Origin of the sequence: Arthrobacter sp. YD4, from assembly GCF_030410515.1 — a bacterium.
Taxonomy (GTDB): Bacteria; Actinomycetota; Actinomycetes; order Actinomycetales; family Micrococcaceae; genus Arthrobacter.
Genome location: NZ_JAUHHD010000002.1, coordinates 324,388 through 432,146, shown reverse-complemented (window position 1 = coordinate 432,146; position 107,759 = coordinate 324,388). Strand labels below are relative to the sequence as shown.

Annotated in this window: 113 protein-coding genes and 3 tRNA genes (2 of these 116 only partly in view); 51 read left to right on the top strand and 65 right to left on the bottom strand. The window is 70.4% G+C overall.

Translation table 11 applies throughout. The features are described 5' to 3' along the window. The 3 genes in view from QWJ39_RS06435 to QWJ39_RS06425 are tightly spaced (at most 11 nt apart) and all read right to left on the bottom strand, a layout consistent with a single transcriptional unit that may run on beyond the window. Window positions 1–445, bottom strand: the 5' portion of a protein-coding gene (locus QWJ39_RS06435; protein WP_290256906.1) for an aldo/keto reductase. The gene continues 413 nt to the left of window position 1, outside the view; the window shows 445 of its 858 coding nt (coding positions 1–445); the start codon lies at window positions 443–445; the stop codon falls past the left edge of the window. Next, complete coding sequence (locus QWJ39_RS06430; RefSeq protein WP_290256905.1) at window positions 442–876, bottom strand: cupin domain-containing protein; 435 nt, start codon at window positions 874–876, stop codon at window positions 442–444. The genes QWJ39_RS06435 and QWJ39_RS06430 overlap by 4 nt, the downstream gene beginning before the upstream one ends. Before the next feature lie 11 nt (window positions 877–887). Next, window positions 888–2,153, bottom strand: a complete 1,266-nt coding sequence (locus tag QWJ39_RS06425; RefSeq protein ID WP_290256904.1) for a multidrug effflux MFS transporter — start codon at window positions 2,151–2,153, stop codon at window positions 888–890. Between the two features lie 101 nt (window positions 2,154–2,254). Here QWJ39_RS06425 and QWJ39_RS06420 point away from each other — a divergent pair, with 101 nt between their 5' ends. After that, entirely contained in the window at window positions 2,255–3,121 is an 867-nt protein-coding gene (locus QWJ39_RS06420; RefSeq protein WP_290256903.1) for a helix-turn-helix transcriptional regulator, read from the top strand. 13 nt (window positions 3,122–3,134) lie between these two features. Here the strand turns inward: QWJ39_RS06420 and QWJ39_RS06415 are convergent, their stop codons facing one another. Next, a complete protein-coding gene (locus QWJ39_RS06415; RefSeq protein ID WP_290256902.1) occupies window positions 3,135–5,048 on the bottom strand; it encodes a heavy metal translocating P-type ATPase in 1,914 nt (637 codons plus the stop codon). A 141-nt stretch (window positions 5,049–5,189) separates the two neighbouring features. Here QWJ39_RS06415 and QWJ39_RS06410 point away from each other — a divergent pair, with 141 nt between their 5' ends. Beyond that, the gene (locus QWJ39_RS06410; RefSeq protein ID WP_290256901.1) at window positions 5,190–6,197 is read left to right on the top strand and encodes a polysaccharide deacetylase family protein; all 1,008 of its coding nucleotides are present in this window, start codon (window positions 5,190–5,192) and stop codon (window positions 6,195–6,197) included. A gap of 74 nt (window positions 6,198–6,271) precedes the next feature. Then, window positions 6,272–9,436 carry an HAD family hydrolase gene (locus QWJ39_RS06405; protein WP_290256900.1) on the top strand — a complete coding sequence of 1,055 codons (3,165 nt, stop codon included), beginning with the start codon at window positions 6,272–6,274 and terminating at the stop codon, window positions 9,434–9,436. 31 nt (window positions 9,437–9,467) lie between these two features. On the opposite strand, the gene QWJ39_RS06400 is transcribed toward QWJ39_RS06405, so the two are convergent. From QWJ39_RS06400 to QWJ39_RS06375, 6 genes are all read right to left on the bottom strand, one after another. Further along, on the bottom strand, window positions 9,468–10,472 hold the full coding sequence (locus QWJ39_RS06400; RefSeq protein ID WP_290256899.1) for a zinc-dependent alcohol dehydrogenase family protein: 1,005 nt from the start codon (window positions 10,470–10,472) through the stop codon (window positions 9,468–9,470). Next, window positions 10,454–11,305, bottom strand: a complete 852-nt coding sequence (locus QWJ39_RS06395; RefSeq protein ID WP_290256898.1) for a universal stress protein — start codon at window positions 11,303–11,305, stop codon at window positions 10,454–10,456. Before QWJ39_RS06395 ends, QWJ39_RS06400 begins: the two co-directional genes overlap by 19 nt. Window positions 11,306–11,381: 76 nt before the next feature. Beyond that, window positions 11,382–12,554: a YihY/virulence factor BrkB family protein gene (locus QWJ39_RS06390; protein ID WP_290256897.1), complete on the bottom strand. Its 1,173-nt coding sequence runs from the start codon at window positions 12,552–12,554 to the stop codon at window positions 11,382–11,384. A gap of 80 nt (window positions 12,555–12,634) precedes the next feature. Beyond that, window positions 12,635–13,210, bottom strand: a complete 576-nt coding sequence (locus QWJ39_RS06385; RefSeq protein WP_290256896.1) for a DUF3618 domain-containing protein — start codon at window positions 13,208–13,210, stop codon at window positions 12,635–12,637. Window positions 13,211–13,224: 14 nt separating this feature from the next. Continuing rightward, complete coding sequence (locus tag QWJ39_RS06380; RefSeq protein WP_290256895.1) at window positions 13,225–13,656, bottom strand: phage holin family protein; 432 nt, start codon at window positions 13,654–13,656, stop codon at window positions 13,225–13,227. Beyond that, entirely contained in the window at window positions 13,653–14,648 is a 996-nt protein-coding gene (locus tag QWJ39_RS06375) for a hypothetical protein (RefSeq protein ID WP_290256894.1), read from the bottom strand. The genes QWJ39_RS06380 and QWJ39_RS06375 overlap by 4 nt, the downstream gene beginning before the upstream one ends. A gap of 195 nt (window positions 14,649–14,843) precedes the next feature. Between QWJ39_RS06375 and QWJ39_RS06370 the strand changes: the two genes are divergently transcribed. After that, window positions 14,844–15,788, top strand: a complete 945-nt coding sequence (locus QWJ39_RS06370) for a fused MFS/spermidine synthase (protein WP_290256892.1) — start codon at window positions 14,844–14,846, stop codon at window positions 15,786–15,788. On the opposite strand, the gene QWJ39_RS06365 is transcribed toward QWJ39_RS06370, so the two are convergent. Next, complete coding sequence (locus QWJ39_RS06365; RefSeq protein WP_290256891.1) at window positions 15,785–16,693, bottom strand: LysR family transcriptional regulator; 909 nt, start codon at window positions 16,691–16,693, stop codon at window positions 15,785–15,787. The genes QWJ39_RS06370 and QWJ39_RS06365 overlap by 4 nt on opposite strands. 163 nt (window positions 16,694–16,856) lie before the next feature. Here QWJ39_RS06365 and QWJ39_RS06360 point away from each other — a divergent pair, with 163 nt between their 5' ends. The 3 genes from QWJ39_RS06360 to QWJ39_RS06350 all read left to right on the top strand — a co-directional run bounded on the left by QWJ39_RS06360 (window position 16,857) and on the right by QWJ39_RS06350 (window position 19,841). Beyond that, entirely contained in the window at window positions 16,857–18,233 is a 1,377-nt protein-coding gene (locus tag QWJ39_RS06360; RefSeq protein ID WP_290256890.1) for an MFS transporter, read from the top strand. A gap of 55 nt (window positions 18,234–18,288) precedes the next feature. Continuing rightward, the gene (locus QWJ39_RS06355; RefSeq protein ID WP_290256889.1) at window positions 18,289–19,038 is read left to right on the top strand and encodes a 3-hydroxybutyrate dehydrogenase; all 750 of its coding nucleotides are present in this window, start codon (window positions 18,289–18,291) and stop codon (window positions 19,036–19,038) included. A gap of 170 nt (window positions 19,039–19,208) precedes the next feature. After that, window positions 19,209–19,841 (top strand): flavin reductase family protein, encoded by a 633-nt coding sequence (locus QWJ39_RS06350; RefSeq protein WP_290256888.1) that lies wholly within the window; start codon window positions 19,209–19,211, stop codon window positions 19,839–19,841. A gap of 31 nt (window positions 19,842–19,872) precedes the next feature. On the opposite strand, the gene QWJ39_RS06345 is transcribed toward QWJ39_RS06350, so the two are convergent. Then, entirely contained in the window at window positions 19,873–20,175 is a 303-nt protein-coding gene (locus tag QWJ39_RS06345) for a DUF4193 domain-containing protein (protein ID WP_290256887.1), read from the bottom strand. A gap of 240 nt (window positions 20,176–20,415) precedes the next feature. Here QWJ39_RS06345 and QWJ39_RS06340 point away from each other — a divergent pair, with 240 nt between their 5' ends. Further along, window positions 20,416–21,822: an MBL fold metallo-hydrolase gene (locus tag QWJ39_RS06340; protein ID WP_290256886.1), complete on the top strand. Its 1,407-nt coding sequence runs from the start codon at window positions 20,416–20,418 to the stop codon at window positions 21,820–21,822. A 149-nt stretch (window positions 21,823–21,971) separates the two neighbouring features. After that, window positions 21,972–22,178, top strand: coding sequence for a DUF4177 domain-containing protein (locus QWJ39_RS06335; protein ID WP_290256885.1), 207 nt, complete (start codon window positions 21,972–21,974; stop codon window positions 22,176–22,178). Window positions 22,179–22,218: 40 nt separating this feature from the next. Here the strand turns inward: QWJ39_RS06335 and QWJ39_RS06330 are convergent, their stop codons facing one another. The 6 genes from QWJ39_RS06330 to QWJ39_RS06305 form a co-directional block, all read right to left on the bottom strand. Beyond that, a complete protein-coding gene (locus tag QWJ39_RS06330; RefSeq protein WP_290256884.1) occupies window positions 22,219–22,602 on the bottom strand; it encodes an STAS/SEC14 domain-containing protein in 384 nt (127 codons plus the stop codon). 139 nt (window positions 22,603–22,741) lie between these two features. Continuing rightward, a complete protein-coding gene (locus tag QWJ39_RS06325) occupies window positions 22,742–23,503 on the bottom strand; it encodes a sulfite exporter TauE/SafE family protein (RefSeq protein WP_290256883.1) in 762 nt (253 codons plus the stop codon). Then, entirely contained in the window at window positions 23,500–24,108 is a 609-nt protein-coding gene (locus QWJ39_RS06320; RefSeq protein ID WP_290256882.1) for a rhodanese-like domain-containing protein, read from the bottom strand. The genes QWJ39_RS06325 and QWJ39_RS06320 overlap by 4 nt, the downstream gene beginning before the upstream one ends. A gap of 179 nt (window positions 24,109–24,287) precedes the next feature. Then, window positions 24,288–24,590: a rhodanese-like domain-containing protein gene (locus QWJ39_RS06315; RefSeq protein WP_290256881.1), complete on the bottom strand. Its 303-nt coding sequence runs from the start codon at window positions 24,588–24,590 to the stop codon at window positions 24,288–24,290. A gap of 83 nt (window positions 24,591–24,673) precedes the next feature. After that, entirely contained in the window at window positions 24,674–25,018 is a 345-nt protein-coding gene (locus tag QWJ39_RS06310) for a metal-sensitive transcriptional regulator (RefSeq protein WP_290256880.1), read from the bottom strand. Between the two features lie 2 nt (window positions 25,019–25,020). Next, window positions 25,021–25,332, bottom strand: coding sequence for a rhodanese-like domain-containing protein (locus QWJ39_RS06305; RefSeq protein ID WP_290256879.1), 312 nt, complete (start codon window positions 25,330–25,332; stop codon window positions 25,021–25,023). 134 nt (window positions 25,333–25,466) lie between these two features. On the opposite strand from QWJ39_RS06305, the gene trxA reads away from it, so the two are divergent. After that, window positions 25,467–25,832 (top strand): thioredoxin, encoded by a 366-nt coding sequence (gene trxA / locus QWJ39_RS06300; RefSeq protein WP_290256878.1) that lies wholly within the window; start codon window positions 25,467–25,469, stop codon window positions 25,830–25,832. On the opposite strand, the gene QWJ39_RS06295 is transcribed toward trxA, so the two are convergent. Continuing rightward, entirely contained in the window at window positions 25,829–25,972 is a 144-nt protein-coding gene (locus QWJ39_RS06295; protein WP_290256877.1) for a hypothetical protein, read from the bottom strand. The genes trxA and QWJ39_RS06295 overlap by 4 nt on opposite strands. Next, window positions 25,969–26,607, bottom strand: a complete 639-nt coding sequence (locus tag QWJ39_RS06290; protein ID WP_290256876.1) for a hypothetical protein — start codon at window positions 26,605–26,607, stop codon at window positions 25,969–25,971. Before QWJ39_RS06290 ends, QWJ39_RS06295 begins: the two co-directional genes overlap by 4 nt. Before the next feature lie 171 nt (window positions 26,608–26,778). On the opposite strand from QWJ39_RS06290, the gene QWJ39_RS06285 reads away from it, so the two are divergent. Further along, a complete protein-coding gene (locus QWJ39_RS06285) occupies window positions 26,779–27,219 on the top strand; it encodes a hypothetical protein (protein WP_290256875.1) in 441 nt (146 codons plus the stop codon). On the opposite strand, the gene QWJ39_RS06280 is transcribed toward QWJ39_RS06285, so the two are convergent. Genes QWJ39_RS06280 through QWJ39_RS06265 form a run of 4 tightly spaced genes read right to left on the bottom strand, consistent with a single transcriptional unit; the run spans window position 27,216 to window position 29,021 of the window. Further along, a complete protein-coding gene (locus tag QWJ39_RS06280) occupies window positions 27,216–27,806 on the bottom strand; it encodes a DinB family protein (protein WP_290256874.1) in 591 nt (196 codons plus the stop codon). The genes QWJ39_RS06285 and QWJ39_RS06280 overlap by 4 nt on opposite strands. A 51-nt stretch (window positions 27,807–27,857) precedes the next feature. Then, window positions 27,858–28,436, bottom strand: a complete 579-nt coding sequence (locus tag QWJ39_RS06275; protein ID WP_290256873.1) for a hypothetical protein — start codon at window positions 28,434–28,436, stop codon at window positions 27,858–27,860. Between the two features lie 56 nt (window positions 28,437–28,492). Continuing rightward, on the bottom strand, window positions 28,493–28,684 hold the full coding sequence (locus QWJ39_RS06270; protein WP_290256872.1) for a helix-turn-helix domain-containing protein: 192 nt from the start codon (window positions 28,682–28,684) through the stop codon (window positions 28,493–28,495). Between the two features lie 43 nt (window positions 28,685–28,727). Then, on the bottom strand, window positions 28,728–29,021 hold the full coding sequence (locus tag QWJ39_RS06265) for a hypothetical protein (protein WP_290256871.1): 294 nt from the start codon (window positions 29,019–29,021) through the stop codon (window positions 28,728–28,730). A 270-nt stretch (window positions 29,022–29,291) separates the two neighbouring features. Here QWJ39_RS06265 and QWJ39_RS06260 point away from each other — a divergent pair, with 270 nt between their 5' ends. The 4 genes from QWJ39_RS06260 to QWJ39_RS06245 all read left to right on the top strand — a co-directional run bounded on the left by QWJ39_RS06260 (window position 29,292) and on the right by QWJ39_RS06245 (window position 34,082). Beyond that, the gene (locus QWJ39_RS06260) at window positions 29,292–30,116 is read left to right on the top strand and encodes an IclR family transcriptional regulator (RefSeq protein WP_290256870.1); all 825 of its coding nucleotides are present in this window, start codon (window positions 29,292–29,294) and stop codon (window positions 30,114–30,116) included. 161 nt (window positions 30,117–30,277) lie between these two features. After that, window positions 30,278–32,053, top strand: a complete 1,776-nt coding sequence (locus QWJ39_RS06255) for a urocanate hydratase (protein ID WP_290256869.1) — start codon at window positions 30,278–30,280, stop codon at window positions 32,051–32,053. Between the two features lie 9 nt (window positions 32,054–32,062). Next, window positions 32,063–33,655 (top strand): histidine ammonia-lyase, encoded by a 1,593-nt coding sequence (gene hutH / locus QWJ39_RS06250; protein WP_290256868.1) that lies wholly within the window; start codon window positions 32,063–32,065, stop codon window positions 33,653–33,655. A 190-nt stretch (window positions 33,656–33,845) separates the two neighbouring features. Next, window positions 33,846–34,082 (top strand): hypothetical protein, encoded by a 237-nt coding sequence (locus tag QWJ39_RS06245; protein ID WP_290256867.1) that lies wholly within the window; start codon window positions 33,846–33,848, stop codon window positions 34,080–34,082. Between the two features lie 87 nt (window positions 34,083–34,169). On the opposite strand, the gene QWJ39_RS06240 is transcribed toward QWJ39_RS06245, so the two are convergent. After that, complete coding sequence (locus QWJ39_RS06240; RefSeq protein WP_290256866.1) at window positions 34,170–34,424, bottom strand: hypothetical protein; 255 nt, start codon at window positions 34,422–34,424, stop codon at window positions 34,170–34,172. 191 nt (window positions 34,425–34,615) lie between these two features. Here QWJ39_RS06240 and QWJ39_RS06235 point away from each other — a divergent pair, with 191 nt between their 5' ends. Further along, on the top strand, window positions 34,616–35,920 hold the full coding sequence (locus tag QWJ39_RS06235; RefSeq protein ID WP_290256865.1) for a cation:proton antiporter: 1,305 nt from the start codon (window positions 34,616–34,618) through the stop codon (window positions 35,918–35,920). 58 nt (window positions 35,921–35,978) lie between these two features. Here QWJ39_RS06235 and hutG read toward each other — a convergent pair whose 3' ends face one another. Both hutG and QWJ39_RS06225 read right to left on the bottom strand, forming a co-directional pair. Beyond that, window positions 35,979–36,971, bottom strand: coding sequence for a formimidoylglutamase (gene hutG / locus QWJ39_RS06230; RefSeq protein WP_290256864.1), 993 nt, complete (start codon window positions 36,969–36,971; stop codon window positions 35,979–35,981). Between the two features lie 170 nt (window positions 36,972–37,141). Further along, on the bottom strand, window positions 37,142–38,584 hold the full coding sequence (locus QWJ39_RS06225; RefSeq protein ID WP_290256863.1) for an NCS2 family permease: 1,443 nt from the start codon (window positions 38,582–38,584) through the stop codon (window positions 37,142–37,144). Between the two features lie 113 nt (window positions 38,585–38,697). Between QWJ39_RS06225 and QWJ39_RS06220 the strand changes: the two genes are divergently transcribed. Next, window positions 38,698–39,333 carry a copper resistance CopC family protein gene (locus QWJ39_RS06220; protein ID WP_290256862.1) on the top strand — a complete coding sequence of 212 codons (636 nt, stop codon included), beginning with the start codon at window positions 38,698–38,700 and terminating at the stop codon, window positions 39,331–39,333. A 42-nt stretch (window positions 39,334–39,375) separates the two neighbouring features. Here QWJ39_RS06220 and QWJ39_RS06215 read toward each other — a convergent pair whose 3' ends face one another. Continuing rightward, window positions 39,376–40,047 carry an FAD-binding protein gene (locus tag QWJ39_RS06215; protein WP_290256861.1) on the bottom strand — a complete coding sequence of 224 codons (672 nt, stop codon included), beginning with the start codon at window positions 40,045–40,047 and terminating at the stop codon, window positions 39,376–39,378. Window positions 40,048–40,354: 307 nt separating this feature from the next. On the opposite strand from QWJ39_RS06215, the gene QWJ39_RS06210 reads away from it, so the two are divergent. The 4 genes from QWJ39_RS06210 (at window position 40,355) to QWJ39_RS06195 (ending at window position 44,572) form a co-directional block, all read left to right on the top strand. Next, complete coding sequence (locus QWJ39_RS06210; protein WP_290256860.1) at window positions 40,355–41,392, top strand: universal stress protein; 1,038 nt, start codon at window positions 40,355–40,357, stop codon at window positions 41,390–41,392. Window positions 41,393–41,458: 66 nt separating this feature from the next. Next, window positions 41,459–42,595 (top strand): hypothetical protein, encoded by a 1,137-nt coding sequence (locus tag QWJ39_RS06205; protein WP_290256859.1) that lies wholly within the window; start codon window positions 41,459–41,461, stop codon window positions 42,593–42,595. Window positions 42,596–42,675: 80 nt separating this feature from the next. Then, complete coding sequence (locus QWJ39_RS06200; RefSeq protein ID WP_290256858.1) at window positions 42,676–43,650, top strand: ATP-binding cassette domain-containing protein; 975 nt, start codon at window positions 42,676–42,678, stop codon at window positions 43,648–43,650. Window positions 43,651–43,756: 106 nt separating this feature from the next. Beyond that, complete coding sequence (locus QWJ39_RS06195) at window positions 43,757–44,572, top strand: ABC transporter permease (protein ID WP_290256857.1); 816 nt, start codon at window positions 43,757–43,759, stop codon at window positions 44,570–44,572. Between the two features lie 13 nt (window positions 44,573–44,585). Here QWJ39_RS06195 and QWJ39_RS06190 read toward each other — a convergent pair whose 3' ends face one another. The 4 genes from QWJ39_RS06190 to QWJ39_RS06175 form a co-directional block, all read right to left on the bottom strand. Further along, on the bottom strand, window positions 44,586–46,043 hold the full coding sequence (locus QWJ39_RS06190) for a C40 family peptidase (RefSeq protein ID WP_290256856.1): 1,458 nt from the start codon (window positions 46,041–46,043) through the stop codon (window positions 44,586–44,588). A 195-nt stretch (window positions 46,044–46,238) separates the two neighbouring features. Further along, window positions 46,239–46,673, bottom strand: a complete 435-nt coding sequence (locus tag QWJ39_RS06185) for a metallopeptidase family protein (protein WP_290256855.1) — start codon at window positions 46,671–46,673, stop codon at window positions 46,239–46,241. A 9-nt stretch (window positions 46,674–46,682) separates the two neighbouring features. Further along, window positions 46,683–47,675: a DMT family transporter gene (locus QWJ39_RS06180; RefSeq protein WP_290256854.1), complete on the bottom strand. Its 993-nt coding sequence runs from the start codon at window positions 47,673–47,675 to the stop codon at window positions 46,683–46,685. Between the two features lie 89 nt (window positions 47,676–47,764). Continuing rightward, complete coding sequence (locus QWJ39_RS06175; RefSeq protein ID WP_290256853.1) at window positions 47,765–48,646, bottom strand: ArgP/LysG family DNA-binding transcriptional regulator; 882 nt, start codon at window positions 48,644–48,646, stop codon at window positions 47,765–47,767. A 68-nt stretch (window positions 48,647–48,714) separates the two neighbouring features. Between QWJ39_RS06175 and QWJ39_RS06170 the strand changes: the two genes are divergently transcribed. After that, the gene (locus QWJ39_RS06170; RefSeq protein WP_290256852.1) at window positions 48,715–49,317 is read left to right on the top strand and encodes a LysE/ArgO family amino acid transporter; all 603 of its coding nucleotides are present in this window, start codon (window positions 48,715–48,717) and stop codon (window positions 49,315–49,317) included. A gap of 19 nt (window positions 49,318–49,336) precedes the next feature. Here the strand turns inward: QWJ39_RS06170 and QWJ39_RS06165 are convergent, their stop codons facing one another. Then, window positions 49,337–50,371 (bottom strand): PHP domain-containing protein, encoded by a 1,035-nt coding sequence (locus tag QWJ39_RS06165; protein WP_290256851.1) that lies wholly within the window; start codon window positions 50,369–50,371, stop codon window positions 49,337–49,339. A 194-nt stretch (window positions 50,372–50,565) separates the two neighbouring features. Here QWJ39_RS06165 and QWJ39_RS06160 point away from each other — a divergent pair. From QWJ39_RS06160 to QWJ39_RS06095, 14 genes are all read left to right on the top strand, one after another. Next, window positions 50,566–50,638 (top strand) — tRNA-Glu (locus QWJ39_RS06160). Window positions 50,639–50,749: 111 nt separating this feature from the next. Then, window positions 50,750–50,823: transfer RNA gene (locus QWJ39_RS06155), tRNA-Asp, on the top strand. Between the two features lie 48 nt (window positions 50,824–50,871). Continuing rightward, a tRNA-Phe gene (locus QWJ39_RS06150) sits at window positions 50,872–50,947 on the top strand. Window positions 50,948–51,128: 181 nt separating this feature from the next. After that, complete coding sequence (locus QWJ39_RS06145) at window positions 51,129–51,593, top strand: hypothetical protein (protein WP_290256850.1); 465 nt, start codon at window positions 51,129–51,131, stop codon at window positions 51,591–51,593. Window positions 51,594–51,673: 80 nt separating this feature from the next. Beyond that, window positions 51,674–52,132: an Asp23/Gls24 family envelope stress response protein gene (locus QWJ39_RS06140; protein ID WP_290256849.1), complete on the top strand. Its 459-nt coding sequence runs from the start codon at window positions 51,674–51,676 to the stop codon at window positions 52,130–52,132. Further along, window positions 52,129–52,320 (top strand): hypothetical protein, encoded by a 192-nt coding sequence (locus QWJ39_RS06135; RefSeq protein ID WP_290256848.1) that lies wholly within the window; start codon window positions 52,129–52,131, stop codon window positions 52,318–52,320. Before QWJ39_RS06140 ends, QWJ39_RS06135 begins: the two co-directional genes overlap by 4 nt. Continuing rightward, window positions 52,317–52,685 (top strand): hypothetical protein, encoded by a 369-nt coding sequence (locus QWJ39_RS06130; RefSeq protein ID WP_290256847.1) that lies wholly within the window; start codon window positions 52,317–52,319, stop codon window positions 52,683–52,685. The genes QWJ39_RS06135 and QWJ39_RS06130 overlap by 4 nt, the downstream gene beginning before the upstream one ends. Further along, window positions 52,682–53,350, top strand: coding sequence for a DUF6286 domain-containing protein (locus QWJ39_RS06125; RefSeq protein WP_290256846.1), 669 nt, complete (start codon window positions 52,682–52,684; stop codon window positions 53,348–53,350). Before QWJ39_RS06130 ends, QWJ39_RS06125 begins: the two co-directional genes overlap by 4 nt. Further along, window positions 53,347–53,958, top strand: coding sequence for a hypothetical protein (locus QWJ39_RS06120; protein ID WP_290256845.1), 612 nt, complete (start codon window positions 53,347–53,349; stop codon window positions 53,956–53,958). Before QWJ39_RS06125 ends, QWJ39_RS06120 begins: the two co-directional genes overlap by 4 nt. A 142-nt stretch (window positions 53,959–54,100) precedes the next feature. Then, window positions 54,101–55,393 carry an ABC transporter substrate-binding protein gene (locus tag QWJ39_RS06115; protein WP_290256844.1) on the top strand — a complete coding sequence of 431 codons (1,293 nt, stop codon included), beginning with the start codon at window positions 54,101–54,103 and terminating at the stop codon, window positions 55,391–55,393. 6 nt (window positions 55,394–55,399) lie between these two features. Then, a complete protein-coding gene (locus QWJ39_RS06110) occupies window positions 55,400–56,440 on the top strand; it encodes a sugar ABC transporter permease (RefSeq protein WP_290256843.1) in 1,041 nt (346 codons plus the stop codon). Continuing rightward, window positions 56,437–57,327: a carbohydrate ABC transporter permease gene (locus QWJ39_RS06105; protein WP_290256842.1), complete on the top strand. Its 891-nt coding sequence runs from the start codon at window positions 56,437–56,439 to the stop codon at window positions 57,325–57,327. Before QWJ39_RS06110 ends, QWJ39_RS06105 begins: the two co-directional genes overlap by 4 nt. 19 nt (window positions 57,328–57,346) lie before the next feature. After that, window positions 57,347–57,601 carry a hypothetical protein gene (locus QWJ39_RS06100; RefSeq protein ID WP_290256841.1) on the top strand — a complete coding sequence of 85 codons (255 nt, stop codon included), beginning with the start codon at window positions 57,347–57,349 and terminating at the stop codon, window positions 57,599–57,601. A gap of 148 nt (window positions 57,602–57,749) precedes the next feature. Then, on the top strand, window positions 57,750–58,808 hold the full coding sequence (locus tag QWJ39_RS06095; RefSeq protein WP_290256840.1) for a LacI family DNA-binding transcriptional regulator: 1,059 nt from the start codon (window positions 57,750–57,752) through the stop codon (window positions 58,806–58,808). A gap of 36 nt (window positions 58,809–58,844) precedes the next feature. Here QWJ39_RS06095 and QWJ39_RS06090 read toward each other — a convergent pair whose 3' ends face one another. Together QWJ39_RS06090 and QWJ39_RS06085 are read right to left on the bottom strand one after the other, a co-directional pair. Next, window positions 58,845–59,780: a hypothetical protein gene (locus tag QWJ39_RS06090; protein ID WP_290256839.1), complete on the bottom strand. Its 936-nt coding sequence runs from the start codon at window positions 59,778–59,780 to the stop codon at window positions 58,845–58,847. A gap of 31 nt (window positions 59,781–59,811) precedes the next feature. Continuing rightward, window positions 59,812–60,618, bottom strand: a complete 807-nt coding sequence (locus tag QWJ39_RS06085) for an exodeoxyribonuclease III (RefSeq protein ID WP_290256838.1) — start codon at window positions 60,616–60,618, stop codon at window positions 59,812–59,814. 155 nt (window positions 60,619–60,773) lie between these two features. Between QWJ39_RS06085 and QWJ39_RS06080 the strand changes: the two genes are divergently transcribed. From QWJ39_RS06080 to QWJ39_RS06050, 7 genes are all read left to right on the top strand, one after another. Continuing rightward, entirely contained in the window at window positions 60,774–62,273 is a 1,500-nt protein-coding gene (locus QWJ39_RS06080; protein ID WP_290256837.1) for a CoA-acylating methylmalonate-semialdehyde dehydrogenase, read from the top strand. Between the two features lie 20 nt (window positions 62,274–62,293). Beyond that, complete coding sequence (locus QWJ39_RS06075; protein ID WP_290256836.1) at window positions 62,294–63,355, top strand: enoyl-CoA hydratase/isomerase family protein; 1,062 nt, start codon at window positions 62,294–62,296, stop codon at window positions 63,353–63,355. Beyond that, window positions 63,348–64,328 (top strand): 3-hydroxyisobutyrate dehydrogenase, encoded by a 981-nt coding sequence (gene mmsB, locus QWJ39_RS06070; RefSeq protein WP_290256833.1) that lies wholly within the window; start codon window positions 63,348–63,350, stop codon window positions 64,326–64,328. The genes QWJ39_RS06075 and mmsB overlap by 8 nt, the downstream gene beginning before the upstream one ends. Then, on the top strand, window positions 64,325–65,101 hold the full coding sequence (locus QWJ39_RS06065; protein ID WP_290256832.1) for an enoyl-CoA hydratase: 777 nt from the start codon (window positions 64,325–64,327) through the stop codon (window positions 65,099–65,101). The genes mmsB and QWJ39_RS06065 overlap by 4 nt, the downstream gene beginning before the upstream one ends. Before the next feature lie 192 nt (window positions 65,102–65,293). Continuing rightward, window positions 65,294–65,824, top strand: coding sequence for a MarR family transcriptional regulator (locus QWJ39_RS06060; protein ID WP_290256831.1), 531 nt, complete (start codon window positions 65,294–65,296; stop codon window positions 65,822–65,824). A gap of 55 nt (window positions 65,825–65,879) precedes the next feature. Then, on the top strand, window positions 65,880–66,383 hold the full coding sequence (locus tag QWJ39_RS06055; protein ID WP_290256829.1) for a hypothetical protein: 504 nt from the start codon (window positions 65,880–65,882) through the stop codon (window positions 66,381–66,383). A 215-nt stretch (window positions 66,384–66,598) separates the two neighbouring features. Next, complete coding sequence (locus QWJ39_RS06050; RefSeq protein WP_290256828.1) at window positions 66,599–68,005, top strand: EAL domain-containing protein; 1,407 nt, start codon at window positions 66,599–66,601, stop codon at window positions 68,003–68,005. Between the two features lie 37 nt (window positions 68,006–68,042). Here the strand turns inward: QWJ39_RS06050 and QWJ39_RS06045 are convergent, their stop codons facing one another. The 3 genes from QWJ39_RS06045 to QWJ39_RS06035 are packed head-to-tail and all read right to left on the bottom strand — an operon-like array spanning window position 68,043 to window position 71,044. Further along, window positions 68,043–68,723 carry a class I SAM-dependent methyltransferase gene (locus tag QWJ39_RS06045; protein ID WP_290256826.1) on the bottom strand — a complete coding sequence of 227 codons (681 nt, stop codon included), beginning with the start codon at window positions 68,721–68,723 and terminating at the stop codon, window positions 68,043–68,045. 51 nt (window positions 68,724–68,774) lie between these two features. Beyond that, window positions 68,775–69,284 carry a MarR family transcriptional regulator gene (locus QWJ39_RS06040; protein WP_290257296.1) on the bottom strand — a complete coding sequence of 170 codons (510 nt, stop codon included), beginning with the start codon at window positions 69,282–69,284 and terminating at the stop codon, window positions 68,775–68,777. Between the two features lie 5 nt (window positions 69,285–69,289). Beyond that, entirely contained in the window at window positions 69,290–71,044 is a 1,755-nt protein-coding gene (locus QWJ39_RS06035; RefSeq protein ID WP_290256825.1) for an AMP-binding protein, read from the bottom strand. A gap of 266 nt (window positions 71,045–71,310) precedes the next feature. Here QWJ39_RS06035 and QWJ39_RS06030 point away from each other — a divergent pair, with 266 nt between their 5' ends. Further along, window positions 71,311–72,444: an acyl-CoA dehydrogenase family protein gene (locus tag QWJ39_RS06030; protein ID WP_290256824.1), complete on the top strand. Its 1,134-nt coding sequence runs from the start codon at window positions 71,311–71,313 to the stop codon at window positions 72,442–72,444. 27 nt (window positions 72,445–72,471) lie between these two features. On the opposite strand, the gene QWJ39_RS06025 is transcribed toward QWJ39_RS06030, so the two are convergent. The 8 genes from QWJ39_RS06025 to QWJ39_RS05990 form a co-directional block, all read right to left on the bottom strand. Beyond that, complete coding sequence (locus tag QWJ39_RS06025) at window positions 72,472–74,232, bottom strand: diguanylate cyclase (RefSeq protein ID WP_290256823.1); 1,761 nt, start codon at window positions 74,230–74,232, stop codon at window positions 72,472–72,474. 174 nt (window positions 74,233–74,406) lie between these two features. Further along, window positions 74,407–74,916, bottom strand: a complete 510-nt coding sequence (locus tag QWJ39_RS06020; RefSeq protein WP_290256822.1) for a MarR family transcriptional regulator — start codon at window positions 74,914–74,916, stop codon at window positions 74,407–74,409. 65 nt (window positions 74,917–74,981) lie between these two features. Further along, the gene (locus QWJ39_RS06015; RefSeq protein WP_290256821.1) at window positions 74,982–75,656 is read right to left on the bottom strand and encodes a response regulator; all 675 of its coding nucleotides are present in this window, start codon (window positions 75,654–75,656) and stop codon (window positions 74,982–74,984) included. Continuing rightward, complete coding sequence (locus tag QWJ39_RS06010) at window positions 75,653–78,313, bottom strand: DUF4118 domain-containing protein (protein WP_290256820.1); 2,661 nt, start codon at window positions 78,311–78,313, stop codon at window positions 75,653–75,655. Before QWJ39_RS06010 ends, QWJ39_RS06015 begins: the two co-directional genes overlap by 4 nt. A 12-nt stretch (window positions 78,314–78,325) precedes the next feature. Continuing rightward, window positions 78,326–78,955 carry a potassium-transporting ATPase subunit C gene (locus tag QWJ39_RS06005; protein ID WP_290256819.1) on the bottom strand — a complete coding sequence of 210 codons (630 nt, stop codon included), beginning with the start codon at window positions 78,953–78,955 and terminating at the stop codon, window positions 78,326–78,328. 9 nt (window positions 78,956–78,964) lie between these two features. Beyond that, the gene (gene kdpB, locus QWJ39_RS06000; protein ID WP_290256818.1) at window positions 78,965–81,091 is read right to left on the bottom strand and encodes a potassium-transporting ATPase subunit KdpB; all 2,127 of its coding nucleotides are present in this window, start codon (window positions 81,089–81,091) and stop codon (window positions 78,965–78,967) included. Further along, window positions 81,088–82,755, bottom strand: a complete 1,668-nt coding sequence (gene kdpA / locus QWJ39_RS05995) for a potassium-transporting ATPase subunit KdpA (protein ID WP_290256817.1) — start codon at window positions 82,753–82,755, stop codon at window positions 81,088–81,090. Before kdpA ends, kdpB begins: the two co-directional genes overlap by 4 nt. Before the next feature lie 7 nt (window positions 82,756–82,762). Then, a complete protein-coding gene (locus tag QWJ39_RS05990; RefSeq protein WP_290256816.1) occupies window positions 82,763–82,861 on the bottom strand; it encodes a potassium-transporting ATPase subunit F in 99 nt (32 codons plus the stop codon). 386 nt (window positions 82,862–83,247) lie between these two features. Between QWJ39_RS05990 and QWJ39_RS05985 the strand changes: the two genes are divergently transcribed. Continuing rightward, complete coding sequence (locus QWJ39_RS05985; RefSeq protein ID WP_290256815.1) at window positions 83,248–85,224, top strand: amino acid transporter; 1,977 nt, start codon at window positions 83,248–83,250, stop codon at window positions 85,222–85,224. Window positions 85,225–85,272: 48 nt separating this feature from the next. On the opposite strand, the gene QWJ39_RS05980 is transcribed toward QWJ39_RS05985, so the two are convergent. Beyond that, window positions 85,273–85,878 carry a PAS and ANTAR domain-containing protein gene (locus tag QWJ39_RS05980; RefSeq protein WP_290256814.1) on the bottom strand — a complete coding sequence of 202 codons (606 nt, stop codon included), beginning with the start codon at window positions 85,876–85,878 and terminating at the stop codon, window positions 85,273–85,275. Window positions 85,879–86,227: 349 nt separating this feature from the next. After that, the gene (locus QWJ39_RS05975) at window positions 86,228–86,431 is read right to left on the bottom strand and encodes a cold-shock protein (RefSeq protein ID WP_009357211.1); all 204 of its coding nucleotides are present in this window, start codon (window positions 86,429–86,431) and stop codon (window positions 86,228–86,230) included. A 155-nt stretch (window positions 86,432–86,586) separates the two neighbouring features. On the opposite strand from QWJ39_RS05975, the gene QWJ39_RS05970 reads away from it, so the two are divergent. Then, window positions 86,587–87,336: a glycosyltransferase gene (locus QWJ39_RS05970; protein ID WP_290256811.1), complete on the top strand. Its 750-nt coding sequence runs from the start codon at window positions 86,587–86,589 to the stop codon at window positions 87,334–87,336. On the opposite strand, the gene QWJ39_RS05965 is transcribed toward QWJ39_RS05970, so the two are convergent. The 5 genes from QWJ39_RS05965 to QWJ39_RS05945 all read right to left on the bottom strand — a co-directional run bounded on the left by QWJ39_RS05965 (window position 87,320) and on the right by QWJ39_RS05945 (window position 94,028). After that, window positions 87,320–88,267, bottom strand: coding sequence for an alpha/beta hydrolase (locus tag QWJ39_RS05965; RefSeq protein WP_290256810.1), 948 nt, complete (start codon window positions 88,265–88,267; stop codon window positions 87,320–87,322). The genes QWJ39_RS05970 and QWJ39_RS05965 overlap by 17 nt on opposite strands. A 45-nt stretch (window positions 88,268–88,312) precedes the next feature. Beyond that, window positions 88,313–89,332 (bottom strand): alpha/beta hydrolase, encoded by a 1,020-nt coding sequence (locus QWJ39_RS05960; protein ID WP_290256809.1) that lies wholly within the window; start codon window positions 89,330–89,332, stop codon window positions 88,313–88,315. A gap of 92 nt (window positions 89,333–89,424) precedes the next feature. Then, a complete protein-coding gene (locus QWJ39_RS05955; protein ID WP_290256808.1) occupies window positions 89,425–92,238 on the bottom strand; it encodes a PEP/pyruvate-binding domain-containing protein in 2,814 nt (937 codons plus the stop codon). A 122-nt stretch (window positions 92,239–92,360) separates the two neighbouring features. Beyond that, on the bottom strand, window positions 92,361–93,416 hold the full coding sequence (locus QWJ39_RS05950) for a zinc-dependent alcohol dehydrogenase family protein (protein ID WP_290256807.1): 1,056 nt from the start codon (window positions 93,414–93,416) through the stop codon (window positions 92,361–92,363). Window positions 93,417–93,455: 39 nt separating this feature from the next. Beyond that, entirely contained in the window at window positions 93,456–94,028 is a 573-nt protein-coding gene (locus tag QWJ39_RS05945; RefSeq protein ID WP_290256806.1) for a TetR-like C-terminal domain-containing protein, read from the bottom strand. A 94-nt stretch (window positions 94,029–94,122) separates the two neighbouring features. Here QWJ39_RS05945 and QWJ39_RS05940 point away from each other — a divergent pair, with 94 nt between their 5' ends. From QWJ39_RS05940 to QWJ39_RS05930, 3 genes are all read left to right on the top strand, one after another. Then, window positions 94,123–95,334 carry an MFS transporter gene (locus QWJ39_RS05940; RefSeq protein ID WP_290256805.1) on the top strand — a complete coding sequence of 404 codons (1,212 nt, stop codon included), beginning with the start codon at window positions 94,123–94,125 and terminating at the stop codon, window positions 95,332–95,334. An 11-nt stretch (window positions 95,335–95,345) separates the two neighbouring features. Next, window positions 95,346–96,206 (top strand): 3-hydroxyacyl-CoA dehydrogenase family protein, encoded by an 861-nt coding sequence (locus tag QWJ39_RS05935; protein WP_290256804.1) that lies wholly within the window; start codon window positions 95,346–95,348, stop codon window positions 96,204–96,206. Window positions 96,207–96,298: 92 nt separating this feature from the next. Beyond that, complete coding sequence (locus QWJ39_RS05930) at window positions 96,299–96,844, top strand: NAD(P)H-dependent oxidoreductase (protein WP_290256803.1); 546 nt, start codon at window positions 96,299–96,301, stop codon at window positions 96,842–96,844. Between the two features lie 152 nt (window positions 96,845–96,996). Here the strand turns inward: QWJ39_RS05930 and QWJ39_RS05925 are convergent, their stop codons facing one another. From QWJ39_RS05925 to QWJ39_RS05910, 4 genes are read right to left on the bottom strand one after another with little or no spacing between them, the layout of a single operon-like run. Beyond that, a complete protein-coding gene (locus tag QWJ39_RS05925; protein ID WP_290256802.1) occupies window positions 96,997–97,245 on the bottom strand; it encodes a hypothetical protein in 249 nt (82 codons plus the stop codon). Next, window positions 97,232–98,416: an acetyl-CoA acetyltransferase gene (locus QWJ39_RS05920; RefSeq protein WP_290256801.1), complete on the bottom strand. Its 1,185-nt coding sequence runs from the start codon at window positions 98,414–98,416 to the stop codon at window positions 97,232–97,234. The genes QWJ39_RS05925 and QWJ39_RS05920 overlap by 14 nt, the downstream gene beginning before the upstream one ends. Further along, window positions 98,413–99,108, bottom strand: a complete 696-nt coding sequence (locus QWJ39_RS05915) for a CoA transferase subunit B (protein WP_290256800.1) — start codon at window positions 99,106–99,108, stop codon at window positions 98,413–98,415. Before QWJ39_RS05915 ends, QWJ39_RS05920 begins: the two co-directional genes overlap by 4 nt. A 34-nt stretch (window positions 99,109–99,142) precedes the next feature. Then, window positions 99,143–99,865: a CoA transferase subunit A gene (locus QWJ39_RS05910; RefSeq protein WP_290256799.1), complete on the bottom strand. Its 723-nt coding sequence runs from the start codon at window positions 99,863–99,865 to the stop codon at window positions 99,143–99,145. A gap of 225 nt (window positions 99,866–100,090) precedes the next feature. On the opposite strand from QWJ39_RS05910, the gene QWJ39_RS05905 reads away from it, so the two are divergent. Beyond that, complete coding sequence (locus tag QWJ39_RS05905) at window positions 100,091–100,864, top strand: IclR family transcriptional regulator (RefSeq protein WP_290256798.1); 774 nt, start codon at window positions 100,091–100,093, stop codon at window positions 100,862–100,864. Window positions 100,865–100,871: 7 nt separating this feature from the next. Here the strand turns inward: QWJ39_RS05905 and nadE are convergent, their stop codons facing one another. Next, window positions 100,872–101,693 carry an ammonia-dependent NAD(+) synthetase gene (nadE, locus tag QWJ39_RS05900; RefSeq protein ID WP_290256797.1) on the bottom strand — a complete coding sequence of 274 codons (822 nt, stop codon included), beginning with the start codon at window positions 101,691–101,693 and terminating at the stop codon, window positions 100,872–100,874. A gap of 207 nt (window positions 101,694–101,900) precedes the next feature. Between nadE and QWJ39_RS05895 the strand changes: the two genes are divergently transcribed. Beyond that, window positions 101,901–103,154 carry an FAD-dependent oxidoreductase gene (locus tag QWJ39_RS05895; protein WP_290256796.1) on the top strand — a complete coding sequence of 418 codons (1,254 nt, stop codon included), beginning with the start codon at window positions 101,901–101,903 and terminating at the stop codon, window positions 103,152–103,154. 3 nt (window positions 103,155–103,157) lie between these two features. Here QWJ39_RS05895 and QWJ39_RS05890 read toward each other — a convergent pair whose 3' ends face one another. From QWJ39_RS05890 to QWJ39_RS05860, 7 genes are all read right to left on the bottom strand, one after another. Beyond that, a complete protein-coding gene (locus tag QWJ39_RS05890; protein WP_290256795.1) occupies window positions 103,158–103,784 on the bottom strand; it encodes a DUF305 domain-containing protein in 627 nt (208 codons plus the stop codon). A gap of 129 nt (window positions 103,785–103,913) precedes the next feature. Beyond that, window positions 103,914–104,354 carry a DUF6153 family protein gene (locus QWJ39_RS05885; RefSeq protein WP_290256794.1) on the bottom strand — a complete coding sequence of 147 codons (441 nt, stop codon included), beginning with the start codon at window positions 104,352–104,354 and terminating at the stop codon, window positions 103,914–103,916. 68 nt (window positions 104,355–104,422) lie between these two features. Beyond that, window positions 104,423–105,004 carry a sulfocyanin-like copper-binding protein gene (locus QWJ39_RS05880; protein ID WP_290256793.1) on the bottom strand — a complete coding sequence of 194 codons (582 nt, stop codon included), beginning with the start codon at window positions 105,002–105,004 and terminating at the stop codon, window positions 104,423–104,425. Continuing rightward, window positions 105,001–105,273: an SHOCT domain-containing protein gene (locus tag QWJ39_RS05875; RefSeq protein ID WP_290256792.1), complete on the bottom strand. Its 273-nt coding sequence runs from the start codon at window positions 105,271–105,273 to the stop codon at window positions 105,001–105,003. The genes QWJ39_RS05880 and QWJ39_RS05875 overlap by 4 nt, the downstream gene beginning before the upstream one ends. A gap of 18 nt (window positions 105,274–105,291) precedes the next feature. Continuing rightward, the gene (locus QWJ39_RS05870; protein WP_290256791.1) at window positions 105,292–105,534 is read right to left on the bottom strand and encodes a phosphopantetheine-binding protein; all 243 of its coding nucleotides are present in this window, start codon (window positions 105,532–105,534) and stop codon (window positions 105,292–105,294) included. A gap of 23 nt (window positions 105,535–105,557) precedes the next feature. Continuing rightward, window positions 105,558–106,985, bottom strand: coding sequence for a dihydrolipoamide acetyltransferase family protein (locus QWJ39_RS05865; RefSeq protein WP_290256790.1), 1,428 nt, complete (start codon window positions 106,983–106,985; stop codon window positions 105,558–105,560). Window positions 106,986–106,992: 7 nt separating this feature from the next. Then, on the bottom strand, window positions 106,993–107,759 hold the 3' portion of the coding sequence (locus tag QWJ39_RS05860; protein WP_290256788.1) for a pyruvate dehydrogenase complex E1 component subunit beta. Its footprint extends 214 nt past the window's final position; only the last 767 of its 981 coding nucleotides appear in the window; the start codon falls outside the window, past its right edge — the gene reads right to left on this strand; the stop codon is at window positions 106,993–106,995.

Sequence of the window (107,759 nt, the reverse complement as noted above, 5' to 3'; positions counted from 1 at the left end):
AGACTCCGATCGCGCGGATTTTCCCTGCCCGGTGGGCTTCCTCCAGGGCCCGCCAGGCGGCAAGGTTGCCCTCGGAGTAGTCGCCGCCACGGAAATCATCCCAGGGCTGCGGGGCGTGGATCAGCATGAGGTCGACGTATTCAAGACCCAGCTGCTCCAGTGACCGGTCGATGGCGGCGACGGCGCCGGCGTAGTCCTTGATCTCGGCGGCGAGTTTGGTGGAAACGAAGAGTTCGTTCCGCGCCACCCCTGAGGTGCGGAGGCCGTCGCCGACGCCGCGCTCGTTTCCGTAGGCCTGGGCGGTGTCGATGTTGCGGTATCCGATCGCGATGGCCTGGCGCACGGCCTCGGCGGCCTTGTCATCGTCGATGAACCACGTGCCCAGCCCCAGGGTGGGGACCTCGACGCCGTTCGACAGGGTCAGCGTTTCGTTCACAATGGTCATTCTGTTTCTCCGTTCTGGGACAGCCCGCCGTACACCTCGTCGGTGACCGGCTCGAGCCATTCGTTGCTGAGGTCATTGCCCGGGGTGATGAAAGCGACGTGGGAGAACCACGAGTCCGCCTTCGCTCCGTGCCAGTGTTTGGTGCCTGCGGGCACGTGGATGACTGTTCCCGGTTCCAGGCTGACGGGGGCCTCGCCGTCGGCCTGGTACCAGCCGCTGCCTGCGGTGCAGAGGAGGATCTGGTCGCCTCCTCCGTCCGTGCCGTGGTGGATGTGCCAGTTGTTGCGGCACCCCGGCTCGAAAGAGACGTTGCTGACGGGGACCGGGCCCGAGGCGAGGGGCGCCAGATAACTCTGGCCGGTGAAGTACTGCGCATACGCGTCGTTCTTCTGGCCCAGCGGGAAGATTTGGCTAAATTCGCTGCCGTGCATGGTGTTTCCTTTCAGTGATGGGAGTGCTCTGGAACGGGTGTTTCCGGGGAAGGTCCTGCCGCCGGTGCCGGGCGGGACGACCGCGGCAGCAGGACCAGGGCGGTCGCGGCTGCCAGGGTGATCGCGGCGGCGGTCACCAGGCCCAGCGGGAGGATGCTGAGTGATCCGGCGAGTCCGACCAGCGGGGCGGCGACTCCACCGAGAGCGAAGCGTGCGGCGCCGAGGAAGGAGGAGGCGGCGCCGGCGATGGTCGGATAGCCGGCCAGTGCGATGGTGGTCGAGGGCGGGCTGGTGACCGCGGTCCCGCTCACCAGGAGAAGTAGGGAGACCATCACCGCGGGCAAGGGCAGGTGGGTGATACCGGCGGTCAGGATTCCCCCGGCTCCGGCCGCGCACATGGCCAGGCCGACCATGAGGGTCCCGGTGATGCTCCACCGTTCGCTGGACCGGCCGGCGAGGTAACCGAAAGCCATGAACCCCGCAGAATTCAGGCCGAAGGCCATGGCGTATTGCTGAGGCGAGAGGCCGTAGACGCCCTGCAGGACGTAGGTGGCGCCGCTGAGATAGGCAAACAGCGCCGCATAGACAAACCCTTGAACCACGACAGCGCCGACGAACCCGCGGTCCCGGAACAAAACCCGCATATCGCGGCCCACCTGGCCGAACCCGCCCGGGGTGCGCGACCCCGCGGGCAGCGTCTCGCCAAACCCGACGACGACCCAGGCCAGAATCGCCGCGCCAATGACCGCAAGGACCTGGAACAGTCCCCGCCAGTCCATCACCGCGGAGAGCGCACCGCCCACCAAGGGTCCCACGATGGCCGCAAAGCCGCCGATAACGGTCAGCCGGCCGTAAAAGCGGATCAAGCGGCCGCCGTCGTACACATCGCGGCCCGCCGCCTGGGCGATCACGATCCCTACGCCGCCGGCCACGCCCTGGACCAGCCGGGCGAGCACCAGCACCTCAATGGAGGGGCTCATCGCACACAGTGCTGACACGACGACGTACGCGGTCACCCCGATCAGGAGCGGCTTTCGCCTGCCAAAGCGGTCAGAGAGCGGGCCTGCGACCAGCTGCCCCGCCGCCAGCCCCAACAGGCACGCGGTGACCGTCAGCTGTGCCGTGGACGTCTTCACGCCAAGCTCGGCGGTCAGGGCAGGGAGAGCCGGAAGATAGAGGTCCATGGAGATGGGTCCAAAGACCGTCAGCACCAGCAACAGCGCCGCCAACCACCGGCCATGGCGGCCCGTCTGGTTGAGGGTGGAGGAATCAGTCATGTATTCAGCAAAACCCTTATCGGCAGGCCGAAGAAGTCCCTGTCAAGAGGTGTACGGGCAGGGCATCCCTCCGCCGCGGGGATCGTCGTATCGTCATAAACATGGACAATCGAGCCGAGGTGCGCGAGTACCTCATGTCACGTCGGGCCAAACTCACCCCCGAGCTCGCCGGGATACCCTCCGGTCCGAACCGGCGGGTCAAGGGACTGCGCCGCTCGGAGGTGGCCATGCTCGCAGGCGTCAGCGTGGAGTACTACTCCAAGCTCGAACGCGGAACCATCGCAGGGGCCTCCGCCTCGGTGCTGGACGCCATCTCCGAGGCCCTGCAGCTGAACGACACGGAAAGGGCCCATCTATTTGACCTGGCCCGGGCCGCCGACGGGATTCCCACCTCGGGCCGTTCGCGGCGCCGCGGCATCACCCGGAATACCGCCCTGCGCCCGAGCCTCCAATGGGCACTTCGTTCCATCACCGACGGTCCCGCCTTTGTCCGGAACGCGCACCAGGACATGGTGGCCACCAACGATCTGGGCCGTGCTTTCTACTCGCCCGTGATTGGCGACGGCGGACGCACACCCAACCTCGCCCGCTTCCAATTCCTGGACCCGGCCTCCAGGGACTTCTATCCCGATTGGGACCTCTTCGCCGACATGTGCGTGGCGATCATGCGGGCGGAAGCCGGCCGGGACCCGCACAACAAGCTCCTCCAGGACCTCGTCGGCGAGTTGTCCACCCGAAGCGACGTCTTCCGCCGGCTCTGGGGGGCCCATGACGTGCGCACCCACGGGTCGGGGACCAAACGCTTTACGCACCCGGTGGTCGGGGAGCTCACCCTGGCCTACGAGGAGCTCGCCGTCACGGCCGATCCCGGCCACGTGCTCCTTGTCTACTCGGCCGAACCCGGGTCACCCTCAGCGGAACGGCTGAGCCTCCTCGCCTCCTGGGCCGCCTCGCAGCCCATCGCCTGATAACCGGCGCTTTCTACGGTCCCTTCGTCCCCGTGCCCGTCCCCGGTGCCGGGTTCCGGCCCGTGCCCGTGCCGCCCGCACTCAGCGCCCGGAGCGCGTTCAGGATGGTGGCGAGGTCCACCACCTCCTGGGACAGGGCACCGGCGATCGCCGGGACGTAGCCCGCGGCGGCCGCCACCATCAGGGCCACGCTCATCGCGATGCCGATCCAAATGCTCTGCAGCGCCACTTTCACGGTGCGCTGGCCGATCCGTACTGCCGAGGCCACCTTGGACAGGTCATCCAGGATGATCACCACGTCGGCCGACTCGCCAGCCGCCGTCGAACCCCGCGCGCCCATCGCGATCCCGACGTCGGCGACGGCGAGGACGGGGGCGTCGTTGACGCCGTCGCCCACCATCATCACCGGCCGCAGCGGCAGGGACCGCACCGCTTCCACCTTGTCCGGGGGCAGACACTCGGCCCGGACGTCCGTGAGGCCGGCCGCGTCCGCGATGTGCTCGGCGGTGGCCAGGGCGTCGCCGGTGAGCATCACGGTCTGCGTGACACCCAGGTGCTGGAGCTCGCCCAGGGTGCGGCGCGCCTCGTCCCGGAGTGGGTCGCTCATCACCAGGCAGCCGACGAATTTTCCGTCCACCCCCACATAGATGCCCAGCTGCCCGGACACCAGATCCGTCTCCACCACGCCCTCGGCCGCTTCGGCCACAAAATTCGGTTTCCCCACCACCACGTCCCGCCCGTCCAGCCGGGCCCGGACGCCGTGCGTGGCGTACTCGGTGGCCTCGGAGGCGCTGTGGAAGCCCAGCACCCGGGCCCTCGCGGCGTCCATCACGGAGGCGGCGAGCACGTGGGAGGAGTACTGCTCCGCGGACGCGGCCAGGCGCAGCACCTCGTCCTCGTCCAGGGTGCCCGTGGTGCGGATTTCCACCAGCGCCGGCCGGCCGTAGGTCAGGGTGCCGGTCTTGTCGAACGCGGCGGTGCGGATCCGGCCCAGCAGCTCCAGCACCCCGGCGTACTTGACGATGATCCCGCCGCGGGCGGCGCGGCTCATCCCGCCCAGGAAGGCCACCGGCGCGGCGATCAGCAGCGGGCAGGGCGTGGCCACCACCAACACCTCGGCGAAGCGGGCGGGGCTGCCGCTGATGATCCAGCCGACGGCGCCCAGCACGTACGCCAGGCCCGTGAAGGGGACGGCGTAGCGGTCGGCCAGCCGGACCATCGGCGCCTTGCTTTCCGCGGCTTCCCGGACCAGGGCCACGATCCGGCTGTACTGGGAGTCCTCCATCCGGGCCGTGACCCGCATCCGGACTGCCGCCTCCCCGTTCAGCGACCCGCTCATCAGGTTCTCCCCGGCCGCCCGTTCAACGGGCAGGCTCTCTCCGGTGAGGGACGATTCGTCGAAGGTGCCGGAGTCGGAAAGCAGGACCCCGTCCAGAGGCACCACCTCGCCGGGGCGGACCAGCAGGATGTCGCCGATCCGTACGTCGGTGGCGGCCACATCCTCGTGCTGGCCGTCGGCCAGGCTGCCGTCACCGTGGGTGCCGTCCGCCGCCACACCGGCGCGCTCGCGGTGCGCCGTTTGCGGGACGCGTTCGAGGAGCGCGGTCAGTTCCGCCTTGGCCCGGCCCGCCGCGAAGTCCTCCAGCGCCGTGCCGCCGGCCATCATCAGCACAATGATCATGGAGGCGACGAACTCGCCCACCAGCACGGTGCTGACGATCGCGGTCACGGCCAGAATGTCGATGCCCCAGGTGCCGCCCATCAGCCGGCGGACCATGCCCACCGCCAGGTACGCGGCGACGGCCAGGGCGTAGAGGCTGGCAGTCCAGCGGGCGATGCCCTCCTGGCCGGACACCAGCAGCAGGATCACGGCCAGCAGGACGGCCAGGGTGCCTGCCACCAGCGGGTACCGGAAGAGAGTTTTCACGGGGGTCCTGCCTTGCCTCAGCGCCGATTCCGGGATGTGCCTCTTCCAGCATCCTACTGCCCGGGGACGGCGGGTTTCCGGGGCCGTTGGAGGGGTCTTTGAGCCCTATCCCGGGCAGCGGATCCGGGGTCACGGTGGGGCATGTGGTCGATCCCCGCCGGCGGTCAGCGCCGGCTCCTGGCGGCGGTGCTCGCCGTCCTGCTCGTGGCGGCCGCGGTGGCCGGAGCGGTGCTGCTGGCCTCGGGGCCGCGGGGTTCGGGCCCGCAGGGCGGATCCCCGGCCACACTGTCCGTGCCGCCGTCGTCCTCGTCGTCGCCCTCCGCAGCCACGACGACGGCGACCCCGTCGCCGGCCGCGTCGTCGTCCGCGCCTGAGCCGGGCGTACCGGCGCCGCCCGCCGCGGAGCCACCCGCGCCGCCCGTACCTCCCGCGCCACCGGCACCCCAGCCTTCCGCCCCGCCCGAACCGGCACCTGTGCCACCGCAACCGCCCGCCCCGCCCGCGGACCCGTTTCCGGCCGCGCTCCGGGGCGCCGACGTCGAGGTCATCCCCGGCGCCGGGCCGGTGGTCGCCCTGACCTTCGACGCCGGGGCCAACTCCGCCGGGCTGCCCAGCATCCTGCAGACCCTCTCCGCGACGGGTGTGCGGGGGACGTTCTTCCTCACCGGCGCGTGGGCGTCCGGCAATCCGGCGTGGGTGGCCGCGATCGTGGCCGGAGGGCACCGGATCGGCAACCACTCGATGACCCACCCCGGCTTCACCGGCCTGACCGACGCCCAGATCGCCCAGCAGCTCGCCGGCGCGGAGGCCGCCATCAGCGCCGCCGGCGGGACCGCCCGGCCGCTGTTCCGGTTCCCTTTTGGCGAGCGGGACGCGCGCACCATCGCCGCCGTCAACGCCCTGGGCTACGTCGCGGTCCGCTGGACCGTGGACACGCTGGGCTGGAAGGGAACCAGCGGCGGCATCAGCGTCCAGACCGTGCTGGACCGGACCCTCGCCGGGCTGCGCCCCGGCGAGATTGTCCTGATGCACATCGGCTCCAACCCCGACGACGGCAGCACCCTCGACGCCGACGCCCTGCCGCAGTTGATCGCGCGGCTCCGGGCGGCGGGCTACGGCTTCACCACCCTCGATGCCCTCCTCCGCTGACGGTGCCGATGAGGTGCACCGCTGACCGTGACGCGGGCCTGTCGCACGCCCGGGAAGGCTGGTACGAATAACGCATGACGGTCTCGCCCACAGTCGCCGCAGCACTGGCGCCGGTGGACGCCGTCGTCTTCGAACTCGACGGCGTGCTGCTGGATACCGCCGAACAACGCGCCGCGGCCTGGCGGATCCTGCTGGACGAGGTCCTGCGTGACCCCCGGCTGCCGGCCACCGCCCGGCGCGGCCCGCCTACCCCCGCCGACTTCACCGCTTACCTGGACGGCCGAACCCCCGCCGAGGGGGTGGCGGACTTCCTGGCCTCCCGCGGTGCGGCGCTGCCGGCCGGACACCCCGCCGACCCGCCGGGGGAGTGGACGGCGGCGGGGCTGGGCGCCAGGCAGGACGAGCTCTTCGCCGCGGCGCTGGCGGCCGACCCGCCACGGGCCTACCCCGGCTCCGTCGCCCTGCTGGAACGGCTCCGGGCCGGTCGCGTCCCGGTGCTGCTGGCCACCTCCGCCCCGCACGCGGCGCCGCTGCTCGCCGCCGTCGGACTCGACGGCGCCTTCGACCAGATCGCCGACGGGCAGACCGCCGCGCACCGGGGCCTGCCCGGCAAACCCGCCCCCGCCCTCCCGCTGGAGGCGGTCCGGAAGCTGGACATCCCGCCCCGCCGGGCCATGGTGATCGAAGCCTCGGTGGCCGGGGTGCGGGCGGGACGCCGGGGCGGCTTCGGGCTGGTGGTCGGCATCGACCGGGACGGCCACCGCGCGGCTCTGGAGGCCGCCGGCGCGCACATCGTGGTGGAGGACGTCAGCGAACTGGACATCGGCCTGGTCATCACCCACCCCTGGCTCTTGGTCTACGAGGGCTTCGACCCGGCGCACGAGGGGCACCGGGAAGCGCTGACCACCCTGGGCAACGGCTACCTGGCCACCCGCGGGACGGCCCCGGAACAGCGCGCCGGCCCCATCCACTACCCTGGGAGCTACCTGGCCGGCGTGTACAACCGGCTCACCAGCACGGTGGAGGGCCAGCGGACCACGGACGAGCACATGGTGAACATCCCGGACTGGCTGCACCTGGACCTGCGGATCGAGGACGGGCCGTGGTGGTCGGAGGGCGGGCTGCGGCTGCGCCGGGAACGGCGCACCCTGGACCTGAAACGCGCGCTGCTGACCCGGGAGGCGGAGCTGGAGGACGACGCCGGGCGGCGGCTGCGGGTGGTGCAGCGGAGGCTGGTGTCGATGGCCGAACCGCACCTCGCGGCCCTGGAGACCGTTATCAGCGCGGAGGGCTGGAGCGGCCGGATCAGCATCAGCAGCGGCTGCGACACCGCGGTGCGCAACGCCAACGTCCCCGAGGACGCCGGCCTCGCCCAGCGCCACCTGACCGGGGTGCAGGCGGTGGAAAACCCCGCCAACGCACCCGGCCCGGGCGCCGTCGGCCTCGACGTGCAGGTCCGCACCAGCCGCAGCCGGATCGGGATCGCGCTGGCCCTGCGCACCGAGGCCTCCGGCCCGGCGAACACCGCCTACCACCAGTCCGCCGGCCTCTACGCCCACCGCCTGGAGGCCGCCGTGGGGGAGGGAGCCCCGGTCACGGTCACCAAGACCGTTGCGGTGGCCACCTCCCGGGACCATGCGGTGTCCTCGCCGCTGGCGGGAGCGCAGGCGGTGCTGGCCCGCGCCGGCATCTTCGACCAGCTGCTGGCCGACCACGAGCGGGCCTGGTCCCTGCTGCTGGCCCCGTTCATCATCGACTCGGATGCCCCCTCCCAGGCCCAGCTGATCCTCAACCTGCACGTCTTCCACGTGCTGCAGACCCTCACCCTGCACACCGCCGAGCTGGACGCCGGCGTCCCGGCCCGCGGCCTGCACGGGGAGGGCTACCGGGGGCACGTCTTCTGGGACGAGCTCTTCGTCCTGCCGGTGCTGAACTCGCGGCTGCCGTCCTCGGCCCGCGAGTTGCTGGACTACCGGTGGCGCCGGCTGGGGACGGCGCGGGACGCGGCCCGGGCGGCTGGCCTTTCCGGCGCCCTGTTCCCCTGGCAGAGCGGCAGCGACGGCACCGAACAGACCCCCAGCCTGCTGTACAACAGGCTGTCGGGCCACTGGCTGCCGGACTACTCCCACCGGCAGCGGCACGTGGGGCTGGCCGTGGCCTACAACGCTTGGCAGTACTTCGAGGCCACCCAGGACCGCGGCTGGCTGACCCAGCACGGCGCCGAACTGATCGTGGAGGTGGCCCGGCTGTTCGCGTCGATGGCCGAGCACGACCCCGCGGACGACCGCTTCCACCTGCGCGGCGTCATGGGCCCGGACGAGTACCACACCGGCCCCCCGGAGCACCCGGACGCGGGCCTGGCGGACAACGCCTACACCAACGTCATGGCCGCCTGGGTCTTCGACCAGGCCGAATGGATTATGCGCTCGGTCAGGGGCTTTGACATGGAGGACCTGAAGGCCCGGCTGGGGATCACGACGGCGGAGATCACCCGGTGGGCGCGGCTGAGCCGGCGGATGTTCGTGCCCTTCCACGGCGAGGGCATCATCAGCCAGTTCGCCGGCTATGGCGAGCTCCGGGAGCTGGACTGGGCCGGGTACCGCCGCCGCTACCGGAACATCGAACGCCTGGACCTGATCCTCGAGGCGGAGGGGGACAGTCCCAACCGCTACCGGCTGGCCAAGCAGGCTGACGTGCTGATGCTCTTCTACGTCCTGGGCGAGGACCAGCTCACCGGGTTCCTGGCCCGGCTCGGTTACCCGGTCACCCCGGAGCAGTTGGCCGCCACCGTGGACTACTACCTGGCCCGCACCGCGCATGGCTCCACCCTCAGCCGGGTGGCGCACGCCTCGGTTTTGGCCCAGCGGGACCCGGAGCAGGCCTGGGCCACCTTCCGTGAGGCGCTCGACGCCGACCTCGACGACACCCAGGGCGGCACCACCAGCTCGGGCATCCACCTGGGTGCGATGGCGGGAACCATCGACGTCGTCCAGCGCAGCTTCGCGGGCCTCCGGATCACCCGCGACGCGCTGACCTTCACGCCCCGGCTGCCGGTCGAGCTGCGCCGGCTCGGCTTTAAGGTCCGCTACCGGGACCAGCTGCTGGCGGTGCACCTGGAACCGGGGCGGCTGGCCGTCACCGCCGCCCCGGGCGACGCCGCGCCGGTGCTGGTCCGGGTGGGGCAGCAGGAGGTGTTCCTGCAGGCCGGGCAGCGGCACGAGTTCCGGGCGGGGCCCTGACGCCGGGCACCCGGTGCGCCACGTATGAAACTCAGTCCCTCACCCGAATGACGGCGGCGCCGGTCACCCGGTCCGCGGCCAGGTCCCGGAGGGCCCGGCCGGCTTCCTCGAACGGGTAGGCGGTGGTGCTGGGCCGGAGCGGGATCTCCGCGGCGATCCGGAGGAACTCCTCCCCGTCGGCCCGGGTGTTGGCGGTGACGCTGCGCAACTGCCGTTCCTGGAAGAGCTCGGCGGCGTAGTCCAGGGCGGGGATGTCGCTGAGGTGGATGCCGGCGACGGCCAGCGTGCCGCCGCGGTCCAGCGCCCGCAGAGCCGGCGGCACCAGGGTTCCCACCGGCGCGAACAGGATGGCCGAATCGAGTGGATCCGGGGGCGGCTCGTCCGCGTCGCCGGCGAACACGGCGCCCAGCTCCAACGCCAGGGCGCGGGCCGCGGGGGAGCGGGTCATCACATAGACGCTGGCTCCCCGGTAGAGGGCCACCTGCGCGGCAAGGTGGGCGGAGGCACCGAAGCCGTAGATGCCGAGCCGGCCGCCCACGGGAAGGTCGGCCCGCAGCAGGGCCCGGTAGCCGATGATCCCGGCGCACAGCAGCGGGGCGGCCTCCTCGTCCCGGAAGGATTCGGGGAGCCGGTAGGCGAAATCCTGGGCCACGGTCACCAGTTCCGCGTAGCCGCCGTCGCGGTCCCAGCCCGTGAAGGTGGGCGTTAGGCAGAGGTTCTCCTGCCCGCGGACGCAGAACCGGCACACCCGGCAGGTGCCCCCGAGCCAGGCGACCCCCACGCGCTCGCCGGGCTGGAACCGGTCCGCCCCGGGCCCGGACGCAACGACGTCGCCCACCATCTCATGCCCGGGCACCACGCCGGGCCGCCGCGGGGGCAGGTCCCCCTCGGCCAGGTGCAGGTCGGTCCGGCACACGCCGCAGACACGCACCCGGACCAGTACCTCGCCCCGGCCGGGGACGGGGTCGGGCCGTTCGCCGGCCACCAGCGGACCGGTGTCCGCGGGCCCGGGCCGGCCTACCCACCAGGCGCGCATGGGTCTTTCCGGATGATGAGGACGTTGCAGGGTGCCTGCTGCAGAACCCCGGAGACGGTATTGCCCGGCCCGGTGCCGCGGCGGTGGGATCCCAGTACCAGGACGTCGGCCCCCGCAGCGGCGGCGGAGAGTTCCCGGCCCACGTGCCGCCCGGGAACCAGGGTTCCGGTGACGGCCAGTCCCGGGGCCAGCCTCCGGGCCTCGGCCACGGCGTCCGCCAGGAGCGCGGCTCCGCCCGTGGCCCGGCCGGCGCCGCGCTCCGGCGCGACGTGGAGAATCTCGAGGCCGGTGCCCGTTGCGGCGGCGAGGGCCGCGGCCTGGGCTACGACGGCGGTCCGTGCCGGGTCGGCGTCGACGGCGGCCGTCACCGGCTGGCCCGGCAGGGTGAGCCGCCTGACCACCATCAGTGGGCAGGGCGCGGAGGCTGCGAGGTCCGCGCAGACGGAGCCGGCGATCCGGCCCAGCACGCCACCGAGTCCCCGGCTGCCTACCACCAGTAGTGCCGCCCCCCGGGCCGCGTCCTGCAGCACCTGGGCCGGAAGCCCCGGCAGCATCCGGGCGGTGACCGTCAGGCCGGGGGCGGCGGCTCGCGCAATGGCCGCTCCGGAGTCGCGGATGGTCTCTGCGGCGTGGCGAAGCCCGCTGCCGGAGACGCCGCCGACCGGGCCCAGATTGGAGGTGAAAACCGGCCAGACCCAGGCGTGCACCACGTCGAGGCTCCGCTTCGTCGCGGCGGCGTGCCGGGCCGCCCAGCGAACGGCCAGCCGGGCGGAATCGGAGTCGTTATAACCGGCCACGACGGCGGCGCGCGGGCCTGCTGCGGCTGCCGGCATGGATCCTCCCGGGTAGGCGGACGGCACCCCAGCAGTGCGGCTTCACCTCAGTACAGACCGCCCGCCCGAGCGGAGGCTAGGGGCTTTTGTCCCCGCGGCGGCCGTCAGACCCGTGGCCCGCGCCGTGACCGGCGCCGTGCTCCGCCGACGCCTCCCGGGCGTGCTCCTCGCGGAGCTCCCGGCCGCGGCGGATGTCTTCTTCCTCCTGGGCCTGGAGCTTGTCGCTCTTCTTGGTGTCCCGCGGCGGCAGCTGGATGGTTTCCTCGGCCTCGATCCCGGCCTGCAGTTCGCGGCCGCGTTCGGTCTCGGCGTCAAATTCGGCGCCGAACAGCAGCGACATGTTGAGGATCCAGAGCCAGAGCAGCGCCACGATGACGCCGCCGATCGCGCCGTAGGTCTTGTTGTAGCTGTTGGAGTAGGCGACGTAGAAGCCGAAGGCCACCGAGGCCAGCAGGAAGACCAACAAGGCGATCGCCGAGCCCATGCTCAACCAGCGGAACTTGGGCTGCTTCACGTTGGGGGTGGCGTAATAGAGGATCGCGATCGCGACGATCAGCAGCACCAGCATGACCGGCCACTTGGCGATGTTCCACACCATCAGGAACGCGCCGCCGAGGCCGATCAGGTTGCCCACAGACTCCGCCACCGGCCCGCTGAGGACCAGCATCGAGGCGAGTAGCACCACGATCAGCAGGTTCACCACGGTGACGCCCAGCATGGTGCCGCGCAGCTTCAGGAAGGGCCGGCCCTCATCCGTTTCGTAGACCCGGTTCATGGCGCGGCCGAAGGCGCCCACGTAGCCGGAGGCGGACCAGATGGCAGTCAGGAGGCCAATGACGAACGTCAGGCCGGCCGCGGAGGAACTGGTCAGCTCCTGGATCAGCGGGCGGATGGTGTCCACGGTCTGCCCGGGTGCGAAGCCCTGGACGATGTCCAGCAGCGCACCGGTGGTCTTCTGCGCGTCGCCGAAAAGCCCCAGCAGGGACACCAGCGCCAGCAGGGCGGGGAAGATGGAGAGCACCGAGTAGTAGGTCAGCGAGGCGGCCAGGTCCGGGCACTGGTCCTTGGTGAACTCGCGCAGGGTCTTACGGGCGATGTACTTCCAAGAGGGTTTGGTGACGTCGGTGGGGCGGTCTGGCTTGCGGGCGTCCTCCGGAGACGGGGACGTGCGGGCCTTGGCGGTGCTGCTGGTGGCGGTCTCGGCGTCGTCCATGGAGCCAGTGTGCGCCTGGGTGAGGTTCTTGGCCATCGGAATCTTCTTTCGTGGTTAAGCGCAGCGGCCGGCTGCCTCCGCGTCAGCGGGGGCAGCCGCCCGCCATCCGGGTCAGGCTAGGCCTGCTGGACATTGTCCTTGGCGTCGGCGGCGCGGTCCCTGACGTCGGCGACGGCCGTCTGGCCCTCGCCCTTGACGTTCTGGGCCGCGTCGGTGGCCGTGGCCTTGACGTTTTCCATGGCTGCCTGGGCGGGTTCCTTGAGTCCCTCGGCCACGTGCTGGGCCGCCTGGCTCAGTTCCGTGGTGAGTGGCTCGGCTGCAGACTTGAGTGCATCGGCGGCCTCCCGTTCCTTCTGGCTGGCCGGGATCAGGGCGGAGACCAGGAGGCCGGCGCCGAAGGCGATGAGGCCTGCGGCGAGCGGGCTGCCCTGGGTCTTGGCCTTCACCTGGCGGGGTGCGTCGGAAACAGCAGAGCCGGCATCGCTGAAGTGCGCTCCGGTGCTGCTGCCGGCGTGGTCGGCTGCTCCCATGACTTTCTCCTTCGCTCCGAAGACTGCGTCTTTGACCTTGTCGGTCTGGCGCTGGACGATGTTGGACGGGGTGACCTTGTCCGCTACGGCGTCGACGTTGGTTCCGAGCCGCGCGCGGGTTGCTTCGATGTCGGCACGGATGGCATCCGGGTTCTGACTCATTGTCTTTCCTCGCTTTAGTGGCTGGGCTTGAGAGTGGGGGGAATTTCCTGGATGGTCTCGGCGGTCTGGGGGAGACCCTTGATCGCCTTGAGCTCCTTGCGGCCAATGGAGGCCAGGACCGCGCCGATGATGCCCCAGATGACGGCGACAATCACGCCGGCCCATCCGAGCCCCATCAGGGTCCCGAGTCCCCACCAGAGGGCCAGGGAGAGGAACAGCAGGACGAAGTGTCCCGCCACGCCGGCTCCGGCCAGCATTCCGCTGCCCTTCCCGGCCCGGCTAGTGGTCTGCTTCAGTTCGGCCTTTGCGAGCTCCAGTTCCTGGCGCATCAGGGTGGAAAGATCGCGGGTGACGTCGCCGAGCAGGTCACCCAGCGAGGTGGTCTCCGCTTTCACGTGCGCGTCCGCGGCCTGGGCGTGTGCGCCCAGCGGCATCTCGGTGCTCATCGGCGTCCGCCGTCGAACGGGTCCTTACGGTCCGGGTCGACGCCGGGATCGACGCGGTACGGATCCGCCTCCAGCGGGTCCTCAGCCCAAGTCCCGGCGTGGGCGCCGGAGCCCTCCAACGGGTTGGGCGGGTAGGTGTCCGCGGTGGCGGCGGTGGTGGCTTCCGGGTACTGCACCGGCGGCGGCGGAACCGCGACGCCGGCATCGGGCACCCGGGTGACGGGCTGCGGTGCGCGGGAGGCGGCGCCGGCGGAGCCGTTGGCGGACTGATCCGGGGCGCCAGCGCTGAGGTTGCGGCTCAGGCGTCCGGCCAGGATGCCGGCGCCGGCGGCTGCCAGCAGGAAGGCGCCGGGATGCTGGCGTGCAAAGGACTTGACCTCGGTCAGGAGCGAGCCCGGATCCCGGTTCTCGAGCCAGGTGGCGACGGAGGCGGAGCGCTCGGCGGCCTGGCGGACCAGGTCGGTGGCTACGCCGGGCTGATCAGAGGCGCGGGCCATGGTGTGGAGTTCGCTGGAGATCGAGTGCAGGCCCTGGGCTGCCTTCTGCTGCTGGTTGCCGGCCTGCTCGGTGAGGTCCGTTCGGGCCTGGTCCAGCAGGTTGCGGGCGTTGCTCTTGACCTCGGAGGCGACGTTGGCTGCCTCGGTCTTGGCGGTCTCGGCGACGTTCTGGGCCGAGTCAACGGCCTGGTCTTTGACCTCAGCGGCCTCATCCTTGGCCGCGTCGGTCTTGGACGACGTTCTGGTTCCGCCGGTGCTGTACGAGTCGGTGCTGTAGGAGTCAGTGTCGAAGGAGCCGGTGCCGGAGGGCGCCTGTCCGCCGGAGTAACCGCCGGTGGTGCCGGCGGCCGGGTACTCGGTGGCGGGGTATCCCGTGCCTGCATGCTCCGTGCCGGAGTTTGCTGCCGATGGGAACGTGGTGCGGGGGCGCAGTTCGTCCTGCGCGTCAGCGGGCGTTCCGAAGGTGTCGTCCTGGGGCCATTGGTTCTCTGTCATCGTCGCTCTCTTTCCTTGAAGATCCACTCTTAGATCTGAGGCCCGACCCGCCGTGACGCAGGACCGGAACCCGAATAGTAAGCATGATTACTAACAAATAGTAAGCAAACTTTGCTTTCGATCACAAGGGCCGCCCGGAACCTGGTCTGGAACGGGCCGATAGGGTTGGGGCATGGGTGAGAGGGGTGACGGCTGATGGCCAAGAAGGGCAGGGCCGCCCGGCGCGGAGCCGCCGCGGCCGACGAAACGCAGGGGCGGCAGGCCGGTTCCGGCGCGGCCGACGCAGCCAGGGGGCCGGGTAAAACCGGGCCCGTGGCGGGGGTCTACGCCATCGATACCGGCGACTGCGAACTCGTCCCGGACCAGGACAGCTCCACCGGCTGGCTGCTGCGCATCAACGGCGTGATGAGCTCCCATATCGACCTGGCAGACCCGTTGTTCCTGGACTTCGAATACATGCGCTGGATCGCCGCGCTGGTCGAGTCCCGCTGGCCGACGGCGGCCTCGCCCCGGCTGCGCGCCCTTCACCTGGGCGGCGGGGCGTGCTCTTTGGCCCGCTACGTCCATGCCGCCTACCCGGAGGCCCGGCAGGTGGTGGTGGAGCTGGACGGCAAACTGGCCGAGTACGTCCGCGGCTGGTTCGACCTGCCCAAGGCCCCACTGCTGCGGCTCCGGGTGGGGGAGGCCCGCGAAGTCACCGAAGCGCTGACACCCGAAACCCGGGATCTGATCATCCGGGACGTCTTCGCCGGCTCACAGACCCCGCGGCCACTGACCACCGCCGAGTTCGTCGGCCATGCCAAGCGCCTCCTGGGCCCGGGCGGCGTCTACGTCGTCAACTCGGGGGACGCCCCGGCGTTGACCAACGCCCGCGAGGACGCGTCCGCCATCGCCGCGGCCTTCCGCCACACCGTCATCATCGCCGACCCCGCCATGCTCAAGGGCCGGCGTTACGGCAACATGATCATCGCCGGGAGCGACGAGCCGCTCGGCGGGGATCCGGGCCTGGCCCGGCGCCTGCTGGGCGGCGGCGTCCCGGCGCATCTCTGGGACGACGCCCGGGTCCGCTCCTTTGCCGCCGGCGCGGCCATCCGGCACGACCCCGCCCCCGCCTCCCTGGCCGGCCCGGCGGAACCTTAGGTCCGGGACGTGCCGCGGCCCATCAGCGCGTCGTGGTGCTCGTCCGTCCCCTCGCGGAGGGCCTGGACGACGGCGGCCACCGCGGGCCGGCGGAGCGAATCGGGCCGCAGCACCATCCAGTAGGGCAGCATCTCGGCGACCTGGTCCGGCACCAGCCGCACCAGGTCCGGGTGCAGGTCCGCGGCGAAGCAGGGCAGGAACCCCACCCCGGCGCCGGCCCGGGTGGCCTCGATGTGCACGAAAACGTTGGTCGAGCTGAGCCCGTCGCGCATGGTCGGCACCAGCCTGCGCGGGGCATCGAGGTCATCCACCTGCAGCATCGAGTCGACAAAGTAGACCAGCGGGTGGCTCTCCAGTTCGGCGAGCGAAGCGGGCGTTCCGTGCTCGGCCACGTAATCGCGGGAGGCGTACATCCCCAGCATGTACTCGCCCAGCCGCGAGGCCTCGGCGCGGTGCACCTGCGGTTCGCCCACCACCACCTCGATGTCCAGGCCGGAGCGCTGCTGCAGTGCCCGCCGGGTCACGGTGATGATTTCCACGCTCAGCCCGGGGTGCTGGCGGCGCAGCTTCGCCACCGCCGGGGCGGCGATGTAGGCGCTGAAGGCATCCGTCGCGGTCATCCGGACGACGCCGGTCACCGGGTCCGGCGTCTTCCCCGGTTCCTCGAGGGAGCGCACGGCGCCCTCCACCTCCTCGGCGACGGCCACGGCGGCGGCTCCCAGGTCCGTCAGCTCCCAGCCGCCCGCGGCGCGGGAGAGGACCCGCCCGCCCAGCGCCTTCTCCAGGGCGGCGATCCGGCGCGAGACCGTGGTGTGGTTCAGGCCCAGGGACTGCGCCGCCGTCGTAAATTTCGCCGAGCGGGACACGGCAAGCAGCACCAGAAGGTCGTCCGGATTGAGATTCATATCTGCAATTCTGCACACACATCGTGCCGCTTTGGCCATTGAGCGGCGGCGAATCTGCGGCGATACTCGATGAAGCCCATTTTCAGTGCCGTGCATCACAGCTGATTGCACCGCGACGGTAAGCACCACACACTGTGTCGCCGTGGACACCTAGGAGTTACTTATGAGCGTAGAACAGCGCTCCGCAACACCGCCTGCCGCCCGCAAGGGCGAGGGCCTCAAGAAAATCGTCGCCGCCTCCATGGTGGGAACGGTCGTCGAGTGGTACGAATTCTTCCTCTACGCCACCGCAGCCACCCTGGTCTTTGGCAAGTACTTCTTCCCGTCCACGGGCAACGACCTGGACGGCATCATCCAGGCCTTCCTGACCTACGCCGTCGGCTTCGTCGCCCGGCCGCTGGGCGGCATCGTCTTCGGCCAGATCGGCGACAAGCTGGGCCGCAAGCCCACCCTGCAGCTCACTATCGTCATCATCGGCGTGTCCACCTTCCTGATGGGCTGCCTCCCGGGCTTCGTCGACATCGGGTACCTCGCCCCGGCCTTGCTGGTCATCCTGCGCTTCATCCAGGGCTTCGCCCTGGGCGGTGAGTGGGGCGGCGCCGTCCTCCTGGTTGCCGAGCACAGCCCCAACGAGGGCCGCGGATTCTGGGCCAGCTGGCCGCAGGCCGCCGTGCCGGTGGGCAACCTGCTGGCCACCCTGGTGCTGTTCATCATGTCCAACACCCTGAGCGCCGCCGACTTCCTCGGCTGGGGCTGGCGCGTGGCGTTCTGGCTCTCCGCCGTGATCGTCTTCGTCGGCTACTACATCCGCACGAACGTCTCCGAGGCACCGATCTTCCTGGAGGCCAAGGCGCAGCTGGAAGCCGAGCAGGCCGCCAGCTACGGCGTCCGCGAAGTCATCCGCAAGTACCCGAAGGGCATCCTGCAGTCCATGGGCCTGCGCTTCGCCGAGAACATCATGTACTACCTGGTGGTCAGCTTCTCGATCGTCTACCTGAAGACCGTGGACAAGTACGACACCTCGTCCCTGCTGCTGGCCCTGCTGATCGCGCACCTGGTGCACTTCCTGATCATCCCCCAGATCGGCCGCCTGGTGGACAGCTGGGGCCGCAAGCCCGTGTACCTCGTCGGTGCCATCTCCGGCGCCACCTGGCCGTTCTTCGCCTTCCCGATGTTCGACACCAAGAACGCCGTCGTCATCGTCCTGGCCGTGACCATCGGCCTCTGCCTGCACGGCTTCATGTACGCCGGCCAGCCGGCCCTGATGGCCGAACTCTTCCCCACCCGGATGCGCTACGCCGGCGTCTCCCTCGGCTCCCAGGTCACCTCGATCTTCGCCGGTTCGCTGGCACCGCTGCTGGCCACCGCCTGGCTGAAGGACACCAACTCCTGGCTGCCCACCGCCATCTACCTCGTGGCGGCATGCGTCATCACCGCGGCCACCGTGCTGACACTGAAGGAAACCAAGGGCATCGCACTGGAGGACGTGGACCGGGCCGACGCCGAGCGTGAAGGCCTGGCAGTAGCCTCCGTCCGCTGACCCGGACAGCAGCACCCGCAGCACTCGTCAAATTCTGAACTGGAAGGCTGGGTATATGGAAAACTCACTCAACGGCCGCAAGGCCTTGGTCACCGGCGGAGCGAGCGGCATCGGCGCGGCAACGGTCCGCGCCCTGGCCGCCCGCGGCGCGAAGGTGGTGGTGGCCGACGTCAATGAGGCCGCCGCGACCGCCCTCGCGGACGAGGTGGGCGGCTCCGCCTGGGCCGTCGACCTGTTCGACACGGACGCCCTGCAGTCGCTCAGCCTGGACTGCGACATCCTCGTCAACAACGCCGGGATCCAGCGGATCAGCCCCATCGAGGACTTTGATCCGGTCGATTTCCGCCGGATCCTGACCCTGATGCTGGAGGCCCCGTTCCTGCTGATCCGCGCCGCGCTGCCGCACATGTATGCGAACAACTTCGGCCGGATCATCAACCTCTCCTCGGTCCACGGGCTGCGGGCCTCGCCGTTCAAGAGCGCCTACGTCTCGGCCAAGCACGGCCTGGAGGGCCTGAGCAAGGTCACGGCGCTGGAGGGCGGCGCGCACGGCGTCACCTCCAACTGCGTCAACCCGGGCTACGTCCGGACCCCGCTGGTGGAGTCGCAGGTGGCGGACCAGGCCAAGGTCCACGGCATCCCCGAGTCCGAGGTGCTGGCCAAGATCATGCTGACCGAGGCGTCCGTGAAGCGGCTCGTGGAACCGGAGGAGGTCGCCTCGTTGGTGGCCTGGCTGTCCTCCGACGACGCCGGCATGGTCACCGGCGCGAGCTACACCATGGACGGCGGCTGGTCCGCCCGCTAGGGGCGGCCGGCTGACGGTTCCGAAAGAGGGAAGATCGGTGGGAATCCGTCCGGGCGCGATGCCCGGGCGGATTTCTGCCGTTAAGCGGGAGTGGGGGCGCCGGCGGGCCGGCACCCCGCCCCGGTGCCCCGCGTCCCGGGTCCCGGCGCGGGCCTCGCTAGGCTGGGCCCATGCGAAAGGATTTCAGCCCCTCGGACCTGTCCTCCGCCGAGTTCTACCGGCTGCTCACGGCCCTGGTGGTGCCGCGGCCCATCGCGTGGGTCTCCAGCACGTCCGCGGAGGGTGTGGACAACCTCGCGCCGCATTCGTTCTATACGGTGGCGTCGGTGACGCCGCCCATCCTCCAGTTCACCTCGGTGGGCCGGAAGGACACGTTGCGGAACATCACGGAGCGCGGGGAGTTCGTGGTGAACTTCGCACCCGCCTCGCTCATGGCCGAGGTCAACGCCACCGGCACGAATTTTCCGGCCGACGTGAGCGAGTTCGACGCCGCCGGCCTCACCCGGGAGCCGGGCAGGACGGTCTCTGTTCCGCGGGTGGCCGAGTCGCCCGCGGCTTTCGAGTGCCGGCTGCATGCGACGCAGCCGATGGGGGATTGTGTCCTGATTTTCGGGGAGGTCACCCATGCCGTGGTGGCCGGGGACGTCCTGGCCGGTGACCATCCGCTGATCGACCGGCTGGGCCCCCTGTCCCGGCTGGGCCGGGACGAATGGGGCCTGCCGGCACCTGTTGAGGAACTCAAGCGGATCCGCCGGTCCGAGTGGCCGGGCTCTTTCCGCCGTCGCGACGAACGCGGCGCCTAGCCGGTTCTTCTGTGGTGGCGGTGAGCCGCCGTCAGCCTTCGCAATCGGTGCAGTAGGCGTGACCGTCCTTTTCGCGGGCGATCTGGGACCGGTGCCGGACCAGGAAGCAGGAGTAGCAGGTGAACTCGTCGGAGGCCTGCGGGATCACCTGGACGATCAGTTCCTCGCCCGAAAGGTCGGCGCCGGGGAGTTCGACGCCGTCGACCGTGTCGGCCTCGTCGAGTTCCAGCACGACGCTGCGGGCGTCGGGGGAGTTGGCGGACTTCAGGGCTTCGAGGGAAGCGTTGCGGGATTCGGCGACGTCGGGGCGTACTTCGTCGTAGTCGGTTGCCACGTGGGGTGTGCTCTTTTCTTTGCTGTCTGGTTGCTGGTTCAGGTACAACGCGCTCGACCCCCATTTTGTGCCCGCCCACCGAAATCTCTTTCCCTGCCATCTCTTGGAGGCCGTCCGGGCTCGTAATTTCGGGCGCCCCGCCCCGGGTTGGCGAGGCTTGCAACATACCCCGGGGGGTATTATTGTTGTGTGTAGACCAACGGAGGATCCTCCTCCTGGACGCCAACGAAAGAGAGCCCCATGCTTATCGAGCGCATCTATGACGAAGACCTCGCCCAGGCCAGCTACTTCATTGGCTGCCAGGCAAAGGGTGAGGCCCTGGTGGTTGACCCCCGCCGTGACAATGCCGTCTACCTGGACCTCGCTGCCGCGAACGGGATGAAGATCGTGGCCGTGACCGAGACCCACATCCACGCCGACTTCCTCTCCGGCACCCGTGAGCTGGCCGCCGCCACCGGCGCCACCGCGTACGTCTCCGGCGAGGGCGGGGCTGACTGGCAGTACGGCTTCGACGCCGAGCGCCTCAACGACAACGACGAGATCACCCTCGGCAACATCACTGTCAAGGCCCTCCACACCCCGGGCCACACCCCGGAGCACCTCTCCTTCCTGATCACCGACGGCGCGTTCGCGGACCGGCCCGGTTACCTGCTCTCCGGTGACTTCGTGTTCTCCGGCGACCTGGGCCGCCCGGACCTGCTGGACGAGGCAGCCGGCGGCGTCGACACCCGCTTCGAGGGTGCCAAGCAGCTCTTCGCCAGCCTGCGGGACAAGTTCCTGACCCTGCCGGACCACGTCCAGGTCCACCCCGGCCATGGCGCCGGCAGCGCCTGCGGCAAGGCCCTTGGCGCCATCCCGTCCTCCACTGTGGGCTACGAGCGCCTCTACGCCTGGTGGGGTCCGTACCTGGCGGCCAACGACGAGGAGGGCTTCATCAACGAACTCCTCGACGGCCAGCCGGACGCGCACGCCTACTTCGCCCGCATGAAGCGCGAAAACCGTGAAGGCCCCGCCGTCATGGGGGAGCGTGCACCCCTGGCCAAGCTGGATACGGCCGACGTCGCCAAGGATCTCGCCGCGGACAAGGTCATCTTCGTTGACACCCGCGCCAACGCCCAGGTCCACGAGGGCACCGTCACCGGTTCGGTCAACGTCCCGGCCGGCAAGTCCACCGCCAGCTTCGGTGCCTGGGTGGTCGACCCCGAAAAGGACAAGGCCCCGCTGGTCCTGCTCGCCCCGGACCAGGCCGCCGCGATGGAGATGTGGGACCACCTGGTCCGCGTCGGCATCGACAAGGTCGCCGGCTACGTCACCGGGCTCGAAGGCCTGCCGATCAGCGTCCCGCGGCTGATCCAGCCCGAGGAACTCGAGGGCTTCGAGGCCTCCATGGTGCTGGACGTCCGCAACAAGACCGAGCACGCGGCCGGCCACATCCCCGGCTCCTACCAGCTCAGCGGCGGCCGCGTCATGTGGCACCTGGACGAGCTCCCGGCAGAGGGCACCATCGTCTCCTACTGCCAGAGCGGCGTCCGGAACTCCGTAGCGGCCAGCGCCCTGCGCCGCGCCGGCTACGACGTCGTCGAACTCGACGGCAGCTACGCCGCCTGGGCGGCACGGCAGCAGAAGTCCGCCATCAACGCCGGCTGATCACTGCGTAAATAGGGCGGCGGCCCGGGGAAAACCGGGCCGCCGCCCTTTTTGCGTGCCCGAAAACAACCCACCGTGGTCTTCCCGGGAGGCGCCGGGGCGGGCTTGTAGGCTTGCTGTCACTTGTCCCGTTACGGAAGGCGCCCGTCATGCACTATGTCGTTTTGCAGGTCATCCTCAAGGAAAAACTATGGGGAACCGGCTCGGGAAACCTGACGTCTCTCGAGAAGACCATCAATGACCAGGCGGCCAAGGGCTACCGGCTGCACACCATCACGACTGCGAGCAGCGGCAGCAAGGGACTCGCCGGCGGGGACCGGATTCAAGCGACGCTGGTGTTCGAGAGCCTGGGATAGCTTTCCGGCGGCCGGCTGAGTGGTCGGTAGAGGGGCCGGTTCAGTGGGCGGTGCCGGCTGGCTGGGCGGCGAGGCTGTCCAGCCAGGCCAGGGCTTCCGGCTCGGAGGTGAAGTAGGCGTGCGGGCAGTGGTCGTGACGGCTGAGGGCCGCCCCCATGATGGTGTCCACCACGCTGGAGCCGATCATCGCCACGGCGGAGGCGGCCTGGGCGTGGGCAAAGGCGGCCCGGGCCGGGTTGCTCAGGGTCACTCCGGCAATCTCCAGCAGCAGCGGCCGCGGGGTTGGGCTGAGGCTCCGCATCGCCTCGATGGAGGCACGGGCGTCGTCGGCGTCCACCTCGGACTCAGGGGCCCAGGCCAGGTGGAAGTATTGCCCGCGAAGGCCCAGCCGGCCCTTCCCGTCCGCGATCAGAATCTCGTTCATTTACGCCTCCTGCGCCCAACCTACCCCGGGCGGGTCACGATCAGCGGCGGGGGCACGAGAAAGCGCCGGACAACGGATTGCTGTCCGGCGCTTTCTCGGTGCTCCGATTCCGGTGATGCGGGGGATGCCCGTGTCGCCGCTAGGTGAGCAGGGCTTGGGCGGTGACGTAGGCGGCGACGGCCAGGACCAGGATGCCGAAGCTGCGCTTGAGGATCCGGTCCGGGATGTTCGTGCCGAGCCGTCCGGCCAGCAGGGACGCGGCCATGGCGGCCATGGCGAAGGCGGCCGTGACGGCCCAGTCGATGTGCAGGTCGCCCAGGTGGGCGGCGAAGCCGGCAACCGAGTTGATCACGATGATCACCAGCGACGTCCCCACGGTGGCCGCCATCGGCAGGCCGAGGACCAGCGTCAGGGCCGGGACGATCAGGAAGCCGCCACCCACGCCCAGCAGGCCGGTCAGGAATCCCACGACGGCGCCGGTGGCGATCGCCTTGGGCAGGCAGCTGCGCCAGTGCACCCCGCCGCCGGGAAGGGCGCAGGACCCGCCGGCAGCCTTGGTCGGCATCATCATGCGGACGCCCGCGATCACCATGATGGCGGCGAACGCCAGGAGCAGGACCTTCTGGTCCAGCAGCCGGTTGACGTAGGTGCCAAGGTAGGCGGTGGCGGTGCCGGCGGCGCCGATGATCACGGCCAGGCGCCAGTTCACGTTGCGGAGCCGGGGCACCACCGCGACGGCCGAGGAGGCGCCGACGACGACCAGCGAGGTCGGGATCGCCGCGGAAAGCGGGAGCCCGACGCCGTAGACCAGGGCGGGAACGGCGAGGATGGAGCCTCCGCCGCCGACCAGGCCGAGGAGGCCGCCGACGATCAGGCCGAAGGCCGCCGCGGTGATGATCATGACTTGGCGCCCAGGTTCTGCAGAGCCTGGTGGGCAGTGGGCTCGTTGGCGGAGCGGTTCCACGGCATCTTGGAGAGCATCTGGCCCATGGCACAGTTGTTGGTCGCCGCGGAGAAGGTCAGGCCCGCGCCGATCCCGCCGGCCAGCAGGCCGAGCTTGGGGGAGAGGAGCTTGCTGCCGACGACGCCGGCGAGCACCAGTGAACCGGCCGTCATCCGGACCTGGCGTTCCAGGGCCCAGGTGTTCTTGCCCTTGACGACGTTGCCGCCGGCGGCGGCGTAGGCGGGGACGCCGCCGGAGAGGACGCTGGCGCTGCCGAGGCCGACCGCGTCGAGGTGCTTGCGGGCCTGTTCCGCGCGGTTGCCGGACTGGCAGACCAGTACCACGCGGGTGCCCATCTTGGCGGCGAACTCCTCGGCATGCTCGCTCAGCAGGGGCAGTGGCACGTGGTACGAGCCCTTGATGTGCATCGAGTCGAATTCGGCACCGCCGCGGACGTCGATCACCATCAGGTCATCGTGATTGTCTTCCCAGGCCTTCAGCGTTGCCGCGTCGATGGACTTGGGGGCAGTGGCGGCGGGGGTGGGGACGTTCGTGGGAGTCATAATCTCTTTCGGTCTAGCAAAGGGTGGAGCGGGGTGGTGCCGACGGCGCCCTGCGGAGGCGGGGACGACGTCGTCCGCCTGCCGGCTCCCGTGCCCGGCATGCCGGGTACGGGTGGCGTGGCAGGTGGAAGCCCGGGCGGCGCGGTTGGGGTCGGCGCCGCCCGGGCGGTCTGTGGGGGTTAAGCGGCCGGCAGGCCGTTGGCGGACCAGTCGAGCATGCCTCCGGTCATCGTGTAGGCGGTGAAACCCGCGGCGGCGAGCTGGTCGGCGGCGGCGGCGCTGCGTCGGCCGCTGCGGCAGACGGCCACCACGGGGCGGGACTTGTCCAGCTCGGCAAGCCGGGACCGCAGTTCGCCCAAGGGGATGTGCCGGGCGCCGGCGATCATGCCCGCGGCGACCTCGTCGGTTTCGCGGACGTCGACGATCTGGGCGTCAGTGCCGTTGTTGATCTGGGCATTCAGTTCGTTGGTGGTGATGTCCATGGTGTGGCCTTTCGGGGGTGCCAGGGGATTCGGGGTCAGGGGAAATTGGGGATGCGCGGGGGTGCAAAAGCCCGTGCCGCGGCTCAGGTAAGGCGAAGGAAAAGTGCCTGGAGTTCCTCGAGCGTCGGCGGCGCCGCGGCGGGGCCGGTGGCGCCCGTGCCGACGTCGGCGGCCATCGCGGCTGGCGGCGTCGTTCCGGTGTTCACGGCCGGGGCGAGGCAGTCGCGCATGGCGCTGGAGATGAGTTCGAAGCCGGCCTTGTCCAGGGCACCGCGGACTGCCGCCAGCTGCGTGACGGCGGCCCGGCAGTCCGTGCCGGATTCGATCGCGTCGATCAATGCGGTCAGCTGTCCGCGCGCCCGCTTGAGCCGGTTAACGGTCCGGTGCTGGGATGCTCCGGGCGACGGCGCGGCCACGGTGGCGGACATGCCTAGCGTCCGGCCTGGTAGGTCACGGGGTGGCCGTTGCGGTACCACTCGGTGATGCCGCCCATGACGTTGACCGCGTCATACCCGGCCTCCGTGAGCGCCGCCGTCGCCCGCGAGCTCCGTCCACCGGACGCGCACATGATGTACACGGTCCGGCCGGCGGGGATGTCGCCCATGGACTGCTGAAAGCGGGAGAGCGGGACGTTCCTGGTGCCGGGCACGGAGGCCTCGGCGTACTCTTCCTTCTCGCGGACATCGATGATCGGGACGCCGGAACCCAAGGCAGCCAGGTCGTCCACGGAAATGCTCTTCATGTCCACAGTCCTTTCATGGGGGGCGGAGGCCGCCGCGGTGGCCTTCATCTCCTTCCATGATGATACCCCCAGGGGTATTTGGCAAGTCACCGTTGATGCTTGCCAAAATACCCCCTGGGGTATAATTTGGACGCATGGCAACCATTGACATCACCCAACAGACCTTTGAGTCCACCATCTCCGGCAACGACATCGTGCTGGTCGACTTCTGGGCAGCCTGGTGTGGCCCCTGCCGCATGTTCGCCCCGACATTCAGCAAAGCCTCAGAAGCCCACCCCGACATCGTTTTCGCCAAGGTGGACACAGAGGCCGAGCCAGCCCTCTCCGCGGCGGCCCGGATCACCTCCATCCCCACCCTGATGGCGTTCCGCGAGGGCATCCTCGTCTTCTCCCAGCCCGGCGCGATGAGCGCCAGCGGCCTTGAGCAGCTCATCACCGCCATCAAGGAACTCGACATGGACGACGTCCGCGCAAAGATGGCCGAGGCGCAGGCCTCCTAGCGGGTTTCCTGGTTCTGCTCCTCGGCCTGCCGCTTCTCCTCGGCCTGGAGGATGCCGTCGCGGACCGCAGAGCGGACCACGCCGTGGAGGACGTAGAAGAAGATCGCCGCGAAGGTAACGGTCAGGACCAGGCCGTTCACTCGGGCGTCCCGTCGGGCCAGTAGGCCTGGGCGTCCACGGCCGCGTCGCGCAGGGCGGCCCCGTCCAGGGTGATGGAACTTTCTTCGATGCCCATCGCCGTCCACTGCGTCACGAGGCGCAGGTCTCCCGCCGACGGCAATGGCCAGAGCCACAGTGTTCCGGTGCCGGAGAGGTCATGGTCGCCGCCGTGGCCGCCTCCGCTCCTGAACGTGAACACCGGGCCCTCCGGTTCCTGCCCCATGAGGGGCGGCCCGGCGTTCTGGTCAAAGGTCGAGCTGCTTGCTGCCGTGCCGTCCGGAAATTGGACGCCGAACAGGAAGAGATCCTCGCGGGAGACGGAGGGGCCCGGCGCGCCGGGCCGGTTAAAGAAGCCGGCGTTCATTGTGGCCCATTCCTGGTCATCCTCGTCGGTCCGGCGAATGGTCCAGGTCAGCTTCATCGTGCACCCGGTGGAATAGGCGCTGGCAGACTCGACGGCGACGACTCGGCCGGCGGAGCGGTGAAGGAAGCGGCTGACCGGGACAATGGCCGGCAACTCGTAGCGCGGTGGTCCTGACCACGGCGGCGGCACGAACTCGGGCATCCGCGGCCGTGGGGGCATGGCGGGAATCGAGTAGTCCTGAAAGAAGGTCACAGCTGGTCCTTTGCGTTCGCGGGCTGCAGCCGGTCGAGGAACGCCGGGCGGCCTTCGCCCCGGATCCCCCAATCCGTCCTAGGCCGCCCAGTCTAGCCGCGGCGCGCACTGGCGCGGCGGAGTGACCCTGCGGGAGTTGCCGCAGCCGCATCGACCCGGAAGACTGCCGGGATGGGGCGGGACGAAAAGAGTGGCGACGAACTGCGCACCGGCATGTCGGTCAAATATCGGGCGGTGCTGGCCGTGATCGGGCTGCTGGCGGCCGCCGTCGTGACCCTGTCCACCGGTCAGGCGTGGGCGGGTGTGGCGATGCTGTTGGTTTTTGTCTCCTTGGGGAGAATGACCGCCCGCATCCGCTGCGACGGGACCGGAGTGCACCTCAAAGTCGCCGGGCTCTTCTCCACCACCGTTGCCTACGCTGACATTGTTGACGTCACGCCCGGGCCGGAGACCGGCCTGGGCCTGAGGGTCCTCCGTGGCGGCGGCACCGGCTATCTGGTGGGCGGCCCGACGCTGAGGATACGGGCCAACGGTGCCTGGGTCCTGGTCTCCTGCGCAGATCCGGACGCCGGTGTGGAACTGATCCGCGCGCGCGGCGGGCTGGCTCTTTAGCCCTGGGTGCCCTCGCCGCGCGCCACGGCTTCGAGGCGGTTGTAGTAGTTGCCCCACCAGGCCTGGTCTTCTGCGGGCAGGTTGCTGTAACCGTCCCGGTGTCCGGCGCTGCCGTCGGCCAACTCCCGCACGATATCGGCGTGCCCGGCGTGCCGGTGCGTCTCCGCCGTCACGTGCACCAGGATGCGGGCCAGGGTGACGGGATTGCTGGCTTCGCGCCACCACGGAACAAACCCGGCGGCCGTGAGCGGAAGCCGGGCGATGGTCTCGTCGGCATGGGCCCAGACGCGCCGATACAGTCCGATGATGTCCTCGCGGGTCTCCCCGGGAGTGGCCCACATGTCAGCGTTCGGCTCGGCGTCGGGTGCGAGCCAGCTCAGTGTTTCCGGGAACGGCCGGTCGAACACCGAACCGAAGTACTCGGCCTCGACCCCCGCTAAATGCTTGATCAGCCCCAGCAGATTCGTGCCCGTGGGCGTGAGCGGCCGGCGGATGTCGTAGTCGGAAAGACCGTCGAGCTTCCAGACCAGTGCGTCACGGCCCTCCTGCAGGTAGCGGCACAGGTCCGCTTTCGCTCCATCGCTCATGACCGCGATCCTGTCCGCGATGCGGGGTGATTGCAAGTCAACGGGCGCGCCTCAGCGGGTCTCCTGGTCCGGATCCAGCCGCGGTGCCTTCCTGAGGCGGTATCCGAGGGCTACGGCTGCACCTATAAATGCCATTCCGGCGTTCGTAAGGAATCCCTCCCACCAGCGGTCCAACTGCTGGTCGAAGAAAATCCGGCCTGCGACCAAGGCCGCCCCACCCCCGGCTATCAGAATGACGCGCGTCCTGGCTCGTTTCCGCTGGGCGGCCCTTAGCGGGACGGGGGCGTCCCGCTCCTTGTAGTCCTCCCGGTCGAAGAGCAGGAAGGGGATCGATGCGAACAGGTTGGCGAACATCGTCTGCAACATCATTTGGCCGGTGACGGTCCCTCGGTCGTCGACGGACACCATGAGGTACGCAAGGAGCCCGACCACCAGGGCAAACAAAACCCCGACGATGATGAGGCGCCTGCGGTCCCTGACGAACACCAGGGCCTTGCCCTTGGAGCCGCCCCTGATCAGCCACAGCCCGGCGCCGGCCAAGCCCAGCCCCCAGGCGGACATTCCCAGTATGGTGAGCACGTCCCGTCCGGACAGGCCGCCCACAATGCTGAGCCCCGAGATGACGCTCACAAGGCCAAGGCCCAGCGTCAGCGAACCACAAAGAATGCGGAACGCGGCGGCTCGGCTCACACCGCGCCGGTGGCGGACTGACGGATGTACCCCTCCACCGCAGCCTGGGAGATGCGGTAGGAGCGGCCGAACCGGACGGCGGCCAGGGCGTGCGACTTGACCAGGCGGTACACGGTCATCCGGGACACGCGCATGATGTCGGCGACCTCGGCGATGGTCAGGTAGGCGGGGCGGTCGGCTGGAAGCATGGAACAGACTCCTTCTGGGACGCGGGAACGGAATATGCGGTACTCAGTCGGGCAGGCGGACGGTGCGGTGGTCGAAGAACACGAGCGTTCCTGCCGGCGTGCCGGGGACCCTGACCCCCACATAGGGTGGCCGGATGACCGTCACCCGTCCCTCGCGGCGGCCGTTGAAGGGGTCATCCCCGACCACCACCTGGCCCACGCGGAAGCGGACCCGGGGCGTGCCCAGGCGGCTGATCACGGCACGGAGACGGCGTTGTCCCCGGGCTGCGGCGGGGGCTGCCCCGCCGCGCGGTTCAGGGGGAGCGGACTGGAGGTGGCTGGCGGCGTGAACGCCCATCGGAGTGCTCCTTCCGGCGGATCGAAACGTCTCCCCACGGTAGGCACCCGCACCCACCGTTCACACGAGTAACAGGTACCCCATCTTTCTCACGGACTACTTGCTTGCCGCCGACGGCGGAGCGCCCGCCGGGGGACGGCGGCGGCCGTGGTTCCGGTGGAGGTCTTATCTGGGATTACAGACACTTGAGAATCATGGGGTCCGCCGCTGGACTTCTGCCGATGCATTCTTAAGTACGGGATACCGGACATCCCCTGCCGAAGGACGGACATGACAACTGCACCGCACGCCCCCGCCACGCCCGCCGCCAGGGCTGCCTCCAAGGTTCCCGCCGCCGAAAACACCCTGCGGATCCTCAAACTGCTGGCCTCCAAGCGCGGGCCGATGGCGGCGTCGAACATCGCCACAGCGCTGGACCTGCCGCGCTCCAGCGTCTACCACCTCCTGGGGGTCATGGAGGCCAACGGCTTCGTGCTGCACCTGCACGAGGAACGCCGCTACGGACTGGGCATCAGCGCCTTCGAGCTCAGCTCTGCCTATTCCAGGCAGGAGCCGCTCTCCCGTCTGGGCCGCCCCATGCTTGCCGCCCTGGTGGACAAGATCGGCGAAAGCGCCCACCTGGCCGTCCTGCACGGCCGCGACGTCCTCTACATCGTGGAGGAGCGCGCCAAAAACCGCCCCTCCCTGGTGACCGACGTCGGCGTCCGGCTTCCCAGCCACCTCACCGCCAGCGGCCGCGCCATCCTGGCCGCCCTGCCGAAGTCCCAGGTCCGGGCCCTTTACCCGAATGCCGCCGCGTTCAGCGTCCGGCACGAGAGTGAAACCGCTATCACCAAGTACTCGGCCCTCTCCTCGCACCTGGACCAAGTCCGGCAGCGCGGCTACGCCACCGAACACGGCGAGGTCACCCCCGGCTTCGGCTCAATCGCCGCCGCCGTCACGGACCACGCAGGCTGGCCGACGGCCGCCGTTGCCGTGACCTTCCTCGAGGACAAGTTGCCGGCCGAGCAATGGCCGGCACTGGCCGCGCGGGTCAAGAAGGCCGCCGACGATCTCTCGGTCCGGATCTACGGCCGCCCCAGCCCGACTCACTAGCGGGCCGTTGTGGGCCCTGAAAAAGGCTTTAGCTGCGAGTTGGTTAGGTCTGGTATTCCGGACAGCACCCCCGTCAAAGCCCTGTGACCGGCGCCACCGGCAGGCTTTAGTAGATACAGAACCTCTCCCCGGAACCACCCCACACCACGAAGGAGCCCCTCATGGCACCCGCCGATTTCACCACCGGTGCCCGCCCGGTCAAGGCAGCCCGCGGCACCGAGCTCACCGCCAAAAGCTGGCAGACCGAGGCCCCGCTGCGCATGCTGATGAACAACCTGGACCCCGAGGTGGCCGAACGCCCGGACGATCTGGTGGTCTACGGCGGCACCGGCCGGGCCGTCCGGTCCTGGGCCGCCTTCGACGCCATCACCCGCACCCTGGAAACCCTCGAAAAGGATGAGACCCTGCTGGTCCAGTCCGGCAAGCCGGTGGGCGTCTTCCGCACCAACGAATGGGCCCCTCGCGTGCTGCTGGCCAACTCCAACCTGGTGGGGGACTGGGCCACCTGGCCGGAATTCCGCCGGCTCGAGGCCGAGGGCCTGATGATGTACGGCCAGATGACCGCCGGGTCCTGGATCTATATCGGCACCCAAGGCATCCTGCAGGGCACCTTCGAAACCTTCGCCGCGATCGGCCGCAAGCTCACCGGCGACGAGAACGGGACCCTCGCCGGCACCCTGACCCTCACCGGCGGCTGCGGCGGCATGGGCGGCGCGCAGCCGCTCGCCGTCACCCTCAACGACGGCGCCTGCCTGATCGTCGACGTCGACGAATCCCGGCTCCGCCGTCGCGCCGGCAAGCGCTACCTCGACGAGGTCGAAACCGACCTCGACGCCGCGATCGCCAAGGTGCTCAAGGCCAAGGAGGAGCGCCGCGGCTGGTCCGTGGGGTATGTCGGCAACGCCGCCGAGGTCTTCCCCGAGATCCTCCGCCGCCACAACGCCGGCGAAATCACCGTGGACATCGTCACGGACCAGACCTCCGCGCACGACCCACTGAGCTACCTGCCCGAGGGGATCACGGTCGAGGAATGGCACCGCGAGGCTGCAGCCGATCCGGAGGGCTTCACCAAGAAGGCCCAGGCCTCCATGGCCCGCCACGTCCAGGCCATGGTCGAATTCCAGGACGCCGGCGCCGAGGTCTTCGACTACGGCAACTCCATCCGTGACGAGGCGCGCAAGGGCGGCTACACCCGGGCCTTCGAGTTCCCCGGCTTCGTCCCGGCCTACATCCGGCCGCTGTTCTGCGAGGGCCTGGGCCCGTTCCGCTGGGTGGCGCTCTCCGGCGACCCCGAGGACATCCGCGTCACGGACGAGGCCATCAAGGAACTGTTCCCCGGGAACAAGCACCTGCACCGCTGGATCGACGCCGCGCAGGAACGGGTGGAATTCGAGGGCCTGCCCGCGCGGATCTGCTGGCTCGGCTACGGCGAACGCGCCAAGGCCGGCCTGCTCTTCAACCAGCTGGTCAAGGAGGGCAAGGTCAAGGCCCCCATCGTGATCGGCCGCGACCACCTCGATTCCGGCTCCGTCGCCTCCCCGTACCGCGAAACGGAGGCCATGGCCGACGGCTCGGACGCGATCGCCGACTGGCCGCTGCTGAACGCCCTGCTCAATACCGCCTCCGGTGCCACCTGGGTCTCCCTACACCACGGCGGCGGCGTCGGCATCGGCCGCTCGATCCACGCCGGCCAGGTCTCAGTCGCCGACGGTACCGACCTCGCCGCGCAGAAGCTTGAGCGACTGCTCACCAACGACCCCGGCATGGGCGTCATCCGCCACGCCGACGCCGGCTACGACCGCGCCGTCGAGGTCGCCAGAGAACGCGGCGTCCGCATCCCCATGCTCCCCACGGACTCCCTAGCCTCGCAAGCTCGGCCAGGGGACCCTGTCCGCGTGGGCCCAGACTCCGCAGACTCCGCAGAAGCAACGAAGTAGGTACATCCGATGACCCTTACCGCCCACTCGCCGCTCACCGTCACCCTCGGCGCCAGCGGCGTCACGCCCGAGGACGTCGTCGCCGTCGCCCGCCACGACGCCCGGGTGACCATCGCCCAGGACGCGCTCGACGCCGTCGAGAAGGTCCGCGCCCACATCGACGGGCTGGCCAACAGCGAGGTCCCGGCGTACGGCATCTCCACCGGCTTCGGCGCCCTGGCCAACCGGCACATCCCCGCCGAACTGCGCACCCAGCTCCAGAAATCGCTGATCCGCAGCCACGCCGCCGGCATGGGCCCGGCCGTGGAACGCGAGGTGGTTCGCGGCATTATGTTCCTGCGCGCCAAGACCCTCGCCTCCGGCCGCACCGGGGTCCGGCCCGTGGTGCTGCAGACCATGGTGGATGTGCTGAACGCCGGCATCACGCCGTTGGTCCGCGAGTTCGGCTCCCTCGGCTGCTCCGGCGACCTGGCCCCGCTGTCCCACGTGGCCCTTGTGCTGATGGGCGAGGGCGAGGCCACCGGTCCCGACGGCACCCGCTACGGCGGACGCGGCGAGGCTCCGGTCGCGGAGCTGCTGGCCGCGCACGGCATCGAACCCGTCACGCTGGCCGAGAAGGAAGGCCTGGCCCTGGTCAACGGCACCGAGGGCATGCTGGGCATGCTGCTGATGGCCATCGCGGACCTGCGGCTGCTGCTGACGACGGCGGATATCACCGCCGCGCTCAGCGTCGAGGCGCTGCTCGGCACGGACCAGGTGTTCCTGCCCGAGCTGCACGCCGCGCTCCGGCCGCATCCCGGGCAGGCAGCCTCCGCGGACAACATGCTGAGGGTCCTCTCGAACTCCCCGATCGTGGCCTCGCACCGGGTCAACGACACCAAGGTCCAGGACGCGTACTCCCTGCGCTGCGCACCCCAGGTGGCAGGCGCCGTCCGTGACACCGTGGACCACGCCGCCCTGGTGGCGTCCCGGGAGCTGGCCGCCGCGATCGACAACCCCGTGGTGCTCCCGGATGGCCGGGTCAGCTCCAACGGGAACTTCCACGGCGCCCCGGTGGCCTACGTCCTGGACTACCTGGCGATCGCGGTCGCGGACCTGAGCTCCATCGCCGAACGCCGCACGGACCGGATGCTGGACCCGGCCCGCTCGCACGGGCTGCCTGCGTTCCTGGCCTCCGACCCCGGCGTGGATTCGGGCCTGATGATCGCCCAGTACACCCAGGCCGGGCTGGTCTCGGACAACAAGCGGCTGGCCGTCCCGGCGTCGGTGGACTCGATTCCGAGCTCGGCCATGCAGGAGGACCACGTGTCCATGGGCTGGCATGCCGCGCGCAAGCTGCGGCGCGCGGTGGAGAACCTGCGCCGGGTGCTCGCGATCGAACTGGTCACCTCCGCCCGGGCCCTGGACATCCGAACCCAGCTCTCCGACGGCACCCTCGAACCGGGGCCGGCGGGCTCCGCCGTGATCGCCGCCCTCCGCGGCGTGGTAGAGGGGCCGGGAACGGACCGGTTCCTCTCGCCGGAACTGGAGGCCGCGGACCGGCTGGTGGGCTCCGGCGCCGTCCGTGACGCCGCCGAATCCGCCGTCGGAAATCTGGCCTGACGACGCAGAAAATGCAGGGACGCCGGGCGTTTCGGGGACCTCCCGAAATGTTCGGCGCCCGGTCCGCCGAGGCGGGGCGGAATGTAGTAAAACTATGACCGGTGCCACACCGGTGCGCGCAGTGGATTCAGAGCATGGATTCACACCACAGATTCACACAGCGACAAGATCTACAAAGGGGTAGACGTTCATGAAAGCACGCGGGACGGTCCTGTCCAGGCGCTCGGCATTCGCGGCCACGGTCTCGGACTGGCGGAGCCTCACGGCGGGGGACCGGGTGGACATCCTTAAGCACGCCCAGCTGATCGCGGCCGGGTCCGTGGAAGAAGTCTCGGACAGCGGGAACGTCCTCTGGCTGGTGCCGGCGGCGCCCGGCGAGGCGCAGCTGTTCCTGAAGTCCGACGGCGTCCAGGTCCGGCGCAGCTAGCGCAGCACACGCAGACTGCCCGGACCCGGACATGCGGAAGGCCGGTGAGGAGGTCCCTCACCGGCCTTCCGCATGTCCAGGAGTCCGCTACGCGGCGATGGCCTCGCGGCTCTCGTGGCTCTCGTGGGTCTCGCCGAAGGGCACGGTGTCATCGAGGGACACGGTGTAGGCGCCCGGCTGGTGCCGGGTGACCCGGATGCCGCAGCGTCGTTCGACGGACGCCGAGGCGATCAGGGTGTTGACGGCGTTTTCGAGGCCGCTGTGGACTTCGCGCGCACTGTCAAACGAGAGGCTGATGGACGTGGCATCGGGGCCGACGGCCCGCATGGTGTGTGTGTTCATTACTGGTCTTTCGTTGAATCAGGCCGTTTGGCCGCCCTCTATTCTAGTCTGCGGGGCACGATGGGCCTGTCCGGAGCCGGTAGGGTGCAAGAAGCGGTACACGATTGAGGCAACGGCACGCTCCCCTGCGGGGGCCGCGCCCGGACCCCCGGCCCGGGCCCGCAATCCGGTTTCCACAGGAGGGCATGCGCATGTTTGAAGCTCCCAGCATCGTTTTTACCGCGGCCGGGATCGCCGTCTTCGTGGCCGCCATCCTGCCGAAGCTCCTGCGCAACGCACCCCTGTCCATGCCGATGGTCTTCCTCGGCGGCGGCATGCTGGCCTTCACGCTCATCCCCTCGCTGCCGGACCCTGACCCGTTGCAGCACGGGGACTTCGTCGCCCACCTCACCGAGGTCTGCGTCATCATCTCGCTGATGGGCGCGGGCCTGGCGCTGGACCGTCCCGTCGGCCGGAAGGCGTGGTCCACCACCTGGCGGATGCTGGTCCTGGCCATGCCGCTGTGCATTGTGGGCCTGACCCTGCTGGGGCTCTGGTTCCTGGGCCTGGGACTGGGTGCGGCACTCCTGGTGGCCGCGGCCCTCGCCCCCACGGACCCCGTGCTGGCCTCCGAAGTCCAGGTGGGGGAGCCGGCGGACGAGGACGAGGAGACCGAACGCGAGGACGAGATCCGGTTCGGGCTGACCTCCGAGGCGGGGCTCAACGACGGTCTGGCCTTCCCGTTCGTGTACCTGGCCATCGCCATCAGCTTCGTCGGCGCCGCACCCTCGGCCTGGTTGGGCCACTTCCTGGCCGTGGACCTGCTGTGGCGGATCGTCATCGGCGTCCTGCTCGGCTTCGGCACGGGCAAGCTGCTGGGCCGGCTCTTCTTCACCGCCCGGCACGAGACCATCCGGCTCTCCAACCACTCGGAGGGCTTCGTGGCCCTCGCGGCCACCTTCCTGGCCTACGGCGTCACCCAGCTGCTGGATGGCTACGGGTTCGTGGCGGTCTTCGTCTGCGCCCTCACTATCCGCGCGGCGGAGCGCACCCACGGCTTCCACCGGGTCATGCACTCCTACGTCGAACAGCTCGAGCGGCTGCTGACAGTGGTGATCCTGGTCCTCCTGGGCGGCGCGATCGCCCGCGGCCTGCTGGCCGGAATCGGCTGGACCGAGGTGCTGGTGGCGCTGGCGTTCCTGTTGATCGTGCGGCCGCTGGCGGGGTGGCTCGGGCTGGCTCGGGGCAAGACCGGCCCGCGGGAACGGATCGCCATCTCCTTCTTCGGCATCCGCGGCATCGGCTCGCTCTACTACCTGGCATTCGCCGTGGCACACGGAAACTTCGCCGCCCAGGCCCAGCAGCTCTGGGCCTTCGTCGGCCTGGTAGTGGCGATGTCGATCGTGTTGCACGGGGCCACCACGGCCCCGGTGATGAACCGGCTGGACCGGCTGCGCGAGCGCCGCGCGATCGAGGTCCACGGCGATGAGGACCGCGCCCCGCACACCCCCATCTAGGTAAGTCTGGGGACCTTGGCAGTGGCCGGGGCACCCGCGGCAGTGCCCCGCCCCGGCGTCAGCGGAGCAGCGTGTCTATCAGCCGCGCGGCGACCTTGGCGGTGCGCGCATCGACGTCGTACTCCGGGTTCAGCTCCGCGACGTCCACATGGAGCAGCTTTCCGCTCGCCGCCACCTGCCGGCAGACGGCCGCGATCACCGGCAACGGCACCCCGTAGGCGGCCGGGGCGCTGACCCCCGGCGCCACCGACGCGGGCAACACGTCCAGGTCGATCGTCAGGTAGAGCGCATCCACGCGGTCCAGGAAGCGGGCGACGAACGCCGCAGCGGCGTCCGCGGTGCAGTCCTCGTCCAGCAGGTACTCCACACCCAGGCGTTCGGCTGTGCGGAACAGGGCGGCGGTGTTGTTGGGTTCGGAGATGCCGACGACGGCGTACTCCAGCGCTCGCCCCGCGGCCGTTTCGGCGCGGGCCATCTGCAGGAACGGGGTGCCGGAGCTGGGGACCGGTTCGTCCCGCAGGTCGAAGTGGGCGTCCAGATTTAGCACGCCCACGCGGAGCCCGTCCCGGACCGCTCCGCTCCCGGCAACGCCCAGGTAGCTGGCGAAGGCGGTTTCGTGGCCTCCGCCCAGCACCACCGGCAGCGCACCGGCGTCGAGCAGGCCGCTGACGATCCGCCCGGCCCGGACCTGCCCGGCCTCCAGTTCATCCCCCTCGACGGTGATGTCCCCGGCGTCGTGGACGGTCCGGCCGGAGTGGAAAGCCAGGGGGCCGAGGGCGGCGCGGAGGGCGGCCGGGGCCGCGGCCGCGCCGGGGCGGCCCCTGTTCCGCCGGACGCCGGCGTCGCTGGCGAAGCCGAGCAGGACCGCGGCGCGGGAATCCCCGGACGTGGGTGTGGGGGTGCCTCCTGCCCGGTCCCTGGAGGCTTCCGGGGAGGCCGCCGGGTAGGGCGTGACCGCCTGCCACCAGCGGCGGTGCTCGGCGCCGTCGCCGTCGAACCTTCCGGACCAGGGCTGGGGCGCGACGTCGGGAGCGGGGCAGAGGAGAGGCATGCTCCTAGCTCACCGCAGCGACCGGAGGAAAACCAGCGCACCCGCCGTCGTCCTGTCCGGAATCCCGGAAACGTACCGGCGCCCGGGACAACCCGGGGCTTAAACGCCGGAGGGCACCCCGCCGCGGTGAAACACTGCGGCGGGGTGCCCTCCGGAAGAGCGCGCGACTCCTAGTGGATGCCCAGCGCGGCCTCGATCGGGCCGATGCCGAAGAACAGCAGGAACGCGGCGGCCACGGCCCACATCAGCGGGTGGATCTCGCGGGCCCGGCCCTGGAAGAGGCGGATCAGCACGAAGGAGATAAAGCCGGCGCCCAGGCCGTTGGCGATCGAGTAGGTGAACGGCATGAGGGTGAAGGTCAGGAAGGCCGGGATCGCGATGCCCCAGTCCTGCCAGTCGATCTTGCCCACCTGGGAGACCATCATGAAGCCCACCACCACCAGGGCGGGGGCCACGGCCTCGAACGGAACCAGGTTGATCAGCGGGGTGAAGAACATGGCCACGAGGAACAGCAGGCCGGTGACCACGGAGGCCAGACCGGTGCGAGCGCCCTCGCCGATACCTGCGCCGGACTCGACGTAGATCTGGTTGGAGGAGACGGACGCGCCGCCGCCCACGATCGCGCCCAGGGCATCGATCTGCAGGACGCGGTCAACGTTGGGGATGTTGCCGTCCTTGTCGATGGTGCCGGCCTCGGTGGCCAGGCCCACCATGGTGCCCATGGCGTCGAAGAAGATGCTGAGCAGGATCACGAAGGCCAGCAGGGTGGCAGCGACGACGCCGAGGTGCTCGAAGGCGCCGAACGGGTTGGCCTTGCCGATCAGGGACAGGTCCGGGGCGGCCCACTCGGAGAACTTCGGAGCCACCAGGGACCAGCCCTGCGGGTTGTAGTTCTTGCCGTCGAAGCTGGGGCCGATGTGCAGGGTGAATTCCAGGATCACGGAGAGGATCGTGGAGGTGATGATGCCGATCAGGATGGCGCCCTTGACCTTGCGGACCACCAGCGCGATGGTCAGGATCAGGCCGACGACGAAGACGAAGGTGGGCCAGCCGAGCAGCTTGCCGTCGAAGCCCAGGCCCACGGGAACGGTCGTACCGGCGACGTCGGGGATGCGGCGGACGAATCCGGCGTTGACCAGGCCGATCAGGGCGATGAACAGGCCGATGCCCACCACGATCGCGGTCTTGAGGCCCTCCGGGACGGCCTTGAACACGGCGGTCCGGAAGCCGGTGAGGACCAGGATCAGCATGGTGACGCCGGAGAGGACCACCAGACCCATCATGTCCGGCCAGGTCAGGCCCGGGTTGGTGGCGACCGTGACTGCCACAAAGGCGTTGACGCCGAGGCCCGTGGCCAGGGCGAACGGGTGCTTGGCCCAGGCGCCCATCAGGATGGTCAGGATGCCGGCCACAAAGGCCGTGACGGCGGCGACGGCGGGGAAGCCGAGGGTGCCGCCGGATGAGTCCGCGCCCGAGAGGATCAGCGGGTTGAGAACCACGATGTAGCTCATGGCGAAGAACGTGGCGAACCCGCCGCGGATTTCACGGGAGAAGTTCGACCCCCGTTCGGAAATCTTGAAATACCGGTCGAGTGCAGAGCCCTGCTTAAGCATTGGTCCTCCGGGAGGGAAAAGAGTGTTGGCTAAATCCTATTAGGAGTGACGGCGCCCACCTGCCAGATTCGCCTAGTCTGTAAGGAAGCCAACACTCAAGGAGTCGCTCCGTCATGCCTTCTTACCGCTACACTCCCGCTTCCGCCCTGATCCGTTGCCTGACCGCGGTGCTGCTATTCGTCGCGGCCGCGCTGGGGCTGACCGTCCTGGCGGCAGCGCCCGCGTCCGCCCACGACTCGGTGGAATCCACCAGCCCGGCGGCCGACGCCAGCCTGCCCGCCCCGCCGGAAAAGGTCTCCATCACCCTCAGCAACCACCCCCTGGCAATCGGTTCGCAGATCAAGGTCAACGACGCCGGCGGCAGCAACTGGGCGGACGGCGACGTGCAGATCGTGGACAACGTCGCGTCCCAACCGCTGAAGCCGGGCGCCCCCGCCGGCCGGTTCACTGTGCAGTGGCGCGTGGCAAGCTCCGACGGACACCCGATCGAGGGAACCTTCGGCTTCACCGCGGCGGCCGCGGCTCCGGGAGCGGCAGCGTCGGCGGGCGCGTCCACGGGCGCCAACACCGTCCCGACCATGGGCACCGCCGAGCCCGGGACGACCATCGCCCCGACGCCGGTGAAGGACGCATCGGAGCCGTTTCCGTGGAGCATCGTGATCTTCGTGGCCGTCGCCATCGGCATCCTGGTGGCACTGGGCCTGATGGCGAAGCGCCGGCTGCAGGCCGGAGACGACGACCGGGTCTAACCCGCGACGGTTCCAACCGGCTGCGGTTTAGGTGGCTGCGGGTCAGGCGGGCCGCGCCAGCTGGCCGCCGAGCAGGGACGGCAGGCCCTCCGGGTGCACCTTGGCCGAGATGGCCTGGCCGACGACCTTGGCCTGCCGCAGCACTTCCTTCGGCGTCGGGGTGATCAGTTCGCCCACGCCCACAAGGTACATGCCGAGGGCGTGCATGGCGGCCATCAGGTTCTGGCCGACGGCGACGCCGAGCTCCACCAGCATGCGCCGCAGCTGGCTGTGCGCGCAGCGGGTAAGCACCAGGTGGTCTGCGTAGAGGATTCCGCCCGGGGTCCGGACCGCCCAGCCCTGGGACGGCGCCATGGCGTAGTCGGAACCGGAGGTGCCCGCCAGGCAGGCGGTTCCCGCCCCGGCGCCGTCGGCCATCAGCCGGTCCAGCTGCAGGGCGCGGACCGAGCCGCGGACGTCAAGGTTGTGGCTGGCGGCGTAGTTGCGGAGGTGGCGGAGGATTTCGTTGCGTTCGCGCAGCGTGGCCGCGTCGGCCGCGTCGCAGCGCTGGAGGGACGAGGTGTTGGCCGGGTTGGCGGCCCCGAGGAGGTCCAGGCCTTCGACCACAATGGCGTCGACGCCGCGGCGCTGCAGCTCGCTGGCCACCGCCAAACCGGACAGACCCGTACCGATGACCACAGTGCTGGTCCGTTCGATTCCGCCGTTCACAGGCATGCTCGACACTGCAGGGTCCCTCCTCGAATAATGCCGGATCCGGGCCCGTGCCCGGACAGCTTTCCGGACCCGTCTCAGGGCATCCCAGGGGGATGATCAGATCTGAAAGACGAGTCTCGGTTCAGCAATGCCTCAGAGGATACCCAACAATTCTGACCGTGAACAGACCCGCGTTAAAGACTTTGACGCAATGCCCGGGAGTGGGCGTGCGGGCGGTCCGGCGACGGTCCGAGGAGGTGCACGCCGAGGCCCCGCTGATCTGGCAGAATAGCCGCAACACAGCCACATTCGCGAGGAGGCGGACCCCATGGCCGAGGAACAGACGCACCCATACCGCGACGGCGATTCCGGCGGGGAACGCCCCGCCGTGCGCGGCATCGTCGTCGGCGTCGACGGCTCCGAGCACAGCCACTGTGCCCTCGTGTGGGCGGCCAGGGAAGCCGAACGACGGCAGGAACCGCTGCACATCGTCACCGCCTACTCGGTGCCCGTCTTCGCCGCCTCCGGACTCGACGGCGGCTACGCCACCGTGGACGACTCCGTCATCCGCGAGGGCGCAGAAGCCATCCTCAAGCAGGCCATGGACAAGGTGGCCGGGTACTCGATCGACGTCGACGCCTCGGTGGAGAACGGCGACGCCTCCGGGGTCCTGCTGGAGATGACCGAGACCGCTGACCTGCTGGTCTTCGGCACCCGGGGCCGGGGTGGATTCGTCGGCCGGCTGCTCGGGTCGGTCAGCAGCGCCCTGCCCGCCCACGCCAAGTGCCCCACCGTGACCGTCCCGCTGGTCTGCGGCGACCGGCTGGGCGAGACCACCGAGGACCGGCACGTCCGGGCGGAGCGCGAGAAGTCGGGCCACCAGCCGGTGGAGAACGTCGTGGTGGTGGGCGTCGACGGCTCCGACCAGGCCCGGGTGGCCGTCCTTGAGGCCGCCGCCGGGGCGGAGCGGCTCGCCGCGAAGCTGCGGATTGTCTGCGCCGTGCCGCAGTACAGCGGCTCGCTCGCCTGGGTTCCCGCCCCGATGGACCGGGAGGCCCTGTTCGCCGACATCCGGGTCCAGCTCGACGCCGGCGTCGCCTGGGTGAAGAGCCACTTCCCCAACCTGGAGGTGGAGACCAGCCTGGTGGACGGCTCACCGGTGGACGTCCTGGTCGAAGCCAGCCGCCACGTGGAACTGGTGGTGGTGGGCACCCGCGGCCGCGGCGGCTTTGCCGGAATGCTCCTGGGCTCCACCTCGGACGGCATCCTGCACCACACCAAGGGACCGGTCATGGTGGTCCCGGACCGGGAGGATCCGCGCCTGGCGGACCGGGCCAACTTCGGGCCGGTGCTCGGCCGCTCCTGAGCGTGATGCCCATCACCGGCGGGCGTAGAGTTAATACATGAACTGCCATGCAGGAGCGCGGTCGTCATGACCCGCACGTGGCTGCGCTGGATGCCAGCCGCCGTCGTCCCCGCCGTGATCGCCGCCGGAGTCCTGGCGGGGTCTGTCCCGGCCAGCGCCAAGGATCCGCTGCCTTCGAAGACCCCGGCCGAGGTGATCGCCCTCATGGCCGGGCAACACCAGGCCGCGTTCTCCGGCACGCTGGACCAAGCCTCCAGCCTGGGCCTTCCCCAACTGCCCACCACCGGGCCGGGAAGCTCCCCGGAGACCGCCTGGCTTGAGCTGCTGACCGGACCGCACACGGCTCGCGTCTACCGCAACGGAACCGAGAACCTCCGCGTGCAGGTGCTGGACCGGCTCGCCGAACGCGACGTCATCCGCCGCGGCAACGACCTCTGGCTCTACTCCTCCAAGGACAACTCCGCCGCCCACGCCGTCATCCCCGCCGACGCCGGACACCAGGGCATGGGCAAGGGCGCCGGATCCGGGACCGACGCCGGGGCGGTCCCCACGCCGGATGCGCTGGCAGCGAAGCTCCTGGCCGCGCTCAAACCCACCAGCGATGTGGCCCTCGCGCCGGACGTCGACGTCGCCGGCCGCTCTGCCTACCAGCTGGTCCTCACCCCGAAGAGCTCGGACACGCTGATGGCCTCGGCGGCGATCATGGTGGACGGCCAGACGGGGCTGCCGCTGGGCGTGGAACTGAAGGCCCGCGGCCAGGCGGACCCGGCCTTCCGGGTGGCGTTCAGTGCCATCTCGCTGACCGCCCCGGACGCCGGAATCTTCCAGTTCACCCCGCCGGCCGGCGCCAGTGTCAAGGAACTTCCCGCCCGGGATCCTTCCGGGCAGGATCACTCCGGCCAGGCCGCCCACAAGCCGTCCGGAACCGGCAATGACCCGCAGGCCGGGAAGCGCAAGGTCAGCGGCAGCGGCTGGGATTCCGTGCTGGAACTGCCCGCCGGTACCTTGACGCCCGCGGCATCCGGCGCCGCCGGTGCCACGCCGGGCAATGCGGCGGCCCTGCTCCAACAGGCCGCGGTCCCCGTGGCGGGTGGCCGGCTGTTGTCCACGGCACTGCTGAATGTCCTGATTCTCGACGACGGACGGGTGTTCCTGGGGTCCGTGCCGCTGGCGCGGCTGCAGGCCGCGGCCGGCGGCCAGTGACCGACCGCTCCGGGCGTGCCGGGAACCCCGTCTCCCCGGTGCGGGAGACGCCTCCGGGGAGTGCGGCGGCCCCTGGGCGTGTGGCGGAACCGGGTCCCGGGCCGTCCGGCCTCAGCATCGAGACCCTCGGCCTGAGTAAACGGTTCGGCCGCCAGCTGGCGGTCGACGGCGTCGACCTGGCCGTCCCGACGGGCTCCGTCTTCGGGTTCCTCGGCCCCAACGGCTCGGGGAAGACCACCACCATCCGGATCCTGCTGGGCCTGGCGGCGGCCTCCGCCGGAACCGTCCACGTCCTGGGCGAGGAGATGCCGCGGCAGTTGAGGTCCGTGCTCCCACGAGTCGGCGCCCTGGTGGAAGGCCCGGCCTTCTACCCGTTCCTCTCGGGCACGGCGAACCTGCTGCGGTTCGACGCAGCGGACCCCGAGGCCCCGGCCCGGACCCGGCACGCCCGGGTCCATCGGGCACTGGAACGGGTGGGACTGACCCACGCCGCGGACAAGCCGGTCAGGGCCTACTCCCTGGGCATGAAGCAGCGGCTGGGCATCGCCAACGCGCTGCTGGCCCCGCGCGAGCTCCTGGTCCTGGACGAGCCCACCAACGGCCTGGACCCGCAGGGTACCCGCGAGGTGCGGCACCTCGTGCGGTCCCTCGCCGCGGACGGCACCACCGTCTTCGTCTCCAGCCACCTACTGGCCGAGGTGGAACAAATCTGCACGCACGCCGCAATCATGAGCGCAGGACGAGTGGTGGCCCAGGGGACGCTGGCGCAGCTCCGGCAGGACGGCCACGCACGGGTGCGGCTGCGTACTCCCGACCCGGACGACGCCGTCCGGGTCCTCCGCGGCCTGGGCCTTGCCGCCGCGGCCGGACAGGACGGGGAAGTCACCGCGCCGCTGCCGGAAAGCCCGGCCGTGGCGCCGCAGCCCCCGCCGGAAGATCTGGTCTCCGCCCTGGTGGCCGCGGGCGTCAGGGTGCGGGGCTTCGCGGTGGAGCAGGGCAGCCTGGAGGACCGCTTCGTGGAACTGACCGGGGAGGGCTTCGATGTCGCCCGCTGAACCGGCGCCGCGGGAGACGCCTGCATCCGAATCGGGGTCCGCGGACCGATTTCGGTCCGAGCGCCAGCCCCGGACAACGCCCCGGCCGTCCGCATCGACCAGGCCCGTGCCGGTGCTCCGGCTGCTCGGCTCGGAGCTGGCCGTGCTGTTCCGCCGCCGGCGTACCTGGGCCATGCTGCTGGCGCTCGCGGCCATCCCTATCCTGATCGCCGTCGCCGTCCGGCTCTCCTCCGCCGTGCCGCCGGGGCGCGGCCCCGCCTTCCTGGACCGGATCAGCCAGAACGGACTCTTCGTCGGGATCACGGCCATGGTGGTGGCCGTCCCATTGTTCCTGCCGTTGACGGTGGGCGTGGTGGCCGGGGACACCCTCGCCGGGGAAGCCGGCCAGGGGACCCTGCGGTACCTGCTGGCGGCGCCGGCCGGCCGCGGCCGCCTGGTGCTGGTGAAGTACCTTGCCGCCGCGGCGTTCGCCGTCGCAGCCCCGGCCGCCGTCGCCCTGGCCGGCGCCGGCATCGGCGCCCTGCTCTTCCCGGTGGGGCCGGTGACGCTGCTCTCCGGGGACACCATCGGCGTCGCCGAGGCGGTGGGCCGGCTGCTCCTGATCGCCGCGTATCTGGCGGTGTCCCTGCTGGGGCTCTCCGCCGTCGGGCTGTTCGTTTCTTCCCTCACCGACGTCCCGGTCGGGGCGATGGCGGCCACCGTGGTCCTGGCCGTGGTCTCGCAGGTGGCGGACGCGCTGCCGCAGCTGGACTGGCTCCATCCGTGGCTGCTCAGCCACCGCTGGCTGGACTTTGCCGACCTGCTCCGGCAGCCGGTCGGCTGGGATTCGTTCGGAGCCAACGCGCTGCTTCAGGCCGGGTATGTGGCGGTGTTCGGCGCCTTGGCCTACGCCCGGTTCGCCACCAAGGACGTCCTGTCCTGACGCCCGGACCGCGTCAGTAGCGGGCCGCGTACGGGTAGAGCTGCATGCCGGACATCGCGGCGATGTCCGTGACGGTGATGCCGGCGTCCGGGTTCAGGGCCTGGACCACCCGGCCGCCGCCCAGGTAAATGGCCACGTGGTAGAAGCCTGGGGCGGAGCCCCAGACCAACAGGTCGCCCGGCTGGGCGGCGGAGAGCGGAACCTTCACCGGCGCCTGGGCGAACTGGTCCGCCGCGGTGCGCGGGAGGCGTTTGCCGGCGGCGGCGAAGGCGTTCTGGACCAGCCCTGAGCAGTCGAAGCCGTAGGCTCCCGTGCCGCCGTACTGGTAGAAGTAGGGCGCGCCCACCTTGGCCAGGGCCGAGGAGATCGCCACCTGGTTGGAGCCGCCGGTGGACGGCGGCAGGACCGGCGCGGGGGCCGGCTGTTCCGGGGCGGGCTGGACGGGAGCCGGCTGGACCGGTGCGGGCGCGGCGGCCGGCGGTGCCGGCTGGGCCGGAGCGGGCTGGGCGGGTGCGGGCTGTTGGGCCGCCGGAGAGTTCCCCGGTGAGTTTCCCTGGGGGGTTCCGGTGGTGCCGGCCGGCTGGTTCCCGGACTGCGGCGCCGACGCCTGCGGCGCGGACGGGGCGGTGCCCGCCTGTCCCGTCTGCGGGGCCCTGGCCGCCGCTGCCGTCACCGCGGCCAGCTGCGCCTCCTGGCGCTGGCGTTCCAGCCCGTCCACCCGCTCGGTCTCGAGGGCGGCGGTGGTGTTGCGGAGGGTGGCGAGCTGGCCCACCAGCACGGTCTTCTGCGCCGCGGCCTCGGTCACGGCCCGCTGTCGCTCGGTGTTGGCCCGCTCGGCGTCGGACTTGCGGGATTCCGCGGTGGCCGCGGCGTCATCGGCCGCGCGGCGGGCCTCGGCGGCGGCGTCTTTGGTGGAGGCGGCTGCCGCGGCGGCGGTTTCCGCGGCCTGGAACGCCCGGGTGCGGCTGGCCGCGACGGATTCCAGCGTGGCGGCCTGCTGCAGCGTCTCGCCGTTGCCGCCCACCAGGCTGCCCAGGCCCGGAGTCATGCCGCCGTTGCGGTACAGGTCGCCGGCGAGCTGCCCGATGACCTTGCGGGCCTCGGCCTGCTCGGCCTCCGCGGCGGAGGCCTTCGCGTCCGCGAGCGCGGCGGCATCCTTGCGGATCTGCAGCTGCACCAGCGCATCGGTGTAGGCGTTGTTGGCGGCCAGGGAGGCGGCCATGCCGGTGTCGCGGGCCACGGAGGCGTCGGCAAGGAGGCCGTCGATCCGGTCCACCTCGGCGGCGGCAGCGGCGGCGTCGGACTTCGCGGCGGCGATCTCCTCGGGGGACGGCAGCTCGGGCGAGGCGGGGACCCGCTGGACGGTGGCCGGGGCGGCGGTGGCCGCGTGCGCCGGGAGCGCGGCGGCACCCAGGAGGACGACGGCGGTACACAGGGCCGCGGCCCTGCCGCCGGTTCCGGACCAGATCATGGGAAAACCTCGCTGCAGTCAGGCTGGCGCGAGCGAGGGGAGGAGTGATGGCAACGAAAAAAGACCCTCTGCGGATCGCCCAGCAGGCTTGAGGCTACGTGCCAAAAGCCACTTTGGCAACAGAGGTCACATGAATAACATAAACAACACGAGTGTCATTCGGAAGCGATTGCTCCGGCGTGTCGCGGCGTCGGCTCAGCCCCAGCCGAGCTCATGCAGCCGCGCGTCGTCGATGCCGAAGTGATGGGCAATCTCGTGCACCACCGTGACCGTGACCTCGTGCACCACCTCCTCGCGGGAGGCGCAGAGATCCAAGATGGGGCCGCGGTAGATGGTGATCCGGTCCGGCAGCGATCCTGCGTCCCACCAGGAGTCCCGCTCGGTCAGGGGCACGCCCTCGTAGAGGCCCAACAGGACCGTCTCCGGGTCCTCGCCGGGCTGCGGGACGTAGTCGTCTTCGATAAAGACGGCCACATTGTTCATCGTCGCGGCCAGCCGCGGGGGGATCCGGTCCAGGGCGTCAGTGACCGCCGTCTCGAAGTCGTCCGCCGACATCGAGAACCCGGCGCCGCCGTGGTCGTCGTTTCCGGCGGGTACGATCGGCAGTCCGGGCGGCAGGGAAGCGGTCATGGGAAAACCCTACGCCGGGCGCGGACGTGACCGGCGGCGGGTCAGCGCGACGCCCGCCAGGCAGATCACGCCGCCCACCAGTCCCCACACGGTGGGGATCTCACCCAGCAGCAGCCAGGAAATGAGGATGGTGGTGCCCGGCACCAGGTAGGTGGTGGCGGCCAGGCGGCCGGCGTCGATCAGGGACAGCGCATAGGCCCAGGTGGTGAACGCGATGGCGGTGGGGAAGACGCCGAGGTAGACCAGCCCCAGGGTGGCCGGCAGCGGGGCGGCCTGGACCTCCGTGACGAGCTGGCCCGCGAAGGGCAGGCAGCACAGCGCGCCCACGAGGATGCCGAACCAGGTGGCCTGGGCGGCGGGGACCTTGCGCAGCACCGGCTTCTGGATGATGACGCTGACGGCGGCGAGGGCGGCGGCCAGCAGGCAGAGCAGCACGCCGGCCACGTCCCCCTTCGACTGCTGCCCGGAACCGAGCGCGATCACCGCCACGCCGCCGAAGGCCACCAGGCTGCCGATGATCAGCCAGCGCGGGAAGCCTTCCTTGAGGATGATCCCCGCCATCACCGCCACCAGGATCGGGTTGACGTTGATCAGCAGCGCGGCCGTCCCGGCGTCCAGGAGGTGCTCGGCGGCGTTGAGGGCCACGTTGTAGCCGCCGAACCACATCACCCCGTAGGCCAGGATGGGCCACCATTCGCGGCCCCGCGGGATGATGCCGGTGCGGCGCAGCTGGGGCAGCACCACCACGCCCAGCGCGACGACGGCCACGGCCAGCCGGCCCAGGGTGAGGCTGCCGGGGGAGAAGCTGGGGCCGACGGCGCGGATTCCCACGAAGGCCGACGCCCACAGCAGCACGGTGACGACGACGGCGGCGATGCCGCGGCCGCTGACGGCGGGCGGCGTGCCCGGGGTGCGCGGGGGCTCGGGGAGGGCGGGATCCGCGGGTGCCGTGAGGTTGCTGTGCTGGGGGAGTCCAGTGCCGTTGCCGGCCGTTGTTGCCATAGTGCCAATCTAGCTCCCGCCGGAGCGTCCCGGCTGGCGGAAATCGGCCACGTCTCGTCGAGTTCCTGCCAGGCCGGGGCGGGACCCGCTCAGTGCAGGACGCTGGCGGCGGCCCGGATGGCGTCTGCGACCCCGGTCAGGGCGGCGGACCCCTGCCGCCACTGCTGCCAGTAGAGGGTCACGTCCACCGGGGTCCCGGGGGAGAGCAGGCCGAGGCGGCCGGACCGGAGGTCCCCGTCCAGCTCCAGGTCCGGCATCAGGCCCCAGCCCAGGCCCTGCCGGATGGCGTCGGCGAACTCCTGCGCGGCGGGGATGTAGTGCCGCGGCGGCCGGGATCCGGAGGACTGCATCGAGGCCAGCCACCGGTCCTGAAGGTCGTCCTTGCGGTCGAAGGCCATCATCGGCGCCTGGTCCAGGGCGTCAGCGGAGACTCCGTCCGGGAACCAGCGGCGGGCAAAGTCCGGGGTGCAGGCCGCCAGGTACCGCATGGTCCCGAGTCGCCGGGAGGTGCAGCCGGGCACCGGCTCAGCGGTGGCGGTCACGGCCGCGGCGGCCGCCCCGGACCGGAGCAGGTCCAGTGAATGCTCCTGGTCCTCGCGCAGGATCTCCAGCCGGGCCGCGGTACCGGCCGCCACCACTCCGGTCAGTGCCCACGTGTGCAGGGAATCGCTGTTGATCACCAGTGTCAGCCGCGGGGCGGTATGGGGCCCGGCCGGCTGGAGTTCCTCGGCCAGGTCCGCGGTGAGCAGTTCCAGCCGCCGGGCGTAGCGCACCACCACGTGGCCGGCGTCGGTCAGCGCCGGCGGACGGCCCCGGGTCAGCACGGGTCTGCCGACGGCGGTCTCCAGGGCGCGGATCCGCTGGCTTACGGCGGAGGCTGTGACGGATAACTCGTCAGCGGCCGCCTCGAAGCTCCCCTCGGCCACGATGGCCGCCAGCGTGCGGGCCTGCTCCGGCGTGATATCCATCATTAGACCAGCTTATGTTGCCGCAGAATCATTAACTGGTTTCAATCTTCCGAGCGGCATACGGTGGCGGGGTGATCCTTCCGCTGCTCACCGGCCTATCCGCCGGGCTCTCCCTCATTGTCGCCATCGGCGCGCAGAACGTCTTCGTGCTCCGGCAGGGCATCCAGCGCTCGCATGTGGGCCTGGTGGTGGCCGTGTGCGCCGCCTCGGACCTGGTGCTGATCCTGGCCGGCGTCGCCGGGATCGGGGTGCTGCTGGACCGGGCGCCCGCCGCCATCACCGTGATCCGGTGGGCCGGGGCCGCGTTCCTCCTGGCCTACGGGCTGATGGCGTCGCGGCGGGCATTCCGGGGCGAGCGGATGGAAATTTCCGGCGGCGGCCAGCCCCGGCCGCGGCTGGCGATCCTGGGCGCCTGCCTCGCCTTCACCTGGCTCAACCCGCACGTCTACTTGGATACCGTGCTGCTGCTTGGCTCGCTCGCCGCGGCCCAGGGCGATCCCGGCCGGTGGTGGTTCGGCGCCGGCGCCGGCCTGGGAAGCATCCTCTGGTTCACTGCCCTGGGCGTCGGCGCGCGGTACCTCGCGCCGCTCTTCCGGCGCCGCGGGGCCTGGCGGGTGCTGGACGCGGGCGTCGCCGTCGTCATGGTGGCCCTGGCGGTGGCCCTCCTGGCCTGAGGTGCGGGGCGGCGGTGCGCTACCGCCCCCGCCCGGCCCACTCCAGGAGTCGCTCCACCGGCCAGGTGGTGATGATCCGGTCCGCGGGGACCCCGTTGCTCACCGCCCGTTCCGCGCCGTACTGGAGGAAGTCCAGTTGGCCCGGGGCGTGCGCATCGCTGTCGATGCTGAACAGGCAGCCGGCCTCGAGGGCCAGCTGGACCAGCTCATCCGGCGGGTCCTGGCGTTCGGGGCGGGAGTTGATCTCCACGGCCACGCCGTGTTCGGCGCAGGCGGCGAAGACTGCCTTTGCGTCGAAGTCCGACGGCGGCCGCGTCCCCCGTGATCCGGAGAGCAGCCGGCCGGTGCAGTGGCCTAGGATCCGGGTGTGCGGGTCTTGGATACCCCCGAGCATCCGGGCGGTCATGGTCCGGGAGTCCGCGCGGAGCTTCGAGTGGACGCTGGCCACCACCATGTCCAGCCGGCCCAGCAGTTCCGGGCTCTGGTCAAGGGTCCCGTCCTCCAGGATGTCCACCTCGATGCCGGCCAGCAGGCGGGTCCGCACCCGGCCGTCGTAGTCCTGGTCCGCCTCGATCCCCGGCAACAGGTCCAGCTGCTCGCCGAGCCGCTCCGGGCTCAGGCCGTTGGCCACCTTGAGGTTCGGCGAATGATCCGTCAGGGCGAGGTACTCCCGGCCCAGGGTGCGGGCCGCGTCCAGCATCGCCTCGATCGGGGATCCGCCGTCGGACCAGTTGCTGTGGCTGTGCAGGTCCCCGCGCAGCCGGGCCGCCAACTCGTGGCCGCCCTCCGCCAGCGGAGCCGCGCCGCGTTCCCTCAAGCCGGCGAGGTAGTCGGGCACCCGGCCGTCCACCGCCTGGGCGATCACCTCGAACGTCCGGTCGCCGATGCCCTTCATCCGCTTCAGCCGGCCGTCCGCCCGCCGGGCCGCGAGCTCCTCAGGGGAGAGGCCTGCGACGGCGCCGGCCGCCTTCCGGAAAGCCTGCACCTTGTACGTCCCGGCGAGCTCGCGCTCCAGCCAGAAAGCGATCTCGTTGAGGGCTGCGATGGCGTCCATCCGACCATCATCCACACACCCCGGCGGGCCCTGTCCAGAGCTTATTCCCGGATTGGGCAACCGATTTTGGAGTTTCCGGAACTTGGCCCTATAGTTTTAGAGGTCCAGTTCGGAGGAACCCGGCGGGCGCAGGAATCACGGCTTCGGCGTGTGGCTTTTGTCCCGGCATCAATGGTTTGCCGGACGGCGTCCTGGCCCCCATCGTCTAGCGGCCTAGGACACCGCCCTTTCACGGCGGCGGCACGGGTTCGAATCCCGTTGGGGGTACGCTGGGAGCTGGTCAAGCCGGGTGAAAAAGTCTGGTAAGCTAGAGTCCTTGAAAAAGTGCGGTAGCGATACGGCACGGGCAAGAAAAGCAGTAACAAGCAGTACACGCAAGGCCCTGTAGCGCAGTTGGTTAGCGCGCCGCCCTGTCACGGCGGAGGTCGCGGGTTCAAGTCCCGTCAGGGTCGCTTTGGTTGCCAGAAGAAATTCCGGCGGTCATGGTGACATGTCACCTAGGCTCTGTAGCTCAGTTGGTAGAGCGTTCGACTGAAAATCGAAAGGTCACCGGATCGACGCCGGTCGGAGCCACCACTGGGAAGCATCAGTCCGTTTCGGACTGGTGCTTTTCTTCTTTTAAGCCCATTCCAGGGCCGGGTCGCCCGTTTTGGGGACACGCCGGGACCCCGGGCTAGACTCGCACGCTGGGGAAGAACGCCAAGGCCACGGCCGGTCCTGCGGACCCCGTGGCGCAATCTCGACCAGAAGAGTAACCGTGAAGAACATCCTGCCCGCCGTTGCCCGCCCGCTGACCCTCGCCGCCGTCGTCTCCGCCCTGGCGTTGACCGCCTGCTCGGCCCCCGAAGCCTCCGCCCCGGCGTCGTCCGCTCCCGCGCCCGCCACGGCCTCTGCCACCGCAACGCCCAGCGCCACCGCCTCCCCCGGCCCGTGGGGCGACTTCCCGTCGGCCGCCGAGGCCTGCAAGACCATCTCCGAGCAGGCCACCGGCGCCTCGCTTCTGCCGATGTCCGCCGCGCAGGGCAAGACCGCCGAGCTGGAGCAGTACAAGGCGGAGCTGAGCCGGACCGCGGAGCGCGTGCCGGACAGCCTCAAGGCCGCCTTCAGCAAGCTGAACCAGGTGGCCGTGGCCGGCCTGAGCGACCAGACCGTGTACAGCAGTGGCAAATTCCAGGCCGCCATGGCCCCTGTCACCGGCTGGATCGCCGCCAACTGCAAGTAGCCCGGCGGACGGTTCCTCCCGCCTCATCCCCATCGTCGGCCCCACGGGCTAGGGTGGTGGAAAAGAGAAGGGAGTGCCCCATGGACTACCAGGATTCCCACCCGGCCGCTGCCGACGGCGCGCTGGTTCCGGCCGCGGCGTCCGCCGCCTCCGGCCGCACCGTTATTTCCGAGACCGCCGTCGCCAAGGTCGCCGGGATCGCCGCCCGCTCCGTGCCCGGTGTTTACTCGTTGGGCAGCGGCCCGTCCCGTGCCCTGGGTGCCATCCGCGACGCGGTAGGCAGCGTGGACCACGCCGCGGGCGTCCGCGCCGAGGTGGGTGAGACCCAGGTGGCCGTGGACATCGACCTGGTGGCCCTCTACGGCACGCCCCTGCACCCGCTGGCAGACCAGATCCGCGCCGCGGTATACGCGGCCGTGGAAGAACTTGTCGGCCTGCAGGTCATCGAGGTCAATGTCGAAATCCACGACGTGTTCGTCCCCGGCCCGCCCAAGCCGGCGGCCGCGGACGCCCGTCCCACCCGGGAGGTCCTGCAATGAGTCCCACCATCGCCGGTATTGCCGCCGGAGCGTTCCTGGCGTTCATGTCCTTTGCGTTCGGCGCCTGGGGCTTCCTTGGTTCCCTGCTCTTCATGGCGATCGGCGGGCTGCTGGGCCGCGCGGCGGAAGGGAAACTGGACCTTCGCGGAGTCCTCGACGCCATCACCGGCCGGCGCTCGTCCTCATGAGCGTGGCCACCGGGCGGCAGCTGGCCGGACACAACCGGATCAACACCCAGGCGCTGACGTCGGTGGCGCGCGCCGCGGCGGCCGAGGCGCTGGGCGTCCCGGCGCAGGACGTGCGCGCTGACTGGACCGACGACGACGGCCTGCTGGCCCTCTCGCTCGTCACCCCCATCGCCGTCCCGTCGCTGACGTCCGTGCTGCGCGACCCGTCCCGGGTGGCGTCCTTCGGCGGACCCATCCAGGACCGTGCCGTCGCGGCCAAGGCGCAGATCCTGCGCCGGGTTACGGAGCTCAGCGGCGCGCAGCTGAGCCGCGTCGACATCCGCATCAGCGGCGCCACCATCACCGACGGAGGGCGGGTTAGGTGACACACGCAGCGCAGCGGAACGACGTCCCGCCGGGCCCCCTGCCCGAGCGGCCCGGAAACCCCGCAACCTTTACCAATCCCGATTCCCTCGGCGAGGCCGCCAGGCAGCGGATCCTGGCTCGCGAGACCACCTCCTCCCGCGCCGGTGCCGCCGTGGTGGCGGCCATCCTGGTGATCGCCGTCTGCGGTTACGCGCTGCTGGAAACGGCGGTGCGCGCCGTGGGCCAGCCGCCCTGGCTGATCGACCCGCAGACCGCGGCGGACCAGGTCACCGCCCTGCCCGCCGGGGTCCCGCCGGTCCTGCTGGGCACCGTGGGGGCCATCCTGCTGGCCGCGGGCGCATGCTTCGTCATGGCCGCCGTCCTGCCGGGCCGCCGCGCCCGGCACGTCCTCGCGGACCCGCGCGCCGCCGTCGTCGTGGACGACGAGGTGATCGCCTCCGCCCTTGCCCGGCGCGCCCGTCTGGCTGCCAACGTGACCCAGGAACAGGTGATGGTGGTGGTCTCCCGCCGCGAGGTCCAGGTCAACGTCCGGCCCACCTCCGGTGTCCCGCTGAGTGCCGGGGACGTCCAGGCCGCGGTCGAGGCCGAACTGCGCGACATGGCGCCCGAACCGATGCCCGCCGTCCGGGTCAACGTGGCCTCCTCGGGGGTGATCGGCGCATGAACGGCACCCCGCGCGTTTTGAACCGGATCTTGGCAGGCATCTTCGGCCTTCTGTTGCTGGCGGTCGGGCTGCTGCTGGTCCTGCTGGCCGCTGTGCCCGCCGTCGCCGCCTGGTGGCAGGGCTGGTCATCCGGCGCCTGGGCGAACATCCGGACCCTGTCCGAGAGCACGCGGATCCCCGGCCAGTCCGAGAGCTGGCTCTGGATCGTGATGGTCCTCCTGCTCATGGCCGTGATCGTGGCGATGGTGGCGTGGCTGGCGCAGCAGGGCAAGGGCCGCTCCAACATCCTCGTGGCCGAGGACGACGCCGGTGAGGTCCCCGGCTACGTCCGGATCGGCGGCGGCGTGGCCGAGCAGGCGCTCCGAGCCGCCCTCGCCGGCCGCCCCGACCTGGCCGGCGCCACCGTGGCGACCTACGACTTCAGGGGCCGGCCCGGCCTCCGAATCCGGGTCCAGCCCCGTCAAGGTGTCGCCCCCCACCTCCTCGCGGCCGAGGTTTCGGCGCTGGTGGAAGCGCTGGACGCGGTGATCGGACGGCGCACCCCGGTGCTCATCCACATCGGCTCCGGGGCCCGCTCCAGGTTCGCCCGCGCCGAACGGGTGCGCTGACCCCTGCTTCGTGTCGCGTTTGTGAAACTCTTCCTCAACTCGCGATGTAAACGCTTGCATTTTATTGGTAAGGCTGATTACTGTGATCGGTACCACATGAATGCATCACCGGTTCCACCGGTACTCAGCGAGGAGCACCTGTATGAAAACCCGTAAGTATCTACTTCCCGTGGCCGCGGCCGGTGTGCTGGCCCTCTCCCTGTCCGCCTGCGGTGGCGGCGGCAGCTCCAGCGGCGGCGGAGGCGGCAACTCGGGTGGCGGTGACGCGGCCGCAAACATGGACGGCCGGGGTCCCATCACGTACGTCCAGGGCAAGGACAACAGCAACGTCGTCCGCCCGCTGATCGAAAAGTGGAACGCGGCACACCCGAACGAGAAGGTCACGTTCAAGGAGCAGACCGACCAGGCAGACCAGCAGCACGATGACCTGGTCCAGAACTTCCAGGCCAAGAACGCCAACTACGACGTGGTCAGCGTCGACGTCGTCTGGACCGCGGAATTCGCCGCCAAGGGCTGGCTGCAGCCGCTCAAGGACAAGATGGCGCTGGACACCTCAGGCATGCTGAAGCCGACCCTCGACGCCGCCTCCTATAAGGGCACCCTCTACGCGGCCCCCGAATCCTCCGACGGCGGCATCCTGTACTACCGCAAGGACCTGGTGCCCACCCCGCCGAAGACCTGGGACGAGATGATGAGCATGTGCTCGATCGCCAAGTCCAACAACATGGGCTGCTACGCCGGCCAGTTCTCCAAGTACGAGGGCCTGACGGTGAACGCCTCCGAGGCGATCAACTCCGCCGGCGGTTCCGTCCTGGACAAGGACGGCAAGCCGAGCCTGACCACGGATGATGCCAAGGCCGGCCTCGGCAACCTGGCCAAGGCCTACGCAGACGGCAACATCCCGAAGGAAGCCATCACGTACAAGGAAGAGGAATCCCGCCAGGCATTCCAGGACGGCAAGCTGCTCTTCCTGCGCAACTGGCCCTACGTTTACAACCTGGCCACCACCGAAGGTTCCTCCAAGGTCAAGGACGTCCTGGGCATGACCGCCCTTCCGGGTAAGTCCGGCCCCGGTGCCTCCTCCCTCGGCGGCCACAGCGCCGGCATGAGCGTCTACTCCAAGAACAAGGCCACCGCGCTGGACTTCATGAAGTTCCTCACCACCGAAGAAACCCAGAAGTTCTTCGCCACCCAGGGTTCGCTGGCCCCGGTCCTGACCAAGCTGTACGACGACAAGGACCTGGTCGCCAAGCTGCCGTACCTGCCGGTGCTGAAGACCTCCATCGAGAACGCCGTCCCGCGCCCCGTGACCCCGTTCTACCCGGCCGTCAGCAAGGCCATCCAGGACAACGCATACTCGGCCATCAAGGGCGAGAAAGCTGTTGACGCAGCACTGTCCGACATGCAGAAGTCCATCGAAACCCAGTCAAAGTAGTCCATCATGGCAACCGAACTAGGCCCGACGCCGGTTAAGAAGCCGGCGTCGGGCGGGGCCGCCCCGCAGCGGGCCCCGAAGAAGGGCGTGGGGGAGGACAACGTCATCGCGAGCCAGGGCAAGTGGGCTTCGTGGTTGCTCGCCCCCACTATCCTGGCGCTCTCCGTGGTGATCGTTTATCCGATCATCAGCGCCATCGTGATGTCCTTCCAGGCCGACGCCGGCCTGGACCCGGCCACCGGCCTCTTCACCGAGGGCGGCCCGGCCGGTTTCAGCAACTACGTCAACTGGATCGCTCAGCAGTGCTCCGCGCCCAACGGCGGAACCGTGGCCTGCCCGCCCGGTACCCTGGGCTCGCAATTCTGGTCCGCGACCGCCACCACCTTCTTCTTCACGGTGGTGACGGTGGCCCTGGAAACCGTCCTCGGTTTCTGGATGGCCATGATCATGGCCCGCACCTTTAAGGGCCGCAGCCTGGTCCGCGCCGCCGTCCTGGTCCCGTGGGCCATCCCGACGGCCGTGACCGCCAAGCTCTGGCTGTTCATCTTCGCGTTCGAGGGCATTGCCAACAAGCTGTTCAACACCACCATCCTCTGGACCGGCAGCGAGTGGCCGGCCAAGTGGGCGGTTATCATCGCCGACGTCTGGAAGACGACGCCGTTCATGGCACTGCTGATCCTGGCGGGCCTGCAGATGATCCCCGCCGAGGTGTACGAGGCGGCGAAGGTGGACGGTGCCACTGCCTGGCAGCGGTTCCGGATGATCACCCTGCCGCTGGTCCGCCCGGCGCTGATGGTGGCGATCCTGTTCCGTACGCTCGACGCGCTGCGCATGTTCGACCTGCCGTACATCCTCACCGGCGGCGCGAACAACACCACAACGCTGTCCATCCTGGTGATCAACCAGATCAGGCAGGGCTTCAATGTGGCTGCAGCGCTGTCAACGATCACCTTCATCATCATTTTCCTGGTCGCGTTCATCTTCGTCCGGTTCCTCGGAGCCAACGTGGTTGAGCAGCAAACCGGCGCCTCGAGGGGGAAGAAATGACCGCCGCCGCAACCGAGCTCCGCGCCCAGCAGGACCGCGGGCGCCGGGCAGCGCAGAACCGGGAGAAGTGGGCCCAGGGCCGGACGTACATCAGCGCCGCGGTGATCCTCATCTGGTGCTTGGCTCCGGCCTACTGGATGGTGGTGACGGCCTTCCGCGAGGTCGGGTTCACCTACGACACCTCGATCCTGCCCTCGCACGTGACGCTGGATAACTTCAATACCGCGTTCGACACCTCGTTCGGCAACCACTTCGGCCAGGCCCTGCTGAACAGCGTGTTCATCGGCGTCGTCGTCACCGTGGTGTCCCTGTTGATCGGCGTGTTCGCGGCCTACGCCCTGGCCCGGCTGAATTTCCGGTTCAAATTCCTGGTCCTAGGCTTCATCCTGGGCGCCTCGATGTTCCCCGGCGTGGCCCTCATAACCCCGCTGTTCCAGCTGTTCACCAACATCGGCTGGATGGGTACCTATCAGGCGCTGATCATCCCGAACATCTCGTTCGTGCTGCCGCTGACCGTCTACACCATGACCTCGTTCTTCCGCGAAATGCCGTGGGAGCTCGAGGAATCGGCCCGGGTGGACGGCTGCACGCAGGGACAGGCATTCCGGAAGGTGATCATGCCGCTCGCGGCACCGGCCATCTTCACCACGGCGATCCTGGCGTTCATCTCCTCCTGGAATGAATTCCTGATCGCCAGCCAGCTCTCGTCCGACGCGACCCAGCCGGTCACCGTCGCGATCGCGAGCTTCGCCGGGGCCCAGCCGAACCAGATCCCGTACACGGCCATCATGGCCGCCGGCACCATCGTCACGATTCCGCTCGTGATTCTGGTGCTGGTGTTCCAGCGCAAGATCGTCGCCGGCCTCACCGCCGGCGCGGTCAAGTGATCCCGGGAACGGGGTCCTGATGGCAACGCCCGGAAACCAGGGTCAGATTCGCGGCGCCAACCGCCGCGTCCGCTCCGGCGAGGACTTCGACATCATCATCGGGTTCCTTGGTTTCTGGGCCGTGGTCCTGCTGGCGGTCACCGTCTGGATGGAGGTGACCGCCCAGCCGGCCCTCGGCTGGGCGCTGGGCCTGCTGGTGACGCTGCTGGCGCTGTACGGAATGGTACGGCTGCGCCGGCGGCTGCCGGAGCGCACCGGCTCCCGCCGGCGCTGACCCCGGCGCTGACACGCAGCCGGACCCCGGACCCGGTCCGGGAGCCGCTTCAGGAGCCTGCCCGGCAGCGCGCAGGATCAAGAATTGAAACGGGCAGCCATGGGGGCTGCCCCGCCGGACGCCCGCGCGGCCGGCCGAAGGGGAAATGGTGGGACGGACAACAGACAGGGCGCAGCGCGGCGGCCATACCGGCGTCAGCATTGAGGACGTCGCGGCCGCGGCCGGCGTCTCCACCGCCACCGTCTCCCGCGCCGTCCGCGGCCTGCCCCGCGTCTCGCCCGCCACCCGGGAGAAGATCCTGGATATCGCCGAGACCCTCGGCTACGTGGCGTCGTCATCGGCGTCGGGCCTGGCCACGGGCCGTACCCGCACCATCGGTGTCCTCGCCCCCTTCGTCAGCCGTTGGTTCTTCTCCAAGGCCATCGAGGGCGCGGACCGCGAACTCCACGGCCGGCAATACAACCTCTCGCTGTTCAACCTCGGCGGCCACGGCAGCCGGCGCGAGCGGCTCTTCAGCAAAACCATGGTCTACAAGCAGATCGACGCACTGCTGGTGCTCTGTATGGCGCTCAGCGAGGACGAGCTGGACCATCTGCAGAAGATCGACATCCCGCTGGTGGTGGTGGGCGGCCACGTGGAGGGCTGCCCTTACATCGGGATCGACGACTACGCCGCAGCCTCCACCGCGGTGCGGCACCTGATCGACATCGGCCACCGGGACATCGCCCTGCTGCACGGCGACGACGAGACCGACCTGAACTTCGATGTCCCCCGGGTCCGCATCCGGGCCTTCCACGACGTCATGGCCGAGGCCGGCCTGCCGGTCCGGTCCGAATGGGACGAATGGGGTGACTTCACCGTCCGCAGCGGCCAGGAAGCCTTCCAGCGGCTGTGGCACCGCCCCGGCCCCAAGCCCACCGCCGTCTTCTGCGCCAGCGACGAGATGGCCATGGGCCTGATGTTTGCCGCGAACCAGGCCGGCGTCCGGATCCCCGAGGACCTGTCCGTGGTGGGCATCGATGACCACGAATTCTCCGCCAGCGTCGGCCTCACCACCGTCGCGCAGCACCCGGACGACCAGGCCGAGCTCGCCACCCGCATGCTGCTGGACGAGCTCGACGGCGTCGCCGGCGCGGTGCGCTCCACCGTAGCGCCGCACACGCTGATCGTCCGGAGTTCGACGGCGCCGCCCCGCGCGAAGGCGTAGGGCACGGGAACAGGGTCCGGACGTGTTGCCCTGCCGCTAGGAGGCGCGGGCCAGCTGCCGGATCGGGATCCAGCGGGAGGCCAGCCGCCGGTAGGCCGCGGCGGCGCCGGTCATGTCCCCCTCGGCCAGGCACTCGATGCCCAGCCGCACATCCAGCGGCGATTCGTCCGGGTAGACCTTGTCCGCCACGGCGCCGTAATCCAGCTCCACTACCGAGTCCGGGTGGAACAGCTCCAGCCATTCGGTCAGCTGGGTCAGGTCCTCGAGCATGTCCAGCTCCGGGGCGGCCAGCGCCAGGTGCGCGACGGCGGTCCGTGCCCGGTCCGTGGCCGCGGCCAGGGACGCCCGGATCCGCACGGTGACGATCCGCCCGTCGGCTTCGACCACGTCGGTGGGATCGGATTCCTGAAACAGGCAGAACCAGCTGAACGGGATACCCCAGGTGGAGGCCCGGGTGTGCACGCGGACCGAGCCCTCGCGGGCCTTGACCTGGTCGATCCGTTCCTGGTGCCGGTCGCGGACGTCCTCCGGGATCAGCAGCTGGGCCAGCTGGCCGTGGATGCCTTCCATCAGGGCGTTCGCGGCGAGGCCGGCCCGCAGCACCAGCTGGCTGGGGCAGTACAGCAGCCGCGCCGGCGCCGTCGCGGAGTGTGGAGCCGAGGCGGCGGAGGCGGCCGCGGCGCCGCCGTCGAGGCTCCCGGCGCCGCGGGGCGCGGCACCGGAGGCGGTGACCGCCAGCACGCGCACCAGGTCCGTCTGCCCGGTGGGGAAGGGATCCCCGTCGGCCCGGGTGATCCGCCCCAGGGAGGCCTGCAGTTCGGCGTTTTCCACCGCCGCACGGGTCTCGCCCCGCTCGCCGGCCTGCTGCAGGGCCTCGCGCTGCGCGGCGGGGAAGGCCTCCAAGGGCTCGTAGACGCGTAGCGCCGAGGAGAACGGCAACCCGGCCTGGCCGCGGTAGAGGTTGCCCGTCATCGCTGTCCCGCGGTTCCCCGGCGCCCGGTCATCAGTTGGCCAGGTCCACGAGCACGGGCGCATGGTCGGAGGCGCCCTTGCCCTTGCGTTCCTCGCGGTCGATCGCCGCGCCGGTGACGCGGGCGGCCAGCGCGGGGGAGGCCAGGACGAAGTCGATCCGCATGCCTTCCTTCTTTGGGAAGCGCAGCTGCGTGTAGTCCCAGTAGGTGTAGACGCCCGGGCCGGGGGTGTGCGGGCGGACGACGTCGGTGTACCCGGCGTCCTCGAAGGCGCGGAACGCGGCGCGCTCGGGCTCGCTGACGTGCGTGAGGCCCGCGGAGCGGAAGTAGTCGATGTCCCAGACGTCCTCATCGTGCGGGGCGATGTTCCAGTCGCCCATCAGTGCGATCTGTGCGGCCGGGTCCGCCTTGACCCAGCCCTCGGCGTGGGACCGAAGCGTGTCCAGCCAGCTGAGCTTGTACGGCATGTGTTCATCGTCGAGGGCGCGGCCGTTGGGGACGTAGAGGCTCCAGACCCGCACGCCGCCGCAGGTGGCGCCGATCGCGCGGGCCTCCTGGGTCTCATCCTTGCCGCCCTTGCCGAAGGCGGGCTGGTCCATGAAGGTGCGTTCGACGTCGTCCAGGCCCACCCGGGAGGCGATGGCCACGCCGTTCCACTGGCTAAGGCCGAAGTGGGCCACCTCGTAGCCCATGCGCTCAAAGAGCTCCCAGGGGAAATTCTCGTCCTTGCACTTGGTTTCCTGGATGGCCAGCACGTCGCAGTCGCTGCGCTGCAGCCAGGCCTCCACACGGTCGGCGCGGGCACGGAGGGAGTTCACATTCCAGGTAGCAATCTTCACAGACCCTAACTTACCCAATGCGGCCGACGGCGGGGGCGGGGCGGGGCGCCCGACGACGCCGCAGCGCGGCCCGCGGTGGCTCTGGAGATTACTAGGAAGTCCGAGTATATTCGGGTTCGAGATGATCTAGGTCACATGCAAAGGAGCATTCCCTCATGGTTCGTGAGCTTTCCCATTACGTCGGCGGCCAGCACGTCGACGGCACGTCCGGTCGTTTCAGCGACGTCTACGATCCCTGCACCGGGGAGGTGCAGGCCCGGCTGCCGCTGGCCAGCGCGGAGGAGGTCCGCAACGTCGTGGCCAACGCCGAGAAGGGCCAGCTCGAGTGGGCGGCCATGAACCCGCAGCGCCGGGCGCGGATCCTGCTGAAGTTCGTGGACCTGGTTAACGAGAACATGGACGAACTGGCCACCCTGCTCTCCTCCGAACACGGCAAGACCTTCCTGGACGCCAAGGGTGACATCCAGCGCGGCATCGAGGTGGTGGAGTTCTCCGCCGGGGCCCCGCACCTGCTCAAGGGCGAGTTCTCCGACAGCGCCGGCACCGGCATCGACGTCCACTCGCTCCGCCAGCCGCTCGGCGTCGTCGCCGGCATCACCCCGTTCAACTTCCCGGCCATGATCCCGCTCTGGAAATCCGGCCCCGCACTGGCCGCCGGCAACTCCTTCGTCCTCAAGCCCTCCGAACGGGACCCCTCGGTGCCGCTGCGGCTCGCCGAACTCTTCACCGAGGCCGGGCTGCCCGACGGCGTGTTCAACGTGGTCAACGGGGACAAGGAAGCGGTGGACGCGCTGCTGGAGGACCCGCGCGTGCAGGCCATCGGCTTCGTCGGATCCACCCCAATCGCCCAGTACATCTACGCCACCGCCGCGGCGCACGGCAAGCGCGCCCAGTGCTTCGGCGGCGCGAAGAACCACATGGTGATCATGCCGGACGCTGACCTGGACATGGCCGCGGACGCCCTGATCGGCGCCGGGTTCGGTTCCGCGGGCGAGCGCTGCATGGCCATCTCCGTCGCCGTGCCCGTCGGCAAGGAAACCGGCGATGCGCTGGTAGCCAAGCTGCAGGAGCGGATCGCCGACCTGAAGGTGGGCCACAGCCTGGCCAAGGACTCCGACTTCGGGCCCGTCGTGGCCGCCTCCGCCAAGGAACGGATCGAGGGCTACATCGCCGCCGGCGTCGAGTCCGGCGCCACCCTGCTGGCCGACGGCCGCGGACTCGCGGTGGAGGGCTACGAGGGCGGCTTCTGGGTGGGCCCCACCCTGTTCGACAACGTCACCAAGGACATGTCGATCTACAAGGAAGAGATCTTCGGCCCGGTCCTCAGCGTGCTCCGCGCGGAGAGCTACGACGAGGCGCTGCGCCTGTGCAGCGAGCACGAGTTCGGCAACGGCGTGGCCATCTTCACCCGCGACGGCGACGCCGCCCGCGACTTCGCCAGCCGCGTCCAGGTGGGCATGGTGGGCATCAACGTCCCCATCCCGGTCCCGATCGCTTACTACACCTTCGGCGGCTGGAAGGCCTCCGGTTTCGGCGACCTCAACCAGCACGGTGCCGACGCCTTCCGTTTCTACACCAAGACCAAGACCGTCACCACGCGCTGGCCCTCCGGCATCCGCCAGGGCGCCAGCTTCGTGATGCCGGAAGGCAGCTGATGGCGGGGCAGGCGGCCGCCGTGGCAACCACGGAACCGGCCGCAGAGGTCCTGTTCGAGCGCCGCGGCCGGCTCGGCGTCGTCACCCTGAACCGGCCCAGGGCCGTCAACGCGCTCACCGCCGGCATGGCCGCGGCCATGCTGGAGACGCTCACGGACTGGGCGACGGACGACGACGTCGCCGCCGTCCTGGTGCGGGGCGCCGGTGACCGCGGACTCTGCGCGGGCGGGGACATCGTGGCCATCTACCGGGACATGGCCGACTCCGGCCACGCCACCGCGGATTTCTGGGCCGTCGAGTACCGGCTCAACCTGCTGATCGCGGAGTACCCCAAGCCCTACATCGCGTTCATGGACGGCCTGGTCCTGGGCGGCGGCGTGGGCATCTCCGCGCACGGTTCGGTCCGGATCGTCACCGAGCGGACCCGCACCGGCATGCCGGAGACCACCATCGGGTTCGTCCCCGACGTCGGCGGGACGTTCCTGCTCTCCCGCTCGCCGGGGGAGACAGGCACCCACGCGGCCCTGACCGGGGCCCACCTGAACGGGGCTGACGCGATCTTCCTGGGCCTTGCGGACACCTTCGTCCCGTCGGACCGGCTGGACGAGCTCGCCGCCGCGCTGGAAACCGGGCCCGTGGCCGACGCGGTCGCCCGCGTCGCCGAGCCTGCACCGGCCTCGGTGCTGGCCGCGCAGCGCGAGTGGATAGACGCGTGTTACGCCGGGAACGACGCCGGGGAGATCGTTCGCCGGCTGCGCACCGTCGGCGGGGAGGCCGTCGGCGTCGCGGACACCATCGAGACGAAATCCCCGATGGCCGTCAAGGTCACGCTCGCGTCGCTGCGCCGCGCCGCCGGACTGGACCTGGCGGGCGCGCTGGAACAGGAATACCGGGTGGGCCTCCGTTTTCTGGACGGACCTGACTTCCGCGAGGGCATCCGGGCCCAGGTCATCGACAAGGACCGGACCCCGCACTGGCAGCCGGCCAGCCTGGACGAGGTGAGCGACGCCGACGTCGACGCCTGTTTCGCCCCGCTGGGCGACCGCGAACTGGAACTGACGAAGGAGCGCGACAATGTCTGAAACACCGACCGGCGGGGTGCAGCCCGGCGCGCCCATCGGCCCCATTGCCTTCCTGGGCCTGGGGCACATGGGCGGCCCGATGGCGGTGAACCTGGTCAAGGCCGGGTACACGGTGACAGGCTACGACCTCGTCCCGGCCGCCCTGGAAGCGGCGCGGGCGCACGGCATCGCCACGGCGGACACCGCGGCGGACGCCGTCGCCGGGGCCGCCGTCGTGCTGACCATGCTGCCCAGCGGCAAGCACCTCCTGGACGCCTACCGGGGCACCTCCGGCGGGCCGGGACAGCAGGGCCAACCGGGCCTGCTGGCCGCAGCCCGCCCGGGGACCATGTTCCTGGACTGCTCCACCATCAACGTCGACGAGGCGCGGGAGGCCTCGGCCCTGGCGGTGGAGGCCGGCCACCGGGCCGTCGACGCCCCCGTCTCCGGCGGCGTCGTGGGCGCCGAAGCCGGGACGCTGACCTTCATGGTGGGCGCCGACCCGGATGACTTTGAGGCCGTGCGGCCGATGCTCGAGGTGATGGGCAAGCGGGTGGTGCACTGCGGTGCCCACGGCGCCGGCCAGGCCGCCAAGATCTGCAACAACATGATCCTGGGCATCTCCATGATCGCCGTCAGCGAGGCCTTCGTCCTCGGCGAGAAGCTCGGGCTGACACACCAGGCCCTCTTCGACGTGGCGTCAGCGGCCTCCGGGCAGTGCTGGGCGCTCACCACCAACTGCCCGGTGCCCGGCCCGGTGCCCACCAGCCCCGCCAACCGGGACTACCAGCCCGGATTCGCCGGAGCGCTGATGGCCAAGGACCTGAAACTGGCCCTGAACGCCCTCGAGAGCACCGGCGTGGCCGCCCAGCTGGGACCGATGGCCTCCGAAATCTACGATACTTTTGCCGCGGAAGGCGGTGCCGGGCGGGACTTCTCCGGCATCATCACCGACATCCGGGACAAATCAGAACAGCCGAGGGGACAGGCATGACCGACTACGCAAACATTCTGGTGGAGCGCCGCGGCCGCGTGGGCCTCGTGACGCTCAACCGGCCACAGGCGCTCAATGCCCTGAACAAAGCCACCCTGGACGAGGTCGTCGCGGCGGTTTCCGCGATGGATACCGACCCGGAGGTCGGTGCCGTCGTGCTCACCGGTTCCGCCAAGGCCTTCGCCGCCGGCGCCGACATCAAGGAGATGCAGTCCAAGGACTACATGGACATGTACGCCTCCGACTGGTTCCGCGGCTGGGAGGACCTGACCCGGCTGCGGATCCCGCTGATCGCCGCCGTCTCCGGCTTCGCGCTCGGCGGCGGCTGCGAATTGGCCATGATGTGCGACATCATCATCGCCGGGGACAACGCCAAGTTCGGCCAGCCGGAGATCAATCTGGGCGTGATCCCGGGGATGGGCGGCTCTCAGCGCCTCACCCGTGCGGTCGGCAAGGCCAAAGCCATGGATATGGTCCTCACCGGCCGCATGATGGATGCCGCCGAGGCCGAACGCTCCGGGCTGGTCTCCAGGGTGGTACCCGCCGACGACGTCGTGGCGGAGGCCCTGAAGGCCGCCGAGGTCATCGCGGCGAAATCCAAGCCGGTTGCGATGGTGGCCAAGGAGGCGGTCAATGCGGCTTTCGAGACGGGCCTGGCCCAGGGCGTCCTGTTCGAACGCCGCATCTTCCATTCCCTCTTCGCCACGGCAGACCAGAAGGAGGGCATGGCGGCGTTCAGCGAGAAGCGCCAGCCGGACTTCAGCCACCGCTGACGCACCGCAGCACTGACGCTCCACACCGCCTGCTCTCCACACGGCGGACGCAGCCGCCCCGCCCACGTCGCGGGGCGGCTTTCGCGTTTCCCGACCCGCGCGCCGGACGGCACGGTCTGGAACCCGGGGCCGATCTCGGCTACCATCTATTCCTTAGACTGTCGTACATCTAGGCGATCAAGGAATTTCGCGATGAAACCTCTAGGTACCGGAGAAGGTTACTGGTACCCGCCCGACGAGAGCCGACGAGCCACCGCCGTGCGGGTCTTGAATGCGCTCAGGGAATACCGGGCCTCCGAGACGGCCATGCGCCGCCGGACCCGCTCCTCCATGGCCATGGGGGAGACGGACCTGCTGGCGCTGCGCTACCTGCTCGACGCCGAAAAGGCCGGGCACGGCATCCGCCCCAAGGAACTTGCCGCACGCCTGGGCATGACGTCGGCCTCCATGACGGCCCTGGTGGACCGGATGGTCAGCGGCGGGTTCGTCACCCGTGAGCCGCATCCGGTGGACCGCCGGGCCATCATTCTGCGGCCCACCCCCGGGGCCGACGAAGAGGTGCGGCACACGCTCAGCCAAATGCACCAGCGCATGATCGAGGTGGCCGAATCGCTGACGCCGGAACAGGCCGAGGCGGTCACCTTCTTCCTGCAGCGGATGCGCGAGGCAGTTGATACGGTGGATGCCGAACACCCCGATCTCGTCTCCGCTGGACAAAGCTAGGAAACTAGATAGTCTAGCTAGGTAATTAGCTAGCTATCTAGAGGCGATGGATCGAATGACTGCTGTAATCGAACGCAAGACCTCCGAAGAACCGGACTCCGGCCGCGGCGCAGCGGCAGACGGAACGACGTCGGCCCCGAAGGCCGCCCAGGCTCCGGTGGCTGACTTTAGCGTGAACATGGATGAGCCTTTCGCCGGGCAGGGCACCCCGAAGGCCAAGGAGCGCACCGCCTCGTCCGAGGCGCCGTCGCACTGCGGCGCTGAGATGTCCATGTCGCCTGACCCCGATGCCTCCCTGCCCTGGGCGCAGTTCCACACCGGCCTGGGTGAGTGGGTCTGCCCGTGCGGCTTCCGCCAGGACGTAGCCCCGGTTGCGGATCCGCTGGCCGCCGTCCGCGCCGCCTCCGGCAGACTGGAGAGCCTGCAGTGGGAGATGGACGCCGCCCAGGCGGCCCTCGCCACCGCCGTCCGTGCCGCGGACCAGGCTGGTGCCGAGCGCTCAGGCCTCGGCGTCGCCGCCGGCATCAGCGCCGCCGAGCTCGAAGACATGCTGGCCTAAACGCCCTAACACCACGTATCCGGCCTGACGGCCCGTCGCCATCGACGGGGTCAGGCCGGACCGCGTTGGTGAACGTTTTCCGAACCCGGCCGCGCCATTCCGGCAATCTTGCCTATATGTGACAAGATTGCCGCAACTTTTGGGTTGGAGGGGACGTCATAGCTATGGTCAGGCAGCCGGATCAGGTGCACCACCGGTCACGGCCGCAAACCCGGATGGGGCTGCCGCCCGGTGCGTGGCTGGGCCTCATCGTGGCCGTCGACCTGGTCCTGGCCCTGGTGGTCCGCATCCCCTCCCTGCTGGGCATCGAGCCGCTGGAGGACGCGGCGCGCTGGCAGTGGGTCCTGGACGCGGTGCTGCTCTCCTTCGTTCCGATCGTGGTGTACTCGGCCGTGCGCATCACCCGGCAGCGCCGCGCCGAGCGGCTCCAGGCCAGCCGCTCCTCCCGGCAGGTCCGCACCATGTTCCGGGTCAGCCGCGAGTGGCTCTGGGCCGTGGACAGCGCGGGCTCCATCACCTTCTCCAGCCCGATGTGCGAACAGCTCACCGGCTACGCCCCCGAGGAGCTCGTGGGCAGTCCGATCGGCCTGGTCCTGGACCCCTCCGATCTGGCGACGGCGCTGCGGGCCCAGCCGGCCGCCGGTGACGACCGGACCTTCACCGGGCTGGTGCTGGTCTGCCGGCACCGCAACGGCACCGGCGTCCTGATGGAGGTGACCGGGGAGGCCGTCCTCGACGACGCCGGGAACCCCGCCGGCTTCGAGGGCATGGCCCGCGCCGTCGAGGACCTGCCGTCCACCGCGTATGAGTCCGAACAGGTCCGCCGCCGGGTCTCCGAGCAGCTCGCCGCGGCCCGCCTCGTCACCGCCTTCCAGCCCATCCGCTGCCTCGCCTCCGGCCGGGTGGTGGGCGTCGAGGCGCTGAGCCGTTTCCCCGCCTCGGAGGGCACCTCGCCCGAGGCGTGGTTCGTCCAGGCATCCTCCGTGGGGCTCGGGGTGGAACTGGAGCTGCTGGCGCTGCGCACTGCGCTGCAGGCGGCCCGGGGACTCCCTGCGGAGCTGTACGTGGCGGTGAACCTGTCCCCGGAGGCCTGCCTCGATCCCGCCGTGCACGAGGTCCTCTGGCAGGCACCGATCGCCCCCGCCAGGGTTGTGATCGAGGTGACCGAGCGCCAGGAGGTCAACGACTACGCCGCGCTCTCCAACGCGCTGGCCCCGGTGCGGGCGGCGGGCCTGCGGGTAGCGATCGACGACGCCGGCTCGGGCTTCGCCTCGATGCGGCACATCATCAAGCTCACCCCGGACCTGATCAAGCTGGACCGCGCCATTGTGCGGGACATCGACTCCGAGACCGCCCACCGTGCCCTGGGTGCCGCCATGGTGGGGTTTGCGGCCGAGATCGGCGCCTCCCTGCTGGCCGAGGGTGTGGAGACGGACGCCGAGCTGAGGGCCGTCACCGCCCTCGGGATGGCCGCGGCGCAGGGGTACCATCTGGGCCGGCCGTCCGTGAACCCGGGGGACTGGGCGCAATGGGGCGGCTCCTCCGGCCGGGGCTCCGGGGATCTTGGCTCCGGTGACCGGGGCTCGGGTGACCTCGGATCGGGCGACGCGCTCTCCCGCTGACGCCGCGCGGGCGGACAAAGAAGGGGCCGGAAGCGGCTCAGGGCCTCCGGCGCGCGCGCAACACCGCATCGTGCACCGTCACCGGCGTGCCCTCGGCATCGGACGCCGCCCGGGCCCGCGCCGCGCAGGTGACGACTTCCCAGTCCTCCCCGTCCAGCTCCGCGGCGATCTGCTCGGCGGTGAACAGCAGCCCCGGCAGGGAGGGCCGGCGGACGCTCGTCTCGAGGTCCGAGGGGTGGTGGCCAACGATCAGCAGGGTCCCGCGGGGCGCCACCGAGGCGGCGAGGCGCTGGTACACGTCCGGGCGCTGCTCAGGCGGCAGGTGCAGGTACTGGGCGGAGACCAGATCGAAGGTCCCGGCCGGCGGCGGGGCCACCGTCAGGTCCGCGTGCTGCCAGGTGATGCGGGAGGCCGTGGCCGGATCGTCCCGGACGGCGTCGGCGGCGCGGGAAAGTGCCACCGAGGAGATATCGACGGCGGTCACCCGCCAGCCGTGCCGGGCCAGCCAGGCGGCGTCCGCTCCCTCGCCCGCGCCGACGTCGAGCGCTGAGCCCGGTTCCAGCCCGGCCACCTCGGCGACGAGCTGGGGATTGGGCTGGCCGCTCCAGACCGAACCGTGCAGGCCGTGCTGCCGGTACCGTTCGTCCCAGAACGATTCGTCGTAGTCCATGCGGCTCTCCTTGGGCTGCTCGTCGCGGGGGCGGAATCCGGTGGTCAATCCAGTGTAGGGGTCCTGGCCGCCACCTCTTTTTGGCCCGTTTACGACTCCCTAGGGATCCGTGAAGTCCCCGGCCCCGCGCCGGAAGTCGCCCAGGATCCGGATCAGCGCGTCCACGTCCTCGGTGCCGAAGCCTGACTGCGCGAACACCTCGCCGTTCAGTGCCGCCGTCGCCCGCTTCGCCAGCGTCCGCCCGCCCGAGGTGAGTTCGATCAGGGTGGTGCGCCCGTCGGTGGGGTGCGGTGAGCGGAGTACCAGGCCGGCTTCCTGCAGCCGGTCCACGGCGTTGGTCACCGAGGTGGGGTGGACCTGCAGCAGGGCGCTGGCCTTGTTCATGGGCAGCGCCCCGCTGCGGGCGAAACTGAGCAGGGCCAGCAGCTCGTACCGGGCAAAGGTCAGCCCGAACGGCTTGAGTACTGCCTCGATCCGGGCCAGCAGGATCTGCTGGGTGCGCATGATCGCGGTGATCGCCGCCATGGGAGCGGCGACGTCGGACCAACCGTGCCGCTCCCAGTTCCGCCGGGCGTCGGCAATCGGATCGCGCGGCAGTGGGGCGCCCACCACGGCTAGCCCTTCAGCCCCGGGAAGTCCGCCTCGGAGTACTCCGTGCCCAGTCCCTCCGGCGGCGTCCCGTTGCCGTGGCGCAGTTCTTCGCTGTGCCGCAGCTCCACCCGGCGGATCTTGCCGGAGATGGTCTTGGGCAGCTCGGCGAACTCCAGCCGACGGATCCGCTTGAAGGGGGCCAGGTGGTCGCGGCAGTAGCGCAGGATGTCCTCGGCCAGCTCCGGCCCCGGCTGGTGGCCGGAGGCCAGCACTACGAACGCCTTGGGGACGGAGAGCTTGAGCGCGTCGGGGGAGGGGACGACGGCGGCCTCGGCCACCGCGGGGTGTTCGATCAGGACACTCTCCAGCTCGAACGGGGAGAGCCGGTAGTCCGAGGATTTGAACACGTCGTCGCCGCGGCCGACGTAGGTGATGATCCCGCGCTCGTCCCGGCTGGCCATGTCGCCCGTGTGGTAGTAGCCGTCGCGGAAGGCCTCGGCGGTCTTCTCGGGGTCGCCGTAGTAGGCCTTCATCAGGCCCACCGGGCGGGGATCCAGGCGCAGGCAGAGCTCGCCGTCGTCGCCCTCCTCGCCGGTGGCCGGGTCGACCAGGACGACGTCGTAGCCCGGCAGCGGCTTGCCCATGGCGCCGATCTTGATTGGCTGGCCGGGGGTGTTGGCGATCTGCACGGTGGTTTCGGTCTGGCCGAAGCCGTCCCGGATGGTCTGGCCCCAGGCCCGGTTGACCTGGTCGATGACCTCGGCGTTGAGCGGTTCGCCGGCGGAGACCACCTTGGTGGGCGGGTTTTGCAGCAGGGTCAGGTCCGCCTGGATCAGCATCCGCCAGACCGTGGGCGGTGCGCAGAAGCTGGTGACCTTCTCGCGGTCCATTTGCTCCATCAGGGCCTTGGCGTCGAAGCGGTCGTAGTTGTAGATGAAGACGCAGGCCTCGGCGATCCACGGGGTGAAGACGTTGGACCAGGCGTGCTTGGCCCAGCCGGGGGAGGCGACGTTCAGGTGCACGTCGCCCGGTTCCATGCCGATCCAGAACATGGTGGACAGGTGCCCCACCGGGTAAGAGGTGTGGGTGTGCTCCACCAGCTTGGCCTTGGAGGTGGTGCCGGAGGTGAAGTAGAGCAGCAGCGTCTCGTCGGCCCGGGTGGGGGCGTCCGGGGTGAACTCCAGCGGGGCGCCGTCGGCGTCGGCGTACCGCAGGGCGTCCTTCTTCCCGTCGTCGCTGGTCCCGTCGCCGGTGCCCGTGCCTGCCGTGCCCGCGCCGATCTCGATGAGCCGGTAGTCCCCGGGGACGCCGTCGAACTTGCCGATGTTGGCGCTGCCGACGGCGGCCCAGCCGGCCCCGCCGCGCTCCACGCGGTCGCGCAGGTCCGCCGGGCCCATCAGCGTGGTGGTGGGGATCATGACGATCCCGAGCTTGATGCCGGCGAGCATCAGCTCCCAGAGCTCCACTTGGTTGCCCAGCATGATGATCATCCGGTCCCCGCGGCGGATGCCCTGCGCCCGGAGCCAGTTGGCCACCTGGGCGGAGCGGGCCGAGAGGTCGGCGAAGCTGCGGCGGGTGGCGGAGCCGTCCTGTTCCACGATCACCAGCGCCGGCTTCGCGCCGCGCTCCGGGTCCGCGGCGATCTGGTCGAACCAGTCCAGGGCGAAGTTGAATTCCTCGAACCGTGGCCATTCGAACTCGTCCCGGGCGGCCTCGTAATCCCCGCGCAGGGCGAGCAGCCTGTCCCTCGCGGCCCGGAATTCGTCAGTCACGGTCATGGGTGCACCTTTCACAGCCGGTTGCGGCCCGGCGGTCCAGTGGCGGCCGCCGTTGGCCGGGCATATCCACCGCCACCGGGAGGTCCGTGATTGCCGGCGCCCCCTAGTGACGAATATCACTGTGCAATATACTAGGACATCCAAGGGTTTGGAAGAGCCTGCGCCGCCGCCGGCGGCACCCGACGAAGGGATACCTGCCCGTGCAGCCACAACGAAGTGTCGACGGACCAGCCATCGGAGCTCCCCCGTTTCCGGACGCGGACCTGATGTACATCGCTGACCTCCTGCCCCCGGCGGAACGGAGCCGCTACGAGGAGATCCGGGAGTTCCTGCAGACCCGGATCCGGCCCGCGTCGATCGACTTCTGGAACCGGGAGGAGTTCCCCTTCGGCTTGCTCTCCGAACTGGGCAAGCACGGCCTCGGCGGGATCCAGACGGACGGGACCTCGAAGCTGTTCAAGGGCCTGATGTACGTGGAGGTGGCCCGGGCGGACGTCTCGCTCTCGGCGCTGGTGGGCATCCACAACGAACTAATCGTGGGGATGATCGACGAGCTCGGCTCTGAGGAGCAGAAGGCCCGCTGGCTGCCCGGGCTGACCGCCTTCACACAGCTGGGCGCGTTCGCCCTGACCGAGCCGGACCACGGCTCGGATATCGCCGGGGGACTGGCGACGACGGCGCGGCGGGACGGGTCCGAATGGGTGATCACCGGCGCCAAGCGCTGGATCGGCGCCGGCACAATCGCCGACTTCGCGCTGGTCTGGGCCCGGGACGAAGCGGACCAGCAGATCAAGGGCTTCATCGTCGAGACGGACCGGCCCGGGTACACGGCCACCAAGATCGCCAACAAGATCGGCCTGCGGATCATGCAGAACGCGGACATCGTCCTCGACGAGGTCCGTATCCCGGCCGAAAACCTGCTGCCCGGGGCCACCAGCTTCTCCCGCGCCAACGACCTGCTGCGCGACTCACGGGCCTGGGTGGGCTGGCAGGGCGCCGGCATCCAGCTCGCGGCTTTCGACATCGCGCGTGCCTACGCGCTGGAGCGGTTCCAGTTCGGCCGCGAACTGGCCCGGTTCCAGCTGGTTCAGCAGCAGCTGGCCGAAATCCTGGGAAACGCCAGCGTCTCGCTGGCCCTGATGGCGCAGCTGGCGCGGATCCAGCAGGACGGGAAGCTGGAAATGGTACAGGCCGCCATGGCCAAATCCACCACCACCCGCCTGGCCCGCGCCTCCGTGGCGATGGGGCGCTCGCTGCTGGGCGGCAACGGCATCACCACCGATTTCGAGATGGCCAAGCTCTTCGGCGACGCCGAGATCCTCTACACCTACGAGGGCAGCTACGAGATCAATTCGATGATCGTGGCCCGGGCCGTCACCGGGAAATCCGCGTTCGTCTAACGCCTGCTGACGACGGCGGGGCGCCGGTCAGCCGGCCGCGCCGTAGCGTTCGCTGCGGTCGCGGCCGGCGTGCTTGGCCGCGTACAGTGCCCGGTCCGCGCAGGCCAGTAGGCCCCGGCTGCCGGCGTCGGACAGTTCGCAGACGCCCGCCGAGACGGTGATGTGCCCGACATCGCCGAACGGTTCGGAGCCGATCGCCACCCGGGCCCGTTCCGCCGCCAGCAACGCCTCCACCCCGTCGGTTTCCGGAAGCAGCCAGACGAATTCCTCGCCGCCGAAGCGGGCCACGATTTCATCCTTTCGCGCCACCGCCCTAAGCCGGGCGGCGACGTCGGCCAGCACCACGTCGCCCATCAGGTGCCCGAAGGTGTCGTTGACCTTCTTGAAGTGGTCGATGTCCAGCACGATGGCGCTGAGGTGGGTGCCGCGGGCGGCGGCCCGCTCGATCTCGTGGGCCAGGTGCTGCTCCAGGGAGCGGCGGTTGGGCAGCCCGCTGAGCTCGTCCGTGGTGGCCTGGCGCTCCAGTTGGGCCCGGGCCTCGGTGTTGCCGATGGCGATTTCCACCAGTTCCGCGAATTGCGCCAGCCGCTCCAACATGGCCGCGGTGACGCCGGTGCTGGACTTGGAGGTCAGGCTCACTACGCCCCAGAGGCTGCCGTGCACCCGGATCGGGGCGGCCGCGGCGGATCGGAAGCCGCCGGCGAGCATCTGCCCCTCCGCGACGCCACCGCTCTTGGTGCCGTACACAACCAGGGCGGGCTTCCCCGTCACCGCCACCCGAACGGTGGCGGAATTGTCGGTGAGAGCGAAGACATGCTCCCGGCTCAGCGTCGAGGGCATAGCCGGGGCCATGGCCACGATCTCGGCCGACAGGGGCCCGGTGTAGCGGACCACGGCGGCGGAGTCGACGGCGAAGAGGTCCCTGAGGATAAACGCGAGCTGCACCGAGATGTCCTCCGGCGCCGCGTTGCGGGCCACGGCGGTGGCGATCTCGTGCAGCGCCGCCCAGGTCTGCTCCTGCTGCAGCCGCTCGGTGACGTCCACGGCCACCACCATTCCGGCGGTGGCACCGTCGGAGTTGACCGGCCCGGCCTTGAGCCGGTAGGTGCGGGGGCCGATCCGCCGGGTCCAGGCGACCTCCTCGCCGGCCAGGGCCGCCCGGTAGCGGGGTTCCAGTTCCTCGGCCAGCCAGCCCTCCAGCACATCGTGGATGCGGCGGCCCTCCAGCTCCTCCGGGCGGTAACCGAAGGCGTGCAACTCCTGGCCTTCGGCGATCAGATAGCGGAGATCCGCATCGAAGAGCAGGACGAAGACGCCGGGGATGCTGCCGGCCAGGGCGCGGTAGCGGTCCGTGTCGCGGCGCTGCCGGTGCTCCGCGAGGACCCGATCCGTGACATCGGTGATCATGACGAAGAAGCCCAGAACGGCGCCGTCGCGCTCATCGGGCATGTAGGAGACCTCGGCGTGGCGGGTGCCGCCGCCAGCGTCGGTGAGCGTGCGCTTGAACAGTTGCGGCTCGCCGCCAAGAACCTTGTCGATGTACCCGCGGTTCGCCGCGTAGACGTCCTCGTGCAGCAGCTCGCGGATGTGCATCCCGTACAGCTGCTGAGCCTCGACGCCGAACCAGGACAGGTAGGCATCATTGGCCAGCCGGTTCCTCAGCTCCGCGTCCCAGTACGCCACCATCGCCGGAATTCCATTGAGCACCGCGCGCATCTGGGCGGGGACCTCCGGCATCGCCGGCGGATGGTTCGCGTTCTCACGGTCGAGAGCGCTGTGAATATTCATTGCCCAAGTATCTATGGCGGCGGGGCCCCGCGAAAAACCGGCACAACGAAAACGGGGACAGTAAAGTTCCGGGACGACCATCCCGGCATGGTCGTTGGCCTCGCCGCGCAGCCCGGGCCGGGATGGGCATCCCGACCCCCGCCGGTGCAGCCACAGGGTTTGGCCGGGTAGCGGTTATCCCCGCAGGGGAGGAGCGACGGCGTCGGCGGCTTCGCGCATCCGCGTCAGGAACCGCTTGACCGTCTCGGCTTCCTGCTGGGTCAGCTCCGCCGCGGCACGGATCAGGAGCGGGTGGATGTTTCCCAGGGCTTCGCGGACGGCAACCCTGGCGGAAGGCATCGGCAGGAGGTTGACCGCCCGGCGATCGGCCGGATCCGGTTCGCGGGTGATGTGCCCGGACCTGACGAGGCGGTCCACCAGCGAGGTAGCGGCGGCGGAACTCATTCCCAGGCGAACGGCGAGGTCCTTCTGCCGCACCTGGGCGCCGTCCGCCTCGGCGTCCAGAAGATGCCGGAGGGCAAGGAGATCCGATTCGTTCATGTCCCTGGTCGGGCGGGTCCGGCGCTGCATGGCGGCCTCGGCCACCCGGTACTCCCTCAGTGCCTCGAGAACGCTGAGTGCGCGGGGACCCGTGTCACCAGCGGGTACGGGAACGGAACTGGGGCCTGCGTCGTGCGTATCCATCGGAATCCCTTGGTAGCGCACTGGCAAGCATGCGTAGGCCCCAAACGTATCACCCGGTCCGGCGCCTACGGCACGAACCGGTAGCCGATCCCCGCCTCCGTAAGCAAGTGCCGCGGGGCGGCCGGGTCCGCCTCGAGCTTGCGCCGCAGCTGCGCCATGTAGACCCGCAGGTAGTTGGTTTCCTTCGCGTACGCCGGGCCCCAGACCTCGGAGAGCAGCTGCTGCTGCGGGATCAGCTTCTCCGGGTTCCGGACCAGCACCTCCAGCATTTTCCACTCGGTGGGGGTCAGGCGGATGTCCTCCCCGCCGCGGGTGACCCGGTGCTTGCCGAGGTCCACGGTGAACGCCTCGGTGGCGACCACCGGCTGGACGTCGACGTCGGCGGTGCGGCGCAGCAGGGCGCGGAGCCGGGCCAGCAGCTCGTCCAGTCCGAACGGCTTGGTGATGTAGTCGTCCGCGCCGGCGTCGAGCGCCGCCACCTTGTCCTCGGAGCCGTGCCGGGCCGAGAGCACCAGCACCGGCGCCTGGCTCCAGGTGCGGAGCTCGCGGAGGACGTCGGTGCCGTCCAGGTCCGGCAGGCCCAGGTCCAGGATCACCAGCGCCAACGGGTGCTGGGTGGCGGCCAGTAGGGCAGAATGCCCGTCCGCGGCGGTGGTGACGTCGTAGCCGTGCGCCTGCAGCGTGATGCGCAGTGCCCGGAGCAGGTGCGGGTCGTCGTCGACGACGAGGACGGCGGTCATCCGGCCTCCGTCCGGTTCGCGGCGGCGGGCAGGCGGTGTGCCCGGTGGTCCAGGGTGGACTGCGGTTCCAGCGGTGCCTGCCGGTGGCCGGGCTCGAAGGGGGCGCCAGTGGAGAGCGGCAGCCGGATCACCATGGTCAGGCCGCCGCCGGGCGTCGGTTCGGCGGTGAGGCTGCCGCCCATCGCATCGGTGAAGCCCTTCGCCACGGCCAGGCCCAGGCCGATTCCGCTGGCCTGCGGGGCGTCGTCGAGCCGTTGGAAGGGCCGGAACATCTCCAGCACGCGTTCGGCCGGGACGCCGTGGCCGTGGTCGATGATCCGCAGCTCCCCGGCGGGCCGGCCGTCCAGCGCCACGGGGCTCAGGCCGCCGCCGGCGCCGACCAGGACGATGTCCGCCTCGGGCGCGTATTTCACGGCGTTCTCGACGACATTGGCCACCACACGCTCCAGCATGCCGGGGTCGGCGTCGACCTCGGGCATGTTCGGCGGCAGCTCCACCCGGACCCGGCCCGGCGGAACGGCGCGCAGCGCCCCGGGGATGACGTCGAACCAGCGGACCGGGCGGAGCAGGGGGTGGGCGGCGTCGGCGCTGATCCGGGACATGTCCAGCAGGTTCCCCACCAGGGCGTCCAGGCGGTCCGAGCATTCCTCGATGGTGGCCAGCAGTTCTTCCCTTTCCTCGGGGCTGTAGCGGTCCGCGTCGTGGCGGAGGCCGCCGACGGCCAGCTTGATGCCGGCCAGGGGCGTGCGCAGGTCGTGGGAGACGGCGCGCAGGATGGAGGTGCGGATGGTGTTGCTTTCGGCCAGGCGCAGCATCTGCCGCCGGCTGGCCACCAGCTGCTGGCGTTCCAGCTGCGCCTCGAGGTGGACGCCGAACGCGGCCAGCAGCCGCCGGTCGCTCGCCGGGAGCACCCTGCCGTAGAGCACCAGCCGGGCGCCGGAGCCGACCTCCTCGACATTGTCCCCGGCCGCACCGCCGTCGGCCGTCTCGGCGCTTCCCGGCGACCCGGCCGTGGCGATCAGCTCCCATTCGCCGGAGTTTCCGCCGCCCTCCGCGGGCGCGGGCCGGACGAAGAGTGCCGCGGCGCGGACCTGGAAGACACTGAGCGCCTGCTCCAGCAGGGCGGCGAGCGTGTCCTCAGAGCCCGCGGCGTTGCGGGCCAGGTCGCCCAGGGTGGTGGCCTCGGCGCGGGCCCGGGCTGCCTCCTTGGAGCGGCGGGCGGAGACGTCGACGACGACGGCGACCGCGGCGGAGACCCCGACGAACACCAGCAGCGCCAGCAGGTTCTGCGAGTCGCTGATGGTCAGCGTGCCCACCGGCGGGGTGGAGAAGTAGTTCACCAGCAGGCTGCTGAACACGGCGGCGAGGATCGCCGGCCACAGGCCGCCCACCAGCGCCACGGCCACCGAGCCGCTGAGCTGGATCAGCATGACGGTGGCGACGTTCCGCTCCGGGTCGAGCACCAACAGCGCCTGCACCGCCGGCGGCAGCAGCAGCGCCAGGGCGAAACCCACCAGCACCCGGATCCGGCCCAGGTCCCGGGGCCGGACGGGGCGGGCGCCGCGGCCCACCAGCGGGTGGGAGACCATGTGCACGTCGATGTCGCCGGAGTCGCGGACCACCCGGGTGCCGACGCCGCCGCCCAGCAGCCAGCCGGCGAGGGAATCGATCTTCCGGCGCCGGGAGATCCCCACGACGATCTGGGTGGCGTTGACGCTGCGGGCGAAGTCCAGCAGCGCCGCGGCCGGGTCCTCCCCGGCGACCGTGTGGTAGCTGCCGCCGAGGTCCTGGATCAGGTGCCGCTGCGCCTCGAGGGCCTGCGGGGATTCGCTGGCGACGCCGTCAGCCACCCGGACGTGCACGGCCAGCAGGTCCCCGCCGTTGACCCGGTTGAGGATCCGGGCGCCGCGGCGGATCAGTACCTCGCCCTCGGGGCCGCCGGTCAGTCCCACGACGATCCGTTCCCGGGCCGGCCAGCTCTCCTCGATGCCCTGTTCGGCCCGGTATTTGGCCAGGCCCTCATCCACCCGGTCGGCGAGCCAGAGCAGCGCCAGTTCCCGCAGCGCGGTCAGGTTGCCCACCCGGAAGTAGTTCGAGAGCGCCGCGTCGATCTTCTCGGGGGCGTAGATCTTGCCGTCGCCCAGCCGCTGCCGCAGCAGCTCCGGAGAGATGTCCACCAGGTGGATCTGGTCCGCGCGGCGGACGACGTCGTCGGGCACCGTCTCGGCCTGGCGGACGTCGGTGATGGCGCTGACGACGTCCCCGAGCGAGGCCAGGTGCTGGATGTTGACGGTGGAGAGGACATCGATGCCGGCCTCCAGCAGCGCGTCGACGTCCTGCCAGCGCTTCGGGTTGCGGCTGCCGGGGATGTTGGAGTGGGCGTACTCGTCCACGATCGCGGTTTCCGGGGCGCGGGCCAGGACGGCGTCCAGGTCCATTTCCTCGAACTCGGTGCCGCGGTAGGGGAGGCGGCGCGGCGGCACGATTTCCAGGCCGTCCAAGAGGGCGCGGGTCTCGCTGCGGCCGTGGTCCATGGCGAAGGCTACGACGACGTCGGTGCCGCGCTGCGCCAGCCGGTGGGCCTCTTCGAGCATCTCGTAGGTTTTCCCGACGCCGGGCGCGGCCCCCAGGAAGATCCGCAGCGTTCCTCGTGCCATGCCGTCATTCTCTCACTTGGTCCGGCCCGGCTGCGCCGCCGCGGCAGCGTCCGCGACGGCCAGGTTCAGGGCGGTGACATTGACCGAGGGCTGGCCGAGGAACGCCGTGACCCCGCCGCGGGTGTTCCCGCGGACCAGCTCCTCAACGGCGGCCGGGTCCAGCCCCTGCGCGGCGGCAACCCGGGCCACCTGGAGCTTCGCGTAGGCCGGGGAGATGTCCGGGTCCAGGCCCGAGGCCGAGGCGGTGACGGCGTCGGCGGGGACCTGGTCCATGGAGACGTGCTCCTCCGCGGCCACCGCGGCGCGGCCCTGCTGCACGGAGTCCAGCAGTTTCGCGTCGTTCGGGCCGAGGTTGCTGGCCGAGGAGGACGCCGGGTCCCACGCCACCGCCGAGGGCCGGGCGTGGAACCAGCGCGGGTCCTGGGCCCCGCCGTCGCCGGCGGAGGCCTGCGCGATCAGGGCCGAGGCCGCCGGGCGCCCGGCGCTGTCCCGGAGGATGGAGCCGTTGGCCTGGGCGGGGGCGATCAGCTGCCCGGCGCCGAACACGGCCAGGGGGTAGGCGAAGCCGAGCACCAGGGTGGCGGCGAGGAGGAAGCGCAGGGCGGTGCCGGCCTGCCGGAGGTATCCGAAGATGGTGGTCATGGGGTGTTCCTAGCCGATTCCGGGGATGAGGGAGATCACGAGGTCGATGATCTTGATGCCGATGAAGGGTGCCACCAGGCCGCCGAGGCCGTAGATCAGCAGGTTCCGGGACAGCGCCCGGTTGGCGGTGACGGCGCGGTACTTCACGCCGCGCAGTGCCAGCGGGACCAGGGCAATGATGATCAGGGCGTTGAAGATTACCGCCGAGAGGATCGCGGACGCCGGCGTCGCCAGGCCCATGATGTTCAGCAGGCCGAGGCCCGGGAACGTGGCCGCGAACAGCGCCGGGACGATCGCGAAGTATTTGGCAACGTCGTTGGCTACCGAGAAGGTGGTCAGCGCACCGCGGGTGATCAGCAGCTGCTTTCCGATGCCCACGATGTTGATCAGCTTCGTGGGGTCCGAGTCCAGGTCCACCATGTTGGCGGCGTCCTTGGCCGCCGGGGTCCCGGAGTTCATCGCGACGCCGACATCGGCCGCGGCCAGGGCCGGCGCATCGTTGGTGCCGTCCCCGGTCATGGCCACCAGCCGGCCGGCGGACTGTTCCTTTTTGATGACGGCGAGCTTGTCCTCCGGGGTGGCCTCGGCCAGGAAGTCGTCCACCCCGGCCTCGGCGGCGATCGCCTTGGCCGTGATGGGGTTGTCGCCGGTGATCATGACCGTGCGGATGCCCATCTGGCGCAGCTCGGCGAAGCGGGCGTGCATGCCGGGCTTCACGACGTCGGCCAGGTGGACGCAGCCGAGCACCTCGGGGTGTCCGTCGGCGGCCACCTCGGCCACCAGCAGCGGGGTGCCGCCCTGGGCGGCGATCTCCCGCACCCGGGCGTCCACTTCCGCGCCGGTGCGGCCGCCGTGTTCCTGGACGAAGGCGCCCACGGTGGACGCGGCGCCCTTGCGGATCAACCTCCCGTCCAGGTCCAGCCCGGACATCCGGGTCGCGGCGCTGAACGGGACGACGGCGACGTCCCGGCTCCCGGCTTCCAGGGCGGCCAGGTCCGCCCCGGCGACGCCGCGTTCGGCGGCCAGATCCACGACGGACCGGCCCTCCGGGGTCTCGTCGGCCAGGCTGCAGAGCCGGGCCGCCTCGATCAGCCGGTCCATGCCCACCCCATTTGCGGGGTGGAATTCCACCGCGCGGCGATTGCCGTAGGTGATGGTGCCGGTCTTATCCAGCAGCAGCGTGGTGATGTCCCCGGCGGTTTCCACGGCCCGGCCGGAGGTGGCCAGGACGTTGTGCTGGACCAGCCGGTCCATGCCGGCGATGCCGATGGCGGGCACCAGCGCCCCGATGGTGGTGGGGATGAGGCAGACCAGCAGCGCCACGAGGACGATCGGGGACGGGGTGGCACCGGCGAGGGCGGCGAACGGGGCCAGCGCCATGGTGACGATCAGGAAGACGATGGTCAGGGACACCAGCAGCACGTGCAGGGCGATCTCGTTGGGGGTCTTCTGCCGGACGGCGCCCTCCACGAGTTTGATCATCCGGTCCACAAAGGTTTGGCCGGCCTCTGCGGTGATCCGGATGACGATCCGGTCCGAGAGCACCCGGGTGCCGCCGGTCACCGAGGACCGGTCGCCGCCGGATTCGCGGATGACGGGGGCAGATTCGCCGGTGATGGTCGATTCGTCGACGCTGGCGACGCCCTCGATGATCTCGCCGTCGGAGGCGATCACGTCCCCGGCCTCGCAGATGATCACGTCGTTGAGCGACAGATCCGTGCCCGGGACGCGGCGGGTGCCGCCGTCGGGCAGCCGCAGCGTGGCCTCCACGCCCTGCCGGCTGGCGCGCAGGCTGTCCGCCTGGGCCTTGCCGCGGCCCTCGGCGATCGACTCGGACAGGGTGCCGAACAGGACGGTCAGCCACAGCCACGCCGTAACCGCGATGCCGAAGACGGACGGTTTAAGCACGCAGATCACAGTGCACAGTGCGGCGCCCACCAGCACGGTGAACATCACCGGGGAGTGGACCATCTGGCGGGGGGCGAGCTTGCGCACCGCCAGCGGCAGGGCGGCGGCCACGGTGGCCAGGGTCAGCTTGGCCGGGGTCTTGGTGTGGTGCTTGTGTTCGCCGGGGGTGCCGAGCGGGTTGCCGTCGGCGTAGGTCCGGCTGGAGGTGTCCGCGGGGGACGGGGTCATCGGATCAATCCTTCTGCGAGGGGGCCCAGGGCGAGGGCGGGGAAGTAGCTGAGGGCGGTGAGGATGACCGTCACGCCCAGCAGCAGCGCGCCGAACAGGGGGCCGTGGGTGGGGAGGGTGCCGGCGGAGACCGGGATCTTGCCCTGCCGGGCCACGGATCCGGCCAGGGCCAGGACCAGGACGATCGGCAGGAACCGGCCCAGGAGCATGGCCAGGCCCAGGAGGGTGGAGAGCAGCGGCCCGGAGCTGGTGATGCCGCCGAACGCGGAGCCGTTGTTGTTCGCCCCGGAGGTGAAGGCGTACAGGACCTCGCTGAACTGGTGCGGTCCGGTGGCCGGGGCGTTGGCGACGGCGTCGGGTAGCAGCACGGTCACCCCGGCGAGGGCCAGGACCAGGGTGGGGGTGACCAGGATGTACAGGGCGGCGAGCTTCATCTCGGTGGGGCCGATCTTCTTCCCCAGGTATTCGGGGGTGCGGCCCACCATCAGGCCGGCGATGAACACGGCGATGATCGAGAGGATCAGCAGCCCGTACAGGCCGGAACCGGTGCCGCCGGGGGCCACCTCGCCCAGCATCATGTTGATTATGGTCATGCCGCCGGCCAGCGGGGGCAGCGAGTCGTGGGCGGCGTTGACCGCGCCGGTGGAGGTCAGGGTGGTGGAGGCGGCGTACAGCGCGGCCGGTACCGGGCCGAAGCGCTGTTCGAAGCCCTCCCCGAGCCCGCCGGCCGCCGCCGTCGCCGTGCCCTGCGCGGAGGACACCGCCCAGCCGGTCAGCAGGGTGGAGGCCAGCCAGAGCGTGCCCATGACCGCGGCAACGGTGAAGCCCTGCCGCCGGTCGCCCACCAGCCGGCCGAAGGTGTACGGCAGCGCGGAGGGGATGAGCAGCAGCAGGAAGACCTGGAACAGGCTGACCGCGGCGTTGGGGTTCTCGAAGGGGTGGGCGGAGTTGGCGTTGAAGTAGCCGCCGCCGTTGGTGCCAAGGACCTTGATGGCCTCCTGCGAGGCGACCGGGCCGCCGGGGATGGTCTGGTTCACGCCCATGGCCTGGTTGGCGACGTCGGTGGACCAGAAATTCTGCACCACCCCGCCCAGCACCAGGAGGACGGCGGAAACGAACGCCAGGGGCAGCAGCACCCTGTACGTCACGCGGGTCAGGTCCACCCAGAAGTTGCCCAGCCGGTCGGTGCGCACCCGCACCAGGCCGCGGATCAGGGCGACGGCGACCACGATGCCGACGGCGGCGGAGAGGAAATTCTGCACCGCCAGCAAGCCCATCTGCACGAAGATGCCCACCGTGGCCTCCGGGGCGTACGCCTGCCAGTTGGTGTTGGTCACGAAGGAGATGGCCGTGTTCATGGCCACCCAGGGGTCCACGCCGCTTAGCGGTCCGGTGCCCGGGATGACGCCCTGGAGCCGCTGCAGCGCGAAGACCAGCAGGATCGAGACGGCGGAGAAGGCCAGCACGCCGCGCAGGTACACCGGCCAGGTCTGCTCCGTGCCGGCGTCGACGCCGGTCAGCCGGTAAAGGAGGCGCTCGGCGCGGGCGGCACGGGTGCCTTCGACCACCCGGGCCAGGTAGAGCCCCAGCGGCTTGTGCACCGCGGCCAGCGCCACCAGCAGGGCGCCGGCCTGGAGCAGGAAGGAGAGAGTGGTGAAGGTCATCGGACGGTCACCACTTCTCGGGGTTGATCAGGACGGCCAGGAGGTAGCCCGTCAGGCCCAGTCCGGCCAGGAACAGGACCACCCACATCACGGCCTCGGCGTTCACCGTCCACCCTCCGTCCGCCCGGCGTCGTCGCCGAGCATCCGGGCCAGGCGTTGCCCGACCCACATCACGAATCCCATGGAGACCATGAGGATTCCGATCACAGCCGCGTCGGCCATCACAGGTTCCTTTCATCTGCGCCCCGTCTGCGGGGCCTGAGACCAGTGAAGACCTTCGCCGGGGCTCCGCGGCAGGTGCTAACGGTTCCTTGATGGGGGCGGGCCGGATCTTGACGGATCCTTGACGCGTGGGTCCCCGGCCGGCACGGAGGGTGCGTCAAGGATTCGTCAAGATCCGCGGATTTGGCCGGTTCCGGGGCCGGCCCGGTGCTACGTTTGCGGGTGATCGCAATGCGGTGCGCCGCGGCGTGCCGCGAGGAAAGGCACCCCATGACCACCCTGAGCAGGCCCCCGGCCGACCCCTCGGCACCCCGGCCGGCCCGCAGCACAGCACTCCGGAAGTGGCTCCTGGTGGGGCTGCAGGACAGCAAGGGCGCCCACCAGGGTCCGCACGGCGTGCGGGCCGCGGAGGAAAAGAAGCACACCTGGTGGCAGGTGATGTGCCTGACCGGCGTCGACTACTTCTCCACCCTGGGCTACCAGCCGGCCATCGCGGCGCTCGCCGCCGGCGTTATTTCGCCGCTGGCCACCCTGGTCCTGGTGGCCATCACCCTGTTCGGCGCGCTCCCGGTCTACCGCCGGGTGGCCGGCGAGAGCCACCGCGGCGAGGGCTCGATCGCCATGCTGGAGCGGTTGATGCCGCGCTGGGGCGGCAAGCTCTTCGTGCTGGTGCTGCTCGGCTTCGCCGCGACGGACTTCATGATCACCATGACCCTCTCCGCCGCGGACGCCACCGCCCACCTGGTCGAGAACCCCATCAGCCCGGGCTGGATGCAGGGCCAGAACGTCGCCATCACCCTGTTCCTCCTGGCCCTGCTGGCCGCCGTCTTCCTCCGGGGCTTCAAGGAGGCGATCGGCGTCGCCGTCGCGATTGTCGGGGTCTACCTGGCCCTGAACGTCGTCGTCGTCGGCGTCTCACTCTGGGAGGTGCTGACGCACCCGCTGGCCGTCGGCAACTGGTGGGCGGCGATCGCCACATCGCATGGGAATCCGCTGCTGGCCGTCGGTTTCGCGCTGCTGGTCTTCCCCAAGCTGGCCCTGGGCCTCTCCGGCTTCGAGACCGGCGTCGCGGTGATGCCGCAGATCCAAGGCCACCCGGACGACACCGAGGAGAACCCGGCCGGCCGGATCCAGGGCGCCCGGAAGCTGCTGACCACGGCGGCCCTGATCATGAGCACGTTCCTGATTATCAGCAGCTTCACCACCGTGGTGCTGATCCCGGAAAACGAGTTCCAGCCCGGCGGACAGGCCAACGGCCGCGCCCTGGCGTTCCTCGCCCACGAACAGCTCGGCATCGGCTTCGGCACCGTCTACGACATCTCCACCATTGCCATCCTCTGGTTCGCCGGGGCGTCCGCTATGGCCGGGCTGCTGAACCTGGTGCCCCGCTACCTGCCCCGCTACGGCATGGCCCCCGGTTGGGCCCGTGCGGTGCGTCCGCTGGTGCTCGTCTTCACCCTGGTGGGCTTCCTGATCACCTGGATTTTCGACGCCGACGTCGACGCGCAGGGCGGCGCGTACGCCACCGGCGTGCTGGTGCTGATGACCTCCGCGGCGATCGCCGTCACCCTCTCCGCCCGCCGGAAGCGGCAGCGCAAGCGCACGGTGGGCTTCGGCGTGATCGCCGTGGTCTTCGTCTACACCACGGTGGCGAACGTCGTCGAACGCCCCGAGGGCATCCGGATCGCGTCGATCTTCATCCTCGGGATCATCGTCATCTCGCTGCTGTCCCGGGCTCGGCGGTCGTTCGAACTGCACGCCACCCACGTCCACCTGGACCGGCAGGCGCTGGAATTCCTGTCCGCCGAACTGGACGGCCCGCTGAGCATCGTGGCGCACGAACCGCTGCGGCTCAGCCCCGAGGCGTACCGCGAGAAGCTGGAATCCGCGATCGAGGTCAGCCACCTGCCGCTGGATTACCAGGCCGTGTTCCTCGAGGTGGTGGTGGACGACTCCTCGGACTTCGAAACCGAACTCGAGGTCAAGGGCATCACCCGCCACGGGTACCGGATCCTGGAGGTGCACGGGCCGGTGGTGCCGAACACGATCGCCTCGGTGCTGCTGCACATCCGCGACGTGACCGGGCTGATGCCGCACATCTACTTCCGCTGGACCGAGGGCAACCCGGTCACCAACCTGCTCCGCTTCCTGGCGTTCGGCGAGGGCGAGATCGCCCCGGTGACCCGTGAGGTGCTGCGGGAGGCCGAGCCGGACGTGACCCGGCGGCCCTGGGTGCACGTGGGGTAGTTCGCCGGGTTTGCGGGGCCGGTTGGCTGGCGCCTCCCGGCCGGGGTGTTAGCGCTGCACGTCGGTGGCGCCGGCGACGATGTCCTTGGCGAGCACCGCAACCTTTCGGTTCGTCTCCGAGCTCAACTTGCTCATCAGCTCGAACGCGTCCTCGGCGCTGACGCCGGTGCGGCCCATCAGGATGCCCTTGGCCTGTTCGATGACGGCCCGGGTGCGGGACGCTGCGGCGACCGATTCGTTGGCGAGCCGATGCCGGTCCGTGTGGATCGACTTGGTTAGATCCACCACCACACCCCAGACACCGACGGGGACGTTCCCGTCCATAATGTAATCCGCGGAGTACAGCAGCTTGTGCTGCCGGTTCTTCTTGTCCCGGATCGAGAGGTAGAGGGAGGACGGACCGCCGCGCGAGGCCACCCGTTCCCAGTACGCCAGCACACGGGGCCGATCTTCGGGCTCGATGTGGGGCATCACCATCTCCATCGAGGGGACCACCTCGCCCCGCTCGTAGCCGTAGATCCGGTAGAGGCCGTCGGACCAGCGGAAGATCCCGTCGGCGAAGTAGTGCTCCACCAATCCGGTGGGGCAGTCCAGGAATCCATCCTGGGCGTCCCCGCCCGAAAGGGGTCCGCGATGGTTGTGGTTCACAGACATGGGCGGGGCCGATCGACGTGCTGCGCCCGGCGTCACCGCGCCAGGGCCTGAAAAGACAAGAATATCCGTCCGCCACGCTCAGTGGAAAGCATGGAGTGCCTAAGCCGGATCCCCGGATCTGTTACCCGGCGGCGGAGTCCCGGGGGAGTTCCAGCAGGAGGGTGTCCGAGCCGCCGTTGCGGCCCACCTTGCGGAATCCCACCCGCTCGTGGAGCCCGAGCTTAGGCGGGTGCGGCACCGTCCGTCCGATCCAAACGGCCGGACGGCAAAACAAAGCCCCTCCGGGAGACCCGAAGGGGCTTGTGTTTTCTAGGAGAAGCAGTCCGGCTGGCCGGGCTTTCCCGAAAGCTTAGAGCGGGCGAATGTTCTCGGCCTGCGGGCCCTTGGGGCCCTGGGTGACGTCGAACTCGACCTTCTGGTTCTCGTCCAGCGAGCGGTAGCCGCTGGTGGCGATTGCCGAGTAGTGGGCGAAAACGTCAGCGGACCCGTCATCCGGGGCAATGAAGCCAAAACCCTTTTCGGCGTTGAACCATTTAACTGTGCCAGTAGCCATGCTTTATCCTTCTGAAATGCTGATCTCCGGCGGCCACGCAAGGCCAACGGCTGCGGAGACATTCGTCCGCTGTCCCCAACGTACGGGGCGCGGGGCTAGGGTGCAAGAGCCACGCGGGGCAGTTCTGCCCGGCCGGAGGCGATAGTCTGCCCATCATGGCTACCATCTCGGTGGTGATCCCCACCCGCAACGACGCCGGGCCGCTGGCCGTGTGCCTCGCCACCCTCTCCCGCCAGAGCCGCCGCCCGGACGCGGTGATCGTGGTGGACAACGGCAGCACGGACGGGACCGACGCCGTCTGCGCCGCCGCCGGGGTGCACCGGATCTCCGCCGACGTCGCGGGTATCGCGGCCGCCACGGCCCTCGGTTTCGACGCCGCGGACACGGACATCATCGCCCGCCTGGATACCGACTCGATCCCGCCGGCTAACTGGCTGGAGCGGGTCGAAGCCCTCCTCGCCGGGGCCGTCCCGCCCGCCGCCGTCAGCGGCCCGGGCGACTTCTACGGCGGCACGGCGCTGGCCCGGTGGGCGGGCCGAAGCATCTGGATCGCCGGGTACCACCGCGTGGTGGGGCTGCTGCTGGGACACCCGCCGCTCTTCGGCTCCAACTTCGCGATGCATTCGGCGGCGTGGGCCCTGATCCGGGACGCCGTCCACCGCGGGCTGCCGGCCGTGCATGACGATCTCGACATCTCCTACCAGCTCCCGCCGCAGGTGGAGGTGATCTGGGAACCGACCCTGCGGGTGGGGGTTTCCGCCCGGCCGTTCGAGAGCGCCGGGGCGGTATGGCGGCGTCTGGCGATGGCGTGGACGACGTTCGCCGTCGAATTCGCGGCGGACCCGCCGCTGGCCCGACGACGACGGCGGCGCGACTACCGGCGGGGGCTCACCCGGCCGAACTGAAGAGAGCGAGCAGGTCCCGGCTCATCTGGTGCGGGGAGGTCTCGCTGGGGCTGTGGCCGCCGCGATAGACGGCGATCTTCGCGCCGATCGCCTGGGCGAACCGGCGGTGCAGGGCCAGCGGCCAGAGATCGTGCTCCCCGACGGCCACCAGCTTGGGCAGCGTGGCCGCCGCCAGGACCGGCCGTAGGTCCGGGGCGTGTTGCATCAGGCCGAAGATATCCCGGACCGACTGCCGCCGGGTGAGCCGGAACCGGGAGCGGACAAAGCGGATCCGGTTCGGGGCCACCTTGACCACGTTGCTGCGGATGCCCCAGATCATCAGTGCCGCGCCCACCCGGGGGCTGGCCAGCCCGCTGAACCGGCCGATCCGCTGCACCCCGCGGAAGCTGTTCCCCGGTTCCGGCGGGCAACTGAGCAGCGTCAGCGTGCGGAACAGCTCCGGCCGCCGCTCGAAGGCCAGCTGCGCGACAATCGCGGCAAAGGAATACCCGACCACGTGGGCCGGCCCCCCGCCGGACTCCAGCAGGGCGAGCAGGTCGTCGGTGAACAGGGCGTAGTCGTAGTGTTTGCGCGGCGGCACGAGGTGTTCCGGGCCGGCCCCGGCGGACTCGTACTGGCCGGCGATGTCACAGCTGAGCGCGTAGTACCCGGCCTCGGCAAGCTGGGGAAGCATCAGGGCAAAGTCTTCCTTGGACCCGGTGGCGCCTGGGATCAGCAGCACCCGTGGAGCATCCGGGTTGCCCATGGCCAGGGTGGCCAGGGTTCCACTTGGCGCCTCGAAGACCCCGCGGACCGCGCCGGGCGGCGGGACGGACCAGTCGACGTCGGGCTGCGCGGCGTCCAAGCGGGCGGCCTCGTCAACCAGCCCGGAGCCATACACCCCCGGGTCCGGTTCGGGAACGCCGGGGATCCGGCGGCCGGTTCTCGCCATGGGTCAACGATAGCCCCCAGCCCGGCCCGGCCGGCTGAACCGCTGCTAGGTTCCGGCCACCCGCGCCACGAAGGCGTGCAGCCGGCGGTAGACCTCCTGGGACTCGGGGAAGCGGGCGTCCTGCTGCCAGGTGTGCTCGGCGTTGGCGGCCTCCCAGCCGTAGACCAGCGCATCCGCCGGGACCCGGTGCTGCCGAAGCCGGTCGAGGAAGTTCAGGTTGGCGGTGTAGAAAAAGTCGCGCTCCGAGGTGGTCAGGAACACGGGCGGGTGCCGCGAATCCAGCCATTCGATGGGGGACAGGTGGCGGGCCGCCCGCCGCAGCGACTCTGCGCCCGGGCCGGCGCTGCGGGGGAGCAGCATCCTCACGAACGCCAGGCTGAGGACGAAGCCGCGTTCGAAGAACACGGAGAAGTCCACCACGCTGCAGTGCTGCACCAGGCCCCGCAGGCTCGCGGCGGGCGCCGCGGGTTCCAGGCCGTAGTGCTCCGCGAGGTTTGCGTGGCGCGTCGACGCCGTCAGCAGCGCGGCGATCTGGCCGCCGGCGGAGTCGCCGCCCAGCACAATCCGGTCCGGGTCCCCGCCGTACCCGGAAATAGCGGCCCGCACCCAGGCCAGTGCGGCGTTGGCATCCTGCAGGACGTGGCCCATGTGGAAGCGCGGTGCGTGGCGGTAGTTCACGTTGACCACCACCATGCCGGCGGCGGCCTGGCTGGCGCAGTACTTTGTCAACGCCGCCTTATCCCCGGAGGTCCAGCCGCCGCCGTGGAAGTAGACATAGACGGGGAGACCGGCGTCTGTGGATCCGGTGGTTTCGGCCGTTCCGGCGGGGGTGATCACGTCCAGCCGGTGCGCGCGGATGCCGTCGCCGGCGAAGTCGACGTCGTGGAAGTAGTCGACGCCGGTCACCGGGTCCGCATTGAACCGGGCGTTCTCGCCGGGGCCGACGATCCCCATCAGGGCCCGCCACGCCCAGACCGGGACACGGCGCAGGACGCGCCGCGCGCGCCGGGCGAGGCCGAACGCTCCGTGGCCCGACCGGGGCCGGGAGGCAGCCGCCGAAGTCATGCCCTCATTCTACTGGCACGCCCGTGCTAGAACCGCCGGGTGCCGGCCCCGTCGCCCCGAAGACGGCCGCCCCGCCGACTGCGGCCGCAGCCTTAGTCCGGCACTACCCGGACGGTGCCCGCGGCGCCGTCGACCGTCACCAGCTGCCCGGTCCGCAGCCGGGTGGTGGCGTCCGGGACGCCCACCACCGCGGGAATGCCGTATTCGCGGGCCACCACCGCCCCGTGGGAGATCACCCCGCCCATCTCCATCACCAGCGCCCCGGCGGTGAGGAACAGCGGCGTCCAGCCCGGGTCCGTCGACGGCGCCACCAGGATTTCCCCGGGTTCCAGCCGTGCCCCCACCGGGTCCAGGACCACCCGGACCGTTCCCGTGGCGGAGCCGGCGGACGCGGGGGTGCCGGCCAGGGCGCCCGACGGCGGCGCCGCGGCCAGGGCGGCCGCCTCCACGTCCGTGCCGTCGGAGAGCAGCAGGCGGGGGATGTGGCGGCGCCGGAGTTCGACGTCGTACAGGCGGCGGCGGGCGGCCACCGTCTCCTGCAGCCGGACCCCGCGCAGGCCCGTCCGCAGCTCGCCGAAGTCCAGGAAAAACACGTCCCCCGCGGCGGCCACGGCGCCGCGGCGCACCAGGTCCTCGCCCACCAGCAGCAGCTGGCGGTGCACCTCGGCCAGGATCCGGACGATGTGGAACTTGGGCAGTTCGCGCAGGCCGGCGAGTTCCCGGACCTCCCGCAGGGCCAGCCCCAGCAGCCGGGCCCGCCAGCGCCCGTGGGCGGCGGCGCGGTCCACCAGGCTCCGGATCCGTTCCTCCGCGTGGGCGGCGGCCAGGCCGAACTGCCGGTCCGGCGCCTGGTCCGGATCGTCCAGGCGCAGGTAGTTCGAGATCACGCCGAGGATGTGGTCGGGCTCCTCGGCCCAGCGCGGCATGCCGAGGTCGATCTCGGCCACGGCGCGGTGCCCGTACCGGGCCAGGAAATCCCGGACGGCGGACTGGGCCGTGTCCGGCAGCGTGCCGGCGCGGTACCTGGCGGCGAGGGTGGCCGGCCCGGTGGCCAGGAAGGCGTCCCGGGACTCGGGATCGTCCCGGAGCGTGACGGCCAGCCGCCAGAGTTCCAGGTCCATCTCGGTGGTCACGTTGTGCGGCAACCCGCGCAGCACCGCCTCGAGCTCCCGCGGCGGGGCGATTCCGCGCAGCAGCCGGCGGGCTACGGCCAGCATCAAGTAGCCGGCGGAGAACCCGGGCAGGGTGGCCTTGAGCAGCCCCCCAGTGGTGCGCAGTCCCAGGTTTTCCGCGAAGTGCAGGCGCTCCTCTGCCGTCGCCGGGCCCGGCAGCTGCAGCACGGCGTCGAGCCGGCGGGCGTAGGCGTCGGTGCGGCGCAGCTCGCCCCGGGGATCCAGGATGGCACGGGCCAGCCGGGGGAGTTGGTCCGCCAGCATGCCCAGGCTGGTGCCGACCCGGGCGGGGCGTTCTGCCGGAGTTGGTCCCTCTCCCGGGGCCGGGATCTCTGCCGGGGCGGCCCGGTCCATGCGGGGATGGTCGGCGCGGCCGCGTCCGGGCAGGAGGCGCCGGGCAACGCGGCCCAGGTCAGTACCCGCGGAAGGGCCCTCCCCGGCGGCGAATCGCGGGTCGGCGAGCAGGCCGGGGACGAGCGCCGCGGACCGGCTGTCGGCCAGCGGCAGCACCCGGGTCAGGTAGCGGCGCCCCCACCGGCTGCGGGTCAGGGGCGTCAGGTCCACGAACATCCGCAGGCCGGGATTTACGTAGCGCCAGAGTCCCTGCTGGTTCCGGAGTAGTTCCAGCGCGGTCAGGCCCATCGGGGTGATGGGCCGGGTCAGGCCCTGGAGCAGCGTCCCGCAGAGGTAGACCCGGGTTTGTCCCTCCGGCGGAACCGGCAGCGGCTCGCCGGTCATCGGGTCCTCCAGCGGGTACAGCGTGGTGATCGGCCGGGATTGCGTCAGCCAGGTCTTGCCGGCGGCGTCGACCACCCATTCCACGTCCTGGGGCGAACCGAAGAGCCTCTGGACGGACGCGCCCAGCCGGGTCAGTGCGGCGAGCCCGGCGTCGTCCAGGCTCCAGCCCCGGTCCGGGTCGTCGTCGCCTGCCACCCGGTGCAGCACTTCCGCCGTCGCCGTCCGCACGGTGAACTGGTCCGGGTTCACGGCGCCGGAAACCACCGCCTGGCCGGCGCCTGGGCTGGCGTTGACCAGCATTTCGGTGCGGGTCCCGGTGACCGGGTTCGCTGTGAACAGGACTCCCGCCGTGGCCGCCTCCACCATGTCCTGGACGACGACGGCGAGCCCCACCCCGGCATGGCTGATGCCGTTCGCGGTGCGGTAGGCGACGGCGCGGTCGGTCCAGAGGGAGGCCCAGCAGCGGCGGACCGCGTCCAGCACCGCGTCCGCGCCGACGATTCCGGTAAAGGAGTCCTGCTGGCCGGCGAAGCTGGCCAAGGGAAGGTCCTCGGCGGTGGCGGAGGACCGCACCGCCACGGGCGTGTCCGGCCCAAGGTCCGCGTAGGCGGCGCGTACCGCGGACTCGACGGCGGGCGGGATCGGGGCGGCGCCGACCAGGTCCCGGGCCCGAGCCGCCTGCGCCGCCGCCTCCATCCCGGTGTCGGGCCCGGCCCCGGTGTCAGGAGCGGACTGGGAGAGTCCGGCCCGTGGGATTCCGGCGTCGAGCGCGGCCGCCAGGTCGGCCAGCTCCGGCGGGGCAGCCAGGCGGTAGGCGTCCGTGGTGAGGCAGAAACCGCGGGGCACCGGCAGTCCCGCGGCCACCATCCGCCCCAGGTTCAGGGCCTTGCCGCCCACCAGTGACAGCGGTGCGGTGGCCGCCTCCGCCAGGTCCAGGACGTATCCCCCGGGTGCGTGCGGCTCCGGGGCAGGTCCGGGCGCGGACGGTGAGGCCATGACGGCTCCTGGATACGGGAGGGCGATGCGGGCGGGTGCGGGCGGGCTGCCCGTGGGCACACGCTAGCCCCGGCCGTTCCGGTGCGGCAAGGGCCGGTCGGCCCCCGCCGCGGATCGGGATGTTACGGGGTGAGGAGCACCTTAATGGCGCGGCGTTCGTCCATGGCGCGGTAGGCCTCCGGTGCCTCCTCCAGCGGCATGACGGCGTCGAACACCCGGCCCGGATTGATGCTGCCGTTGAGCACGTCCTCCAGCAGTTCCGGGATGTAGGTGCGTGCGGGGGCCATGCCGCCGCCGATGGTGATGTTGGTGTCGAACAGGTAGCGGACCGGGATTTCGGCACCGCCGGTGGGGACGCCGACGAAGCCCATGGCGCCGCCGGGCCGGACGCTGCGCAGCGCCTGGTCCATCGATTCCTTGGTGCCGACGCATTCGAGCACGGAGTCCGCCAGGACGCCGCCCAGGAGTTCGCGCACCTTGGCGATGCCCTCGTCGCCGCGCTCGGCCACGATGTCCGTGGCGCCGAATTCGCGGGCGATCGCCTGCCGGTCAGCGTGCCGGGACATTGCGATGATGCGCTCGGCACCCAGCCGTTTGGCGGCCAGCACGCCGCAGAGGCCGACGGCGCCGTCGCCCACCACCACGACGGTCCGGCCGGGGCCGGCCTGCGCCGCGAGGGCGGCGTGGTGGCCGGTGGCCATGACGTCGGAGAGGGTGAGCAGGCTGGCGCGGAGGGCGTCGTCGGGTTCGGTGATGCCGGGGACCTTGACCAGCGTGGAGGAGGCCAGCGGGACGCGGACGGCCTGGCCCTGACCGCCGTCGACCGGGTGGCCGGCGTCGTCGGTGCCGCCCCAGCCGGCCAGCCGGTCGCAGGCGACCGTGACGCCGTTGCGGCACTGCGGGCACTCGCCGCAGCTGATCACGAACGGCGCAATGACCAGGTCGCCCACGGCGAGGCCGGTGACCTCGTCGCCCAGGCTCTCGATGGTGCCGATGAACTCGTGGCCGATCGCGGAGGGCTTGTGGGTGGGCTTCACGCCGCGGTAGGGCCAGAGGTCGGAGCCGCAGACGCAGGCTGCCGTGACCTTGACGATGGCGTCGGTGGGCTGCTGGACGGTGGGGTAGTCGCGGTCTTCGACCCGGATATCGCCCGGACCGTGGATGATGGTGGCGCGCATGGGATTCCTTGCTCTGGGTGTGATGGGGATGGACCGATTTTAGTCCCGGCCAGCGGTCCGTGGTCCGTCGAGCAGCCGCCCGATCCGGCTCCGGACATCCAGCTCGGCGGCGGATTCGTGGTTGAACAGGATCCGGTAAATCACCGGGGCGACGACGGCGTCAACGATCCCGCGGGCGTCCGGCGCCGTCTCCCCGCGCGCCCGGGCCAGCCTGCGCAGCTCCTCGACGTGGCCCTGCATCAGGGCGAAGTAGTCCCGGGTCACCGCACCGTCGGCCAGCATGTCTAACAGCACCTGCCGGCCCAGTTCGGAGGAGAACTCCTCCACGTACGGGATGAACCAGGCCTCCATGTCGCCGCGGAGCGAACCGGTGTCCTCCACCTGCTCGGGGAGCATCTGGTTGGAGGCGACGGCGGCGAGCAGCCGGGGCAGGTCGCCCCAGCGGCGGTAGATGGTGGAGGAGTTCACACCCGCCCGGTCCGCCACAAGCGGGACCGACAATGCGGTCCGGTCGCCCTCGTTCTCCGCCAACAGGGTGCGCACGGCCTGGTGCACGGCCTGCTGGACGCGGGCGCTCCGGCCGCCGGGGCGGGGGGTCGCTGTCGTCATCATCACACCAGCCTAAGGCAAATTATCCGCTTTAGCGGGTATAGCCTCTTAATGCACAGATTGTGCGTTTGGTTGTTTCGAGTAGGCAGGATCAGTTGTGAAGAACACCGGTACCGCGTTCTGGCTTCACGCGGCGCTCTTGACGGTTTTCATCGGCGCCTCGTCGGCGCCGTCGCCGTTGTACGAGTTCTACGCCCGAGAGTGGGGCCTCGGCTCCGCGGCGGTCACGGTGATCTTCGCCGTCTACGCGGTGGCCGTGCTGCTGACCCTGCTGGTGGTCGGCTCGCTGGCCAATCACCTCGGCACCCGGCCGGTGCTCCTGGGGGCAGTGGCGCTGCAGATCGGCGCGATGATGACCTTCGCCTTCGCTCCGGGACCGGAGGTGCTGCTGGCCGCCCGGGCACTCCAGGGCGTGGCGACCGGCGCCGCGATGGGTGCCGCGGGCGCCGCGCTGCTGGCGTTCGAAGGCCCGAAGCGCCGCGGCCGCGGGTCCCTGGTCAACAGCGCTGCCTCGCCGATCGGGCTCTCCATTGGCGCGCTCGGGTCCGCCTCCGTGGTCAGGTTCCTCCCCGAGCCGACCAAGACTGTCTACTTCTTCCTCGCCGCGCTCCTGTTGGTCCTCGGTGTGGCGCTGCTCCGGCTGCCGAGCGCCGGCCAGGTGGCCCCGGGCTGGCTGCGGTCCCTGATGCCCGAGGCCCGGATCCCCGGCTCCGCCCGGAAAACCATGGCCGCCACCATGCCGGTGGCCGCGGCCACCTGGGCCCTGGCCGGGTTCTACCTCTCGCTGGGCCCGGCCTTGGCGCACGCCATTACCCGGGACAACTCGGTGCTGGTGGGCGGCCTGGCCCTGTTTGCCCTCTTCGTTCCCGGCGCCCTGGCCATCCTGGTGGTCCGCCGCCGCTCGGACCGGACCACGCTGCTGACAGGCGTCGTCTCCCTGATCACCGGCATCTCCCTGACCGTGCTGGCCGTCCAGCTCGGATCCGCGCCGCTGTACTTCGCGGGAACGGTGGTGGCCGGCGTCGGCTTCGGCAGCGGGTACTTCGGCGCGATGCGGATGACCCTGCCGCTCTGCGGTCCACACGAGCGGGTGGGCATGCTCTCCAGCATCTACCTGATCTGCTATCTCGGCTTCAGCGTCCCCGCCGTGGCCGCCGGGCTGCTGGTGGCCGTGGCCGGCATGAAGGGGACCACACTGATCTACGGCGCTGCCCTGGTGCTCGCCGCCATTCCGGCCCTGCTCCGCACCCTCCGGAGAAACCCCGCCCACCGACCCACCCTCGCTGCCGGTTCCCCGGCAGCATCCTGAAAGGAAACGCCATGACCTTTTCCCTCCCCGCCGACACCGCCGTCCGGCCCATCACCGTCATCGGCGGCGGCACCCTGGGCCGCCGCGTGGCCCTGATGCTGTCGCTGCGCGGCGCCGACGTGCGCATCTTCGACCTCAGCCCGGCTGTGGGCCGGGCCGCCGTCGACTTCATCGAGGCCGAGCGCCCCGCCGTCGCGGCCGAGCACGGCGCCGCGCCGGCCGGCCGGATCACCTCCGGCGACGATCTCGCCGCAGCCCTGGACAACGCCTGGCTGGTGGTCGAGGCGGTGCCCGAAAAGCTCGAGCTCAAGCGCGGGATCTTCGCCGACCTGGACCGGCTGGCCCCGGCGGATGCCCTGCTGGCCAGCAACTCGTCGTCGTTCGCGTCCTCGGAGTTCATCGGCGGCGTGGCCAGCCCGGAGCGGGTCCTGAACATGCACTTCTACATGCCGCCTGCCGTCCGCTCGGTGGAACTGATGTCCTGCGGCCGGACCGACCCGGCCGTCCTGGACCTGCTGATGACCGAACTGCCCGCTTACGTGCTGGCGCCGCACCTGGTCCGGAAGGAAAGCACCGGCTTCATCTTCAACCGGGTCTGGGCCGCGATCAAGCGCGAGGCACTGCTGGTGGTGGCCGAGGGCGTGGCCGAGCCGGAGGACGTGGATGCCCTGTTCGTGGACGTCTTCAAGGCGGACACGGCACCGTTCCGCTTCATGGACCAGGTGGGCCTGGATGTGGTGCTCGACATCGAGAACCACTACTGCGAGCTGGCCGGCAGGGAGAACAAGTCCGCCCCGCTGCTGCAGGAATACATCGGCAAGGGCTGGCTCGGAATCAAGTCCGGGCGCGGCTTCTACAGCGACTACGTCTGAGCCGCCTGTTCGATTGTGAACGGACAGGTCTGTCTGGTACCTTCGATGTCGTAACAGACAGACCTGTCTACTGAGAGAAGTGCCCACCCTCAATGAGCACGCACCGCACCCTCGTCGTCGTCGCCCACCCCGACCTGGCCACATCCGGAATCAACGCGCAGCTGGCCGCGGCGATCAGGGACCTCGACGGCGTGACCGTCCGGGAGATCGCCTCCGTTTATCCGGACCGGCGCGTCGACGCCGCCGCGGAGCAGGAGCTCCTGCGCCGGCACGACACCATCGTCCTGCAGTTCCCCTGGCACTGGTACTCCGTCCCCGGAGTCCTGAAGGAGTGGATGGACCAGGTCCTCACCTACGGCTTCGCCTACGGTGCCGGCGGGGACGCCCTTCACGGCAAGCGCCTGCAGCTGGTCATCTCCACCGGCGGCCCCGAGGCTGCGTACACGCCGACGGGGCACAACCGCTTCACCATGGCGGAGTTGCTTCGTCCGCTGGAGGCCACCGCACATCTTTGCGGGCTGGAGATGGCCGAACCGCTGGTCCTGCACGGGGCGCCGCGGGCGACCCGGGAGGACGTGGCGGACCATGCCGCCCGCTACCGGGAGCTCCTCTCCGCCGTCCCCGCCGCCGCCAACTGACCTTTCTAGGCCGGGCGGTGGGACTGCACGGGGATGGCCGTCACGGCTCCGGCCGGAGACCTATAAATGGGGTGGGGCACCGCAACGTTGCGATAGGTTGACGATCCGGGTGATCGTCCGGTGCCCCACCACCAGCCTGTGGGGTTCCCGCCTCAATGGTTGGAGGCGGCATCGGGGTTCGCGCACCAGATCTGGGTGCCGTCGGACTTGAACAGCATGGTGCGCTCGCCCATGGACTGGTAGCGGACCCAGAGGATCTTCCCGTCCGGGGTGGCGAGCTCCACGGTGGCGGGGACCGGCACGCCGCCGGGCCGGAGCACCATCACGGGTGCCCCGGCCGGCAGGCCCAGCCAGTTTGTGGCCCAGACCAGTTCGGCGGGCGCCGGCTTAGACGGCTTCAAGCACGCTGACATAGTTCGCAATGCCGACGCCGCCCATGTTCTGTACCGCTGCCCGGCGCGGCGCCGCCAGCTGCATGTCCCCGGCCGTGCCGGTGAGCTGCATCGCGGCGATGACGTGCTGGGAGACGCCGGTGGCGCCGACCGGGTGGCCCTTGGCCTTGAGGCCGCCGGAGACGTTGACCGGGAACTTGCCGTCCTTGAAGACCCAGCCTTCCTCGATCGCGCGGGCCCCCTGGCCGGGCTCGGTCAGGCCCATCACTTCGTACATCAGCAGCTCGGCGATGGTGAAGCAGTCGTGCACCTCGGCGAAGTCCAGGTCCTCCAACCCGACGCCGGCCATGCCGAGGGCCCGCTGCCAGGAGGCGCGGGTCGCGGCGAACGCCGTCGGGTCCCGGCGCTCGGCGGGGAAGAAGTCGTTCGCCTGCCCGAAACCGGCCAGCCGGACCGGGGCGGTGGCCCCGCCCGTGGGGGCGACGGAGAGCACGACGGCGGCGGCGCCGTCGGAGACGGGGGAGCAGTCGGTGCGGCGCAGCGGATCGGCGACCATCGGGTTCTTATCCGACACGGTCCGGCAGAACTCCTCACCGAGGTCCTTGCGGAGCTGGGCGTAGGGGTTGTCGACGCCGTTGCGGTGGTTCTTCGCCGCGATGGTGCCCAGGGCGTCGGAAACAGCCCCATAGCGCTTCTCGTAGTGCTTGGCGACCTCGGCGAAGAGCCCGGTGAAGCCGGTGGTGGAGGGCTTGCCGGCCATGTCGTAGTCGGCGCCCAGCAGGGCCGCGCCCACGACGTCGGCCCCGGCCTGCGTCATCTTCTCAGCGCCGATCACCAGGACGGTCTTGGCGGTGCCGGCCAGCAGCGACTTGGTGCCCTGCTGGAAGGCGGCCGAACCGGAGGCGCAGGCGTTTTCCACCCGGGTGGAGGGCACGTTGGCGAGCTGCTCGGAGACCTGCAGAGCCAGCGAGGACGGGAACGCCAGCGGCATCATGCCGGAGTTGAACTGGCCCAGGTAGACCTCGTCGATCTGGCCCGGCTCGATCCCGGCGTTGCCGATCGCCTCAGTGGCGACCTGCACGATCAGGGACTCCAGGGTCTCCTCGGTCAGCTTGCCGAAGCGGCTGTGGCCCCACCCGGTGAGCAGGACGTCCTTGCCGAACTGGTCCTTCAGGCTCATGCCCGGGCCTCCTCAAGCGCGTCAGTGGTCTCTTCCAGGGCGGGATCGACGTCGAACTCCGCCTCGGTCTTCCCGCGGATCTCCTCGACCGTGACGCCGGGGGCGAGGCGCGTGAGCGTGAGCCGGCGGCTACCGGTGTCTTCGTTCTTTACCAGGTCGAAGACGGCCAGGTCGCTGATGATGCGGTCCACGCAGCTCAGGCCGGTCAGCGGCAGGGTGCATTCCTTGACGATTTTGGCGGTGCCGTCCTTGGCGTTGTGTTCGGTGAGGACGACGACGCGCGGTGTGCCGGCCACCAGGTCCATGGCGCCGCCCATGCCCTTGACCATCTTGCCGGGGATGGTCCAGTTGGCGAGGTCGCCGGCGCCGGAGACCTGCATGGCGCCGAGGATGGCGACCTTGACGTGACCGCCGCGGATCATGCCGAAGGAGGTGGCGGAGTCGAAGATGCTGCCGCCGGGCAGGACCGTGACGGTCTGCTTGCCGGCGTTGATCAGGTCCGCGTCCTCTTCGCCCTCGTAGGGGAACGGGCCCATGCCGAGCAGGCCGTTTTCGCTCTGCAGCACTACGCGCACGCCTTCGCGCAGGTTGTTGGCCACGAGCGTGGGGATGCCGATGCCGAGGTTGACGTAGTCGCCGTCGTTGAGTTCTTCGGCCGCGATGGCGGCCATGTCGTTGCGGGTCCAAGCCATGGTGAGTCTCCTGGAAAAGTGTCGGTGGGGCGGATCAGACCGCGGCGGGGGCGGCTTCGGCGCGGGGCCGGACGGTGCGCTGTTCGATGTCCTTGACCCGGTCGGTGGCCTGGACCAGGCGCTGGACGAAGACGCCGGGGGTGACGATGTGGTTCGGGTCCAGCTGGCCGGGTTCGACGATCACCTCGGCCTCGGCGATGGTCACGGCGCCGGCGGTGGCGACGACGGGGTTGAAGTTCTGCGCTGTGTAGCGGTAGATCAGGTTGCCGTCGGTGTCCGCGGTGTGCGCGTGGACCAGGGCGACGTCGGCCTTGATGGCGCGCTCCTGGACGTACGTTTCGCCGTCGAACTCCGCGAGCGGCTTGCCTTCGGCCACCAGGGTGCCGACGCCGGTCTTGGTGTAGAAGGCGGGGATGCCTGCGCCGCCGGCGCGCATCCGCTCCGCGAGCGTGCCCTGCGGCGTGAATTCGACCTCCAGCTTGCCGGCCAGGTACTGCTCGGCGAAGAGCTTGTTCTCACCCACGTAGGAGGCGATGACCTTGCGGACCTGGCCGGCCTCGATCAGCAGGCCCAGGCCCTTGCCGTCCACGCCCATGTTGTTGGAGACGACCGTGAGGTCCTTGACGCCGGAGTCCCGTACGGCCTCGATCAGGTCCGCGGGGATGCCGCTGAGGCCGAAGCCGCCGACGGCGAGCGTCATGCCGTCCCGCAGGACATCCTGCAGGGCGGCGGCTGCGCTGGTTCTGAGCTTGGACATGGCATCTCCTCGTTGAGCGTTCGAGCTGTTGGCGGGCCGGCGGGGCCGGAACCGCCATCCACTTTGTGGACTGTTGACCTGATGAAGGAGCTTAGGGTGTGGTGTGGAACACTGTCAACGCGGGAAATTCCCGGAATTCCGTGGATTTCTACAGTGTGGACGGTAGGCTGTGAGCTGTCCATATTGTGGATGATTAGGATGCTTTTGAGCGGTTGGAGGGTTCGGATGAGTGCGGTTCCGGTGCAGGGTGCGCAGGTGGTCAGCCGGGTGGCGGCGCTGCTGCGGATCGTCGGGCGGAAGCCGGAGGGGTCCGGGCTGGCCGAGCTGGTCCGCGAGTCCGGGCTGACCCGGCCCACCGTGCACCGGCTGCTGAGCTCGCTCGCCGCGGAGGGGCTGCTGGACCAGGACACGGTCAGCGGGCACTGGGTGCTGGGCCCGGAGGTCCTGCTGCTTGGGTCCGTTGCCTCGGCCCGGTTCCCGCTGGAGGACATCGCCCGGCCCAGCCTGCGCCGGCTGGCCGAGGAGACGGGAGAGAGCGCCTTCTTCTCCATCCGCCGCGGTGCCGAGACCGTCTGCCTGCTCCGGGAGGAGGGCAGTTTCCCGGTGCGCTCCTTCGTCCTGCACGAGGGCGTCCGCTTCCCCCTGGGGGTGGCCTCCGCCGGGACGGCCATCATGGCGTTCCTGCCACCCGAGGAGCAGGAGGAGATCCTGTCCGACTGGGAAGCCCACGCGGGCAGCTTCGCCGCCGGGCACACGGAGGACCGGGTCCGGGCCAACCTGGAGCTGACCCGGTCCACGGGCTACTCGGTCAATCCCGGGCTGGTCCTGGAGGGCAGCTGGGGGATGGGCGCGGCCGTGTTCGACAGGCGGGGACGCCCGGCCTGGGCGCTGTCCCTGACCGGGATCGAACCGCGCTTCCGCGGCGAGCGGGGCGAACAGCTGGGCCGCCTGCTGCTGGACGAGGCGCACCGGATCTCGCTGCAGCTGCAGAGCGCCTAGGGGGCTATTACTTCCACCAGGTGTCGAAGATGGAGACGGGAACGGTCCGCTTGTGCCGGGTCTGCAGGTAGCGCTTCTCGATCGCCTCTGCCGCCCCCTCGGGGACGTCGCGGCCCTCAAGGTAGTCATCGATCGTGTCGTAGCTCAGGCCCAGTTCGTCCTCGTCGGTGCGGCCGGGCGTGTTGTCGAGCAGGTCCGCCGTCGGCACCTTCTCCCAGATCCGCGCCGGGGCGCCGAGTTCGGCAAGCAGGGCCCGGTTCTGGCGCTTGTTCAGGCCGAACAGCGGGAGGATGTCCGCGCCGCCGTCGCCGAACTTGGTGAAGAACCCGGTAACGGATTCGGCGCCGTGGTCCGTGCCGATCACCAGGTAGTTGCGCTCGCCCGCCAGGGCGTACTGGGCTGTCATGCGGGTGCGGGCCTTGGTGTTGCCCTTGTGGAAGTCGGAGATGCCGTCGCCGGTGGTCTTCTCGAACTCGTCCTCGAAGCCGTCGACGGCGGCCGAGATGTTGAAGGTCCACTCGGTCTTGGCCCTGATGAAGTCGAGCGCGGCCTGGGCGTCTTCCTCGTCGTGCTGGACGCCGTAAGGCAGCCGCACCGCCACGAAGTCGGCCTCCGTGCCCTCGGCCTCGAGCTCCTCGACCGCCAGTTGCGCCAGCCGGCCGGCCAGCGAGGAATCGAGTCCGCCGGAGATGCCCAGGACGAAGCCCTTGGTGTGGCTGGCCTTGAGGTATTCCTTCAGGAACGTGACGCGTTTGCGCACCTCCCCGGCCGGATCGATCCGGGGCTGCACGCCCATTTCCTCGATGATCTTCGCCTGGAGTTCACGCATGTCCCTCAGCCTAGTCAGCGGCATCCCCCGGGCTCAACTGTTGCCGGCTAACTGGGCTCCCGGGGCGGTATCCGCGGCGCTTTCGGACCGGGGCGCCGCGGACCCGGGGCGCGCCGGTCCGTTTCCGCCGCGGCGGTCCGGAACCGGCGCGGAAATGCGCCCGCTAAGGCCCTGCCGCCCGGGTCCGGACCGGCGTAGCGTATGGCCATGGAGTCCACGGGATGTGTGGTGGCGGGCGGCGGTCCGGCCGGCCTCATGCTCGGCCTGTTGCTGGCGCGGGCCGGCGTGCGCGTGACGGTGGTGGAAAAACACGCCGACTTCCTCCGCGACTTCCGCGGCGACACCGTCCACCCCTCTACGGTCCGGCTGATCGACGAGCTGGGACTCGGCGAGGAGTTCCGCCGGCTGCCACAGAGCAAGCTGCGGAGCGTGGTCCTGCCGGTACCGGGCGGGCCGCCGGTGACCCTGGGCGACTTCGGACTGCTGAAGCCCCCCTATGACTACATCGCCATGATGCCGCAGTGGGATTTCCTGAACTTCCTGGCGGCCGCCGCGGCCGAGGAACCGGGCTTCACGCTGCTGATGAGCCACTCCGCCACCGGCCTGATCCGCGACGGCGGCCGGGTCCGCGGCATCCGCCTGCGCCGCCCGGACGGTGGCGAGGAGGACCTGCGGGCGGACCTGGTGGTGGCGACCGACGGCCGGCATTCGGCACTCCGGGCTGCGGCCGGGCTCGCCCCGGCGGAGTTTCCCGTCCCGTTCGACACCTGGTGGTTCAGGCTTCCGCGCCACGCCGAGGAAGCCGGCGAGGTGGCCGGACTGATCCCGGCGCTCGGCCCGGGCGAGGCCCTGATCGCCCTCAACCGCACCGATTACTACCAGATCGCGTACCTGGCCCCCAAGGGAGCGGACGCGCGGATCCGGGCCGAGGGGGTGGAGGGCTTCCGACGGCGGATCGCGGCGCTGCGGCCCGACCTCGCCGACCGCGTGGATGCCATCGGCTCCCTCGATGACCTGCACTGGCTGGACGTCCGGCTGGACCGGCTGCGGTCCTGGCACCTGAACGGCCTCCTCTGCATCGGCGATGCGGCCCACGCGATGTCCCCGGCGGGCGGCGTCGGCATCAATCTCGCCATCCAGGACGCCGTCGCCGCCGCGAAGCTGCTGGCCCCCGCCCTGCTGCGGGGAACCGTCAGTGCCGAGGACCTGGAGAAGGTGGAACGGCGGCGCCGCCCGCCCACCGTGATCGTGCAGACCGCGCAACGCCTGATGCACCGGGCGATTTTTGGGCCGGTGATGGCCGGGAAGCGGACCCGGATCCCGGGCATCGTGATCCTGCTGGCCCGCCGGCTCCCGGCCATCCGCGGCCTGATGCCACGGCTGATCGGCTTCGGGCCGCTGCCCGAGCATGCCCCGGCGTTCGCGCGCCGCGCCGGGGCAAGCCCGCAGGCCCATGCCTAGCGCCTAGAGGCTCGGCAACAGCCCCTGCATCTCCTTGATCTCGCCCTCCTGGGCGGTGACGATGCTCTTCGCCAGCGCCACCGCGTCGGCGTTCTTCCCCTGAGCGATCTCGGTCTTGGCCATCGTGACGGCGCCCTGGTGGTGGGCGATCATCTGGGTTAGGAACAGCTTGGCCGCCTCGGTGCCCTGGGCGGCCTTCAAGCCGTTCAGGTCGTCGTCGCCCATCATGCCCTCCATGGTGTGGCCGGGCGCCATGGTGGCGGACTCGTTCCAACCCTTGAGCCAGCCGGTCATGGTGGCGATCTCCGGGCCCTGAGCGGCCTTGATCCTGGTGGCGAGGTCCTTGACCGGCGCGGGGATGCCGCTCTTGCCCAGCATCAGGTCGCTCATCTCCACGGCCTGCTGGTGGTGGGGGATCATGCCTTGGGTAAACATCGTGTCCGCAGCATTGTGGTCCGCGGCGGCGGGCGCGGTGCTGGCGGGTGCGCTGCCGGACATACTTCCGTGATCCATGCCGTTCATGGAATTCATCGGGGCGGAGCCTGTACTGGAGCCGGAGGCGCAGCCGGCGAGGGCAAGGGCGACAGTGACGGCGGTGGCGGACAGGGCAAGGTACTTCTGGGTTTTCATCGGGGTCCTTCGGATCGTTTCGGGCGCTCGGGCGCCCGCGGAAGAGGTACGCGTCGTTGACGCGCCGGCCAGGCCCTACGGGCGGCCGGCGGGGCGGGCGCCGGAAACTTCACGGCGCGGCCTTTCCTTTTACGTCCGGCTGATGCAAAGGTCCCCGGGGGATGGGCTCCCGGGACGATAGGACCAGCGCGGGGACGCCACGAAGACGCCGAACGGCGGGGTGGCGACGGCGACACCGGTGCCCGGCGGCGGGGCCGCGAAAGACGCCGACGCCGCGGCAGGAGTGCAGGAGGAATCCATGGTGTGCATGCCGGTGCCGCCGTGCGGGCCGGTGCAATGGTCGTCGGGCGCAGTCCCCGGCTGCTGCTGGCCACCGTGATTGTGGTCGGGCATTGCGGCGCTGTGGACGGCGGCGGAGGCCTCCGCCGGGGTGCCGTGCCCGTCCATCGGTGCGAGCGACATGACGTGCATTCCGAGGATGCCGACCATGAGGGCCACGGACAGCAGGACCATCCGGGCACGGTGCAGGACGGCCATCATGCTGGCGGCCTGTCCGGTCACGGCGATCATCCCTCCTGGTGGAAGCTGCTTGATCCAAGGCTACCTTTTCCACCGGAGGCGGCTATCCGGGGCCGGGCTCAGGTGACGGTGAGCTGGGTGTACATGCCGGCCTCGTAATGGCCGGGGAGGTTACAGGCCAGCTCATACCGGCCCGGCGGCAGAGTGAGGGTCACCCAGCCCGAGGTGCCGGGCAGGATTCCGTCACCGGAGCCTTCGGAGCAGCTGGCGGAGACCTCCCCGAGGCTGCCGCTTTCGTCGATGGTGCCGTCCGGCCCGACCGGACGGGTTCCGGGGACCTGGTTGTCGGGCAGGGGGAGGATCACCATCTCGTGGCTGATGTTCCCGGCGTTGGTCACCAGGAAGGAGACCGTGCCGTGGGTGACGGTGCCGCGGTCCGCCCGCAGCCGCATCGCCCCGCCCATCATGCCGTTCCGCGGGCGCATGACCGGTCCGCCCATGTTCGTCAGCGTGACGTTGATCTGGGTTCCGGTCAGGGCCGGGACGGTGCACCCGGCCGCGGGCCGCCCGCCGGGGCCGCCGCCGGGACCGGGGCCGGCCGGGGTGCCCAGGAGTCCGACGGCCAAGAGGCTCAGCACGGTCAAGACGACGACGGCGGCGCCCGCCACAAGGTTCTCGCCCCGCCGGGAGAGCCCGCTCACTCCCGGCGCCTCAGGGCCGCCCGCCGCGCGGTGAGTTCCTGCTCGTCGATTTCCCCTCGGGCGAAGCGCTCGTTGAGGATCCGCTCGGCGTCATCGTGCGCGGGCTGTTCCGGGAAGCCGCGCTCCGGGAAGCCGTGGCCGGGGTGGTGGGGCCGCCGCAGGAGGAGCACCACCACCGTGATCACGCCGCCCCAGAAAATCAGCATCAGCAAGGCCATGACGATCCAGCCGCCGAGGCCCCACCCGTTTCCGTACCAACCATTCATCATGACAGTGCCTCTCTATCGCTACCCGTGGCTGCCGAGGTAGCCGACCAGTCCGTCCACCGTGGCGACGGCCGGGTAGTCGCGCTCGGGGATGTCCACCCCGGTGTCCGTGTCGATCACTTCCACCAGCCGGAGGAAGTCCAGCGAGTCCAGCTCCAGGTCCTGGCGCAGCCGTGCGCCGCCGTCGACGTCGTCCAGTTCGACCTCGGGCGCCACCTTCCGCAGCGCCGCACGGACCGCCTCCCGGGCGTCCTGTTCGTTCATGGCCTCTCCGTTCCCGCTCGTGGTCAAAGCTCTTCGGGCGTTTGCAGCAGTTCCCCGATCCGGGCCAGGTAGCGGCCGCCGCGAAGGCCGTCGCTGACCCTGTGGTCGGCCGAGAGGGTGGCGGTCACCGCGTACCGCACCCCCAGCATCCCGTTCTCCGCCCACGGCTGTTCCTGCACCCGGCCGAGGCCCAGCAAGGCCACCTGCGGCGGGTAGATCACGCCGAAGACGCAGTCGACGCCGAGGTCGCCCAGGTTGGTCACGGTGAGCGTGGGGTCCGCCATTTCGGCCCGCTGCAGCCGCCCGGCCCGGGCCCTGCCCACCAGGTCGCGCAGCTGGGCCATCAGTTCGTCCAGGGTGAGGGTGTCCGCGTCGTGCAGGGCCGGCGCCACCAGGCCGCCCTGCCGCAGGGCCACCGCCACGCCCAGGTGAACCGCGGGGCTGGGCCGGAATTCGTCGTCGACATAGAAGCCGTTGACCTCCGGTACGTCCCGGGCGGCGAGCGCGGCGGCCTTGAGCAGCAAGGCTGAGGGGACCAGCCGGGCCGCCACGGGCCGTTGCGCGTTGACGTGTTGCATCCAGTCCATGGCCGCGCGCAGGTCCAGCGTGGCACTGAGGTAGTAGTGCGGGATGGTCTGCTTGGAGCGGGACATCAGCGAACCGATCGCCCGCCGGAGCGCCGCGGTCCGGTCCGTCGCCGGGGTTTCGGTGCCGGCCTGTTGTGCCTGGGCGGGCGGCTCCGCCACGGTTTGTCGCTGTCCGCCTTGTTCGGGAGCGGCGGGCGCCGCGGGCGGCTCCGCCAGTGGAGCGCCGGGGACTTCCCGGGTGTCGGCGGCCCGTTGCACGTCCCGCACCGTCACGGCGCCGTCCGGGCCGGTCCCGTCGAGCGTGGAAAGGTCGACGCCGAGCTCCGCTGCGAGGCGGCGGGCGCGGGGCGCCGCGCGAACGCGGCCGGACTCCTCCCGGTCAGGCTCCGCCCGGCCACGCCGCACCGGGCCGGCGGCAGGTCGGGCCGAGTCGGATCGGGAGGCTGCGGCGTGTTCGACGTCGGCCCGGGTGATGGCGCCGAGGCGGCCGGTCCCGTGGATCCGGTCCGTGTCCACGCCGAGCCGGTGGGCCAGGTGCCGGACCGGCGGCGCGACCGGTGCCGGGGCCGGCGGCGGGACTGCGGCAACCGGCCGGGCAACGGACGCCGGGGGAGCCTCCGGCGTCGGCCCGGGGACCTCGGCCGGGGTCTGGGTGATCCGGGCCACGGGTGTTCCCACCGGCACGGTCTGGTTCAGCCCCACCAGCAGTTCCGCCACCACCCCCTCCTGGAAGGACTCGATGTCCATGACGGTCTTGTCCGTGTCCACCACGGCCACCAGGTCGCCGCGGCGGACGTAGTCCCCGGGCTTGACCAGCCATTCGACGATCTTTCCGTGGTCCATGTCCGCCCCGAGGGAAGGCATCAGGAAGTCACCCACGCGCCCCCACCGCCCCGTGCGCGGCCGCCACCACCCGCTCGGCCGAGGGGAGGGCCGCCAGTTCCAGATGCTTGGAGTACGGGATGGGCACCTCGGCGCTGCACACGCGGGCCACCGGTGCGTCGAGCTCGTAGAAAAGCTGCTCGCCAAGCCGGGCACAGATCTCGGCGGAGATGCTGCCGCTGCGCCAACCCTCATCGACGACGACGGCGCGGCGGGTCCGGCGCACAGCGGCGAGGATGGTGGCCTCGTCCAGCGGGCGGAGGGTGCGCAGGTCCAGCACCTCGGCGTCGATCCCGTCCCCGGCGAGCCGGTCCGCGGCCTCCAGGGTCAGCGGCAGCGTCCCGCCGTAGGTGATGAGTGTGATGTCCGTGCCGGGCCGACGGACGGCGGCGGTGGTGATGTCGACGGCGCCGGCATCCTCGGCGAGCTCGCCCTGGACGTTGTAGAGCGAGCCGTGTTCGAAGATCAGCACCGGATCCGGGTCCTGCAGTGCGGTCCAGAGCATTCCGCGGGCGTCCTCCAAGGTGGCGGGGGCGAGGATCCGCAGCCCCGGGATGTGCGCGTACCAGCCCTCGAGGCTGTGCGAGTGCTGGGCGCCGAGCTGCCGGCCCGCCCCGGTGGTCATCCGGACCACCAGCGGGACGTGGAACTGCCCGCCGGACATGTGCAGCAGCGAGGCGGCATTGTTCATCAGCTGGTCCAGGGCCAGCAGGCTGAAGTTGACCGTCATGATCTCGACGATGGGCCGCATCCCGC

What these genes read in the sequence shown, in the direction of transcription:
- QWJ39_RS05865 (WP_290256790.1), bottom strand. Translation starts at nt 106,985, where the DNA reads ATGCCTTCCCTCGGGGCGGACATGGACCACGGAAAGATCGTCGAATGG.
- QWJ39_RS06105 (WP_290256842.1), top strand. Translation starts at nt 56,437, where the DNA reads ATGACCGCCGCCGCAACCGAGCTCCGCGCCCAGCAGGACCGCGGGCGC.
- QWJ39_RS06185 (WP_290256855.1), bottom strand. Translation starts at nt 46,673, where the DNA reads ATGACCGCTTCCCTGCCGCCCGGACTGCCGATCGTACCCGCCGGAAAC.
- QWJ39_RS05905 (WP_290256798.1), top strand. Translation starts at nt 100,091, where the DNA reads ATGAGTGCGGTTCCGGTGCAGGGTGCGCAGGTGGTCAGCCGGGTGGCG.
- QWJ39_RS05930 (WP_290256803.1), top strand. Translation starts at nt 96,299, where the DNA reads ATGAGCACGCACCGCACCCTCGTCGTCGTCGCCCACCCCGACCTGGCC.
- QWJ39_RS06140 (WP_290256849.1), top strand. Translation starts at nt 51,674, where the DNA reads ATGGACTACCAGGATTCCCACCCGGCCGCTGCCGACGGCGCGCTGGTT.
- QWJ39_RS05985 (WP_290256815.1), top strand. Translation starts at nt 83,248, where the DNA reads ATGACCACCCTGAGCAGGCCCCCGGCCGACCCCTCGGCACCCCGGCCG.
- QWJ39_RS06165 (WP_290256851.1), bottom strand. Translation starts at nt 50,371, where the DNA reads ATGGACGCCATCGCAGCCCTCAACGAGATCGCTTTCTGGCTGGAGCGC.
- QWJ39_RS06350 (WP_290256888.1), top strand. Translation starts at nt 19,209, where the DNA reads ATGCGAAAGGATTTCAGCCCCTCGGACCTGTCCTCCGCCGAGTTCTAC.
- QWJ39_RS05970 (WP_290256811.1), top strand. Translation starts at nt 86,587, where the DNA reads ATGGCTACCATCTCGGTGGTGATCCCCACCCGCAACGACGCCGGGCCG.
- QWJ39_RS06005 (WP_290256819.1), bottom strand. Translation starts at nt 78,955, where the DNA reads ATGACCACCATCTTCGGATACCTCCGGCAGGCCGGCACCGCCCTGCGC.
- kdpA (WP_290256817.1), bottom strand. Translation starts at nt 82,755, where the DNA reads ATGACCTTCACCACTCTCTCCTTCCTGCTCCAGGCCGGCGCCCTGCTG.
- QWJ39_RS06100 (WP_290256841.1), top strand. Translation starts at nt 57,347, where the DNA reads ATGGCAACGCCCGGAAACCAGGGTCAGATTCGCGGCGCCAACCGCCGC.
- QWJ39_RS05950 (WP_290256807.1), bottom strand. Translation starts at nt 93,416, where the DNA reads ATGCGCGCCACCATCATCCACGGTCCGGGCGATATCCGGGTCGAAGAC.
- QWJ39_RS05980 (WP_290256814.1), bottom strand. Translation starts at nt 85,878, where the DNA reads ATGTCTGTGAACCACAACCATCGCGGACCCCTTTCGGGCGGGGACGCC.
- QWJ39_RS06190 (WP_290256856.1), bottom strand. Translation starts at nt 46,043, where the DNA reads ATGATCTGGTCCGGAACCGGCGGCAGGGCCGCGGCCCTGTGTACCGCC.
- QWJ39_RS06320 (WP_290256882.1), bottom strand. Translation starts at nt 24,108, where the DNA reads ATGACTCCCACGAACGTCCCCACCCCCGCCGCCACTGCCCCCAAGTCC.
- QWJ39_RS06405 (WP_290256900.1), top strand. Translation starts at nt 6,272, where the DNA reads ATGACGGTCTCGCCCACAGTCGCCGCAGCACTGGCGCCGGTGGACGCC.
- QWJ39_RS06245 (WP_290256867.1), top strand. Translation starts at nt 33,846, where the DNA reads ATGAAAGCACGCGGGACGGTCCTGTCCAGGCGCTCGGCATTCGCGGCC.
- QWJ39_RS06280 (WP_290256874.1), bottom strand. Translation starts at nt 27,806, where the DNA reads ATGAGCGATGGAGCGAAAGCGGACCTGTGCCGCTACCTGCAGGAGGGC.
- QWJ39_RS06270 (WP_290256872.1), bottom strand. Translation starts at nt 28,684, where the DNA reads ATGCTTCCAGCCGACCGCCCCGCCTACCTGACCATCGCCGAGGTCGCC.
- QWJ39_RS06390 (WP_290256897.1), bottom strand. Translation starts at nt 12,554, where the DNA reads ATGGCCAAGAACCTCACCCAGGCGCACACTGGCTCCATGGACGACGCC.
- QWJ39_RS06260 (WP_290256870.1), top strand. Translation starts at nt 29,292, where the DNA reads ATGACAACTGCACCGCACGCCCCCGCCACGCCCGCCGCCAGGGCTGCC.
- QWJ39_RS05945 (WP_290256806.1), bottom strand. Translation starts at nt 94,028, where the DNA reads ATGATGACGACAGCGACCCCCCGCCCCGGCGGCCGGAGCGCCCGCGTC.
- QWJ39_RS06310 (WP_290256880.1), bottom strand. Translation starts at nt 25,018, where the DNA reads ATGTCCGCCACCGTGGCCGCGCCGTCGCCCGGAGCATCCCAGCACCGG.
- QWJ39_RS06285 (WP_290256875.1), top strand. Translation starts at nt 26,779, where the DNA reads ATGGGGCGGGACGAAAAGAGTGGCGACGAACTGCGCACCGGCATGTCG.
- QWJ39_RS06365 (WP_290256891.1), bottom strand. Translation starts at nt 16,693, where the DNA reads ATGAATCTCAATCCGGACGACCTTCTGGTGCTGCTTGCCGTGTCCCGC.
- QWJ39_RS06010 (WP_290256820.1), bottom strand. Translation starts at nt 78,313, where the DNA reads ATGGCACGAGGAACGCTGCGGATCTTCCTGGGGGCCGCGCCCGGCGTC.
- QWJ39_RS06425 (WP_290256904.1), bottom strand. Translation starts at nt 2,153, where the DNA reads ATGACTGATTCCTCCACCCTCAACCAGACGGGCCGCCATGGCCGGTGG.
- QWJ39_RS06215 (WP_290256861.1), bottom strand. Translation starts at nt 40,047, where the DNA reads ATGCCTGTGAACGGCGGAATCGAACGGACCAGCACTGTGGTCATCGGT.
- QWJ39_RS06090 (WP_290256839.1), bottom strand. Translation starts at nt 59,780, where the DNA reads ATGACGGGCAACCTCTACCGCGGCCAGGCCGGGTTGCCGTTCTCCTCG.
- QWJ39_RS06025 (WP_290256823.1), bottom strand. Translation starts at nt 74,232, where the DNA reads ATGAATATTCACAGCGCTCTCGACCGTGAGAACGCGAACCATCCGCCG.
- QWJ39_RS06325 (WP_290256883.1), bottom strand. Translation starts at nt 23,503, where the DNA reads ATGATCATCACCGCGGCGGCCTTCGGCCTGATCGTCGGCGGCCTCCTC.
- QWJ39_RS06225 (WP_290256863.1), bottom strand. Translation starts at nt 38,584, where the DNA reads ATGCTTAAGCAGGGCTCTGCACTCGACCGGTATTTCAAGATTTCCGAA.
- QWJ39_RS06265 (WP_290256871.1), bottom strand. Translation starts at nt 29,021, where the DNA reads ATGGGCGTTCACGCCGCCAGCCACCTCCAGTCCGCTCCCCCTGAACCG.
- QWJ39_RS06015 (WP_290256821.1), bottom strand. Translation starts at nt 75,656, where the DNA reads ATGACCGCCGTCCTCGTCGTCGACGACGACCCGCACCTGCTCCGGGCA.
- QWJ39_RS06375 (WP_290256894.1), bottom strand. Translation starts at nt 14,648, where the DNA reads ATGACAGAGAACCAATGGCCCCAGGACGACACCTTCGGAACGCCCGCT.
- QWJ39_RS06330 (WP_290256884.1), bottom strand. Translation starts at nt 22,602, where the DNA reads ATGAACGAGATTCTGATCGCGGACGGGAAGGGCCGGCTGGGCCTTCGC.
- QWJ39_RS06050 (WP_290256828.1), top strand. Translation starts at nt 66,599, where the DNA reads ATGGGGCTGCCGCCCGGTGCGTGGCTGGGCCTCATCGTGGCCGTCGAC.
- QWJ39_RS06400 (WP_290256899.1), bottom strand. Translation starts at nt 10,472, where the DNA reads ATGCGCGCCTGGTGGGTAGGCCGGCCCGGGCCCGCGGACACCGGTCCG.
- QWJ39_RS05975 (WP_009357211.1), bottom strand. Translation starts at nt 86,431, where the DNA reads ATGGCTACTGGCACAGTTAAATGGTTCAACGCCGAAAAGGGTTTTGGC.
- hutG (WP_290256864.1), bottom strand. Translation starts at nt 36,971, where the DNA reads ATGCCTCTCCTCTGCCCCGCTCCCGACGTCGCGCCCCAGCCCTGGTCC.
- QWJ39_RS05895 (WP_290256796.1), top strand. Translation starts at nt 101,901, where the DNA reads ATGGAGTCCACGGGATGTGTGGTGGCGGGCGGCGGTCCGGCCGGCCTC.
- QWJ39_RS05910 (WP_290256799.1), bottom strand. Translation starts at nt 99,865, where the DNA reads ATGTCCAAGCTCAGAACCAGCGCAGCCGCCGCCCTGCAGGATGTCCTG.
- QWJ39_RS06385 (WP_290256896.1), bottom strand. Translation starts at nt 13,210, where the DNA reads ATGAGTCAGAACCCGGATGCCATCCGTGCCGACATCGAAGCAACCCGC.
- kdpB (WP_290256818.1), bottom strand. Translation starts at nt 81,091, where the DNA reads ATGACCCCGTCCCCCGCGGACACCTCCAGCCGGACCTACGCCGACGGC.
- QWJ39_RS06055 (WP_290256829.1), top strand. Translation starts at nt 65,880, where the DNA reads ATGACTGCTGTAATCGAACGCAAGACCTCCGAAGAACCGGACTCCGGC.
- QWJ39_RS06175 (WP_290256853.1), bottom strand. Translation starts at nt 48,646, where the DNA reads ATGATGGATATCACGCCGGAGCAGGCCCGCACGCTGGCGGCCATCGTG.
- QWJ39_RS06065 (WP_290256832.1), top strand. Translation starts at nt 64,325, where the DNA reads ATGACCGACTACGCAAACATTCTGGTGGAGCGCCGCGGCCGCGTGGGC.
- QWJ39_RS06205 (WP_290256859.1), top strand. Translation starts at nt 41,459, where the DNA reads ATGACCCGCACGTGGCTGCGCTGGATGCCAGCCGCCGTCGTCCCCGCC.
- QWJ39_RS06335 (WP_290256885.1), top strand. Translation starts at nt 21,972, where the DNA reads ATGCACTATGTCGTTTTGCAGGTCATCCTCAAGGAAAAACTATGGGGA.
- QWJ39_RS06355 (WP_290256889.1), top strand. Translation starts at nt 18,289, where the DNA reads ATGGAAAACTCACTCAACGGCCGCAAGGCCTTGGTCACCGGCGGAGCG.
- trxA (WP_290256878.1), top strand. Translation starts at nt 25,467, where the DNA reads ATGGCAACCATTGACATCACCCAACAGACCTTTGAGTCCACCATCTCC.
- QWJ39_RS05875 (WP_290256792.1), bottom strand. Translation starts at nt 105,273, where the DNA reads ATGATGAATGGTTGGTACGGAAACGGGTGGGGCCTCGGCGGCTGGATC.
- mmsB (WP_290256833.1), top strand. Translation starts at nt 63,348, where the DNA reads ATGTCTGAAACACCGACCGGCGGGGTGCAGCCCGGCGCGCCCATCGGC.
- QWJ39_RS06115 (WP_290256844.1), top strand. Translation starts at nt 54,101, where the DNA reads ATGAAAACCCGTAAGTATCTACTTCCCGTGGCCGCGGCCGGTGTGCTG.
- QWJ39_RS06030 (WP_290256824.1), top strand. Translation starts at nt 71,311, where the DNA reads ATGTACATCGCTGACCTCCTGCCCCCGGCGGAACGGAGCCGCTACGAG.
- QWJ39_RS06370 (WP_290256892.1), top strand. Translation starts at nt 14,844, where the DNA reads ATGGCCAAGAAGGGCAGGGCCGCCCGGCGCGGAGCCGCCGCGGCCGAC.
- QWJ39_RS06315 (WP_290256881.1), bottom strand. Translation starts at nt 24,590, where the DNA reads ATGGACATCACCACCAACGAACTGAATGCCCAGATCAACAACGGCACT.
- QWJ39_RS05885 (WP_290256794.1), bottom strand. Translation starts at nt 104,354, where the DNA reads ATGATCGCCGTGACCGGACAGGCCGCCAGCATGATGGCCGTCCTGCAC.
- QWJ39_RS06135 (WP_290256848.1), top strand. Translation starts at nt 52,129, where the DNA reads ATGAGTCCCACCATCGCCGGTATTGCCGCCGGAGCGTTCCTGGCGTTC.
- QWJ39_RS05960 (WP_290256809.1), bottom strand. Translation starts at nt 89,332, where the DNA reads ATGACTTCGGCGGCTGCCTCCCGGCCCCGGTCGGGCCACGGAGCGTTC.
- QWJ39_RS05870 (WP_290256791.1), bottom strand. Translation starts at nt 105,534, where the DNA reads ATGAACGAACAGGACGCCCGGGAGGCGGTCCGTGCGGCGCTGCGGAAG.
- QWJ39_RS06380 (WP_290256895.1), bottom strand. Translation starts at nt 13,656, where the DNA reads ATGAGCACCGAGATGCCGCTGGGCGCACACGCCCAGGCCGCGGACGCG.
- QWJ39_RS06420 (WP_290256903.1), top strand. Translation starts at nt 2,255, where the DNA reads ATGGACAATCGAGCCGAGGTGCGCGAGTACCTCATGTCACGTCGGGCC.
- QWJ39_RS06360 (WP_290256890.1), top strand. Translation starts at nt 16,857, where the DNA reads ATGAGCGTAGAACAGCGCTCCGCAACACCGCCTGCCGCCCGCAAGGGC.
- QWJ39_RS06410 (WP_290256901.1), top strand. Translation starts at nt 5,190, where the DNA reads ATGTGGTCGATCCCCGCCGGCGGTCAGCGCCGGCTCCTGGCGGCGGTG.
- QWJ39_RS06240 (WP_290256866.1), bottom strand. Translation starts at nt 34,424, where the DNA reads ATGAACACACACACCATGCGGGCCGTCGGCCCCGATGCCACGTCCATC.
- QWJ39_RS06220 (WP_290256862.1), top strand. Translation starts at nt 38,698, where the DNA reads ATGCCTTCTTACCGCTACACTCCCGCTTCCGCCCTGATCCGTTGCCTG.
- QWJ39_RS05920 (WP_290256801.1), bottom strand. Translation starts at nt 98,416, where the DNA reads ATGAGCCTGAAGGACCAGTTCGGCAAGGACGTCCTGCTCACCGGGTGG.
- QWJ39_RS06110 (WP_290256843.1), top strand. Translation starts at nt 55,400, where the DNA reads ATGGCAACCGAACTAGGCCCGACGCCGGTTAAGAAGCCGGCGTCGGGC.
- QWJ39_RS06395 (WP_290256898.1), bottom strand. Translation starts at nt 11,305, where the DNA reads ATGCCGGCAGCCGCAGCAGGCCCGCGCGCCGCCGTCGTGGCCGGTTAT.
- QWJ39_RS05890 (WP_290256795.1), bottom strand. Translation starts at nt 103,784, where the DNA reads ATGAAAACCCAGAAGTACCTTGCCCTGTCCGCCACCGCCGTCACTGTC.
- QWJ39_RS06130 (WP_290256847.1), top strand. Translation starts at nt 52,317, where the DNA reads ATGAGCGTGGCCACCGGGCGGCAGCTGGCCGGACACAACCGGATCAAC.
- QWJ39_RS06080 (WP_290256837.1), top strand. Translation starts at nt 60,774, where the DNA reads ATGGTTCGTGAGCTTTCCCATTACGTCGGCGGCCAGCACGTCGACGGC.
- QWJ39_RS06060 (WP_290256831.1), top strand. Translation starts at nt 65,294, where the DNA reads ATGAAACCTCTAGGTACCGGAGAAGGTTACTGGTACCCGCCCGACGAG.
- QWJ39_RS06210 (WP_290256860.1), top strand. Translation starts at nt 40,355, where the DNA reads ATGGCCGAGGAACAGACGCACCCATACCGCGACGGCGATTCCGGCGGG.
- QWJ39_RS06430 (WP_290256905.1), bottom strand. Translation starts at nt 876, where the DNA reads ATGCACGGCAGCGAATTTAGCCAAATCTTCCCGCTGGGCCAGAAGAAC.
- QWJ39_RS06255 (WP_290256869.1), top strand. Translation starts at nt 30,278, where the DNA reads ATGGCACCCGCCGATTTCACCACCGGTGCCCGCCCGGTCAAGGCAGCC.
- QWJ39_RS06180 (WP_290256854.1), bottom strand. Translation starts at nt 47,675, where the DNA reads ATGGCAACAACGGCCGGCAACGGCACTGGACTCCCCCAGCACAGCAAC.
- QWJ39_RS05955 (WP_290256808.1), bottom strand. Translation starts at nt 92,238, where the DNA reads ATGGCCTCACCGTCCGCGCCCGGACCTGCCCCGGAGCCGCACGCACCC.
- QWJ39_RS06120 (WP_290256845.1), top strand. Translation starts at nt 53,347, where the DNA reads ATGAACGGCACCCCGCGCGTTTTGAACCGGATCTTGGCAGGCATCTTC.
- QWJ39_RS05935 (WP_290256804.1), top strand. Translation starts at nt 95,346, where the DNA reads ATGACCTTTTCCCTCCCCGCCGACACCGCCGTCCGGCCCATCACCGTC.
- QWJ39_RS06020 (WP_290256822.1), bottom strand. Translation starts at nt 74,916, where the DNA reads ATGGATACGCACGACGCAGGCCCCAGTTCCGTTCCCGTACCCGCTGGT.
- QWJ39_RS06305 (WP_290256879.1), bottom strand. Translation starts at nt 25,332, where the DNA reads ATGAAGAGCATTTCCGTGGACGACCTGGCTGCCTTGGGTTCCGGCGTC.
- QWJ39_RS06035 (WP_290256825.1), bottom strand. Translation starts at nt 71,044, where the DNA reads ATGACCGTGACTGACGAATTCCGGGCCGCGAGGGACAGGCTGCTCGCC.
- QWJ39_RS06340 (WP_290256886.1), top strand. Translation starts at nt 20,416, where the DNA reads ATGCTTATCGAGCGCATCTATGACGAAGACCTCGCCCAGGCCAGCTAC.
- QWJ39_RS05965 (WP_290256810.1), bottom strand. Translation starts at nt 88,267, where the DNA reads ATGGCGAGAACCGGCCGCCGGATCCCCGGCGTTCCCGAACCGGACCCG.
- hutH (WP_290256868.1), top strand. Translation starts at nt 32,063, where the DNA reads ATGACCCTTACCGCCCACTCGCCGCTCACCGTCACCCTCGGCGCCAGC.
- QWJ39_RS06235 (WP_290256865.1), top strand. Translation starts at nt 34,616, where the DNA reads ATGTTTGAAGCTCCCAGCATCGTTTTTACCGCGGCCGGGATCGCCGTC.
- nadE (WP_290256797.1), bottom strand. Translation starts at nt 101,693, where the DNA reads ATGCGTGAACTCCAGGCGAAGATCATCGAGGAAATGGGCGTGCAGCCC.
- QWJ39_RS05915 (WP_290256800.1), bottom strand. Translation starts at nt 99,108, where the DNA reads ATGGCTTGGACCCGCAACGACATGGCCGCCATCGCGGCCGAAGAACTC.